Annotated in this window: 101 protein-coding genes, 4 tRNA genes and 1 pseudogene (2 of these 106 cut by a window edge); 47 read left to right on the top strand and 59 right to left on the bottom strand. The window is 63.9% G+C overall.

Annotated features, from left to right (window positions below):
• Together ACS7SF_RS15425 and ACS7SF_RS15420 are read left to right on the top strand one after the other, a co-directional pair.
• A tRNA-Arg gene (locus ACS7SF_RS15425) sits at positions 1-27 on the top strand; it begins 50 nt to the left of the window's first position.
• 209 nt (positions 28-236) lie between these two features.
• A tRNA-Arg gene (locus ACS7SF_RS15420) sits at positions 237-313 on the top strand.
• 131 nt (positions 314-444) lie between these two features.
• Here ACS7SF_RS15420 and ACS7SF_RS15415 read toward each other — a convergent pair.
• From ACS7SF_RS15415 to ACS7SF_RS15400, 4 genes are all read right to left on the bottom strand, one after another.
• Positions 445-2859, bottom strand: a complete 2415-nt coding sequence (locus tag ACS7SF_RS15415; RefSeq protein ID WP_439892773.1) for a RelA/SpoT family protein — start codon at positions 2857-2859, stop codon at positions 445-447.
• A 244-nt stretch (positions 2860-3103) separates the two neighbouring features.
• A complete protein-coding gene (gene rpoZ / locus ACS7SF_RS15410; protein ID WP_004630929.1) occupies positions 3104-3307 on the bottom strand; it encodes a DNA-directed RNA polymerase subunit omega in 204 nt (67 codons plus the stop codon).
• Between the two features lie 138 nt (positions 3308-3445).
• Entirely contained in the window at positions 3446-4111 is a 666-nt protein-coding gene (gene gmk, locus ACS7SF_RS15405; protein ID WP_426397828.1) for a guanylate kinase, read from the bottom strand.
• Between the two features lie 17 nt (positions 4112-4128).
• Positions 4129-5064 (bottom strand): YicC/YloC family endoribonuclease, encoded by a 936-nt coding sequence (locus ACS7SF_RS15400; protein WP_439890581.1) that lies wholly within the window; start codon positions 5062-5064, stop codon positions 4129-4131.
• A 143-nt stretch (positions 5065-5207) separates the two neighbouring features.
• On the opposite strand from ACS7SF_RS15400, the gene ACS7SF_RS15395 reads away from it, so the two are divergent.
• The 6 genes from ACS7SF_RS15395 to ACS7SF_RS15370 all read left to right on the top strand — a co-directional run bounded on the left by ACS7SF_RS15395 (position 5208) and on the right by ACS7SF_RS15370 (position 10132).
• The gene (locus tag ACS7SF_RS15395; protein WP_426397824.1) at positions 5208-6233 is read left to right on the top strand and encodes a serine/threonine protein kinase; all 1026 of its coding nucleotides are present in this window, start codon (positions 5208-5210) and stop codon (positions 6231-6233) included.
• 93 nt (positions 6234-6326) lie between these two features.
• The gene (locus ACS7SF_RS15390) at positions 6327-7241 is read left to right on the top strand and encodes a PP2C family protein-serine/threonine phosphatase (protein ID WP_439890580.1); all 915 of its coding nucleotides are present in this window, start codon (positions 6327-6329) and stop codon (positions 7239-7241) included.
• 114 nt (positions 7242-7355) lie between these two features.
• On the top strand, positions 7356-8078 hold the full coding sequence (gene rph / locus ACS7SF_RS15385) for a ribonuclease PH (RefSeq protein ID WP_439890579.1): 723 nt from the start codon (positions 7356-7358) through the stop codon (positions 8076-8078).
• On the top strand, positions 8078-8683 hold the full coding sequence (gene rdgB / locus ACS7SF_RS15380) for an RdgB/HAM1 family non-canonical purine NTP pyrophosphatase (protein WP_439890578.1): 606 nt from the start codon (positions 8078-8080) through the stop codon (positions 8681-8683). The genes rph and rdgB overlap by 1 nt, the downstream gene beginning before the upstream one ends.
• 6 nt (positions 8684-8689) lie before the next feature.
• A complete protein-coding gene (gene hemW, locus ACS7SF_RS15375; protein ID WP_439890577.1) occupies positions 8690-9958 on the top strand; it encodes a radical SAM family heme chaperone HemW in 1269 nt (422 codons plus the stop codon).
• Between the two features lie 84 nt (positions 9959-10042).
• Positions 10043-10132, top strand: a tRNA-Ser gene (locus tag ACS7SF_RS15370).
• Positions 10133-10156: 24 nt separating this feature from the next.
• Here the strand turns inward: ACS7SF_RS15370 and ACS7SF_RS15365 are convergent.
• Entirely contained in the window at positions 10157-11323 is a 1167-nt protein-coding gene (locus tag ACS7SF_RS15365) for an FAD-dependent oxidoreductase (protein WP_439890576.1), read from the bottom strand.
• Complete coding sequence (locus ACS7SF_RS15360; protein ID WP_439890575.1) at positions 11316-11741, bottom strand: hypothetical protein; 426 nt, start codon at positions 11739-11741, stop codon at positions 11316-11318. The genes ACS7SF_RS15365 and ACS7SF_RS15360 overlap by 8 nt, the downstream gene beginning before the upstream one ends.
• Before the next feature lie 122 nt (positions 11742-11863).
• On the opposite strand from ACS7SF_RS15360, the gene ACS7SF_RS15355 reads away from it, so the two are divergent.
• The 3 genes from ACS7SF_RS15355 (at position 11864) to ACS7SF_RS15345 (ending at position 14226) form a co-directional block, all read left to right on the top strand.
• Entirely contained in the window at positions 11864-12754 is an 891-nt protein-coding gene (locus tag ACS7SF_RS15355; protein WP_439890574.1) for an AraC family transcriptional regulator, read from the top strand.
• Positions 12755-12789: 35 nt separating this feature from the next.
• Positions 12790-13422, top strand: a complete 633-nt coding sequence (locus tag ACS7SF_RS15350; protein WP_439890573.1) for a DUF2968 domain-containing protein — start codon at positions 12790-12792, stop codon at positions 13420-13422.
• Between the two features lie 126 nt (positions 13423-13548).
• On the top strand, positions 13549-14226 hold the full coding sequence (locus ACS7SF_RS15345; protein WP_439890572.1) for a hypothetical protein: 678 nt from the start codon (positions 13549-13551) through the stop codon (positions 14224-14226).
• 38 nt (positions 14227-14264) lie between these two features.
• Here ACS7SF_RS15345 and pcp read toward each other — a convergent pair whose 3' ends face one another.
• The 9 genes from pcp to ACS7SF_RS15300 all read right to left on the bottom strand — a co-directional run bounded on the left by pcp (position 14265) and on the right by ACS7SF_RS15300 (position 23139).
• Positions 14265-14912, bottom strand: a complete 648-nt coding sequence (gene pcp / locus ACS7SF_RS15340; protein ID WP_439890571.1) for a pyroglutamyl-peptidase I — start codon at positions 14910-14912, stop codon at positions 14265-14267.
• A 79-nt stretch (positions 14913-14991) separates the two neighbouring features.
• On the bottom strand, positions 14992-16017 hold the full coding sequence (locus ACS7SF_RS15335) for a TRAP transporter substrate-binding protein (protein WP_439890570.1): 1026 nt from the start codon (positions 16015-16017) through the stop codon (positions 14992-14994).
• Between the two features lie 343 nt (positions 16018-16360).
• On the bottom strand, positions 16361-17383 hold the full coding sequence (locus ACS7SF_RS15330) for a DUF2891 domain-containing protein (protein WP_439890569.1): 1023 nt from the start codon (positions 17381-17383) through the stop codon (positions 16361-16363).
• Between the two features lie 9 nt (positions 17384-17392).
• Positions 17393-18379, bottom strand: coding sequence for a DUF979 domain-containing protein (locus tag ACS7SF_RS15325; RefSeq protein ID WP_439890568.1), 987 nt, complete (start codon positions 18377-18379; stop codon positions 17393-17395).
• Positions 18376-19107, bottom strand: coding sequence for a DUF969 domain-containing protein (locus ACS7SF_RS15320; protein ID WP_439890567.1), 732 nt, complete (start codon positions 19105-19107; stop codon positions 18376-18378). The genes ACS7SF_RS15325 and ACS7SF_RS15320 overlap by 4 nt, the downstream gene beginning before the upstream one ends.
• Before the next feature lie 62 nt (positions 19108-19169).
• A complete protein-coding gene (gene pxpA, locus ACS7SF_RS15315) occupies positions 19170-19913 on the bottom strand; it encodes a 5-oxoprolinase subunit PxpA (RefSeq protein WP_439890566.1) in 744 nt (247 codons plus the stop codon).
• A gap of 17 nt (positions 19914-19930) precedes the next feature.
• Positions 19931-21004, bottom strand: a complete 1074-nt coding sequence (locus ACS7SF_RS15310) for a biotin-dependent carboxyltransferase family protein (protein WP_439890565.1) — start codon at positions 21002-21004, stop codon at positions 19931-19933.
• Positions 21001-21648 carry a 5-oxoprolinase subunit PxpB gene (gene pxpB / locus ACS7SF_RS15305; RefSeq protein ID WP_439890564.1) on the bottom strand — a complete coding sequence of 216 codons (648 nt, stop codon included), beginning with the start codon at positions 21646-21648 and terminating at the stop codon, positions 21001-21003. Before pxpB ends, ACS7SF_RS15310 begins: the two co-directional genes overlap by 4 nt.
• Positions 21649-21915: 267 nt before the next feature.
• Entirely contained in the window at positions 21916-23139 is a 1224-nt protein-coding gene (locus ACS7SF_RS15300; RefSeq protein WP_439890563.1) for a multidrug effflux MFS transporter, read from the bottom strand.
• A gap of 517 nt (positions 23140-23656) precedes the next feature.
• On the opposite strand from ACS7SF_RS15300, the gene ACS7SF_RS15295 reads away from it, so the two are divergent.
• From ACS7SF_RS15295 to ACS7SF_RS15265, 7 genes are all read left to right on the top strand, one after another.
• Entirely contained in the window at positions 23657-25171 is a 1515-nt protein-coding gene (locus tag ACS7SF_RS15295; RefSeq protein ID WP_439890562.1) for an ABC transporter ATP-binding protein, read from the top strand.
• On the top strand, positions 25164-26273 hold the full coding sequence (locus ACS7SF_RS15290; protein WP_439890561.1) for an ABC transporter permease: 1110 nt from the start codon (positions 25164-25166) through the stop codon (positions 26271-26273). Before ACS7SF_RS15295 ends, ACS7SF_RS15290 begins: the two co-directional genes overlap by 8 nt.
• Positions 26274-26295: 22 nt before the next feature.
• Complete coding sequence (locus ACS7SF_RS15285; protein WP_439890560.1) at positions 26296-27216, top strand: ABC transporter permease; 921 nt, start codon at positions 26296-26298, stop codon at positions 27214-27216.
• Positions 27217-27293: 77 nt separating this feature from the next.
• The gene (locus ACS7SF_RS15280) at positions 27294-28451 is read left to right on the top strand and encodes a BMP family ABC transporter substrate-binding protein (protein ID WP_439890559.1); all 1158 of its coding nucleotides are present in this window, start codon (positions 27294-27296) and stop codon (positions 28449-28451) included.
• Between the two features lie 165 nt (positions 28452-28616).
• Positions 28617-29663: a LysM peptidoglycan-binding domain-containing protein gene (locus ACS7SF_RS15275; RefSeq protein WP_439890558.1), complete on the top strand. Its 1047-nt coding sequence runs from the start codon at positions 28617-28619 to the stop codon at positions 29661-29663.
• A complete protein-coding gene (locus ACS7SF_RS15270; protein ID WP_439890557.1) occupies positions 29653-29994 on the top strand; it encodes a hypothetical protein in 342 nt (113 codons plus the stop codon). Before ACS7SF_RS15275 ends, ACS7SF_RS15270 begins: the two co-directional genes overlap by 11 nt.
• Positions 29995-30171: 177 nt before the next feature.
• Positions 30172-30468 (top strand): YkvA family protein, encoded by a 297-nt coding sequence (locus tag ACS7SF_RS15265; protein ID WP_439890556.1) that lies wholly within the window; start codon positions 30172-30174, stop codon positions 30466-30468.
• A gap of 9 nt (positions 30469-30477) precedes the next feature.
• Here the strand turns inward: ACS7SF_RS15265 and ACS7SF_RS15260 are convergent, their stop codons facing one another.
• The 4 genes from ACS7SF_RS15260 to ACS7SF_RS15245 are packed head-to-tail and all read right to left on the bottom strand — an operon-like array spanning position 30478 to position 33634.
• Positions 30478-31458 carry a quinone oxidoreductase family protein gene (locus ACS7SF_RS15260; RefSeq protein ID WP_439890555.1) on the bottom strand — a complete coding sequence of 327 codons (981 nt, stop codon included), beginning with the start codon at positions 31456-31458 and terminating at the stop codon, positions 30478-30480.
• Entirely contained in the window at positions 31455-31895 is a 441-nt protein-coding gene (locus tag ACS7SF_RS15255) for a methylglyoxal synthase (protein ID WP_439890554.1), read from the bottom strand. The genes ACS7SF_RS15260 and ACS7SF_RS15255 overlap by 4 nt, the downstream gene beginning before the upstream one ends.
• A 10-nt stretch (positions 31896-31905) precedes the next feature.
• Positions 31906-32697 (bottom strand): SDR family oxidoreductase, encoded by a 792-nt coding sequence (locus ACS7SF_RS15250; RefSeq protein WP_439890553.1) that lies wholly within the window; start codon positions 32695-32697, stop codon positions 31906-31908.
• A 13-nt stretch (positions 32698-32710) separates the two neighbouring features.
• Positions 32711-33634 carry a DMT family transporter gene (locus ACS7SF_RS15245; protein WP_439890552.1) on the bottom strand — a complete coding sequence of 308 codons (924 nt, stop codon included), beginning with the start codon at positions 33632-33634 and terminating at the stop codon, positions 32711-32713.
• A 219-nt stretch (positions 33635-33853) separates the two neighbouring features.
• On the opposite strand from ACS7SF_RS15245, the gene upp reads away from it, so the two are divergent.
• On the top strand, positions 33854-34504 hold the full coding sequence (gene upp / locus ACS7SF_RS15240; protein ID WP_426397775.1) for a uracil phosphoribosyltransferase: 651 nt from the start codon (positions 33854-33856) through the stop codon (positions 34502-34504).
• A gap of 71 nt (positions 34505-34575) precedes the next feature.
• Here the strand turns inward: upp and ACS7SF_RS15235 are convergent, their stop codons facing one another.
• On the bottom strand, positions 34576-36144 hold the full coding sequence (locus tag ACS7SF_RS15235; protein ID WP_439890551.1) for a helicase HerA-like C-terminal domain-containing protein: 1569 nt from the start codon (positions 36142-36144) through the stop codon (positions 34576-34578).
• A gap of 182 nt (positions 36145-36326) precedes the next feature.
• Between ACS7SF_RS15235 and ACS7SF_RS15230 the strand changes: the two genes are divergently transcribed.
• From ACS7SF_RS15230 to rng, 8 genes are all read left to right on the top strand, one after another.
• Positions 36327-37052, top strand: coding sequence for a YebC/PmpR family DNA-binding transcriptional regulator (locus ACS7SF_RS15230; RefSeq protein WP_064802317.1), 726 nt, complete (start codon positions 36327-36329; stop codon positions 37050-37052).
• 84 nt (positions 37053-37136) lie between these two features.
• Positions 37137-38405: a phosphoribosylamine--glycine ligase gene (gene purD / locus ACS7SF_RS15225; protein ID WP_439890550.1), complete on the top strand. Its 1269-nt coding sequence runs from the start codon at positions 37137-37139 to the stop codon at positions 38403-38405.
• Between the two features lie 146 nt (positions 38406-38551).
• Positions 38552-39460, top strand: a complete 909-nt coding sequence (hemF, locus tag ACS7SF_RS15220) for an oxygen-dependent coproporphyrinogen oxidase (protein ID WP_439890549.1) — start codon at positions 38552-38554, stop codon at positions 39458-39460.
• Positions 39457-40167: a nicotinate-nucleotide adenylyltransferase gene (locus ACS7SF_RS15215; RefSeq protein WP_439890548.1), complete on the top strand. Its 711-nt coding sequence runs from the start codon at positions 39457-39459 to the stop codon at positions 40165-40167. Before hemF ends, ACS7SF_RS15215 begins: the two co-directional genes overlap by 4 nt.
• 71 nt (positions 40168-40238) lie before the next feature.
• Positions 40239-40865 (top strand): ribosome silencing factor, encoded by a 627-nt coding sequence (gene rsfS, locus ACS7SF_RS15210; RefSeq protein WP_439890547.1) that lies wholly within the window; start codon positions 40239-40241, stop codon positions 40863-40865.
• A 21-nt stretch (positions 40866-40886) separates the two neighbouring features.
• Positions 40887-41357, top strand: a complete 471-nt coding sequence (gene rlmH, locus ACS7SF_RS15205) for a 23S rRNA (pseudouridine(1915)-N(3))-methyltransferase RlmH (protein ID WP_439890546.1) — start codon at positions 40887-40889, stop codon at positions 41355-41357.
• Entirely contained in the window at positions 41354-41986 is a 633-nt protein-coding gene (locus ACS7SF_RS15200) for a Maf family protein (protein ID WP_439890545.1), read from the top strand. The genes rlmH and ACS7SF_RS15200 overlap by 4 nt, the downstream gene beginning before the upstream one ends.
• Before the next feature lie 114 nt (positions 41987-42100).
• Positions 42101-43570: a ribonuclease G gene (gene rng / locus ACS7SF_RS15195; RefSeq protein WP_439890544.1), complete on the top strand. Its 1470-nt coding sequence runs from the start codon at positions 42101-42103 to the stop codon at positions 43568-43570.
• 25 nt (positions 43571-43595) lie between these two features.
• On the opposite strand, the gene ACS7SF_RS15190 is transcribed toward rng, so the two are convergent.
• Genes ACS7SF_RS15190 through ACS7SF_RS15180 form a run of 3 tightly spaced genes read right to left on the bottom strand, consistent with a single transcriptional unit; the run spans position 43596 to position 46941 of the window.
• Positions 43596-44201: a peroxidase-related enzyme gene (locus tag ACS7SF_RS15190; RefSeq protein ID WP_439890543.1), complete on the bottom strand. Its 606-nt coding sequence runs from the start codon at positions 44199-44201 to the stop codon at positions 43596-43598.
• Between the two features lie 49 nt (positions 44202-44250).
• Positions 44251-46026 carry a lipid A export permease/ATP-binding protein MsbA gene (gene msbA, locus ACS7SF_RS15185; RefSeq protein ID WP_439890542.1) on the bottom strand — a complete coding sequence of 592 codons (1776 nt, stop codon included), beginning with the start codon at positions 46024-46026 and terminating at the stop codon, positions 44251-44253.
• 54 nt (positions 46027-46080) lie between these two features.
• The gene (locus ACS7SF_RS15180) at positions 46081-46941 is read right to left on the bottom strand and encodes a glycosyltransferase family 2 protein (RefSeq protein ID WP_439890541.1); all 861 of its coding nucleotides are present in this window, start codon (positions 46939-46941) and stop codon (positions 46081-46083) included.
• Between the two features lie 191 nt (positions 46942-47132).
• Here ACS7SF_RS15180 and ACS7SF_RS15175 point away from each other — a divergent pair, with 191 nt between their 5' ends.
• On the top strand, positions 47133-47897 hold the full coding sequence (locus ACS7SF_RS15175; RefSeq protein ID WP_439890540.1) for a glycosyltransferase family 2 protein: 765 nt from the start codon (positions 47133-47135) through the stop codon (positions 47895-47897).
• Position 47898: 1 nt separating this feature from the next.
• On the opposite strand, the gene ACS7SF_RS15170 is transcribed toward ACS7SF_RS15175, so the two are convergent.
• Genes ACS7SF_RS15170 through dnaE form a run of 3 tightly spaced genes read right to left on the bottom strand, consistent with a single transcriptional unit; the run spans position 47899 to position 53669 of the window.
• Positions 47899-48822, bottom strand: coding sequence for a glycosyltransferase family 2 protein (locus ACS7SF_RS15170; protein WP_439890539.1), 924 nt, complete (start codon positions 48820-48822; stop codon positions 47899-47901).
• Between the two features lie 5 nt (positions 48823-48827).
• On the bottom strand, positions 48828-50108 hold the full coding sequence (locus ACS7SF_RS15165; protein WP_439890538.1) for an O-antigen ligase family protein: 1281 nt from the start codon (positions 50106-50108) through the stop codon (positions 48828-48830).
• 30 nt (positions 50109-50138) lie between these two features.
• The gene (gene dnaE, locus ACS7SF_RS15160; protein WP_439890537.1) at positions 50139-53669 is read right to left on the bottom strand and encodes a DNA polymerase III subunit alpha; all 3531 of its coding nucleotides are present in this window, start codon (positions 53667-53669) and stop codon (positions 50139-50141) included.
• A 149-nt stretch (positions 53670-53818) separates the two neighbouring features.
• Here dnaE and ACS7SF_RS15155 point away from each other — a divergent pair, with 149 nt between their 5' ends.
• On the top strand, positions 53819-54667 hold the full coding sequence (locus ACS7SF_RS15155; protein WP_439890536.1) for a sulfurtransferase: 849 nt from the start codon (positions 53819-53821) through the stop codon (positions 54665-54667).
• 186 nt (positions 54668-54853) lie between these two features.
• Here ACS7SF_RS15155 and ACS7SF_RS15150 read toward each other — a convergent pair whose 3' ends face one another.
• Both ACS7SF_RS15150 and ACS7SF_RS15145 read right to left on the bottom strand, forming a co-directional pair.
• Positions 54854-55426, bottom strand: a complete 573-nt coding sequence (locus tag ACS7SF_RS15150; RefSeq protein ID WP_426397745.1) for a flavodoxin family protein — start codon at positions 55424-55426, stop codon at positions 54854-54856.
• Positions 55427-55513: 87 nt separating this feature from the next.
• Positions 55514-56212, bottom strand: a complete 699-nt coding sequence (locus ACS7SF_RS15145) for a pirin family protein (protein ID WP_439890535.1) — start codon at positions 56210-56212, stop codon at positions 55514-55516.
• A 106-nt stretch (positions 56213-56318) separates the two neighbouring features.
• Between ACS7SF_RS15145 and ACS7SF_RS15140 the strand changes: the two genes are divergently transcribed.
• Positions 56319-57221, top strand: a complete 903-nt coding sequence (locus ACS7SF_RS15140; protein ID WP_439890534.1) for a LysR substrate-binding domain-containing protein — start codon at positions 56319-56321, stop codon at positions 57219-57221.
• Between the two features lie 47 nt (positions 57222-57268).
• Positions 57269-58216: a tRNA glutamyl-Q(34) synthetase GluQRS gene (gene gluQRS / locus ACS7SF_RS15135; RefSeq protein ID WP_439890533.1), complete on the top strand. Its 948-nt coding sequence runs from the start codon at positions 57269-57271 to the stop codon at positions 58214-58216.
• Positions 58217-58241: 25 nt separating this feature from the next.
• On the opposite strand, the gene ACS7SF_RS15130 is transcribed toward gluQRS, so the two are convergent.
• Positions 58242-59723 (bottom strand): DEAD/DEAH box helicase, encoded by a 1482-nt coding sequence (locus tag ACS7SF_RS15130; RefSeq protein ID WP_439890532.1) that lies wholly within the window; start codon positions 59721-59723, stop codon positions 58242-58244.
• Positions 59724-59982: 259 nt separating this feature from the next.
• Between ACS7SF_RS15130 and ACS7SF_RS15125 the strand changes: the two genes are divergently transcribed.
• The gene (locus tag ACS7SF_RS15125; protein WP_439890531.1) at positions 59983-60798 is read left to right on the top strand and encodes an MBL fold metallo-hydrolase; all 816 of its coding nucleotides are present in this window, start codon (positions 59983-59985) and stop codon (positions 60796-60798) included.
• Here the strand turns inward: ACS7SF_RS15125 and ACS7SF_RS15120 are convergent.
• Positions 60782-61483 carry a TetR/AcrR family transcriptional regulator gene (locus ACS7SF_RS15120; RefSeq protein ID WP_439890530.1) on the bottom strand — a complete coding sequence of 234 codons (702 nt, stop codon included), beginning with the start codon at positions 61481-61483 and terminating at the stop codon, positions 60782-60784. The genes ACS7SF_RS15125 and ACS7SF_RS15120 overlap by 17 nt on opposite strands.
• A 150-nt stretch (positions 61484-61633) precedes the next feature.
• Here ACS7SF_RS15120 and ACS7SF_RS15115 point away from each other — a divergent pair, with 150 nt between their 5' ends.
• Complete coding sequence (locus ACS7SF_RS15115) at positions 61634-64945, top strand: carboxyl transferase domain-containing protein (protein ID WP_439890529.1); 3312 nt, start codon at positions 61634-61636, stop codon at positions 64943-64945.
• Between the two features lie 39 nt (positions 64946-64984).
• Here ACS7SF_RS15115 and ACS7SF_RS15110 read toward each other — a convergent pair whose 3' ends face one another.
• The 5 genes from ACS7SF_RS15110 to ACS7SF_RS15090 form a co-directional block, all read right to left on the bottom strand.
• Entirely contained in the window at positions 64985-66001 is a 1017-nt protein-coding gene (locus ACS7SF_RS15110) for an MBL fold metallo-hydrolase (RefSeq protein ID WP_439890528.1), read from the bottom strand.
• A gap of 192 nt (positions 66002-66193) precedes the next feature.
• Entirely contained in the window at positions 66194-66697 is a 504-nt protein-coding gene (locus ACS7SF_RS15105) for a hypothetical protein (protein ID WP_439890527.1), read from the bottom strand.
• A 112-nt stretch (positions 66698-66809) separates the two neighbouring features.
• Positions 66810-67634, bottom strand: a complete 825-nt coding sequence (locus ACS7SF_RS15100; RefSeq protein ID WP_439890526.1) for an OmpW/AlkL family protein — start codon at positions 67632-67634, stop codon at positions 66810-66812.
• Positions 67635-67720: 86 nt separating this feature from the next.
• Complete coding sequence (locus ACS7SF_RS15095) at positions 67721-68989, bottom strand: DUF2957 domain-containing protein (protein WP_439890525.1); 1269 nt, start codon at positions 68987-68989, stop codon at positions 67721-67723.
• An 84-nt stretch (positions 68990-69073) separates the two neighbouring features.
• Positions 69074-70669, bottom strand: a complete 1596-nt coding sequence (locus ACS7SF_RS15090) for a DUF2957 domain-containing protein (RefSeq protein ID WP_439890524.1) — start codon at positions 70667-70669, stop codon at positions 69074-69076.
• Between ACS7SF_RS15090 and ACS7SF_RS15085 the strand changes: the two genes are divergently transcribed.
• On the top strand, positions 70668-71000 hold the full coding sequence (locus tag ACS7SF_RS15085; protein WP_439890523.1) for a hypothetical protein: 333 nt from the start codon (positions 70668-70670) through the stop codon (positions 70998-71000). The two genes, ACS7SF_RS15090 and ACS7SF_RS15085, sit on opposite strands and share 2 nt — an antisense overlap.
• Positions 71001-71380: 380 nt before the next feature.
• Here ACS7SF_RS15085 and ACS7SF_RS15080 read toward each other — a convergent pair.
• Positions 71381-71459, bottom strand: a tRNA-Ile gene (locus tag ACS7SF_RS15080).
• A gap of 124 nt (positions 71460-71583) precedes the next feature.
• Positions 71584-73908 carry an RNA polymerase sigma factor RpoD gene (gene rpoD / locus ACS7SF_RS15075; RefSeq protein ID WP_439890522.1) on the bottom strand — a complete coding sequence of 775 codons (2325 nt, stop codon included), beginning with the start codon at positions 73906-73908 and terminating at the stop codon, positions 71584-71586.
• Positions 73909-74002: 94 nt separating this feature from the next.
• Here rpoD and ACS7SF_RS15070 point away from each other — a divergent pair, with 94 nt between their 5' ends.
• Positions 74003-74281 carry a hypothetical protein gene (locus ACS7SF_RS15070; RefSeq protein WP_439890521.1) on the top strand — a complete coding sequence of 93 codons (279 nt, stop codon included), beginning with the start codon at positions 74003-74005 and terminating at the stop codon, positions 74279-74281.
• 107 nt (positions 74282-74388) lie between these two features.
• Here the strand turns inward: ACS7SF_RS15070 and dnaG are convergent, their stop codons facing one another.
• The 3 genes from dnaG to ACS7SF_RS15055 form a co-directional block, all read right to left on the bottom strand.
• Complete coding sequence (dnaG, locus tag ACS7SF_RS15065) at positions 74389-76200, bottom strand: DNA primase (RefSeq protein ID WP_439890520.1); 1812 nt, start codon at positions 76198-76200, stop codon at positions 74389-74391.
• A gap of 41 nt (positions 76201-76241) precedes the next feature.
• Positions 76242-76691 (bottom strand): GatB/YqeY domain-containing protein, encoded by a 450-nt coding sequence (locus tag ACS7SF_RS15060; RefSeq protein ID WP_252684493.1) that lies wholly within the window; start codon positions 76689-76691, stop codon positions 76242-76244.
• A 132-nt stretch (positions 76692-76823) separates the two neighbouring features.
• On the bottom strand, positions 76824-78047 hold the full coding sequence (locus tag ACS7SF_RS15055; RefSeq protein WP_439890519.1) for an NAD(P)/FAD-dependent oxidoreductase: 1224 nt from the start codon (positions 78045-78047) through the stop codon (positions 76824-76826).
• Positions 78048-78141: 94 nt separating this feature from the next.
• Here ACS7SF_RS15055 and tsaD point away from each other — a divergent pair, with 94 nt between their 5' ends.
• Positions 78142-79185 (top strand): tRNA (adenosine(37)-N6)-threonylcarbamoyltransferase complex transferase subunit TsaD, encoded by a 1044-nt coding sequence (gene tsaD, locus ACS7SF_RS15050; protein WP_439890518.1) that lies wholly within the window; start codon positions 78142-78144, stop codon positions 79183-79185.
• Between the two features lie 44 nt (positions 79186-79229).
• On the opposite strand, the gene folE2 is transcribed toward tsaD, so the two are convergent.
• The 4 genes from folE2 to ACS7SF_RS15030 form a co-directional block, all read right to left on the bottom strand.
• Positions 79230-80036, bottom strand: a complete 807-nt coding sequence (gene folE2, locus ACS7SF_RS15045; RefSeq protein WP_439890517.1) for a GTP cyclohydrolase FolE2 — start codon at positions 80034-80036, stop codon at positions 79230-79232.
• Positions 80037-80279: 243 nt separating this feature from the next.
• On the bottom strand, positions 80280-82190 hold the full coding sequence (dxs, locus tag ACS7SF_RS15040; RefSeq protein WP_439890516.1) for a 1-deoxy-D-xylulose-5-phosphate synthase: 1911 nt from the start codon (positions 82188-82190) through the stop codon (positions 80280-80282).
• Positions 82191-82246: 56 nt separating this feature from the next.
• A complete protein-coding gene (locus tag ACS7SF_RS15035; RefSeq protein ID WP_439890515.1) occupies positions 82247-83158 on the bottom strand; it encodes a polyprenyl synthetase family protein in 912 nt (303 codons plus the stop codon).
• Positions 83155-83439, bottom strand: a complete 285-nt coding sequence (locus ACS7SF_RS15030) for an exodeoxyribonuclease VII small subunit (protein ID WP_439890514.1) — start codon at positions 83437-83439, stop codon at positions 83155-83157. Before ACS7SF_RS15030 ends, ACS7SF_RS15035 begins: the two co-directional genes overlap by 4 nt.
• A gap of 425 nt (positions 83440-83864) precedes the next feature.
• Between ACS7SF_RS15030 and ACS7SF_RS15025 the strand changes: the two genes are divergently transcribed.
• From ACS7SF_RS15025 to ACS7SF_RS15015, 3 genes are all read left to right on the top strand, one after another.
• Positions 83865-84962: an aromatic ring-hydroxylating oxygenase subunit alpha gene (locus ACS7SF_RS15025; RefSeq protein ID WP_439890513.1), complete on the top strand. Its 1098-nt coding sequence runs from the start codon at positions 83865-83867 to the stop codon at positions 84960-84962.
• Positions 84963-85054: 92 nt separating this feature from the next.
• Positions 85055-86035 carry a DMT family transporter gene (locus tag ACS7SF_RS15020; RefSeq protein WP_439890512.1) on the top strand — a complete coding sequence of 327 codons (981 nt, stop codon included), beginning with the start codon at positions 85055-85057 and terminating at the stop codon, positions 86033-86035.
• Between the two features lie 27 nt (positions 86036-86062).
• Positions 86063-86950: a sulfurtransferase gene (locus ACS7SF_RS15015; RefSeq protein ID WP_439890511.1), complete on the top strand. Its 888-nt coding sequence runs from the start codon at positions 86063-86065 to the stop codon at positions 86948-86950.
• Positions 86951-87020: 70 nt separating this feature from the next.
• Here ACS7SF_RS15015 and ACS7SF_RS15010 read toward each other — a convergent pair whose 3' ends face one another.
• From ACS7SF_RS15010 to polA, 4 genes are all read right to left on the bottom strand, one after another.
• Positions 87021-87827, bottom strand: a complete 807-nt coding sequence (locus tag ACS7SF_RS15010; RefSeq protein WP_439890510.1) for a ZIP family metal transporter — start codon at positions 87825-87827, stop codon at positions 87021-87023.
• A gap of 132 nt (positions 87828-87959) precedes the next feature.
• Positions 87960-88838 carry a dienelactone hydrolase family protein gene (locus ACS7SF_RS15005; RefSeq protein WP_439890509.1) on the bottom strand — a complete coding sequence of 293 codons (879 nt, stop codon included), beginning with the start codon at positions 88836-88838 and terminating at the stop codon, positions 87960-87962.
• A 79-nt stretch (positions 88839-88917) separates the two neighbouring features.
• Complete coding sequence (locus tag ACS7SF_RS15000) at positions 88918-90252, bottom strand: NAD(P)/FAD-dependent oxidoreductase (RefSeq protein ID WP_439890508.1); 1335 nt, start codon at positions 90250-90252, stop codon at positions 88918-88920.
• Positions 90253-90449: 197 nt separating this feature from the next.
• A complete protein-coding gene (gene polA, locus ACS7SF_RS14995) occupies positions 90450-93260 on the bottom strand; it encodes a DNA polymerase I (RefSeq protein WP_439890507.1) in 2811 nt (936 codons plus the stop codon).
• A gap of 4 nt (positions 93261-93264) precedes the next feature.
• Between polA and ACS7SF_RS14990 the strand changes: the two genes are divergently transcribed.
• The 4 genes from ACS7SF_RS14990 to ACS7SF_RS14975 all read left to right on the top strand — a co-directional run bounded on the left by ACS7SF_RS14990 (position 93265) and on the right by ACS7SF_RS14975 (position 96608).
• Complete coding sequence (locus ACS7SF_RS14990; protein WP_439890506.1) at positions 93265-94215, top strand: TIGR00730 family Rossman fold protein; 951 nt, start codon at positions 93265-93267, stop codon at positions 94213-94215.
• 95 nt (positions 94216-94310) lie between these two features.
• Positions 94311-94742, top strand: coding sequence for a hypothetical protein (locus ACS7SF_RS14985; protein WP_439890505.1), 432 nt, complete (start codon positions 94311-94313; stop codon positions 94740-94742).
• Positions 94743-94821: 79 nt separating this feature from the next.
• Positions 94822-95826, top strand: a complete 1005-nt coding sequence (locus tag ACS7SF_RS14980; RefSeq protein WP_439890504.1) for a homoserine kinase — start codon at positions 94822-94824, stop codon at positions 95824-95826.
• Complete coding sequence (locus ACS7SF_RS14975; protein WP_439890503.1) at positions 95817-96608, top strand: BPSS1780 family membrane protein; 792 nt, start codon at positions 95817-95819, stop codon at positions 96606-96608. Before ACS7SF_RS14980 ends, ACS7SF_RS14975 begins: the two co-directional genes overlap by 10 nt.
• Positions 96609-96637: 29 nt before the next feature.
• On the opposite strand, the gene ACS7SF_RS14970 is transcribed toward ACS7SF_RS14975, so the two are convergent.
• Positions 96638-99004 (bottom strand): UvrD-helicase domain-containing protein, encoded by a 2367-nt coding sequence (locus tag ACS7SF_RS14970; RefSeq protein WP_439890502.1) that lies wholly within the window; start codon positions 99002-99004, stop codon positions 96638-96640.
• Between the two features lie 152 nt (positions 99005-99156).
• On the opposite strand from ACS7SF_RS14970, the gene ACS7SF_RS14965 reads away from it, so the two are divergent.
• Both ACS7SF_RS14965 and galU read left to right on the top strand, forming a co-directional pair.
• Positions 99157-102033, top strand: coding sequence for a valine--tRNA ligase (locus ACS7SF_RS14965; protein ID WP_439890501.1), 2877 nt, complete (start codon positions 99157-99159; stop codon positions 102031-102033).
• 51 nt (positions 102034-102084) lie between these two features.
• The gene (galU, locus tag ACS7SF_RS14960; protein ID WP_439890500.1) at positions 102085-102957 is read left to right on the top strand and encodes a UTP--glucose-1-phosphate uridylyltransferase GalU; all 873 of its coding nucleotides are present in this window, start codon (positions 102085-102087) and stop codon (positions 102955-102957) included.
• A gap of 134 nt (positions 102958-103091) precedes the next feature.
• On the opposite strand, the gene ACS7SF_RS14955 is transcribed toward galU, so the two are convergent.
• From ACS7SF_RS14955 to pobA, 4 genes are all read right to left on the bottom strand, one after another.
• Positions 103092-104087, bottom strand: coding sequence for a hypothetical protein (locus ACS7SF_RS14955; protein WP_439890499.1), 996 nt, complete (start codon positions 104085-104087; stop codon positions 103092-103094).
• Between the two features lie 462 nt (positions 104088-104549).
• Positions 104550-104768, bottom strand: coding sequence for a translation initiation factor IF-1 (infA, locus tag ACS7SF_RS14950; RefSeq protein WP_004631109.1), 219 nt, complete (start codon positions 104766-104768; stop codon positions 104550-104552).
• A 346-nt stretch (positions 104769-105114) separates the two neighbouring features.
• A complete protein-coding gene (locus ACS7SF_RS14945; RefSeq protein ID WP_426397682.1) occupies positions 105115-105405 on the bottom strand; it encodes a hypothetical protein in 291 nt (96 codons plus the stop codon).
• Between the two features lie 146 nt (positions 105406-105551).
• Entirely contained in the window at positions 105552-106775 is a 1224-nt protein-coding gene (gene pobA / locus ACS7SF_RS14940) for a 4-hydroxybenzoate 3-monooxygenase (protein WP_439890498.1), read from the bottom strand.
• A 119-nt stretch (positions 106776-106894) separates the two neighbouring features.
• Between pobA and ACS7SF_RS14935 the strand changes: the two genes are divergently transcribed.
• Both ACS7SF_RS14935 and ACS7SF_RS14930 read left to right on the top strand, forming a co-directional pair.
• Positions 106895-107872, top strand: a complete 978-nt coding sequence (locus ACS7SF_RS14935; RefSeq protein ID WP_439890497.1) for a LysR family transcriptional regulator — start codon at positions 106895-106897, stop codon at positions 107870-107872.
• Positions 107873-108011: 139 nt separating this feature from the next.
• Positions 108012-109181 (top strand): ABC transporter substrate-binding protein, encoded by a 1170-nt coding sequence (locus tag ACS7SF_RS14930; RefSeq protein WP_439890496.1) that lies wholly within the window; start codon positions 108012-108014, stop codon positions 109179-109181.
• Between the two features lie 25 nt (positions 109182-109206).
• Here ACS7SF_RS14930 and ACS7SF_RS14925 read toward each other — a convergent pair whose 3' ends face one another.
• The 6 genes and pseudogenes from ACS7SF_RS14925 to pcaD all read right to left on the bottom strand — a co-directional run.
• Entirely contained in the window at positions 109207-109908 is a 702-nt protein-coding gene (locus ACS7SF_RS14925) for an ABC transporter ATP-binding protein (protein WP_439890495.1), read from the bottom strand.
• On the bottom strand, positions 109901-110674 hold the full coding sequence (locus ACS7SF_RS14920; RefSeq protein ID WP_439890494.1) for an ABC transporter ATP-binding protein: 774 nt from the start codon (positions 110672-110674) through the stop codon (positions 109901-109903). The genes ACS7SF_RS14925 and ACS7SF_RS14920 overlap by 8 nt, the downstream gene beginning before the upstream one ends.
• Positions 110671-111705, bottom strand: coding sequence for a branched-chain amino acid ABC transporter permease (locus ACS7SF_RS14915; RefSeq protein ID WP_439890493.1), 1035 nt, complete (start codon positions 111703-111705; stop codon positions 110671-110673). Before ACS7SF_RS14915 ends, ACS7SF_RS14920 begins: the two co-directional genes overlap by 4 nt.
• Positions 111702-112572 (bottom strand): annotated as a pseudogene (locus ACS7SF_RS14910) (branched-chain amino acid ABC transporter permease). Before ACS7SF_RS14910 ends, ACS7SF_RS14915 begins: the two are co-directional and overlap by 4 nt.
• Positions 112573-112649: 77 nt before the next feature.
• Positions 112650-113048 carry a 4-carboxymuconolactone decarboxylase gene (pcaC, locus tag ACS7SF_RS14905; protein WP_439890492.1) on the bottom strand — a complete coding sequence of 133 codons (399 nt, stop codon included), beginning with the start codon at positions 113046-113048 and terminating at the stop codon, positions 112650-112652.
• Positions 113041-113491 carry the 3' portion of a 3-oxoadipate enol-lactonase gene (pcaD, locus tag ACS7SF_RS14900; protein ID WP_439890491.1) on the bottom strand. Its footprint extends 362 nt past the window's final position, so only the last 451 of its 813 coding nucleotides appear in the window; its start codon lies off the right edge, out of view — the gene reads right to left on this strand; it ends in the stop codon at positions 113041-113043. The genes pcaC and pcaD overlap by 8 nt, the downstream gene beginning before the upstream one ends.

Here is a 113491-nt window from a genome sequence, read left to right as displayed (position 1 = left end):
TGGGTTCGAATCCTGCCAGCCGCACCAACCTAATCAGTACAAAAAGGGCTTCCAGAAATGGAAGCCCTTTTTGTTTGTCTGCTCGCCCATCACTTCTCAGCACCGCCAAACGCAAGGCACAAGCGCGAAGCGTCAGCAAAGCGAGGCAAGAAGCGAGCGAGAACTACGAGCCTCATCTTTCCTAGCGATATACGTGATTCGCGCGCAAATCATGTGTATAATCGCGCGCTTCGGTTGCGGCTGTAGCTCAGTTGGATAGAGTACTTGGCTACGAACCAAGGGGTCGTGGGTTCGAATCCTGCCAGCCGCACCAACCTGATCCGTATAGAAAAGGGCTTCCAGAAATGGAAGCCCTTTTCTTTTGTCCCGCCCACCTTGCGCGCATTGGCGCAAACAAAAAAGGCGAAGCCCAATGGCCTCGCCTTTTTTGCTGGTCGCCGCGCGTCACTCGCCGCCGCGATCCCGAGCGATGCGAATCACATCCGGGTTGCGACGCAGCGCGCGCATCACGTCAGCTAAGTGCGCGCGGTCATGCACTTGGATCAGGAACGTCATGTACGTGGCCTCCTGAGCGCCCTCCTGCTCCATCGACACGTGTGCCACGTTGGCATCGGCTGAAGTCAGGTCCGCCGCCACGCGCGCGAGAATGCCCTTGGTATTGCGCACCAGCACCTTGATCGACACGTCGAACGCGCGTGTCGTGTGCTCGGCCCACATCACATCGATCCAGTGCTCCGGATCCTTGCCGTGCAAGCGCTTGGCGACACGGCATTCCTGCACGTGAATCTGCAATCCCTCGCCCTTGCCGATATAGCCGACGATCGGATCACCCGGAATCGGGCGGCAACACGGCGAAAACACCATCGCCATGCCCTCGTCGCCGCTCACCGTAACGGCAGGCGCCTCTTCACCCGTGAAGGTATGCATGGCCGCCATGAGGGCTTCATCACCTTCGTGCGCGCCCTCTTGCAGGATGATCTCGATGCGGCGCGCGACCACAGCGGCCACACGGCGGCCGAGCGCCAAGTCTGCGAAGACATCTTCGCGCGCCTTGTTGCCCGTCCACTGCACAATGCGCTCCCACACCTGCGCGGACACCGCCTTCATGTCGATGCCGAGCTGGCGCAGCGCCTGCTCCAGCAAGCGCTCGCCAAGCTGGATGGCCTCGTCGAGCTTGGCCGTCTTGAGGAAATGGCGGATCGCCGCGCGCGCCTTGCCCGTGCGCACAAACGTGAGCCACGCCGGGTTCGGCTTGGAGTACGGCGCCGTCACCACTTCGACGATGTCGCCGTTCTTCAACTCCGTGCGCAGCGGCAGCAGTTCGTTGTTGATCTTCACGGCCACGCACTGGTTGCCTAGATCGCTGTGGACCGCGTAGGCGAAATCCAGCGCCGTGGCGCCACGCGGCAACGCACGGATCTCGCCCTTGGGCGTGAACACGTAGACCGCGTCCGGGAACAAGTCGATCTTGACGTGCTCCAGAAACTCCTGCGAATCGCCCGTCTGGCTCTGGATGTCGAGCAACGACTGCAGCCACTGATGCGCCTGTTGCTGCGCGCGATCCGGCTCGTCCTGATGCTGCTTGTACATCCAGTGCGCAGCCACGCCCGCCTCGGCAATCTGGTTCATCTCGCGCGTGCGGATCTGGAACTCCACCGGCGTGCCGAACGGCCCCACCAGCGTCGTGTGCAGCGACTGATAACCGTTGATCTTCGGGATGGCGATGTAGTCCTTGAACTTGCCGGGCATCGGCTTGTACAAGCTGTGCAGCGCGCCGACCGTCATGTAGCACTGCATCTGCGTGTCGACCACCACGCGAAAGCCATACACGTCCAGCACCTGCGAGAACGACAACTGCTTGTCGTGCATCTTGCGGTAGATGCTGTAGAGCGTCTTTTCTCGCCCCGTCATCTCGGCGGGAATGCCGGCGTCCGTCAGCGCGCGTTGCGCCGTCTCTAGAATACGGCTCACGACTTCACGCCGATTGCCGCGCGCGGCTTTCACAGCTTTCTCAAGCGTGGCATACCGGAACGGCGAGCCAATGCGGAAGCTCAGTTCCTGCAGCTCGCGGTACGTCGTGTTGAGGCCAAGACGGTGCGCGATCGGCGCGTAAATCTCCATCGTCTCGCCGGCAATGCGGCGGCGCTTTTCAGGCGGCACATGGTCGAGCGTGCGCATGTTGTGCGTGCGATCGGCCAGCTTGACGAGAATCACGCGCACATCGCGCGCCATCGCGAGCAGCATCTTGCGGAAGCTCTCCGCCTGCGCCTGCTCGCGGCTCTGGAATTCGAGCTTGTCCAGCTTGGTCAGGCCGTCGACCAGTTCAGCGACCTTGGGGCCGAATTTCTCGGCCAGCTCGCTCTTGGTCACACCCTGGTCTTCGATCACGTCATGCAGCAGCGCCGCCATGATCGATTGCACATCCAGCTTCCAGCCCGCGCAGATCTCTGCCACGGCCACGGGGTGCGTGATGTACGGCTCGCCGCTCTGGCGATACTGGCCGAGGTGCGCCTCGTCGGAAAAGTGGAACGCCTCTTTCACCAGCTTCAGATCAGCCGGCTTCAGGTACGACAGCTTCTCGGTCAGCCCCGAAATGGAAACGACTTGCTGGCGCGGCGGCGTGGCCGGCTGCGAAGTCGGCCCAAACAGATGCCGGTAGGTCTGCTCCAGTACCGCGTCGATAAACAGCGTGTCGGCCGCCTCGGGTTTGGCTGCCGGGGCTGCAACCTCAGCGGCTGCTCCCTTGGGCGACTTGGGCGGCAGCGCAGCCCGCTCCCCGACCAGATCGGCACCACGCGGATCGGGCAAATTCGGTGCGCCAGTACGCGGCGACCCAGGGCCAGAAGCGGATGTCGGCATGGAAACGATGGAAGCGGTAGGGGAAACAGGCTGCGGCGTGGAGGCACCGCTCTCGCCCAGTGCAGGATCAGACGACCCCGCAGGCGACTCCACCGGCGGCACGTTGTGGTCGTGTGCGGCGGAGTGCTGTGTCCTGGGCGAAGAAGAAGCGGGCGAGGTAGGCATGCCGGGGTCTCGTGCAATCGCGAGCGATGGCCGCGATCAGTCGCCAGGGCAGCGTACCACGCCAGTCAATGCACTCTGCTCAGGACGGAACCTTCTTGAGCATTTCGATACCGACCTGGCCTGATGCGATCTCGCGCAATGCGGTCACGGTCGGCTTGTCTTTGGCATCGACCTTGGGCGTGTGGCCCTGAACCAACTGACGCGCGCGGTACGTTGCGGCCAGCGCCAATTCGAAGCGATTCGGAATCTGTTTCAAGCAATCTTCGACGGTAATACGCGCCATGAAAACTCCACCTGGTGGCAAATCTTGTTGATATCGATATTTTAGCAGCAGCGCAGCACTCGGCCCTCAAAGCGCATCGGCGCGGGCGCTACCACACTTTTGCAATCGCGCTGAAAAACACGATTGCACTGCACCTGTTCAGTGAATGCCCAACTCGACGAAAAGCTCGCCGTGACGCGCTTTCTGGGCACCGAAGCGCAGTCGCGTGGCCTGCACAACCGTGCGTAGTTCAGCCAGCGCAGTATTGAAGTCTTCGTTGATGATGACGTAGTCGGCCTCAGGCGCGTGCGCCATTTCGGAGCCGGCCGCCAGCAGGCGACGCACGATCACGTTGGGCTCGTCCTGCCCGCGCTTCTTCAGGCGCTCTTCGAGGGCCGGGAGCGACGGCGGCAGGATGAAGATTTCGACCGCATTGGCAAAGCGCTGGTGCACCTGCTGCGCACCCTGCCAGTCGATTTCCAGCAGCACGTCGGTGCCGGCGCGCATCTGCTCTTCGATCCACACACGCGAGGTGGCGTAGTAGTTGCCGTGCACTTCGGCCCATTCAAGAAACTCGCCGCGGTCTCGGCACGCCTTGAACTCATCGACAGTCATGAAGTTGTATTCGCGGCCGTGCTGCTCGCCGGGGCGCGGCTTGCGCGTGGTGGCCGACACCGACAGCCGGATCGTCGAATCCTGCGCGAGCAGCGCATTCACCAGCGTCGATTTGCCGGCGCCGGACGGTGCCACGACCATGAACAGGCTGCCGGGGAAATGATTCTCGATGGGCGTATCGACCGCAGAGTGCGCTTGAGAGGTTGGCATGTTGTCGTTCTAGGGAGTTATTCGAGATTCTGGACTTGCTCGCGCATCTGCTCGATCAGCAGCTTGAGCTCCATCGATGCATCGGCCAGCTCCTTGGCGGCGGCCTTGGAGCCCAACGTGTTCGCCTCGCGGTTGAGCTCCTGCATCATGAAGTCCAGGCGCTTGCCGATTTGGCCGCCCTTTTCCAGGATGTGGCGCGTCTCGCGCAGGTGCGCTTGCAGGCGCGAGAGTTCTTCGGCGATGTCGATGCGGATGCCGTACACCGTGGCTTCCTGGCGGATGCGTTCGGACAGTTCGTCGCGCGTCAGTGCCGGCGTGCCTTCCGGTGCGGCCAAGCCGAACGCCTCACGCAGGCGCTCGGTCAGCTTGTCTTGGTGCTGCTGGATCAGCGCCGGCACCATCGGCGTGAGCTGCTCGACGATGGCGAGCATGGCGTCCACGCGGTCAAGCAGCATCGCCTTGAGTGCATCGCCTTCGCGGCGGCGCGATTCCAGAAGTTGCTTGAGCGCCTCTTTGGCGGCGTTGACCACAGCGTCCCGCAGGGCATCTTGCGTGAGCTGAGGCTCCGCCAGTACGCCGGGCCAGCGCAGAATTTCACCCATGCGCAGGGAACCCGAAGCCGGCAGATGGCGCGTCACTTCCTGCTCCAGCTTGGCCAACTGTTGCAACACGCCGACATTGAGCGCCGCAACGTCGCTGGCGGCTTCCTGGCGTTGCAGGTTGATCCGGCACTCCAGCTTGCCGCGCGACAGTGCGCCCATCAGCATCTCGCGCAGGGCCGGCTCGAAAGCGCGGCACTCTTCCGGCGCGCGGAACAGCAAATCCAGGAAACGCGAATTGACGGTGCGGAATTCGACCGACACGGTGGCGACGTTTCCGCTGGGAGCGCCGTGGGCGTCGGTAAAGGCTGCCTGGCGTGTGGCAACGCCGTAGCCGGTCATGCTGTGGATCATGGACGTGGTGTGTTTTGGTCGAATCAGGGAATCCGGCGTCGGTTTTAACGCCCGGAATTGGCGGGGAATCCCCCACCTTTTTTCGGTTTACAACGTGTGGACTGGTCAGGGAGAATCCGACTGCTATTTCGCCACACAAACCCATGACAGAGTCAAAAGGCTCAGGACAGCCACGCAGCGCCCCATTACCGGTCGGCACCCTGCTGTCCAATTACCGTATTGTAAAGAAGTTGGCCAGCGGGGGGTTCAGCTTCGTCTATCTCGCCACCGATGAACATGGGACGCCGGTGGCCGTGAAAGAATATCTGCCGTCTTCGCTGGCCCGTCGCGCGCCAGGCGAGTTGATTCCGGTCGTCCCTGAAGAAAGCGCGAGCGCATTCCGCCTCGGGCTCAAGTACTTCTTCGAAGAAGGCCGGTCGCTGGCCAAGATTTCCCACCCTGCCATCGTGCGTGTGCTCAATTTCTTCCGGGAAAACGGCACCGTCTATATGGTGATGACGTATGAGCAGGGCAAAACGCTGCAGGAGCACATCCTCAACGCGCGCCAGCAGGGCAAGCTCAAGATGCTGCGCGAGCGCTTTATCCGCCAGGTCTTCCATGACCTGATGAGCGGCCTGCGCGAAGTCCACATCCACAAGCTGCTGCACCTCGACATCAAGCCGGGCAACATCTACCTGCGCGAAGACCATTCGCCGATCCTGCTCGACTTTGGCGCCGCACGGCAGACGCTCACCGCCGAGGCCTCGCGCTTCCAGCCGATGTACACGCCGGGCTTTGCCGCGCCGGAGTTGTATCGCAAGCACAACGAATTGGGGCCGTGGACGGACATCTACAGCATCGGCGCCACGATCTATGCCTGCATGGCCGGCACCCCGCCGCAAGAGGCCACCCAGCGCGAGAAGGAAGACAAGCTGGAAGAAAGCCTGGAGCGCCTGCGCAAGGCCTACACCGGCAGCCTGATCGACATGGTTGGCTGGTGCCTGAAGATGAAGCCGGAAGAGCGCCCACAGAGCGTATTCCGCCTGCAAAAGGTGCTGCGCGAAGAAAGCAATGCGCTGACAGAAATGCAGGCGCTGACCGCCGTTACGCAAGGCGGCCCAGTGCCCGAAGAAAAAGAGGCGTTGACGACGCGTTTCATGAGCCGCCTGTTGCGCCGCCGGGACAACTGACATCCGGGCCGGGGAGTATGATTCCCAAGCGGTGGGCACGCGGTAACGGGACCAGCGGCCACACCGTTTTCCATTCCCGAATTCTCTTTCGCAATGCGCTTCTCGGTTTATCAAGAAAGCAAAAAAGGCGCGCGACGCGTCAACCAGGACCGCATGGGGTACTGCTTCACGCGCGACGCCATGTTGATGGTGCTGTGCGACGGCCTGGGGGGCCACTCGCTGGGTGAAGTCGCGGCGCAGCAGGCGCTGCAGACCATGGCGCGCCAGTTCCAGCGCCACGCGCGTCCATCGATTCGCAATCCGCGTGATTTCCTGCACGAGAGCATCATGCTCGCGCACCGCGACATCCACCGCTATGCAGAAACCAACGGCCTGCCGGATGCGCCGCGCACTACCATCGTCTGTGCGCTGGCCCAGCGGGGCTCGCTGCACTGGGCCCACGCGGGCGATTCGCGCATGTACCTGATGCGCAAGGGCGAACTGGTGACGCGCACGCGCGATCACTCCAAGATCGAAAACCTGCTGCAACAGAACCGCGTGCTGCCGATGCAGGTGGCCAACCACGCCGAGCGCAACAAGATCTACAACTGCCTGGGTTCGCCCAACCTCCCGCTGATCGACATCGGCGGGCCGGTCGACCTGGAGCCGGGCGACGTCGCCATGCTGTGCTCCGATGGCCTGTGGGGCAGCGTGCAGGAAGACGAACTGGTCAACACCTGCACCAGCTTCTCGGTCACGCAGGCGATTCCGGAACTGATTGCCCGTGCGCTACGCAACGCCGGTGACACCGCCGACAACACCACTGCCATCGCGATGATGTGGGAGCTGGACGCCGTCACCACCACGCAGGATTCGGTGCAGACCGACACCCTGCCGCTGAACGCCTTCACCACATCCATCCTGGACGCCCCGCAAAGCGAATCGGGGCTGATGTCGGAAGAGGAAATCGAGCGTTCCATCGCCGAAATCCGCGCCGCCATCGACAAGACCAGCAATCTGACGCGCTGAGCGCCACCGAGCCACACCGCGCTGTCCCTCACCACCGGCCCGCCCTGCCCGCATCACGCTGGCAGCGCGGGCCGGTATCATGTCGGGTTATCCGTTTTCTCAAGCGAGCCCCACATGCGTCCTAGCGGCCGTCAGCCCGACCAACTCCGTCCTGTCACCCTCACCCGCCACTTCACGCGCCACGCCGAAGGCTCGGTGCTGGTGTGCTTTGGCGATACGCAAGTGCTCTGCACGGCCAGCGTGCTGCCCAAGGTGCCGCCGCACAAGAAGGGCAGCGGCGAAGGCTGGGTGACGGCCGAATACGGCATGCTGCCGCGCTCCACGCACACGCGCTCCGACCGCGAAGCCGCACGCGGTAAGCAGACTGGCCGCACGCAGGAGATCCAGCGCCTGATCGGCCGCGCAATGCGCTCAGTGTTCGATCTGGCGGCGCTGGGGGAATACACCATCCACCTGGATTGCGACGTGCTCCAGGCCGACGGCGGCACGCGCACGGCCAGCATCACGGGCGCGTTCGTTGCCGCGCACGACGCCATCACAGTGATGCGCGAGAAAGGTCTGCTGGCCGTAGACGCCAAGCCGATTCGCGATTTTGTGGCTGCCGTCTCGGTGGGCGTTGTCGATGGCGTACCAGTGCTCGATCTGGACTATCCGGAAGACTCCGCCTGCGATACCGACATGAACGTCGTCATGACTGGCGCGGGCGGTTTTGTGGAAGTGCAAGGCACTGCGGAAGGCACGCCGTTCACGCGCGCTGAAATGGACGCGCTGCTTGGCCTGGCCGACCAGGGCATCCGTGAGTTGATTGGCCTGCAGAAGCAAGCGCTGGGGCTGTAATGCGCAAGATCGTCCTGGCCTCCAACAACGCCGGCAAGCTGACGGAGTTCAACGCGCTGCTTGGCACCCTGGGGTTCGACGTCACGCCGCAAGGCGCGCTGGGCATTCCCGAGGCGGAGGAGCCCTACGCGACCTTCGTCGAAAATGCGCTCACCAAGGCGCGCCATGCCAGCCGTGCTTCCGGATTGCCTGCGTTGGCGGATGACTCGGGTATCTGCGTGCACGCGCTGGATGGCGCCCCGGGCGTCTATTCCGCGCGTTACGCGCAGCTGATCGGCGAAGAAAAGTCTGACGCCGCCAACAACGCCCGTCTCGTGCGGGAGTTAGCCGGCAAGGCCGACCGGGGCGCGCACTATGTTTGCGTGCTGGTGTACGTCCGCCACGCCGACGATCCGCAACCGATCATCGCCGAGGGCAACTGGTTCGGCCAGGTGATCGACACACCGCGCGGCGACGGCGGTTTCGGCTACGACCCCTACTTCCTGATCCCCAACCTCGGCAAGACCGCCGCTGAGCTGTCCAAAGCCGAAAAGAACAGCGTGAGCCATCGCGCACAAGCGCTCGCACAATTGGTCGAGCGGCTGCGCCTGTTTGAAAACGCCTGAGTTTCGATGATCCCGATTCACCCTGCCGGCGCCAGCAAGACGCCTTCCGCAACCGCAGCAGAGACTGGCGACAAAGTCACCTCCGTCTTCCTGCAGCCGGGCAAGATCAGCCTGCCGGCCTCGCCGCCGTTGTCACTGTACGTGCATGTGCCGTGGTGCGTGCGCAAGTGCCCGTATTGCGATTTCAACTCGCATGCGGAGCCGGAACAGGGCATTCCCGAAGCGCACTTTCTCGCAGCGATCCGGCAGGACCTCGAAGCCGCACTGCCGATGGTGTGGGGCCGCCATGTGCATACGATCTTTATCGGTGGCGGTACGCCGAGCCTATTGTCCGCGCAGGGGCTGGACCGGCTGCTGTCGGATATCCGCATGCTGCTGCCTGTCGATGCCGATGCCGAAATCACGATGGAAGCGAACCCGGGCACGTTCGAAGCCGAGCGTTTCCGCAGCTATCGCGCCAGCGGGGTGAACCGCCTGTCGATCGGCATTCAAAGCTTTAACGATGTGCACCTGCAAGCGCTGGGCCGCATCCACAGCGCCACCGAAGCGCGCGCCGCCATCGACATCGCCCGCGCGCATTTCGACAACATCAACCTCGACCTGATGTTCGCCCTGCCCGGCCAGACGCTTGCCGAGTGCGAGGCGGATGTCGAGGCGGCGCTGTCGTTCGATACCAACCACGTGTCGCTGTACCACCTGACGCTCGAGCCGAATACGTACTTCGCCAAGTACCCGCCCGCGCTGCCGGATGACGACACGGCGTTTGCGATGCAGGACTGGATCCACGCGCGACTGGCCGCAGCCGGCTACGAGCACTACGAAGTCTCGGCGTATGCCAAGGCGGGCAAGCGGTGCAAGCACAACCTGAACTACTGGCAATTCGGCGATTACCTTGGCATCGGGCCCGGCGCACACGGCAAGCTGAGCTTTCCGCACCGGGTCATCCGCGAGCTGCGGCACAAGCATCCGGACACGTATCTGCGCCACGCCGAAAGCGCGGGCGGCGCAGCGGTCGTACAGGAACAGCGCGAGGTCGATGCCGCCGATCTGCCGTTCGAGTTCATGCTCAACGCGCTGCGACTGACGGAAGGTTTCCCGGTCACGCTGTTCCAGGAACGCACCGGCCTGCCGCTGCGCACGATCGAGCGCGAACTCGATGCCGCCGAGCAACGCCGCTTGCTCACACGTGACCACATCGCGATCCGCCCCACCGAGCTGGGGCAGCGATTCCTGAACGATTTGCAGACATTGTTCTTGGCCGACGACGAAAACTGACGTTACCCGGTGCCAAGTTGCACCGGGTGCCGTTACAATGGCGGTCTTGCTCGCAACGAGCAGCTCAGCAGTCCTGCAGTACACGGAAGCGTGGCCGAGTGGTTTAAGGCAGCAGTCTTGAAAACTGCCGATGGGGTGACCCATCCGTGAGTTCGAATCTCACCGCTTCCGCCAGTCTTTTCCCGCCCTCCCCTCGCATCAAACCAACGCCCCAAGCAACACATCCGTCCCCTTGCGGGATGCATCGATGGCGTGCGCGGCCGTCTCCCGTAGCACCGCCTCATACCGGGCAATCGCCTCGTCCAACCCCATCCGCCTCTGCTGCACCTCACCGAGCGACGCCGCCAAGTTGGCCGCATCAACCAGCGCCGTATTCGCGCCGAGGCCACCCGCCGGGCTCATCGCGTGAATGGCATCGCCGAGAAACGTCACCCGGCTGCTTGACCAAGGCGCAACGGGCAGCGCCGTGCGCACCGGCAGCATGACGGTCGAAGCCGCGTCGCCGTGGACAAACAGCGCGCGCAATCCGTGCGCCCAGCCTGCACTCAGCGACGCGAGTCGCGCATCGACCGCACCCGCTGTGCCAAGTCGCGGGTTTTGGCCGATCACGGCCCAGTACAGATACGGCGCCACGTCGCTCAATCCCGCACGCAGACTCGCAGGAGACACCGCAAAACGCATGGCATCGATGATGACGGCCACGCCATCGCCGAAGACGACGGTGGTGTTGCCCGGCAATCGATCGTCAAGGCGTGCAAGCGCTGCCGGCGTCAGATACGTTTTGCCGTAGATGACCGAGGCATCGGTCAATACGGGCGCAGCGTGCGGCAATCGCTGTGCGCGCACGCTCGAATGCACGCCATCCGCGCCGACCAGCACGTCGGTCACGCATGACGAGCCATCGTCCAACATCACCTCGATACGGCCGTCCGCGCGCGTTTGATGGCGGATATGTCCGCGGCCGAAGTGCACAGACGCGCTGATGCCATCGAGCAGGACTTCGCGCAATGTCAGCCGGTGTGCGTTGAGGTCGGGAGCCTTGTCGACATGGTCGTTAGCGTCATCGCGCCATGCATCCACCCAGCGGCCGTCGGTCGGGCGGAGGTATGGATCGAACACGTTCACACGGCGCGCCGGCACCGCGCAGGACTTGCTAAACAACGCGTAGCGTGCGGGCGGTAGACAGGCTTGGAGCGCGTCTTGGCCATCGGCGTCGATACGGAGGCGATAGCCCTGCGGTCGGCTGCTCATGGCTTGGTCGCGCTCGAACACATCGAAAGCGATGCCGTGTCGCCGCAGCCCTTGCCCCAGGCATAGACCACCCAGACCCGCGCCAATGATGGTGACATGTAGCGGTTCACGCATCGGCGTGCTCCTGCGCAACAACATGATTGAGCGCGCGCCGAGCGGCGGCGAGTGCCTCCTCAAAGCTGGCCACGATCTCCATCGGCAGCTTGAACGCCCGCACAGCAATAGCCACCTCCGCTTGGATCGCCATGCGGCGCACCGCATTCGGCTCGACGTGCACTAACGCCCGGCAATGTTCAGCCAGCGCCGCCTTGTTCTCCTTGAGCCAGATCGCGCGCAGACGACGGTCTTCGGGCACCTCGTCTTCGACTTGCACGCCCTGCAACATCGCGAACGGCTGCTTGCGTGCGAGCAGCGCATCCATCTCCTGCGTCCACTGCAGCGCATACCCCGGCACGCGCGCACCGCTGCGCAGCATCACGATCGGCCACGCCGAAATATCGTAGATGCGAAATCCATCCAACCTTTCTGCCATGGCGTTCCTCCTTGGATGACGAAGTGGCAACCGGCGCCCTGTGCGCCGTGGGGTCACTATCGCGCGCGCACGACGAGACGTGATAACGTCATTTCGACAGAAACTATTGAAAACCCGTCACCATGCATGCCCACGCGATCCGCGCCGAGGAGCAACAGGCCGTCATGCAGGACTACAGCGACCGCGCTGACGGCCCGGAAGTCATCGCCGTGCGGGGCAGCGCCACCAGCAACGCCGAGCTGCAACTGGGCACCCGCGAGGTCGGCTGGCATCGCCACGTGCGCGGACAACTGTTCTGCGTGGAAAGCGGGCTGATGCACGTGCGCACGCATCGCGGTTCGTGGTTGATGCCGCCGCATCGGGCGGGCTGGATCCCACCGGGCGAAGTGCATCGCGCCGCAATCAGCGGTGTGATGAGCGGCTGGTTCGTGCTGGTCGCGCCCGAGCAGTGCATGGCGCTGCCCGACCGCCCATGCGTAGTCGGCATCAGCGATGTCATGCGCGCGCTCGTGGAACGCGCGGTGATGTGGCCCAAACGCGATCACCTGAGTCCGGAACGCGCGCGCATGGCGGCCGTCCTGCTCGACGAACTGCGCCACGCGCCGCACGAACCGCTGCACTTGCCGCTGCCCACCGATCGACGTCTCGTGCGCATCGCGCAAGGCATCTTCCGCGCGCCCGGTGACACACGAACACTGGACGCCTGGGCGGAGTGGGCCGGCGTATCGCCGCGCACCATTAACCGGCTGTTCCTGGCTGAAACGGGCATCGGCTTTGCACAATGGCGACGCCAGGCGCGGCTGGTGCATGCGCTGGAGCGACTGGCCGCCGGTGAGCCTGTCGCCAACGTGGCGGATGTACTGGGCTACGCGTCGCCCAGCAACTTCATCGCCATGTTCCGCCAGTACTTTGGCGAATCGCCCGCGCGCTACTTCGGCCGTCGTGAGGCCGCAGGCGCGGCCTCCGCGGATATCACAAGCCCGGCGGGCGGCAAGTCTGCAGGGCAAAGCTGATATAGTCGCGTCGGCTCCGATTTCTGACTTCTGCAATGTCCTTCGTCTTCCGCCGAACCGTTCTCACGCTCGTCGCCGCGGCTTCTGTTGCGGGCGCCGGGTTGGCTCATGCTCAAACCTCCGCGCCGCAAGCGCCTGCAGCCCCCACAGCTGCGTCGGGCGGTACCGTGGCCGAGCTACAGCAATTGCTGGCACAAAAGCGCCTCACGGAATTGCGCACGACGTACAACGGCGATTACGGCACCAGCCTGCTGCTCGTGAACGAAGACACAACCGCTTACGTGGCGCTGTCGTATCGCAAGGAATTGTGGCGCGTGTACAAGTTCGCATCCGTGGCACCGGCCGAAGGCGCGTATGAAACGCTGGCGCGCCAGACCCGTACGTGGGCCGAAGACGATCTGCGCCGCGCCGTGACGGCCGGACAGAAAGCCCAGCTTGAGCGTGAAGCGCAGGCTGCCGAACAGCGTGCCACGTCGCTCGGTCAGGAAGTGCGCATCATGCAAGCGCAGCGCCAGAAGATGCTGGAAGAACAGCAAAGCATGCGCCAGCAGACCCAGGCGCTGGACGTCGAGCGCCGCGCCTACAAGGCCCAGATCGACTCGCTGCAGCAGCAGATCCGCCTGCTGGAAAAGCAGCTCAACGACCCACACTGGTCGCCAACGCCGTAACCCAAGCGCGGTGCGATATCAGACTGATCTGATCGACCGCCCTCTCCCCCTCGCCCTAACATCCCCAGGTTCTGCTGGGGCGGGGGTCTGTGCCTGCCCTGAAAAATCCATCAACGGGGGGGTGCAGTGGAGAGTCTGAACATCACCATCGACGGCCACCTCGGCATGCCGGGGCTGGCGCGGCTGCGCGTGCCACCGCCGTTCGGCACGTCACGCGACATCATAGAAACCATTGAATCGCGTCGAGCCGCCGCCCTGACGGAAGAAGTGCTCGCCGCGTTGCGCGTCGGCACGCAATCCAATGCGTCTATCTGGCGCCCGCGCCTGACTGTCATCGCCATTGGCGTTGCCTGCACGGTGTTAGCAGCGTGGCTAGGCTCGTATACCGGAAAGCGGCACCAGTTGGCGCCGACCGCCGAGCAACATCTGGCTACCGCGCCCGCCCAGCCGCACAAACCGATGCCCGCCCCCGTTGTCAGCAAGCAAGCTGCGCCGAGCCCGATGGTCAGCGCCGCACCCACACCGACACTGCCCGTCGCTGCCAGGGTCTCCAAGACTGTGACCGCAACCGTTCAGACGGAAAAGGCCGCGGTGCCCCCTGCCAAGCCTACGGTTGCCAGGGCGATCGATCGACACGTGCCGCACGCCACGCGCCCAGTTGTCGCCGCGAGACCTGTCACCCCAGCGCCGATCGTTGACGACAGCACGTCTTCGTCAACCTATGGCACCCCGACCCCGGCGTTTGTGGCCCCTGGCACGTCGGTGCGCATCGAACTGCAACGCCACACTCGCCTGACTGACTGATCCGGCGGCACCTCGGCACCCGAAACGGGCGGCGGTTGCTAATGCAACTGGCCGCCCGTTTCGCGTATGTCTTGTGCGTTTCGCAGCGTGGTTTCAATGACGATGCGCAGCCCAGCGACCAAGGTATCGTGCGCCATGCTGGGCTGGCCAGCATGGTTGGCCGCCTGCGAGGGCAGATAGGGAATGTGGAGAAACCCGCCGCGCGTTGGCAGCTTTTTTCGGGCGATCGCATGCATCAGCCCATAGAAGACGTGGTTGCAGACGAACGTGCCCGCCGTCTGCGACACCGCCGCCGGAATGCCGGCAGCGCGCAAGTCGCGCACGATGGCCTTGATCGGCAGCGTAGAGAAATACGCCGCCGGCCCATCATGCTCAATGGCGACGTCGATCGGCTGCTTGCCGGCGTTGTCAGCAATGCGCGCATCGTCCACGTTGATGGCGATGCGCTCGATCGACATCTCGGCGCGGCCACCGGCTTGGCCCACGGCGATCACCACGTCGGGGTGCAGCGTCTGCAGCAGCTTGCCGAGCACCTTGTTGGATTCACCAAAGACGGTCGGCAACTGGCGCGCCATGATGTCGGCACCCGCGATCCCCTGACCGTCGAGGGTGCGCACTGCTTCCCACGACGGATTGACGGGTTCGTTCTCGAATGGATCGAACCCCGTGACGAGGACGGTAGGCATGACGTTCTCCCGCAGCTGCATGCATCAACAACGATGATAGATGCCCGCTGCAGATCATGCCCAGGCGCGGCGAGGGGCCTTACTTGGCCTTGCTGCGCTTGTTCTCGAAGCTCAACAGGATGTCAACTTCTTCCGTGCCCGCGGTGTGCAGCCATTCGCGCGTCAGGCGTTCGCCCAGGCGGCGCATGTCGCCCTGCAGGTTCACGTCGGGATTGATCACGCGTACGCCGGTCTTGGCGAGCTCGGCTTCGTCGTGCTCGTACGTCTGGCGGCTGGTCTCCCAACCGCGCGCCTCGTAATCCTTGGCGAGCTTGAGCACCGTCTGCTGCACGGCCGGCGGCAGCTTGGCGAAGCGCGCCTCGTTGACGAACACAGCGTTCTTCGGAATCCACGCATTGACCTTGTAGTAGTAGGTCATGCGCTGGCCGGCCTTGGTTTCCAGACCGGTGGACGGCGAAGTCAGCATCGTGTCGATGCGGCCCGCGCTGATGGCCGCGCTCAGGTCAGGTGCTTCCACCTGCACCGGCTGCGCGCCGTACAGTTCGGCGATGCGCTTTTGCGCAGCGTTGTAGGTGCGCAAACGATGTCCCTTCAGGTCGGACAAACGTGCAATCGGCGTTTCGGAATACAGGTTCTGCGGCGGCCAGGGCACGGCGTACAGCAGGCGCAGGCCGTTGGCCTTCATCAGCGCCTCAACCTTGTTGCGCGAGGCGTCCCACAGCAGGCGGGCGTCGTTGTAGCTGGACACCACGAACGGGATCGAATCCACACCGAATAGCGCGTCGCGCTGAGCCAGCGTGGAAAGCATCACTTCGCCCGCTTCGGCCTTGCCGTCCTTCACGCCGTCGAAGATGGTCGCGGCCTTGAGCAGCGAGCCATTCGGATACACCTCAAGCTTGAGCCCACCATTGGTGGCGCTATTCACCGCGCCAGCGAAAGCTTGCAGGTTTTGCGTATGGAAATTGACGGCCGGGTACGGCGTGGCCACGCGGAACGTTTCAGCGCCGGCTTGCGCGGCAGAGAACAGCGTCAATGCGCTGGTTGCGAGAACACAAAAAAAGCGGCGTCCCGACATGGAACGGCCGCCCGTCATCTGGCTGCTCATTGAATCCCCCCGGAGAAGAGCGCGATGCGAGGACAACGACCGCACACCCCATTTGGGCCCGGGTGGCGATCACGTGGGTGGCACCCGCCGGCATCAGATTGACCAGCGTGGCGCGCGCCGCACGCGTCGCATTAGACACGATTACTGCAGCATCAGGAAGTCCACCCGCACGATATTGGCTGCATGCAACAGCAGTGCGGGTTGGGGGTTGCGCTTTGATCTCGGTGCGCTTATCGGGCCAATCCAGCAACGCCAGGCACGATGATGAAGTTGGCCGCCGGTCCGCTAGCGGCACATTTCGCGTGTACCTGACCCGCTGGAAACGGTCAATGAGCGTGCCAAGTCAATGAACCGGCTCCAGCGCCAGCATGGCGAACGTTGCCAGCCAATGCTCACCAGCATATTCGCCACTGACCACATGCGGCAGCCCAGCCTCAATATGGAGCTTTGCGGCCTTATCCAGCACAGCCTTGGCGGGCGCGCTTTCCGGAAGGCGCCGAGCAATCCGCTTCATGCACCAGGCTCGGCTCAGGTTCAAACCGTTCAGGTGGGCAATCTTGGGGTCGCTATGGTCGCTGACATGCGCCGGCGTCATGAGGCGATCGATATGGCCCGGCACTGGCAGGTATTGGGCAAACCAGCCAGCAAACTCGCCGGCCGGCAGCACGTCCGACATCAGCAAGGCTTCGGTCAACGCGGCGGACAGGAACTCGTCGCCGCCCGGCTCGTAGTGCGCCGGATAGTTGGTGTCTTCCCCGTAATAGCGGCGCGAGGCGGACACCACCAACTCCTCCAACTCCGCATCGCGGCGATGGCGCGCGAAATCCAGGATCAGCTTCAACGCGAAGGCGCTGTTGTAATGCGTGCCGACCCGGATCGGATAGCTCAGCTTGGTGAAGTAGCTGAGGATGCGGCTGCGGATTTCTGCCGTCAGCGGCTCCATGGCGGCCAGCCACGTTTTGGCTTTGGGATGCTGCCAAACGGCCAATTCCTCTGCCAACGCCATAACCCAGGCGAAGCCGTATGGGCGCTCAAACGATGTGCGCCCCGGCGCCTGGAAATACGCGCACTCCTTCTGCATGTTCTCGACAGTGAAGTGCTCGTCAAACAGCTTCGTAATGGCATCCTGCTGCGGCAGAGACGGATACAGCCGCGCACAGCGCGCCAGCAGCCAATAGCCATGCACCGCCGAATGCCAGTCGTAGCAGCCGTAGAACACCGGGTGCATGTCGCGCGGCGAGCGCACATCCTCTGCCCCATTCAGCAGATGCATGATGTGGTTCGGATACTCGTGATACAGCGAGCGCAGCGGCAGTGCTGCCAGATCTGAAGCCTGCTTGACGGTGAGTTCGACGGTGAATGGCATGGCGTCTCTCTAGCGGAAAACCAGGAAATACATGAGCAGAATGTTCGCGCACAGCAGCACCAGCGCGGTCGGGATCTGCGTCTTGATGACGAGATACTTGTCCTTCAACTCCAACAGCGCGGCCGGCACGATGTTGTAGTTGGCGCCCATGGGGGTCATCAATGTCCCGCAGTAGCCGGCCAACATGCCGATGGTCACCAGCGGAGCAGGATTGGCGTGCTGACCAACCACCAGCAGCGGCAGCGCAATACCGGCCGTCAGCACCGGGAATGCCGCAAACGCATTGCCCATGATCATGGTGAACAGCGCCATGCCCACGCAGTAGATCACCACCAGCAGGAAGCGGTTATTCGGATCGGCAAACAGGCTCACGATGTCCTTCACCGATTTACCGGTCTGGGCCGCCACAAACACGCCACCCAGCATCGCGAGCATTTGCGGCAGCACCGCGGCCCAGCCGATGGAATCCAGCAGGCGACGCGACTCACGCACCGCGTGCAGCGGCGACCCGCCAGTCAGCGCCCAGCCAACCAGGATGGCGCAGACACAGCTCACGCAGAGCGCGGCCAATGTCAGCTGCTTCTGATCCAGGATGTAGACACCGCCCACGGAGACGCCTTTGAACGCCAGCGTGCAGAGCACCGTGATGACCGGGATCAGCAGCGCCGGCACAAACAGCTTGTTGCGCAGCTTGTTGGCAGAGGCATGGCGTTGCTCCGGGGTGCTCTGCTTGTACGTGCCGATCGACAGCAAGCCAGCCCCAGCGATCAATGCGATCAGCACAACGATGACACCGACGATGCGATACGCCATCGGCTTGCCAAGCGTCGACACCATCAAATCGCTGAACAGAAAGACGGAGCCGAACAGGAACCAGAACAACGCCGTGGTCAGGCGCTTGGGGTTGCCCTTGTCGCGCAGCGTCATGCCCACCAGCAGCATGACGATAAAGCCGATCAGATAGAAAACGCCGTTAATAGTCAGCAGGGTGCTCATGCTGTCACCTCATTCGTCTTGGACGGATTGGATTGTTTCCAGGCATCGACATCGCGCTGGATGCTGGCATCGAGCCGCACCAGGCGGAACATGTGGATGACGAGCGCGGCAATGGCGGTGGGAATTGCCCACAGGCCCAGCTGCAAAGGCTCAATGCCAGTGATGCCGTTTTCCTTGAGGAACGCATCCATCAGCAGCACCGCACCGAAGGCGAGGAAGATGTCTTCACCGAAGAAGATGGCGATGTTGTCGCAGGCGGCGGAGTGCGCGCGCAGCTTGTCGCGGATGTGCTGCGGCAGATCACCGTGGCGGGCGGCTGCGGCACCTTCCACCATGGGCGCCAGCAATGGCCGCACGGTTTGCGCATGACCGCCGATGTAGGTCAGGCCGAGTGCGCCCAGCCCTTGGCGCACCACGAAATACAGCATCAGGATGCGGGCGGAGGTGGCGCTTGCCAGGCTGGAGATCCAGTCTTGCGCACGCTCTTTCAGGCCGTAGCTTTCCAGCAGACCGATGATCGGCAGAATCAGCACGTAGACCGCCAGCGATCGGCTATTGATGAACTTCTCGCCGAAGGTTTCCAACAGCGTGCCAAGGTCCATGCCGACGGACAGCCCCGTGGCCAGCCCGGCCACGGTCACCACCAGCAGTGGATTGAATCGCAGGACGAACCCGACGATGATGATGACCACCCCAATCAGTGGCCATAGATTGACTGCCGTACTCATGTGGCGCTTCCCCCCAAAGTTGCTATAAAAAGGCCCCGCATGGAAGTTGCGGGGCCCGTATCTCAGGCGCCGGCGCTGACAGCAATACCCTCGCTGCCAAGCCGTTCCCGAATGCGTCGCGCGAACGCCAGCGCATGTGCGCCGTCGCCGTGCAGACAAACCGTTTCCGCGCGGATCGGAACCCACGTGCCGTCAATGGCCTTCACGCGCTGTTCGCGCACCATCGTCAGCGTCTGGTCCAGTGCCGCGTTCTCATCGTCGATCAGCGCGCCGGGCGTGCCGCGCTTCACGAGCGAGCCGTCTGCGTTATAACCGCGATCGGCGAAAACCTCTTCCTTGGCGTGCAGGCCCAACTCACGCGCGGCCTTCACCAGCTCACCGCCAGCCAGGCCAAACACCACCAGCGACGGATCGAAATCACGAATGGCGCGCACGATGGCCATGGCCAGTGGCCGGTCACGCGAGGCCTGGTTGTAGAGCGCACCATGTGCTTTCACGTGGGCCAGCTTGCCGCCTTGGGCGCGCACAATAGCCGATAGACCGCCGATCTGGAAGAGCACGCCCGCGTAAATCTCTTCCGGAGGCAGGTGCATCTCGGTGCGGCCGAAGTTTTCACGATCGGGAAAGCTCGGATGCGCGCCGATCGACACGCCTTGGCGCAGCGCCCACGAGGTCGTCTGGCGCATCGTGTTGACGTCGCCGGCGTGCCAACCGCACGCGATGTTGGCGGAACTCACCAGCGCGAGCAGCGCCTCGTCGGTATCGCAGCCTTCGCCAAGATCGGCGTTCAGATCAATTGCAGTCATGGGTGTCTTCCGGTGCATCAGGCATTCAAGCGCGCGTTCGGTTGCGCGTTCAGTCGCGTTTTGGCCGTGCGCCGCGCGGTGGAGAGAATGCCCTGGCGCTGCCAATCCAGCGCGGTTTCGATTTGCTGCAGATAGCGTGCCACGTCGGCACGAGCGGCTTCGGCCTCTTCCAGCGTCACGCGCTGGAAACGCACGCGGGCGCCCAGCGGAATCTGCGCCAGGCGCCACTGGTCGGCCAGGATGACCGTGCCGATTTTCGGGTAGCCGCCCGTGGTCTGTGCGTCGGCCATCAGCACAATCGGCTGGCCCGAGGGCGGCACCTGGATCACGCCCGGCACCACGCCGTGTGACAGCAGATCGCCGCTGCGCTGCTTCTTGCGCTTGAGCTCCGGCCCTTGCAGGCGGAAGCCCATGCGGTTGCTGTTGGGAGTGAGCGTCCAGTCGGATTCCCAGAACGCGGCTTGAGCCTCGGCGAGGAAGTCGTCGTACTCGGGGCCGGGCAGTACGCGAATGACGGGCGTGTCATCCTGCACGCGGTCAAACGTCCAGCGTGCGGCCTTCACGGCAACGGCCTCGCCGCTGATGTCGGGAGCGTAGGTAGCATCAGCGGGCAGCACAGCCAGCTTGTCACCGTCCTTTAGCGGACGCCCTTCGAAGCCGCCGAAGCCGGCCTTCAGGTCGGTGCTGCGCGAGCCCATCATCTCCGGCACATCGATGCCACCGGCCACGCACAGGTAGGCACGCACGCCGCCCTGCGCCACGCGCAAGGTCAGCGTCTGGCCGCGTTGCACGGAGATGACGCGCCAGGCATGGACGGGCGTCCCATCGAGCGTGGCCCGGCAGTCGGCACCGGTCAGCGCGATCAAACCATTGGCGTGGAAGCGCAGCGTGGCGTTGCCCAGCGTGAATTCGATGCCCGCCGCATCACTGCGGTTGCCGACCAGGCGGTTGCCCACGTACAGCGACAGCGGGTCCAACGCGCCTGACGTGCACACGCCAAAGCGGCGATAGCCCGTGCGGCCCAGGTCTTGCACGGAGGCCAGCACGCCGGCCCGCACGATCTCGATCATGGGTTGTGGTTTGGCACTCATGCGCGCACCTTCGAGGCGACAAAACGGATACGGTCTCCGGGTGCGAGCAGCGCGGGGGGATTACGCTGCGGCATGAAGAGCGCCGCGTCCGTGCGGCCAAGGAGTTGCCAGCCGCCGGGCGAGGCGGCCGGATAGATGCCCGTCTGCTCGCCGCCGATGCCCACCGAACCGGCCGGCACGGCCATACGCGGCTCCGCGCGGCGCGGCGTGGCGAGCGACTTGTCGAGCCCGCCCATATAGGCAAAGCCCGGCTGGAAGCCCAGGAAATAGACGATGTATTCGGGCGCGGTGTGACGGCGCACCACTTCGGCCGGAGTCAGGCCGGTGTGCTTGGCGACTTCGCGCAGGTCGGGGCCTTCATCACCGCCGTAGGCGACTTCAATGTCGACCAGCTTGCCATCAGCCACCAGGGCTTCGCTTTCTTCCCAGACTTCGCGCAGGCGCGTTTCCAGCACACGTGCATCCGCCTGCGGGCCGAACACGAGCGTCAGGTTGTTCATGCCTGGCACCACGTCAATCACGCCCGCCCAGTGGGACGCGCGCGATGCCATGGCCCAGATACGCTGCTGGCAATTCAAGGTCGCTGGCGGCGGCACTTCGCACAACAGCGCCAGTTCGCCCAGCCGATGAATCGTGCACTGCAACTTAACCCCCGGGTCTGGTGTGCTCTCGGTTGCCGGCAAACCGGAAAACGAAGCGCGATTGAAAACGAAAGCGATACGTTAATAAAACGTTGATAAATTCTATATAAGAACTAACCCTTAGCTCGCGGATTGGGCATCCCGCCCGCTTGTGGTGCGGGTAGGCGCCGTTCTCATGATAGGAAAGTGCTCGCCTGCCAGGGGCAGCGTGTTATGCACGCGCCATATGAAACCCTGACGACAGCGAAGACGCTGTGCCGGTGCAGCCGGTCAGTGGGCGGCCTGCTGGCCCTCGTGGCGCGTGGCGCGCAAACCCAGCCACAGGGCCAGGATGGAGCAGACTGCCATCATGCCCAGCAACGGTGCAGCGGTCTGGCCGATGGCAGCGACCACCGTACCGGTGACCATGCCGAGGCCAAATTGCATGGCTCCCATCAGCGCGGAGCCGGTGCCGGCACGGGCGCCCTGCCCGGCCATCGCCAGCGCGCCCGTGTTGGGCGAGATGCAGCCGATGGACGCGACGTAGCAAAACAACGCAGCCAGCACGAGCGGCAGCGGCATCCAACCCGCCATCGCGGCCGCGGTCGCCAGCACGCTGGTCACAACGGGAATCCACAGCGCCCGCCGCAGCACGCGCGCCGGCGAATACTTGCGCACCAGACGCACATTCACACGCGAGGCCGCGATCATCCCCGCCGCGTTGCTGCCGAACACCCAGGCGTAGTGGCCCGGCGACAGCCCATAGCCGTCGATCAGCACGAACGACGACACGGTGATGTACGCAAACATGCCCGACAGGAACACCGCGCCGCACCACATATAGGCCGCGTAATGGCGATCGCGCAGCAGCGCCCAGTAGTCCTGCAGCACGTGGCCGACGGCCAGCCGGCGCGCGTTCTCCGGGGCCAGCGATTCGCGCATCAGATAGTGCACTGCCACCAGCGACACCACGCCAAACGCCGTCAGCAGCGCAAAGATGACCCGCCATGACGCCACCTGCAGCACCGCCCCGCCAATCATCGGCGCCAGGATGGGCGCCACGCCCATCACCAGCATCAGCGTGGAATAGGCTTGCGCGGCGCCGGCGGGGTCCATACGGTCACGCACGGCGGCACGGGCGATCACCATACCCGCGCAGGCGCCAAAACCCTGCAGACCGCGCAGCACGGTCAGCATCGTCGCGTCCTTGGCGAAAGCGCAGCCGATGGACGCCGCCACATACAAACCCAGGCCGATATAGAGCGGCGGCTTACGGCCAAAGCGGTCACTGGCCGGGCCGTAGATCAACTGGCCGATCGCCAGGCTGATCAGAAAGACCGTGAGCGTGAGCCCCGCCGCAGCCGACGACGTATTCAGATCGCGTGCAATGGTGGGCAGGCTCGGCAGATACATGTTGACCGACAGCGGGCCGATCGCCGTGAGCGCACCGAGCAGCAGAAGCCAGCCGGGAATCGGGCCCGGCATGCGGGACCGTGCGGGAGTGGGAGCAGTCATGAGGGGGAAACACGAGATGCGAGACGCGACAGCGGGCGTGAACCCATGCCGGAGCAAACCTCAGACTGTAGCGCAAAGCGACAGGCCGCGCCTGCGCACCGCTCAAGTGCAACGCAGCCTGGGCGCCCCAGCGAAGGGCCGGGCGTGCCACCTGCATACATCAGCATGACAAGCTCAGCACGGCAAATCGGCCCAATTGGCCCGGCACGGGATTTGCACTGTGCCACCCCTCGTATGGGGCAGGCGCCAACCGGCCGAAATCGGGTTCCGGCATGGTGTCGAACGATATACATTACCGTTGATGGCAAGCATCACCAGACCATGATGATTGTTGCGATGCGTCGCGGCGAATCTGCATCGCGCATGGGGAACGACCGGCAATCTGAGAAGCGTCGTCAACGCAAATAATGAGACCGCCTCCGCAGCCCGCATGACACATGCGGCTCGCGGCGAGCGGCAGGAAACCACGAGCCAACCTGTTGTGACACAACATCCTCCGCGCCTGTCCCTGACAGGCATGACCAAGCGCTACCCGAGCGTGGTCGCCAACGACGGCGTGAGCCTCACCGTCGCGCCGGGCGAGATCCACGCCGTGCTGGGCGAAAACGGCGCCGGCAAGTCGACGCTGATGAAGATCATCTTCGGCGCGGTGCAGCCCGACGCCGGCGAGATGCAGCTCGACGGCCAGCGCGTCGAGATCGCCAACCCGCACCAGGCGCGCGCACTGGGCATCGCCATGGTGTTCCAGCACTTCTCGCTGTTCGACACGCTGACCGTGGCCGAGAACATCCTGCTCGGTCTGCCGACGGGCACCGATTTGCGCGACGTAGCCGAACAGGTGCGCACCACCGGCGACAAGTACGGTCTGCCGCTGGAGCCGCATCGCCATGTGCATACGCTTTCCGTAGGTGAACGCCAGCGCGTGGAAATCGTGCGCGCGCTGCTCACCAAACCGCGCCTGCTGATTCTCGACGAGCCGACCTCGGTGCTGACGCCGCAGGCCGTCGAAAAGCTCTTCGTGACGCTGCGCCAACTCGCCGCCGAAGGCACCAGCATCCTCTACATCAGCCACAAGCTCGACGAGATCCAGGCCCTGTGCCACACCGCCACGGTGATGCGCATGGGCAAGGTCACGGGCGTATGCGACCCGCGGCAGGAAACGGCGGCATCGCTGTCGCGGATGATGATTGGCGGCGAGCCCCCGCGTGAGCTCCGTCCGCAGACCACGCCGGGTGAGGTGCGCATGGAGGTGGCCGGGCTGTCGCTGCCCAAGGCACACGCCTTTGCGACGGAGCTACGCGACATCGCCCTGCAGTTGCGCAGCGGCGAAATCGTCGGCATTGCGGGCGTGTCAGGCAATGGTCAGCAGGAGCTGCTGGCTGCGCTGTCGGGCGAAGACACGCGTGCCTCGGCACAGACCATCAGCATCGGCAACGAGCCGGTCGCCAAGCTGGACCCGCGTGCGCGTCGCAAACGCGGGCTGTCGTTCGTGCCGGAAGAACGCCTGGGGCGCGGCGCGGTGCCGTCGCTGTCGCTGGCGGCCAATACGCTGCTGACGCACCAGCGTGCGCCGCAAGTGCGCGGCGGGCTGATCGACAAGACCGCCGCCGCCAAGCTGGCCGCCAAGATCATCCAGCGCTTCGGCGTGAAGGCGGGCGGACCGGATGCGCTGGCCAAGAGCCTGTCGGGCGGCAACCTGCAGAAATTCATCGTCGGCCGCGAAATCGAATGCGCGCCGCGCGTGCTCATCGTTGCGCAACCCACCTGGGGCGTGGACGTGGGCGCAGCGGCGCAGATCCACAATGAAATCCTCGCGCTCAAGGCCGGGGGCTGCGCCATCCTGATCGTGTCGGAAGAACTCGACGAACTCTTTGCGCTGTGCGATCGCCTGCATGTGATCGCCAACGGGCGCCTCTCCCCCTCCACCCCCACGCACGCCACCGACCGCGAACAGATCGGCCTGTGGATGAGTGGCATGTGGGACAAGGCCCCGGCTTCGGCAGCCGCATCTGCGGAGGTGGCCCATGGCTGAAGTCATGCATGGCAGCCGCTTGGCGCTGCCCATCTCGCTGGAGTTGCGTGCGATTCCGTCGCGCACGATGGCCTACGCCTCGCCGCTGATCGCGCTGGTGCTGACGATGGTGTTCGGCCTGCTGCTGTTTGCGCTGCTGGGCAAAGACCCGGTGGCTGGCCTGCGGGTGTTCCTGATCGAACCGCTCGCCAACAAGCGTGCGATTGGCGAGGTGCTGCTCAAGACCGTGCCGCTGGTGCTGTGTGCGCTGGGGCTGTCGGTGTGCTACCGCGCCAACGTGTGGAACATCGGCGCGGAAGGGCAACTGATCGTCGGCGGCATTTTTGCGGCGGCCACGATCATCGCTTTCGATACGCCGACGCCGGCGATTCCGGGCGGCTTCGCGTTGGTGCTCGCCGTCATCGCAGGCTTGGTTGGTGGTGCACTGTGGGCGGCGATCACCGCCCTGCTGCGCGATCGCTTTCATGCCAACGAGATTCTCGTCTCGCTGATGCTCACGTACATCGCGCAATTGCTGCTGCTGTACATGGTCAACGGGCCGCTCAAAGACCCGAACGGCATGAACTTCCCGCAGTCGATGGTGTTCGACAGCGCGTTCGTGTTGCCTACGCTGATGGCCGGTACGCGCCTGCACGTTGGCTTCCTGTTCATGCTCGTGATGACGGCGGCGATGACGCTGTTCGTGTTCCGCAGCTTCGCGGGCTATCGGCTGCAAGTCGGCGGGTTGGCACCGCAGGCGGCCCGTTACGCGGGCTTCTCGTCGCGTAAAGCGCTGTGGACCGCGTTGCTGATCTCGGGCGGGCTGGCAGGCATTGCCGGCGCCTTCGAGGTGACGGGGCCGATCGGGCAGTTGCTGCCGTCCATCTCCCCCGGCTACGGCTTCGCCGCCATCGTGGTGGCCTTTGTCGGGCGCCTGAATCCAGTGGGCACCGTGCTGGGCGCGATCGTGATGTCGCTGTTCTACATCGGCGGTGAACTGGCGCAATCGCGCCTGGGCCTCCCGTCGGCCATTACCGGGGTGTTCCAGGGGATGCTGCTGTTCTTCCTGCTGGCCTGCGACACGCTCATCGAATACCGCCTGCGCTGGCGCGCGCACCACTGATCGGGCAGAGAGAAACAGAAACATGGAAAGTCTTGCTCCCCTGATCGCCGCGTCGATCAACGCCGGCACCCCACTGCTGCTGGCTGCACTGGGCCTCTTGATGAACGAACGCTCCGGCGTCCTGAACCTGGGCGCCGAGGGCATGATGCTGGTGGCTGCCGTGGTCGGCTTCATGGTCGGTTACCAAACGCAGATTCCGCTGCTGGGTTTTGTGGCCGGCGCGATTGCCGGCATGGTGATGGCCGCGCTGTTTGCATGGCTCGCGCTCGTGCTGGTGACCAATCAGGTCGCGACTGGTCTCGCCCTGTCGATCTTTGGTACCGGGCTATCGGCCTTCATGGGCCAGCGCTTTGTCGGCATGTCGCTGCCGGCGCAGGCACATGGCATCCCGGGGTTGGAGTCGATCCCGTTTGTCGGGCCCGCCCTGTTCGCACACCACTGGATGGTCTATTTCAGCCTGCTGCTGTGCGGCGCGATTGCGTGGTTCCTGTTCAAGACGCGCGCGGGCCTGACGCTGCGCGCGATTGGTGAATCGCCGGAATCGGCCCATGCGCTGGGTTATCCGGTGCGCACGATTCGCTTTGGCGCATTGCTGTTCGGCGGGGCGTGCTGTGGGCTGGCGGGTGCGTATCTGTCGCTGGTCTACACGCCGATGTGGGTCGAGAACATGGTCGCCGGCCGCGGCTGGATCGCCCTGGCGCTGACCACCTTTGCCACCTGGCGCCCGCTGCGCATCCTGTTTGGCGCGCTGCTGTTTGGCGGCGTGACCATTCTGCAATTCCATCTGCAAGGGATGGGGGTATCGGTACCGTCGCAGATTCTGTCGATGGCGCCGTTTGCCGCGACGATCGTCGTCCTGGCCATCATCTCGCGCAATCCGGACTGGATTCGCCTGAACATGCCTGCGTCGCTCGGCAAGCCATTCCGCCCAGGGGCTGCCTAAACTGCGGCCTAAGCTTTTCAGCATTGCCACTTTTTCCGCTTCAACACAGTCAACGAGCCACACAACAGGAGAAATCGATGAACGTTACCCGCAGGATCACGCTGGCCGCGCTGGCCGCCGGCGCTGCCCTCACCCTCTGGGGTTGCGGCAAGTCCAATGACAACGCCGGCGGCAATGCCGCACCGGCCGCATCGTCGGCCCCCGCTGCCGCCGCACCGGCCCCGGCCAACGAGCCGCTGAAGGTCGCGTTCGTCTACGTCGGCCCGGTGGGCGATGCGGGCTGGACCTACGCCCACGATGCTGGCCGCAAGGAAGTCGAAGCCAAGTACGGCGACAAGGTGAAGACCAGCTTCGTTGAGAACGTGCCCGAAAGCGCAGCCGACGCCGAGCGCGTGTTCCGCGATCTCGCCACGCAAGGCAACAAGGTCATCTTCGGCACCAGCTTCGGTTTCATGGAATCGATGCTCAAGGTGGCCAAGGAATTCCCGGACGTGAAGTTCGAGCACGCCACCGGCTTCAAGACTGCCGACAACCTCGGCCAGTACGACGTGCGCACGTATGAAGGCGCGTATCTGGCGGGCGTGGTGGCCGGCAAGATGAGCAAGTCGGGCAAGCTGGGCGTGGTGGGTTCGGTGCCCATCCCTGAGGTGATCCGCAACATCGACTCGTTCACGCTGGGCGCGCGCAGCGTCAACCCGAAGGCCACCACCCGCGTGGTGTGGGTCAACAAGTGGTTCGATCCGGGCAAGGAGCGTGAAGCTGCGACGACCCTCATCGGCCAGGGCGTCGACGTGCTGATGCAGAACACCGACTCCGCCGCCGTGGTGCAGACCGCGCAAGAGAAAGGCGTCTACGCCATCGGCTGGGACAGCGACATGACCAAGTTCGGCGAGAAGGCCCACCTGGCCGCCTCGATGAACAAGTGGGGCGTGTACTACACCAAGGTCATCGGCGACGTGCTCGAGAACAAGTGGAAGCCCGAGACCATCTGGTGGGGCCTGAAGGAAGGCATGATCGACCTGGGCGCCTACAACGCCGTGGTGCCGGAAGACGTCAAGGCACTGGTCGAGACCAAGAAGAAGGGCATCATCGACGGCTCGGCCCCGATCTGGAAGGGCCCACTCAAGGACAACACCGGCAAGGAAGTCCTGCCCGCCGACAAGGTCGCCGACGATGGCTTCCTGCACGGCATCAAGTTCTACGTGGAAGGTGTGGAAGGCAAGATCCCGGGCTAAGCTGCGTCCGATTCAAGCGCTTTGGCAAAAAGCCGGCACCTCGCAAGAGGGCCGGCTTTTTTCATGGGTTATCACATCCACTGATCGCACCTCAAACCGCAACACTTCTCAATCATGAGCACTATCGAAGCCCCCTAGCATGGAGCCCCTTGGCATCTTGCGCTCATGAACATGAACTACATTGTGAAGCCCAGCGATTCTCTCTGGAAAATCGCGAGCACTTGGTTTGGCGATCCCGAGAAATGGAAAATCATTGCTGAGGACAATCGACTGACCTCAGCTAACCAACTCCTGGTCGGCCAATCGCTACAGTTGCGCGACTCGGTCATTCGCCACGCTCAGGGAGCCGCCGTGATGGCGCCCCCACATAACAAGGCTGGATTCGAGTTTCAGCATGCCACGAGCATCATTCCCGGCCGGGCCTATTTTTTCGTATTAGCAGATGAAATCAATCCGGCTCGAGCAAAGGTCGTCCGCAAAGTCATGGTCAATCCTGCGATGACAAAGGCCTTTGCAGCACGGCTCAACCGCTCCATTCCAGTAGTACCTAACCCAGAGGCATTTGGGATTCACCCAACCGCCCCTACGTCAAATCTGCCTCCGGGGCGACACGCCCTCGGAATGAAGCCCAGTCCATATTCATCTGCATCCTCTCGACCCTTTGGCGCGCCAAGATTCTCGGGTAGCAGCTTCTGGATTGACGTTGCCAAGGCCAAAGCTGCGGGTGCGACATTCCACGACACCCATGAAATTCTGGCCGATCTGGACCGAATCGCGGCCAAAACACGTGACGGCAACTCTGCCGCCAACATTGCGAGAATTCGGCGCTTGGTACAAGCTGACGCTGAAGTCTTGGTTCGGGGCTCAGTACCCGCCAACGCCATCAAGAGTTCCACAAGCCTCGCAATCACCCGTGGCCTACAAGGTGTGCAAATCATTGGCTTCGCAATGACCGCTTACGACATGGGCCATGCCACCCAAAGAGCTTTGGTGCTTCACTCTGCCAAACCTATCGCCGCAGAAACAATCCGGCAAACCGGAGGTTGGGCGATGGCTTGGGCAGGCATGAAACTTGGGGCAGCGGGCGGCGCCGCACTCGGTTTCGAAACTGGGCCCGGCGCAATTGTCACGGGAGCCATCGGTGCCTTCGTCGGCGGTACTGCAGGCTATTTCGGCTTTGACTGGATCGCGGATCATATTGATGCCAACTGACCTCTCCCCTCCCCGACCACCCTGGATCACTTTCCCGCAGCTTCAGCCTGGTGAACTGGCACTCCACGTACAGCAGGGTATTGCGGAAACGTGGTTCGATCAGGAATGGCGCCCCTACTGGGCACTCCTGACGCCCGAGCAGAAGAAGCGTTACTTGGACGATTGGCAAGCTAGCCCAGAATGGCGTGATGCGATCGCGTTTGTTTTCGACAACTTCTCTGACTTGGACATCGAGCTAGATGCTAGAGAATCCGAGGCGTATCTGAAGGCGCAGCGCGAGCACAGTGAGACAAAGAAACGGTCGCTGTTTGCACGTCTGTTCAAGCGATAGCAGCTCTTCAACAGAGGACATATGCGACCGAATGCCGGCACCTCGCAAGAGGGCCGGCTTTTTGCATGCGCGATGGCCGCTCAAGGCTTGAAAACCGGGCAGCTTCCCCAAGCTGATACGATGGTCCGCCGGTCAAACGATCCCATGTGACGCCGGCTTTTCATCCAGGAGCCCACGATGTTCGGACGACTCTTCCGCCTGTGGAGCGTAGTGCGCAACGACGTGCGCCTGCTGTGGTTTGCACTGCGCCATCCGGACAGGCCATGGTGGCTCGCGCCCGCCGCGGTGCTACTGGTCGGTTATGTGGTATCGCCGATCGATCTGATTCCGGATGTCATTCCGGTGATCGGCTGGGTGGACGACATCGTGCTCGTCCCGTTTGCGCTGCACATGCTGCTGCGCGCCCTGCCCCCACGCGTGCGCGAAGATGCGCGCTTTGCCGCCGCTCGACGAGTGACGCCGAGCGGGCGGTAAGCCGCTGCCTTACGGCAAGAGGATCGTCGAACCAGTCGTCTTGCGCGACTCGAGATCGCGGTGCGCCTGCGCCGCATCGGCCAGTGCATAGCGCTGGTGGATCTCGATCTTCACCTTGCCGCTACCCACCACATCGAACAGGTCTGCCGCCATCGGCTCCAGCAGATCGCGGCGCGCGGTGTACGTCATCAGCGTCGGACGCGTGAGCTTGAGCGAGCCTTTCGCGCTCAACACGCTGATGTCGAACGGCGGCACGGGGCCTGATGCGTTGCCATAGCTGACCATCCAGCCGCGCGGTGCCAGGCAATCCAGCGAGCCGGCAAACGTGTCCTTGCCGATCCCGTCGTAGACCACCGGCACGCCCTTGCCGCCGGTAATCTCGCGCACGCGCTCAGTGAAGTTCTCGCGCGTGTAGACGATGGTGTGGTCGCAGCCGTGCGCGCGGGCGAGTTCAGCCTTCGCATCGCTGCCGACCGTGCCGATCACCGTAGCGCCGAGTGCCTTGAGCCACTGGCACGCGATCAGGCCAACACCGCCCGCTGCGGCGTGAAACAGCACCGTATCGCCCGGCTGCACGCGGTAGCTGTCGCGGAGCAGGTATTGCGCGGTCATGCCCTGCAGCATCATCGCCGCGCCGGTTTCAAAGTCGATGGAGTCAGGCAAGCGCACGAGGATGTCGGCCGGCATCGTCCGCACGGCTGCATAAGCACCCGTCGGGCGGCCTGCGTAGGCAACGCGATCGCCCGGCTTGACGTGTGTGACGCCCTCGCCCACAGCCTCCACCACACCCGCCGCTTCCATGCCGATGCCACCCGGCAGCGGCTGCGGGTACAGCCCCGTGCGGAAGTACACGTCGATGTAGTTCAGGCCGATGGCGTGCTGCTTGATGGTGGCCTCGCCGGGGCCGGGCGCGGGCACGTCGACATCGACAAGCTGCATCACTTCCGGGCCGCCGGTTTCAAAGATGCGGATGGCTTTGGCTTGGGTCATGCGTGAATCTCCTTTGGTTCGGGCTGCACCAGTTGCAGGGCGGTCATCACCAGGTCGGCGGTCGACAGATTGGTGGCGCAGGGAATGTTGTGCACGTCGCACGCGCGCACCAGCGCGTTGATGTCGGGTTCGTGCGGCTGCGGCGTCATCGGGTCGCGCAAAAAGATCACCGCATCGACACGGCCTTCGGCAAGCTGCGCGCCGATCTGCAGGTCGCCGCCCCACGGGCCGGACAACATGCGCTGCACGGTCAGGCCGACTTCCTTCTCCAGCCGGCCGCCTGTGGTGCCGGTCGCCAGCAGGTCGCATTGCGAGAGAAACGCCTGATGCGTCTGCGCGAAGGCGACCATGTCGTCTTTCTTGTGGTCGTGGGCGATCAGGGCGACGCGGCGCTTTCGTGATGCGGGGGCTGCGCTTTCGGGCGTAAGGGTGGTCATGGTGGTTGGCTTAGAAGGTGCCAGGAAAGCTGCCGCCATCCAGTAGGATGTTTTGGGCGTTCAGATAGCCAGCGTGCTGGCTGCACAGGAAGGCGCACACGGCGCCAAATTCGGCCGGTTGGCCAAAGCGCCGGGCCGGGTTGCCCTGGCGCTTGCGGTCGAAGTTCTCTTCCGCGCTGATGCCGGCGGCTTTGGCCCCGGCTTCCAGCGTCTTGCTCAGGCGATCGGTCTCGAACTGGCCCGGCAGCAGGTTGTTGACGGTCACCCCGTGCTTGGCCACTTCGCGCGCCAGGCCGGCCACGAAACCAGTCAGGCCCGACCGCGCACCGTTGGACAAGCCCAGCACATCGATCGGCGCCTTCACCGCGCCGCTGGTGATATTGACGATGCGGCCCCAGCGGCGCGCGATCATCTTGTCGACGGTGGCCTTGATGAGGTCGATCGGCGTGAGCATGTTGGCGTTGAGCGCGGCATTCCACGCGTCGCGATCCCAGTCACGGAAGTTGCCCGGCGGCGGGCCACCCGCGTTGTTGACGAGGATGTCGGGTGAGCCGCCCAGGCGTTCACACGCGAGCAACGCCTCGGCGCGGCCCTCGGGTGTGGTGATGTCGGTGGCGACGGCCTCCACGCGCACGCCGTGCGCGCTGCGAATGCGATCCGCTGCCGCCAGCAACGCTTCCGCGCCACGCGCAACAATCACGACATCCACGCCTTCCGCTGCCAGTGCATCGGCACAGGCGAAGCCCAATCCCTTGCTCGCGCCGCATACCAGCGCACGCTTGCCTTTCAAACCCAAGTCCATCCCACAGCCTCCTTTATTTGTTGGCACCAGCACGGCGCGACAGCAACGCCATGCCGGCCAGCACCAGCGCACTACCGGCGATCTGCCACATCGTGATGGGCTCGCCCAACAGCCACCAGCCCAGCAGCAACGTCGATACCGGCCCGATCATGCCCGCTTGCGAGGCCACCGGCGCACCCACACGCGCCACCGCCATCATCGTCATCGTGACGGGCGCCACGGTGCAGAACACCGAATTGATGGCCGACAGCCCATACACCTGCCACGGCAACACCAGCGCATGCACCGGCCGCAGCACCAGAAACTGGATGATGCAAGCCACCGTCGACACGCACATCGCATACGCCACCAGCCGCATTGAACCGACACGCTTGACCAGCTCGCCGCTGGCCAGCAGATAGATACCGTAGCTGATGGCGCTGGCGAGCACCAATCCACCACCAAGCCACACGTTGTTGCCGCCGAGGTTGAGATCGTGCGCGAACACCAGCACGATGCCGGCGTACGCCAGCGCGAGAGACACCCACTGCAAGCCGGTGATGCGCCGCTTGAACACCGTTGCGGTAATCAGCAGCACAAACGATGGCGTCAGAAACAGAATCAGCCGCTCTAGCCCCGCCGTGATGTATTGCAGGCCCAGAAAATCCAGAAAGCTGGAGAGGTAATAGCCGATGATGCCGAGCCCGACAATGCGCCAACGGTCTGACGGTGCCAGCGGCTGCGCACGGCGGGATTGCCACCACCCCATCGCCATGAACAACGGCGCGGCGAGCAGCATGCGCAGCGTGATCACCATGACCGCATCCACCTGGTAGCGGTACATCAGCTTGGCGACGATGGCCTTGGCCGAAAACAGCACCGCGCCCACAGAGGCAAGCAGCAAGCCGCCAGTGTCGGTATGTGCGGGGGTGGAAGACGCGGAAGACGCAGTGGGCACAGCGGAACGAAGGCCTGTTGGAGAGCGTCGTCGATTGTATGGGAATTCAACAAAACGTTCTGGCGGCAGGTGCGCTGCACGTGGCGTGGATGGCGCTTGCCAGCGAGCCAGCCGCCGTACAATCGCCAGTGCCCCGATGAGCCACACCGCCGATAAGCCGCTCGATTTTTCATATGGCGCGCGCCGTACAATGCGCCTCACTACCGCCCACATCTCGCCATGAAACAAGATCCGCGCTTTCCGAACCTGTTCATCCTCAATCACCCGCTGATCCAGCACAAGCTGACGCACATGCGCGACAAGGACACGTCCACGCGCACGTTCCGCGAACTGCTGCGCGAGATCACGCTACTGATGGGCTACGAGATCACCCGCAACCTGCCGCTGACCAGCCGCCACATCGACACGCCGATGGGCCCGATGGAAGCCCCCGTCATCGCCGGCCGCAAGCTGGCCGTGGTGCCGGTGCTGCGCGCAGGCGTGGGCATGAGCGATGGGCTGGTCGAGCTGATTCCGTCGGCGCGCATCGGCCATATCGGCGTGTACCGCGACGAGCAACACCGTCCGGTGGAATACCTCGTTCGCCTGCCGGACCTGGAGGACCGCACCTTCATCCTGTGCGATCCGATGGTCGCCACCGGCTACTCGGCTGTGCACGCGATCGACGTGATGAAGAAGCGCGGCGTGCCGGACGAGAACATCCTGTTCCTGGCCCTCGTGGCCGCGCCGGAAGGCGTGGAGGTGTTCCAGAAGGCGCATCCGGGCGTGAAGCTGTTTGTGGCTTCGCTCGATTCGCACCTGGACGAGAACGCCTACATCATCCCCGGCCTCGGCGATGCCGGCGACCGCCTGTTCGGCACGAAGAACTGATCGCGCTTCGTTTTGCGCAAACAAAAACAGCCGGCATTGCCGGCTGTTTTTGTTTGCGCATCAGAAAACGGTCAGCGCTTCTTCGACCCGCCCAGGATGCTGCCCAGCACCCCACGCACAATCTCGCGTCCAATGGTCGAGCCGATCGTACGTGTTGCCGATTTGGCCAACGTTTCCACAATCGAATCGCCGCGGCCCGTGCGGCCCGTACCCTTGGTCAGGATCGAGCCCACCTCGCCCAACCAGCCGCCGCCCTGTTGCTGCGCTGGCGCGGGCGCCGGAACCGGTACCGGCACAGAACCTGACGACGCCCCAAAATCGGTGCCGATCGACCCCGACGTCGGCGCGGGTGCCGCCCCACCGCCTGCCACGCGACCGGTCAGAATTTCATACGCCGACTCACGATCGATGGCCGTGTCGTACCGCCCCGCCACCAGCGAGTTGGCGATCAGCGCGCGGCGCTCGTCATCCGAGATCGGCCCAATGCGCGACGCCGGCGGCACAACAAACGCCCGCTCCGTAATCTCGGGGCGACCGCCTTCATCCAGCATGGAGATCAGCGCTTCCCCCACAGCCAGTTCGCCAATCGCCTGCTCGATGCTGAATTCGGGGTTGGCGCGCATCGTGGTGGCGGCCGCCTTCACGGCCTTCTGATCGCGCGGCGTGAAGGCGCGCAGCGCGTGTTGCACGCGGTTACCAAGCTGGCCGAGCACGGTATCGGGCACGTCCGACGGGTTCTGCGTCACGAAGTACACGCCCACGCCCTTCGAGCGAATCAGCCGCACCACCTGCTCCACCTTCTGCAGCAGCGACGGCGGCGCATCGTTGAACAGCAGGTGCGCCTCATCAAAGAAGAACGCCAGCTTGGGCTTGTCCAGATCGCCCACTTCCGGCAGGTGTTCGAACAGCTCCGAAAGCATCCACAGCAGGAAGGTCGCGTACAGCTTGGGCGCGTTGAGCAGCTTGTCGGCCGCCAGGATGTTGATCACGCCCTGGCCGCGCACGGTCTGCATCAGGTCGTTGATGTCGAGCATCGGCTCGCCGAAGAACTGGTCGGCGCCCTGCTCTTCCAGCGCGATCAGGTTGCGCTGGATGGCCCCGATGCTGGCCGACGAGATGTTGCCGTACTTGTTGGTGTACTCCGACGAATGCTCGCCGACGTGCTGCAGCATCGCGCGCAGGTCTTTCATGTCGAGCAGCGCCAGGCCGGAGTCGTCTGCAATCTTGAAGACGAGGTTCAGCACGCCGGTCTGAATGTCGTTGAGCTCCAGCATGCGCGACAGCATCAGCGGACCCATGTCGGACACGGTGGCGCGCACGGGGTGGCCTTTCTCGCCGTACACATCCCACAGCGTGACCGGGCAGCCAGCCCATTGCGGTTCTTCCAGGCCGCGCTCCTGCAGGCGGGCCTTGAGCTTGTCGTTCGACTGGCCGGGCTGCGAAATGCCTGTCAGGTCACCTTTCACGTCGGCCAGGAAGACCGGCACGCCGATCTTCGACAGGCCCTGGGCGATCGACTGCAGGGTGACGGTCTTGCCGGTGCCGGTGGCGCCGGTGATCAGGCCATGACGGTTGGCGAGCTGGGGCAGCAGCACCAGTTCAGTTTTCGTGTTCTTGGCAACGAGGATGGGATCGGTCATGGCATTCGGACGGGGATCAATCTTTGGGGGCGGGCACCCATCGCTCGACCGGACGGACGGGTCGGCGGGCGTGTGCAGCATGCTAAAATCTGCGACCGATTATAGAGCGTGCAGGTGGCGTCAGACCGCCATCTGGGCGCCGCGTTTCACCGTTTTCCACCGCATTCCGCTCGGAGAGTTTCATGGCCGGTCATTCCAAATGGGCCAATATCAAGCATAAAAAAGCCGCTGCCGACGCCAAGCGCGGCAAGATTTGGACGCGCCTGATCAAGGAAATCACCGTGGCGGCCCGTCTGGGCGGCGGCGATGCCGACTCCAACCCGCGCCTGCGCCTGGCCATGGACAAGGCCACCGATGCCAACATGCCCAAGGACAACATCCAGCGCGCCATCCAGCGCGGCGTGGGTGGCCTGGAAGGCGCGAACTACGAAGAAATCCGCTACGAAGGCTACGGCATCAATGGCGCCGCCATCATCGTCGACTGCCTGACCGACAACCGTACGCGCACCGTGGCCGAAGTCCGCCACGGCTTTGACAAGTACGGCGGCAACATGGGCGTCGCGGGCTCGGTGGCTTTCCTGTTCGATCACGTCGGGCAGTTCATCTTTGCCCCGGGCACACCCGAAGACAAGCTGATGGACGCCGCGCTCGAAGCCGGCGCCGACGACGTCGTCACGCATGAAGACGGCGCGCTCGAAGTCATCTGCCCGCCGCACGATTTCACCAAGGTCAAGACCGCACTGGAAGCCGCTGGCTTCAAGGCCGAACTGGCCGAAGTCATCATGAAGCCGCAGAACGAAGTCGAGTTCACCGGCGAAGATGCGGTCAAGATGCAGAAGCTGCTTGACGTCCTGGAAAACCTGGACGACGTGCAGGAAGTCTTCACCAACGCGGTCATCGGGGAATAAGCCCCGGACACGCGCATAACGGCGATCGACCTGACCGATCGCCGTTTTTGTTTTCCAGTTTTCGATTTTTTGAGTAGGTACAGCATGAAAGTGATGGTGGTCGGTTCGGGCGGTCGAGAGCACGCCCTGGCATGGAAGCTGGCACGCTCGCCCAAGGTGCAGGTGGTCTACGTGGCTCCGGGCAACGGCGGCACGGCGCTCGACAAGCGCCTGCAAAACCTGCCGATCACGGACCCGGAAGTGCTGGCTGCGTTTGCCGAGCGCGAAGGCATCCACTTCACGGTGGTGGGCCCGGAAGCCCCGCTGGCCGCCGGTATCGTTGATCTGTTCCGTGCCAAGGGCCTGCGCATTTTCGGGCCGACCCAGGCTGCGGCGCAGCTCGAATCGTCGAAGGATTTCGCCAAGGCGTTCATGCATCGCCACGGCATTCCGACCGCCAAATACCAGACCTTCAGCGACGCGGCGCAGGCGCATGCCTACATTGACCAGGAAGGCGCCCCGATCGTCATCAAGGCCGACGGCCTGGCCGCCGGCAAGGGCGTGGTCGTCGCCATGACAGCCGAAGAAGCGCACAGCGCCATCGACATGATGCTGGCCGACAACCGCCTGGGCGATGCCGGTGCGCGCGTGGTGATCGAAGAATTCCTGTCCGGCGAAGAAGCCAGCTTCATCGTCGTGTGCGATGGCAAGAACGTGGTGGCACTGGCCACCAGTCAGGACCACAAGCGCCTGCTCGATGGCGACGCCGGCCCGAACACGGGCGGCATGGGCGCCTACTCGCCGGCACCGGTGGTCACGCCCACACTGCACGCCCGCGCGCTGCGCGAGATCATCATGCCGACCATCCGCGGCATGGAAAAAGACGGCATCCCGTACACCGGTTTCCTCTACGCCGGCCTGATGATCGACGCCGACGGCAACCCCAAGACGCTCGAATTCAACTGCCGCATGGGCGACCCGGAAACGCAGCCCATCATGGCGCGCATGAAGACCGACCTGTACGACGTGCTCGACCGCGCCATCGACGGCAAACTCGACGGCATGGAGCTCGACTGGGACCGCCGGACCGCACTGGGCGTGGTCATGGCCGCACACAACTACCCAGATACGCCGCGCAAGGGCGACGTCATCACCGGCATCCCGAAGGAAACGGAAGACAGCATCACATTCCACGCTGGCACCACGCTGCAGGACGGCGTGCTGACGACGAGCGGCGGCCGTGTGCTGTGCGTGGTCGGCCTGGCTGACACCGTCAAGGCCGCCCAGCGTGCCGCGTACAACGCCATCGAACAGATTCACTTTGATGGCGCACAGTACCGCAAGGACATTGGCCACCGCGCCATCCGCCACTAAGCGACTCCCCGCCGCGCCGATGCCCCAAAATAGGGCAGGCGCGGCATCCGTCACCCCGGGTGATCCCCACCAAGCCCCAAGCGGCCCGCCCGCTACAATGGTGACAACCGCATGACTCGGCCGCACCCGCAGCCCCGCCCGATCTGATGGATACCCAAGCCGTCCGCGCCTACCTGCTGGACCTGCAGGACCGCATCACCACTGCCGCCGGCGCACTCGACGGCGGTAGCTTCGTCACCGACACGTGGGAAAAACCACCCACCGAGCGCCTGCGCGGCAGCGGCCGCACCCGCATTCTGGAAGGCGGCGCGGTGCTGGAGCGCGGCGGCGTCGGCTTCTCACACGTGATGGGCGACACCCTGCCCCCCTCAGCCACCGCCAACCGGCCCGAACTGGCCGGGCGCGGCTTCGAGGCGATGGGCGTGTCGCTGGTCTTCCACCCGCGCAACCCGTACGTGCCGACGGTGCACATGAACGTGCGCTGCTTCGTGGCCGTGCGGCCCGATGCCGAGCCCGTCTGGTGGTTCGGCGGCGGCATGGACTTGACGCCCTACTACGGCTTCACCGAAGACGCCTCGCACTTCCACCGCACGTGCCAGGGCGCCCTCGCCCCCTACGGCGACGAGCTGTACCCGCGCTTCAAGCAATGGTGCGACGACTATTTCTATCTGAAACACCGCAAGGAAGCACGCGGCATCGGCGGCATCTTCTTCGACGACTTTGCTGAGCTCGGCTTCGAGCGCAGCTTCGAGATGATGCGCTCCGTCGGCGATGCGTTCCTGCCCGCCTGGCTGCCCATCGCCGAGCGACGCCACGCCACCCCCTATGGCGACACCGAACGCGACTTCCAGGCCTACCGCCGTGGCCGCTATGTTGAGTTCAACCTCGTGTTCGACCGCGGCACGCTGTTCGGCCTGCAAAGCGGCGGACGGACGGAATCGATCCTGATGTCGATGCCACCGGTCGCCAATTGGCGCTACGACTGGCAGCCCGAACCGGGCTCGCCCGAAGCCGCGCTGTATACCCATTTCCTGCCGGCGCGCGACTGGGTATGAGCCTTCCCACATTCGCCCGCCCCGATCTTGGCCGCCCCTATCGCCTCGGCTTGCTGGGCGGCACGTTCGATCCGCCGCACGTCGGCCACATCGCCCTGGCCGAGCTGTGCATCGCCCGGCTCGATCTGGACGAACTGCTGTGGATTCCGACCGGCGTGTCGTGGCAGAAAGCCGCTGACATCACGCCTGCGCCGCTGCGCTTTGCCATGACCGAACTGGCCGCCAAAGCGGTACGCGGTGGCTCCGCCAAGGTCCACGTGACCAGCATGGAAGTCGACCGCCACGGCCCCAGCTACACCATCGACACCGTGCGCGAACTGCGCGGCGTCTACGGCCCGGACACCTCCATGGCGTGGCTGATGGGCGCCGACCAGCTCGTCGGGCTGGACACCTGGCACGGCTGGCAAGACCTGTTCGAATATGTGCACCTGTGCGTCGCCACGCGGCCCGGTTTCGACTTGCAGGCGCTGCATGCGCCCGTGCAACGTGAACTGGATGTGCGCCGGGGCGACACGGCATTGGTACAATGCGCACCCGCCGGTCACATGTGGATCGACCAGACGCTCGCCGTCGACCTGTCGTCCACCCGCCTGCGCCAGCAGCTTGCAGCCGGCGAGCGCTGCGACGCCGACCTGCCCGCCGGCGTGGCCGACCTGATCCAATCGCATTCGCTGTACCGCCGTGCCAATGGCACGGTGAGTGTTTGACCGCGTGATTGACTTCACTCGCGCGCTTTTTTGACCTTTCTTTCGCCTTTTAAACGTTCTTCTCACTCAGTATGGATATTCGCAAACTACAACGCGTGATCGTCGACGCGCTCGAAGACGTCAAGGCGCAAGACATCAAGGTCTTCAATACGACGCACCTGACCGAACTGTTCGACCGCACGGTCATCGCCAGCGGCACGTCCAACCGCCAGACCAAGGCACTGGCTGCGTCCGTACGTGACGCCGTGAAGGAAGCCGGCGGCCACGTCATCGCCGTGGAAGGCGAAGACGTGGGCGAATGGGTGCTGGTCGACTGCGGTGACGCCGTGGTCCACATCTTCCAGCCGCAACTGCGCCAGTACTACAACCTGGAAGAAATCTGGGGCGACAAGCCGGTGCGCGTCGAACTCGGCGGCACCAGCAAGCGCGGCCTGCCCAAGGCCAGCGAAGACTACGACGACGAGGAAGATGAGGCCGAAGAGGTCACGCCCGCTAAGCGCCGTACCACCAAGCCGGCGCTGGCCGGTGAGCGCCCGACCAAGGCAGCGGCACCGAGCAAGAAGGCGCCCGCCAAAACCGCTGCCAAGAAGCCTGCCACCAAGCGCGCAGCCGGCACTGGCAAGCCCGCCACGAAGGTCGCAAAAACGGCAACCAAGACCGCCGCCAAACGCGCTCCGGCCAAGAAGCGCGCGGCGTAACCTCGCGCAGGCAGTCTCGCCATGCAGTTGCTGATCGTTGCCGTCGGGCACAAGATGCCGTCCTGGATCGAGGACGGCTTCTCTGAGTACGCCAAGCGCATGCCGCCCGAACTGCGCATCGAACTGCGCGAGATCAAGCCCGAGCAGCGCTCGGGCAGCCGCACCGCCGCCACCGTCATGCAGCTCGAAGCCGCGCGCATTGAAGCCGCGCTGCCGAAGGGTTGCCGCATGATCGCGCTGGATGAGCGCGGCAAGGACCTCACCACCGTGGCACTTGCCGAATCCCTCACCGGATGGCAACAGGAAGGCGGCGACGTGGCCTTCGTGATCGGCGGCGCGGACGGGCTCGACCCGGCGCTCAAGGCGAAGGCCCGCACGCTGATCCGCCTGTCGAGCCTGACGCTGCCGCACGGCATGGTGCGTGTGCTCCTGGCCGAGCAGCTCTATCGGGCGTGGAGCATCACGCAGAACCACCCGTATCACCGCGTATGACCACGGATCTGGCAGGCCAAAACGGCGTGCCGCACCTCTATCTCGCATCCCAAAGCCCGCGCCGGCAGGAATTGCTGCGCCAGATCGGCGCGCGCTTCGAGCTGCTGCTGGCGGATGGTGATGAGGATGCCGAAGCGCTGGAAGCCGTGCTTCCCGGCGAAACACCCGACGACTATGTCCAACGCGTCTGCGCATTGAAGGCGCAAGCTGCGGTGCGCCGCCGCATCGCACGTAACCTCCCTGCCCTGCCGATCCTCACGTCCGACACCACGGTGTGCCTGGGCGGCGAGATCCTCGGCAAGCCGACCGACGCCGCCGATGCTCACCGCATGCTGCGTGGCATGTCCGGCCGCGAACACCGCGTGCTGACCGCCGTGACGGTCGTCACCGCCAGCGGCACGCCGATGCACGCGCTGTCCATTTCCGACGTGCGATTTGCCGTACTGACGGACAACGACATCGCCCGTTACATCGCCAGCGGCGAGCCGTTCGGCAAGGCCGGCGCGTATGGCATCCAGGGCCGCGCGGCCGCCTTCGTCGCCCATATTTCGGGAAGCTATTCGGGTATCATGGGCCTACCCTTGTTCGAGACGGCAGCGCTGCTCGCACAAGCGAGCATCGTTCTCTGACCGGCCGCTGAAGCACGCGCCGAGCAGCGTGCGAGGGCCGGTTTCAAGACACGCTTCGGGCGCGCAATACCAGCCCAGAGGCGGGTGCTGAAACCCGCTCTCTTGGTACCCCCCATGTCCGAAGACATCCTCGTCAATATCACGCCGCAAGAAACGCGCGTGGCCATCGTCCAGCAAGCTGCCGTTCAAGAGCTTCACATAGAGCGCACGCTCACACGTGGCCTGGTCGGCAACATCTATCTCGGCAAGGTCGTACGCGTGCTGCCTGGCATGCAATCGGCCTTTATCGATATCGGCCTGGAGCGCGCAGCCTTCCTGCACGTGGCTGATATCTGGCACCCGCGCGATGCCAAGGACGCCCCGCCCACGCCGCAGGTCGCCATCGAGAGGACGTTGTTCGAAGGCCAGGCGCTGATGGTGCAGGTCATCAAGGACCCGATCGGCACCAAGGGCGCCCGGCTGTCTACGCAGGTCAGCATTGCCGGCCGCACGCTGGTGTATCTGCCGCAGGACCCGCACATCGGCATCTCGCAGAAGATCGGCAACGAGGCCGAGCGTGAAGCGCTGCGCGCGCGCGTGACAGCGATGGTGCCGACCGAGGAGCGTGGCGGCTTCATCGTGCGCACGATCGCCGAGGAAGCCACCGACGAGGAGCTCGCCAACGACGTTGCCTACCTGCGCAAGATCTGGGCGACCATCCGCCACAACGCGACCACCCTGCCCGCGCCGTCGATCCTGTACCAGGACCTGAACCTCGCCCAGCGCGTGCTCCGCGATTTCGTGACGGACGAGACGCGCAGCATCCAAGTCGATTCGCGTGAGAACCATCAGAAGCTGATCGAATTTGCGCAGGAATACACACCGGCCGTGGTCGAACGCCTGACGCACTACACCGGCGAACGGCCGATCTTCGATCTGTACAACATCGAGGCGGAAGTCGAGCGCGCGCTGTCGCGCCGGGTCGATCTGAAATCGGGCGGCTACCTGATGATCGACCAGACCGAGGCGATGACGACGATCGACGTCAACACCGGCGGCTACGTGGGCGCGCGCAACTTCGACGACACGATCTTCAAGACCAACCTGGAAGCCGCGCACACCATCGCGCGGCAACTGCGGCTGCGTAACCTGGGCGGCATCATCATCATCGACTTCATCGACATGGAGTCGGCCGACCATCGCGACGCAGTGCTGGCGGAGCTGCGCAAGGCACTGTCGCGCGACCGCACGCGCATCACGGTCAACAGCTTCTCGCAGCTTGGGCTGGTGGAGATGACGCGCAAACGTACGCGGGAATCGCTCGCGCACGTGCTGTGCGAGCAATGCCCGGTGTGCCATGGCAAGGGGCAGGTCAAGACACCGCGCACGGTGTGCTACGACATCCTGCGCGAAATCATGCGGGAGTCGCGGCAGTTCAATCCGCGCGAGTTCCGCATCCTGGCGTCGCAGTCGGTGATCGACCTGTTCCTGGAAGAAGAAAGCCAGCACCTTGCGATGCTGGGAGACTTCATCGGCAAGCCGATTTCGCTGCAGGTGGAATCGTCGGCGGCGAGCCAGGAGCAGTACGACATCATCCTGATGTAATCGCACAGCGCCTGACGCTAGGCGCTTATTTTTTCTCGCGCGGCAGGCGGCCCAGCAGGAAGAACTCCTCGTTCGGCCGCATCGAAATCACGTTTGCCATGCGGTTCGACAGGCCGAAGAAGGCCGTGATGCCGGCGATATCCCACACGTCTTCCTCATCGAAACCATGCGCGCGCAATGCTTCATCGTCGGCTTCGTTGACCGTGTGTGAAGCGGTGCAGACCTTCATCGCAAAATCGAGCATCGCGCGCTGGCGCGGCGTGATGTCGGCCTTTCGGTAGTTGACCGCCACTTGGTCGGCCACGAGCGGGTTCTTCTCATAGATGCGCAGGATCGCGCCGTGCGCGACCACGCAATACAGGCACTGGTTGGCGCCGGACGTGGCCACCACGATCATCTCGCGCTCGCCCTTGGTCAGGCTGCTGCCCTCGCGCTGCATCAGCGCATCGTGGTAGGCGAAGAAAGCGCGGCACTCGTCGGGCCGGTGCGACAGCGCAAGGAAGACGTTCGGCACGAAGCCGGTCTTCTCCTGCACTTCGAGGATGCGCTCGCGGATGTCTTCGGGAATGTCGGCCAGCTCAGGAACGGGGAACCGGCTGATGGGCGGGTGGCTGGCTGCGGTGGCGGTCATGGGTGTCTCCTGTCGTTTTCAGAAGCTTCCAGACCGCCACATGGGTTGCTTACTGCGTGGCGAACTGGATGCGATGGAGTCCAGCATACAACCCATCGCGGTCGATGAGCTCGCGGTGCGTGCCGGCCTCGGCAATCTTGCCGTGCTCGAGCACGACGATGCGATCCGCGTTTTCGATGGTCGACAGGCGGTGTGCGATCACCAGCGTCGTACGGCCCTGCATCAGCGCTTCCAGTGCAGCCTGCACCTGCCGCTCGGATTCGGAATCCAGCGCGGAGGTCGCTTCGTCCAGGATCAGGATCGGAGCGTCTTTGTAGATGGCGCGAGCAATCGCCAAACGCTGGCGCTGACCACCGGAGAGCTTCGAGCCGTTGTCACCGATATTGGTGTCGACGCCCTCGGGCAGGTTATCCACCACATCCGTCAGATAGGCGGCTTCCAGTGCACGGCGCACGCGGGCCATGTCGATCTCGGAAGCATCACGCGCGCCATACGCCACGTTGGCAGCGATGGTGTCGTTGAACAGCACCACGTCCTGGCTCACGAAAGCGATCTGGCGGCGCAAATCGTGCAGCGACAGGTCCGCCAGCGCATCGCCGTCGAGCGAGATCGTGCCGGACGTCGGATCAAAGAAGCGCGGCAGCAGGTTCACCAGCGTAGTCTTGCCACTGCCCGACGGGCCCACCAGCGCAACGATTTCGCCGGGCTTGACATGCAGGTTGATGCTGTCCAGCGCAGCACGGCCATCTTCGCCGTAGCGGAAGGTGACGTTGTCGAAGCGGATGTCGCCGCGGGCGCGATCGATCGGTTTGCCGCCTTCTTGCGGCTCGATGGGCGTGTCGATCAAGCCGAAGATAAATTCGGCGGCGGTCAGGCCGCGCTGCAGCGGCTGGTTCACATCCGTCAGGTGCTTGAGCGGCGAGATCAGCAGCAGCATCGCCATCACAAAGCCGGTAAAGCCACCGACCGTGGTCTGGTTGGCTTGCGCCTGCAGCATGGCAATCGCCAGGATGATGGACAGCGCCAGCGCCGCCAGGAACTGCGTCACCGGCTGGTTCAGGCCACCGGCCACGGCCACGCGCATGGCATAGCCGCGCAGGCGGTTGGTCATGGCATTGAAGCGCAGCGATTCATACGCCTCGCCGCCGTGCAGCTTGACGACCTTGTAACCACCGACCGCCTCTTCCACCACGTAGGCGGCCTGGTTAGTCAGGTTCTGGCTCTCGCGGTTGAGCGAGCGCAGGCGGCGGTTGATGCGCGACATCAGCAGGCCGATCACGGGCAGGATCACCGCCACCACCAGCGTCAGACGCCAGTTTGTATAGAACAGGAAGACCAGCAGCGCCAGCACCGTCATCGAGTCGCGCACCATCGTGATGAACACGCCGGTCAGCACCTGCAGCACCTGATTGACTTCAAAGATGACGGCGTTGATGAGCGACGCAGCCGTGTTGCGCTGGTAGAACGACGCCGGTGCCTGCAGCAGGCGCTCGAACATCTTCATGCGCAGATTCAGCAGCACCTTGTTCGACACGAGGCTCAGCAAATACGTCGACGCAAACTGCGCCACGCCGCGCACCACGGCAATACCCACCAGCATGGCCGGCACCTGCCACAGCTTGCCGGCGTACTCACCGCCGAAGCCCTGGTCCAGCAAGTCTTTCACCACCTTGGGGATGATCCCCTCCGTGGCCGCCACCACACCCATGGCGACCATAGAGAGGATGAAGGCCGTCATCTCGGGGCGGAGATAGCCCCATAGGCGCTTAAGATGGCCGGGCTGGGGCGCCGGTGCTGCGGTGTTTGAAGAATCAGTCACTGCCATGGAATCAAAGGGAAAATCGGCCGGAGACGATCCGGACCGCGTATCAGTAGAAACTCAGAGAACGTCGACACCAGGGCGCAGCCGCCGCGAGAGGTCATTGCGTCGCAAGTCCCAGCGCAGCTTGGAGGTCAGTTCCGGCTCGGGCAACTGCCAGTTGGCGCCGGCCGGCGTGCCGCGACGCAAGAAATACTTGTCGAACGTCGACTGCGACAGGCCCCACTTATTGAGGAACTGGCGCCGGCCATCGTTCTTCTTCACCTTGCCAGTCGACTTGCACTGGAAGTGATAGACCAGCGAGTCGCCCACGCCCAGGAAGATGCGGCAACCGGCGTGCCACAGCTTCATGGAGAAATCGTTGTCACTGCTCATGCCAGGCGTGAGCTCGCTGCTGTAGCCGCCGAGCTTGAACCACCAGCGCCGGTGCACCACCGTCGGCGGCCACGTGGCGCCGTACCAATCACCACGCACCAGGCGCGGCGCGTCAGCCAGCAGACGGGCTTCGTCAAAGGTCTCGGCATCACGGCCGTAGTCGCCCACCACTACGCAAGGGTTGCCGGTGTCGACGGGTTCGATCATGGAGCCCGACAGCATGAACAGGTCGGTGTCCAGCTTCTCCAGCCGGCGCACGAGCGCGGTATCCCAGCCGGGGCAGCAGACCATGTCGTCATTCAGAAAGACGATGTAATCGTGCTTGGCCAGCATGGCCGACTCATTGACAGCCAGGCAGATGCCGACGTTCTGCGGTGAATGCGTGTGATCCAGACCCTGCTCACGCACCCACTCCAACGTGCCGTCCGAACCATCGTTGACGTGCACGATGATCTGATGGTCGTACGCCGAATGTGTGCGAATGCTGTGCACGCACAGCTTGAGCAGTGCGAGGTTATTCCAGGTCGGCAGTAGGATGGAGAACATAGCGGAAATCAGGAATGGCCGCGGAGTGCAGCCACCCGCTTGTGGCGGTCGCGTATTGTACCGCCTGCAATCCCGAGCCCTGTGCCACAATACCCGCCGCCAACCCGCGCCAAAGTGCAGCGGCTCAGACACGCGCGATGAGTCTGCCGCCCAACACAGCGACTGAACACTGCAGGCGCACGCCCTTTTCCATGCCCATCCAGCTAAGCGCCACCATCCTCACGCGCAATGAAGCGCACAACATCGGTGATTGCATTGCCTCCCTGGCGGGGCTCGCCGATGAGGTGATCGTGCTCGATTCCGGCAGCACCGATGCCACGCGCGATATCGCCCGCGCCCACGGCACGCGCCTCATCGAAGATGACGGCCCGTGGCCCGGCTTCGGCCCGCAGAAAAACCGCGCGCTCGATGCAGCCAGCGGCGAATGGATTCTCTCGATCGATGCGGACGAGCGTGTCACGCCCGAGTTGGCCGATGAAATTCGCGCCGCCATCGCCCAGGCCGATGCCACCGGCACTAACGCCTACGCGATTCCGCGTCTATCGCAGTTTTGCGGCACCTGGGTGCACCACTGCGGCTGGCGACCGGACTATGTGACACGCCTGGTCCGGCGCGGTCAGGCGCGCTTCTCAGACAACCTCGTCCACGAAAGCCTGCAAGTGACTGGAGCGACGGGCCGCTTGCGCGCCTCACTGCTGCACTACAGCTACACGTCGATGGATCAAGTGCAGCGCAAGAGCGCGCAGTATGCGGAAGCCGGTGCACGCGAATTTGCCGCCCGGGGCAAGCGGCCCGGGAGGCTTTCTCCGGCGCTACACGGCGGCTGGGCCTTCATCCGCACGCTGCTGTTGCGACGTGGGTTTCTGGATGGCAAAGCCGGCTGGGCCATTGCGCGGATGAACGCGTCGGTCAGCTACCGCAAATACCAGCGCGCGCGTGAACTGACCGCTGCATAAATCAGCGGCCGATTTTCTCGTCCGGCGCGCGGGTGACAAGCTGCGCCGGGAGGTTGGGCTCCCAGGCGCGCAGGTCGCCGGTCGGGTACAACTTGAGCGCGTAAAGCGCCCGCTTGAAACGCCCTTTCAGGCCCGACTCGGGCACGGTAGGCAGTGCGCCGGCTGCGCCCGGCTGGGCGGTGGCTCGCACATAGCCGCGCGCGAAGACATGCTGCGTAATGCCCCACTTCAACAAGAACTCGCGCCCACCGCGATTGCGGCGCACGCGGCGCGTCGTCGAACAACCAAAGTGGTAAATGCGGCTCGCGCCCACCACGCGGAAAATGCGGCAGCCGACCAGCCACAGCTTCATCAGAAAATCGTCGTCGCTGCTCATGCCCGGGCCGAACTCGATGCTGTAGCCCCCGACGAGATGCCACAACCGCCGGCTGACCAGCATAGGCTGCAGCGCCACGCCATCGCGGTCCGCCGAGGGTGGTTGGTTCGCCATGTGGGCCAGCAAGCCAGCTTCGTCAAAGTTGTCGGGCCCGGTGCCGAAGTCGGCCACGTTGACCTGTACGTTGCCGGTATCTGTCGGTTCCGTCAGTTGCGCAGCCAGGTAGGCAAATTGATCGCCTACGGCGTCCACCGCCGACACCAGCGCCTGGTCCCAGCCGGGCGTGACGACCATGTCGTCGTTCATGAACAGAATCCACTCATGCGAGGCCAGTCGCGCCGCATCGTTGAGCGCCAGGCACACGCCGACATTGCCGCGGCTCCATGTGTGCGGCAAACCCTGTTCGCGCACCCAGTCGAGCGTACCGTCGGAGCCTTCATTGATGTGGACAACGATCTCATGCGCAAAGGTGGAATGCCGACGGATGCTCTCCACGCACAGCTTGAGGTAAGGCAGGTTGTTCCAAGTGGGGATCAGGATGCTGAACATGGCGCTCAATGCTGGTACGTGCGATCGGAAGGATGGCCGACATGGGATGCGATGCCCGCCAGAATCGCCATGACGGCCGCATAGAACGACACCGTCTGCTTCAACGTGAAAATCTCCACCGTCAGCCCGAACACGAAGAACGCTGCGGCGAATACCAAGCCCATCAGCGCAGCACGGCGCATGGGTGCAACGGGCGACTTCAGGCAGCGCCAGCACAGCATGGCAGGCAGGAGGTGGATCGCGATTATGCCCAAGCCGCCCAACAGGCCATATGCGGCGGTGAACGCCAACAACTCATTGTGGGCCTCACCACAACCCAATTCACGGGCCATGGGCGTCATCTGTCCGGCATCGACCAGCGTCTGAAGGTTGCTGCAAAAGCCACCGGCCCCGAGCCCAAACACCGGATGGCTCTCCGTCAGAATCACTGCCGCGTGGTAGATCTGCAAGCGGATACCAATCGAGGTGTCCTTGTGGCCCTGCGCAAATTGCGCCAGGTCGGACCATACCTCGTGCACGCGTACCTGAATCGAGGCCGACACCAGATAGACCACGGCGACGCCCAGCACCGCAGCCACCGGCACCAGCAAGCGCCAACGCAAAGGCTTGCTCTGCCCTCGCACCATCATCACCAGCAGCAAAATGGCGGGAATCGCCACCCATCCGCCGCGCGACCCGCTCAGCAACGACGTCGCCAACCCGGCCAGCAAGCCAGCCACCTTGAGCACGCGCACGGCCACCGAGTCTTTGCGCCACCAGTTCAGTGACAGCACCGACAGCACCCCCAATGCCAACGCCATATCGCCATAGTGGATCGGGTTGAGAAACGCGCTGCCCAAGCGATTGCCGCCCCAGTCACGCCCACTCCACAGACCGACCCCGAGGGCAGCAAAAGCGGCCACCGTAAACGACAGATCGCACCAGCGCATCCAGCGCAACGGCACGCGGCGCAGCGCCAGAAGCAGTGGCACCGCCACAAGAAAACGCGAAGGCGTATCAAACGCACTCCAGCGCATCTGCGCGTGCCATGCCTCGCTCAGCAATACAGCAACGAGCGGCACCGCCATCGCCACGCACGTCGCCTGGACGAGCCGATTGACATCCCGTGGCAAGGCAAGCCCGGCGGATTCGGAACGAGACGTCACCACGGCCCACAGTGCAACCAAGCTCGCCGCAATCAGCAACGCACTCGCACCGCCGCGCACGGCAATGGCGACCAGGGGATACAGCAGCAAAAACGCCGCCAACGGCGCATGCCGGGCATCGACCATACCAGGCCGCTTCATCAAACCGTTCATTGTGTTCAGGTAGGGAGATCAGTCGTAAAGCGTGGCGACGTTCTGCGCATCCAACGCCTGGCGCAACGCTGCAATCGCGTCTTCGCTCGGCACGATGCGCCACGCATCGCCGAGCACCGCTTCGCAGCGGGCTTGCTCGCACACATAGCTGATGCGCACGGAAACGCCATTGCCATCGGCTGCCACATGCGGCGTGAGCAAATCGCGCAGCTTGGCCGCTGTCGAATCCCCATTCATGGAGAGACGAATCGCCCGTGCAAACTTGGCACGCGCCTGCGTCATGTCCATGACGGATTCGGCCGTGACGCGCACCCCGCCGGTGAACATATCGTGGCGGGCGCTGCCCTGCACGATCAGCACTTCGTCTTCCTTGAACAGCGCGCGGTTGGCTTCGTAGACTTCGTTGAAGACCGTCACTTCCGTGGCTTCGCTGGCGGAACCGTCGTCGAGCATGACGATCAGCATCTTGCCGCGCTGGGTCATCTGCGTGCGCTGGCCGACGATGACGCCGGCGACAGTCTTGTTGCGCGCATCGCGGTTGCCATAGCCGCCGCCCCCACCGCCACCGTTGCCCTTGTTCGTGACTTCCTGGGCGAGATCGGCCAGCGTGGTGCGCGCAAAGCGGCGCACCTCTTCGCGGCATTCGTCAAACAGGTGCCCGGACAGGTAAAAGCCCAGCGCCTGCTTTTCTTCCTGCAGCTTGCGCTTGGTGGTCCAGGCCGGCTCGTCAACGAGTTCGGGGCGATGCGCTTCAGCATCGTCGCCGCTCATCAGATCGAACAGCGAGACCTGGTTGGCAGCGGCGGCCTTTTGTTCGGCGGCTTCCATCGCCAGACCGATCGAGGCGAGCAGCTGCGCGCGGTTGTCGTTGAGGCTGTCGAAGGCGCCAGCACGCACCAGCGCTTCGATCGTGCGGCGGTTCACCTGGCGGCGATCCACGCGCTCGCAGAAGTCGAACAGGTCCTTGAACGGGCCGTCTTCGCGTGCGCGCAGGATGTCTTCAATCGCAGATTGCCCGCTGCCCTTGATGCCGCCCAGGCCGTAGCGGATGGTCTTGGCATCGGTGGGGGCAAAGCGGTATTGGCTCGCGTTGATGTCGGGCGGCAGTACCTTCAGGCCGTTCTTGCCGACGCAATCGTCGTAGAGGATCTTCACCTTGTCGGTGTCGTCCATGGCCAGCGACATGTTGGCTGCCATGAATTCGGCCGGGTGATGCGCCTTGAGCCACGCGGTGTAGTACGCCAGCAGCGCATACGCCGCCGCGTGCGACTTGTTGAAGCCGTAGCCCGCGAACTTCTCCATCAGGTCGAAGATTTCGTCGGCCTTTTCGGTCGAGAGGCCATCCTTGGCCGCGCCCGCACGGAACAGCGCGCGGTGCTCGGCCATTTCTTCGGCTTTCTTCTTACCCATCGCACGGCGCAGCAAATCAGCGCCGCCGAGCGAGTAGCCGCCCACGATCTGCGCCATCTGCATCACCTGCTCCTGGTAGACCATGATGCCGTAGGTCTCCTTGAGCACCGGCTCGACGCGCGGGTCGGGGTACTCCACCTTCTCGCGGCCGTGCTTACGGGCGCAGAAGCTGGGGATCAGGTCCATCGGGCCCGGGCGATACAGCGCCACCAGGGCGATGATGTCCTCGAAGCGGTCAGGCTTGGCGTCTTTCAGCATGCCCTGCATGCCGCGGCTTTCCAGCTGGAACACGGCGACCGTGTTGGCCGTCTTGAGGATGTCGAATGCCTTCTTGTCCGTCAGCGGGATGTGGCTGCAATTCCAGTCCGCCTTGGACGGATCGAGCATACGGATGTAGCGCTCGGCCCAGTCGAGGATGGTCAGCGTGGTCAGGCCCAAGAAGTCGAACTTGACCAGGCCGACGGCTTCCACGTCGTCCTTGTCGTACTGGCTGACGACGCCGGCGTCTTCGCCACCTTGCGTGTAGAGCGGGCAGAAATCGGTCAGCTTGCCCGGGGCGATCAGCACGCCGCCCGCGTGCATGCCGACGTTACGCGTCATGCCTTCCACGCGTTGGGCGAGTTCCAGCAGCTGTTTGACTTCTTCTTCGTTGGCTTCGCGCTCGGCCAGCAGCGGCTCTTCCTTCTTGGCCTCTTCCAGCGTGACGAGCTTGCCCGGCTTGAACGGGATCAGCTTGGCCACACCGTCGACGAAGTTGTAGCCAAGGTCCAGCACACGGCCCACGTCGCGCACCGCAGCCTTGGCGGCCATGGTGCCGAAGGTGGCGATCTGCGAGACGGCATCCTTGCCGTACTTCTCCTTCACGTACTGGATAACGCGGTCGCGCCCGTGCTGGCAGAAGTCGATGTCGAAGTCGGGCATCGACACACGTTCCGGGTTCAGGAAACGCTCGAACAGCAGGTTGTACTTGAGCGGGTCCAAGTCCGTAATGCCCAGTGCATACGCCACCAGCGAGCCTGCACCCGAGCCCCGGCCCGGCCCCACCGGCACGCCGTTGTTCTTGGCCCAGTTGATAAAGTCCGCCACGATCAGGAAGTAGCCCGGGAAGCCCATCTTGATGATGGTGCCGGTCTCGAACTCCAGGCGGGCGTAGTACTCAGCGCGTTTGGATTCGCGCACCGCCTCGTCGGGGAACAGCACTTCCATGCGCTTTTCCAGGCCTTCCTTGGCGAGGTGGACGAGGTAGTCGTCCAGCGACATGCCGTCGGGCGTCGGGAACAGCGGCAGCTTCGGCTTGCCCAGTTCCAGCGTGAGGTTGCAGCGCTGCGCAATCTGCACCGCGTTGGCGAGCGCGGACGGGATGTCGGCAAACAGCGCGCACATCTCGTCCTGCGTCTTGAAATACTGGTCGGTCGTGAAGCGGCGGGCGCGGCGCGGGTTGGCGAGCAGCTCACCTTCCGAAATGCAGGTGCGGGCCTCGTGCGCCGTGAAGTCGTCCGGCGTCATGAACTGCACCGGGTGCGTGGCGACCACCGGCAGGTGCATCGCCGCAGCCAGCTTCACGGCCTGCTGGATGTAGGCCTCGGTGCCGGCGTGACCGGCGCGCTGCAGCTCAATGTAGAACGCGTTCGGAAACACGCGCGACCAATTCGTCGCCAGCTTGCGCGCCAGCGCCTCGTTGCCGTTGGCCAGCGCCATGCCGACATCACCAGCCATGCCGCCGGACAGCGCCAGCAGGCCGGAGCCCAGCGGTGCATCTTCCACGCCGGGCTCGTCGAACCATTCAGGGGCGATTTCCGCGCGACCGCGATGTTGGTTACTCAGCCACGCCCGCGCCAGCAACTGGCAGAGGTTCAGATAGCCCTGCTTGTTGCGCACAAGCAGCAGCAGGCGGCTGGGCTTGTCGCGTTCGTCGTGATTGGTGATCCACACGTCGGCGCCGACGATGGGCTTGACGCCCTTCCCGCGCGCTTCCTTGTAGAAGCGCACCAGGCCGAAGGCGTTGGCGAGGTCGGTCAGCGCCAGGGCGCCCATGCCATCCTTGGCGGCGGCCTTGACGGCGTCGTCAAGGCGGACGTTGCCATCGACGACGGAATATTCGGAGTGGAGACGGAGGTGGACGAAGCGCGGCGAATTCATCCGCGTATTGTAACGGCTGACACCTTCCGCCAAGCATTCAGCCCCTGCCAAATTGACCTGCGGCAACCCGCGCCGCTGCGTGGGCCGTTATAATTTCGGCTTACGAATCAACGGGTTACCCAGGCGCCCCAAAATCGGCGCGGCAGCACATGCAGATCGTCAATATTTCCGCTTACAAATTCGTCACCCTCGAAGACCGCGAGACCCTGCGCCCCGCCCTGCTGGCCGAGTGCCAGGCGCGCGAGCTCAAGGGCACCGTGCTGCTGGCACCCGAGGGCATCAACATCTTCCTGGCTGGCTCGCGTGAGGCGATCGACGGCATCGTCGGCTGGCTGCGCAGCGACGCGCGCTTTGCCGATCTGGCGCCCAAGGAAAGCTTGTCCGACCACCAGCCGTTCCGCCGCCTGCTGGTGCGCCTGAAGAAAGAAATCATCACCATGCGCCATCCGCTGATCCGCCCGGAAGACGGCCGCGCGCCGTCGGTCGCGCCGCCCGATCTCAAACGTTGGCTCGACCAGGGCCACGACGACGAAGGCCGCCCGGTGGTGATGCTCGACACCCGCAATGACTACGAAGTGGCGGTCGGCACCTTCAAGAACGTCGTCGAATACAACCTCAAGAAGTTCACCGAATTCCCACCCGCGATTGCCGCGCACAAGGACGACTTTGCCGGCAAGACGGTGGTGTCGTTCTGCACCGGCGGCATCCGCTGCGAGAAGGCGGCGATCCACATGCAGGAGATCGGCGTCGAGCGCGTGTATCAGCTCGAAGGCGGCATCCTCAAGTACTTCGAAGAAGTTGGGGGCGACCACTACGACGGCGATTGCTTCGTCTTCGATCATCGCACCGCACTCAATCCTGAGCTGCTGCCAGCCGGGCCGAAGCAATGCTTCGCCTGTCGCGCGGTCGTCACGCCGGAAGAGCAGCAATCGCCCGATTACATCCCCGGCCAGCGCTGCCCGCACTGCGCGAGCCACCAGACCCGCGCCGCGGCATGAAGCGCTTCGCCACCGCCCTCCTCGTCAGCGCGCTCTGCCTTTCGGCATTGGGCGGTTGCTCGACGAGTTGTGCGGGCGGCTCGAACCGGGGCGTGTTCTGCGGAGCGGGCACGCGGTTCTAAACGCGCATCGCACCAAGAAAAAACGCCGGACATGCCGGCGTTTTTCCTTGGGCGCTCAACCTTCTTACTGACGGCCGCGCACGAACTGGTTGGTGATGGCGACAACACGTTCGCCGAACAGCTTGGCGGTTTCCAGGTCGCCGGGCAGCGGGCCCTCTTCCGGGCTCGCATCCGACGGCGATTGCGACAGCGCACCACCAAACCCACCCAGGTAGTTCACGTCGTTGCGCGTGGCCGCCTTGCTGTTGGCCGGCATCATGCCCGTGCCGACCCAGATCATTCCGTGCTGCTGCGACAGCGTCCACAGGTACTGGATCGACGAAAATTTGTCGCCGTTCATCGACGCCGAGTTCGTGAAGCCAGCGGCGATCTTGTCTTTCCACGCGCCCGTGAACCATGCCTTGGACGAGGCATCGGCAAATTTCTTGAAGTCGCCCGAGACACCGCCCATGTAGGTCGGCGCACCGAAGACGATGGCGTCAGCACCGGCAAGCACCTCCCAGGTGCCGTCATTGACATCGGCCACCGAGATCAGGTGGGCTTCGGCGCCGGCGGCTTGCACGCCGGCAAAGACAGCCTCGGCCTGCTTCTTGGTATGGCCATAACCACTGTGATAAACGATCGCAACGCGTGCCATGGGAATCCTCTTGTGGGTTGGAGTACGACAGGAAACAACAGAAAAACAAAAAACGAAAAACGGCGCACCTATCGTGCGCCGCCAACATTACGGCAAATCGAAGACCAGCACTTCGCTGTCATCGCCGCCGGAGAGCGTCACCGCCGCTTCGCTGGTGAGCTTGGCGGCATCACCGCCAACCAGGGTGCGACCGTTGACGCTCAGCTTGCCCCGCACCACGTGCACATAGGCGCGACGGCCCTCAGCGATGGCCAACGTGGCAGTTTCAGCGCCGTCAAACTTGCCGGCGTAGAGCGCCATGTCCTGATGCACCTTGACGGAGCCGTCGCGCCCGTCGGGGCTGGCGATCAAGGCGAGCTTGCCGCGCTTGGCGGCCTCGTCGAAATGACGTTCTTCGTAGCCGGGCGTCAGGTTCAATTGCGCGGGCAGCACCCAGATCTGCAGGAAATGCGTGGTCTGGTCCTGCGCGTGGTTGAACTCGGAGTGACGCACGCCAGTCCCAGCCGTCATGCGTTGCACGTCGCCGGTGCGCAGCACGCTGCCGTTGCCCATGCTGTCCTTGTGCGCCAGCTCGCCGTCGAGCACGTAGCTGATGATTTCCATGTCGCGGTGGCCATGGGTGCCAAAGCCCATGCCGGCGGCGACGCGGTCTTCGTTGATGACGCGCAACGGCCCGAACTGCACGTGTTCCGGGTCCATGTAATCGGCAAACGAGAAGCTGTGACACGACTTCAGCCAGCCGTGGTCTGCATAGCCGCGGTCTTGAGAGGGGCGGATTTCAATCATTTTGATGAATCTCCTATCCAAATTACTGCGTTGATGGACGGATGTTACGCGGATTCGCTATATTCACGCGGTACGGCTTTGATTCATCCCATCAAAAATTCTGAACATGGCGCTCTCGCTGGAATCCCTCGAAGTCCTGGACGCGATTGAACGCAAAGGCAGCTTTGCCGCTGCCGCGCACGAACTCGGCAAGGTCCCGTCTGCGCTCACCTATGTGGTGCGCAAGCTGGAAGACGACCTTGACGTGCTGCTGTTTGACCGCCGTCGGCATCGCGCAGAACTCACGCCTGCCGGTCGGGCGCTGCTCGACGAAGGCCGCCACCTGCTGCAGGCCGCCGACGACCTCGCCCGCCGCGTCAAGCGTCTGGCCACCGGTTGGGAGGCGACGCTGACCATCGTGGTGGACGACCTCGTGCACTTTCGCGCACTCATGCCGGTCATCCAGGATTTCTATGCCGAGAACACCGCCACGCGCCTGCGTTTCTGCCGCGAGGTGCTGGCCGGCACGTGGGACGCGCTGCTCTCTGGCCGCGCCGACTTGCTGCTCGGGCCCGCCCAGGTGATGCAGGTGCAGGGCATCCAGACGCGCTCGATGGGCAACATTCCGTTCGTATTTGCGGTGGCGGCACATCATCCGCTTGCGCACATGGAAGAGCCGCTTCCCGCCAGCGCGATCTCGCGGCACCGCATCGTTGCGGTGGGAGACACCTCGCGCAATTTGCCTGCCCGCACCGTCGGCATCCTGGCCGGGCAGGACACGTTGGTGGTGCCCTCCATGGCCGACAAAGTGCAGGCGCAGATCCGCGGCCTGGGCTGCGGCTGGCTGCCGGTGCCGCTGGCGCAGCCTTACCTCGATTCCGGCGTGCTGATCGCCAAGGAAACCACCGAGGACAAGCGCGCCGGCGCATTCCAAGTGGCATGGCGAAGCAACATGCGTGGCAAGGCACTGCAATGGTGGGTCGACAAGCTCGATGATCCACGCTTGGTGCAAGCCCTGCTGATGCAGTAACCGCATCGATCCCGCAGAATAGCGACATCGGCATCCGGAGCTTCGCCTTGTCCCAAGCCAATCTTGATACCTCGGAAACCGCGGCTGCGTTACCACGCGGCGCATACCGCGGCCGCTTTGCGCCCTCGCCCACCGGCCCGCTGCACATTGGCTCGCTCGTCACTGCGCTGGCGAGCTGGCTCGATGCACGCGTGCACGGTGGCACATGGCTCGTGCGCATTGAAGACATCGATTTCCAACGTAATGTGCCGGGCGCAGATCGCGACATCCTCGCATCGCTGGAAGCGCTCGGGCTGATTTCCGACGAAGCACCGCAGTGGCAAAGCACGCACCTGCCGCGCTTCGAAACCGCGTTGGAGCAACTGCAGGCCATCGGCAAGCTGTATCCGTGCGGCTGCACGCGGCGTGAGATTGCCGACTCCGTCACCACCATCGATGCCCACGGCCGCCTCCGCCATCAAACCCTCATCTACCCTGGCACCTGCCGCAGCGGCCTGCATGGCCGCCAGCCGCGCGCCTGGCGCGTACGCGTACCAGAGGCGGATGCCGCCACGGTCTGCTTCAACGACCGCTGGCAAGGCGTGCAATGCCAGAACCTGGCAGAAGCCGTGGGCGACTTCGTGCTCAAGCGCGCCGACGGCATGTGGGCGTATCAGATTGCGGTGGTAATAGACGATGCCGCGCAGGGCATCACAGATGTCGTGCGGGGGTCGGATCTGCTCGACTCAACACCGCGTCAGATCTATCTGCAGCAGTTGCTGGGACTGCCCGCGCTGCGTTACCTGCACGTGCCCGTGGTGGTGAATGCAGAGGGTGAAAAGCTCAGCAAGCAGACCGGCGCGCACGCGGTCAATCGCAATGAGCCGCTCGCCGCGCTGACGGAAGCGGCGCGGCACCTCGGGCTCGACATTCGTGCAGACGATGTGGAAGGGTTCTACCGGGACGCCGTCCCGGCGTGGGCCAATCGCCTGGCGCAATTGACCCCGGCGGCGTAGCTGCCGCCGTTTTAACAGCAATGACTTAGCGCTTGCGCGGCACGCCACCCAGGAGTGCGGCAATCGGGCGCTTGGCCGTGCGCGGATGACCCGCCGGCTGCGCCGGCTTGTTGGCATCAGAGGCATCCGCCGGCGCCGTCGATTCGTACGGTCGGTTGAAGAATGGATCATCCGACGGACGGAACGCCGGGCGCACGATGGTGTGATCCAGCACACGGGCGCCATTGCGCTCATCGCGCTCGCGGGCGCGGCGGACTTCACCGCGGGCACGCTTTTCATCGCGCTCACGACGTTCACGGTCGCGGGCTTGCTCGCCGGTCGGGTCGAAGTCGACCAGTTGCTCGCGCGGCAGGTTGCGCTTGATCAGCTTTTCGATATCGGCCAGGAAACGCTCATCGCCCGGCGCGAACAGCGACAGCGCATCACCGGACGCACCGGCACGGCCCGTGCGGCCGATACGGTGCACATAGTCTTCCGCATTGAACGGTAGGTCGAAGTTGATCACGCACGGCATCTGCGAGATGTCGAGACCGCGCGCAGCCACGTCGGTAGCGACCAGCACGTCGACGGTGCCCTGCTTGAAGGCTTCGAGCGTTTGCATGCGCTCGGTCTGCGTCTTGTCGCCGTGGATGGCGTTGGCGTTGATGCCTTCGCGCTCCAGCGCGCGCGCCAAGCGCGAGCAGCCGATCTTGCTGTTGGAGAACACGATGCACTGGCGCGGCAGGCCTTGCTCCGCACGCTGCTTCAATAGGTGCACGAGCGCGGCCTGCTTGTGGTTGTCCGGTACGGTGTAGATGACCTGGCGGACGTTCTCTGCCGTGGCGTTGCTGCGCGCGACCTCGATCGTCTGCGGATGACGCAGGTAGCTGGAGGCCAGCTTCTTGATCTCGGGCGAGAACGTGGCCGAGAACAACAGCGTCTGGCGATGCGCCGGCAGCAGGTTGATGATGCGCTGCAGGTCGGGCAGGAAGCCCATGTCGAGCATACGGTCGGCTTCGTCCAGCACCAGCATGCGCACCTGCGACAGGTTCACGCTGCGCTGTTGCACGTGGTCGAGCAGACGGCCCGGCGTAGCGACGAGGATTTCCACGCCGCGGCGTAGTTGCTCGGTCTGCGGGTTCATGTCGACGCCGCCGAACACGACGGCGCTACGCAGCGCCGTGTACTTCGCGTACTTGGCGACGTTGTCGTACACCTGGTCGGCCAGCTCACGCGTGGGCGTGAGAATCAGCGCCCGCACCGGGTGGCGTGCCGGCGACGCGCTCGTATTGGCGTCGGGCAGCAGGTTGTGGATGATCGGCAGCGAGAAGCCGGCGGTCTTGCCGGTGCCCGTTTGCGCGGCGCCCATGACGTCGCGGCCGGCAGTGACCACCGGAATGGCGGCAGCCTGGATGGGCGTGGGCTTGGTGTAGCCGCTTTCGGTCAGCGCGCGGAGGACGTCCGGATGCAGGCCGAAGCTGTCGAATGTCACCGAGTCGTTAGCCGGTGCTTCTGACGCGTCGGTCATGGGTGCAGTGTTCATATGGGGAGGCAGCATGCCGGGTGGCATGGTGGCGCGACAGACCCAGGCGGGAAATCCTAAAAAGGACCGCTAGCGGCTCGCGCAAAGCGTTAAAAATCAAGATTTTATCATGCGAGACGTGGCGCAGGACGGATGAACGCCTCACCCAGGCCAAGGCAGCACCCCATCTGTCTTGACCCGGATCAAGTCACGCCGGCCCGCGCTGCGCGACCATCGCGGCATTCCAACCTGCGCCCAAGCCCCCATGGTCACCACCCTGTTTGAATCCGCCGACCACGTCTGCCTGATGTTTTCCGATCTGGTCGACGATCACGACGATCTGCCGGTGCAGACCAATCAGTTTCTCGTGGTCGACCACGGCCACGGCGCGCTGATCGATCCGGGTGGCCAGATGACGTACAACGCCCTCTTTCTGGCGATGAACAAATACTTTCCGCCCAAGCAGCTCGACTACGTGCTGGCATCGCATGCGGACCCGGACATCGTCGCATCGGCGGGGCGCTGGCTCACGAGTTCGAGCTGCGACATCCTGATCTCGCGCGTGTGGGAGCGGTTTCTGCCGCATTTCTGCAACGTGGGCAAGACGGAAGGCCGCATCGTGCCGATTCCGGATATGGGCATGGCCATTCCGCTGGGGCAGTCGCATGTGCTGGCGGTGCCGGCGCACTTTCTGCACTCGGAGGGCAATTTCCAGTTCTACGATCCGGTGTCGCGCATCCTGTTCTCGGGCGATCTGGGGGCGTCGATGGTGCATGCCAACGTGGCCGCCAAGCCCGTGGAGGACTTCGACGCGCATCTGCCGCTGATGGCGCCGTTCCACCGCCGCTACATGAGCGGCAACCGCGTGTGCCGGCTGTGGGCGCAGATGGTGCGCGGGCTCGATGTCGAATGGATCGTGCCGCAGCACGGCCAGGCCTTCCGGGGCAAGGCCATGGTCAACCGCTTTATCGATTGGGTGGAAACCCTGGACTGCGGTATCGACTTGATGACGCAGGAGGTCTTCCGCCTGCCCGCGCTGCCGAAAACGATGGCGGGCGCAGCGCTCAAGACGCGGGTTTAGCTGCCGGGCTGGGCGCAGCCGGCAGAATGATCTTCATCATGGCGCCCGACAGTTCGTGCGCCAGCACACCGGCATCGATGCGCGAGGGGTCGTGCCACGTGTACATGAACCCCATCACACCGCCCATCGAGTGCGCGGCGACACGCGCATCGCCAAACTCGAACACGCCGGCACGCTTGCCCTCGTCCAGCAGCGCATACAGATCGCGGTAGTACGCCCGCGACATGCCGTGCAGCCACTCAACCGTTTCCGGCCGCAGGTATTGCCGATCACGGTAGGTGAGCGCGGCAGCGTAATGACAATCGATGCAGCGGCGCGCCATCTCCAGCAAACACGCTTGCAGGCGCTCACGTACGGGCAACGCCGGATCGGCCGTCTCGCGAATGGCCGACAGGCAGATCTGCGCGGCCTCCCGGCATAGGATGTCGAAGATCTCGTACTTGTCGGTGAAGTAGTAGTACACCGCCGGCTTGGTCACGCCGAGCGCACTGCACAGGTCGCTCATCGTCATGCCCGCGTAGCCCTTGGTGTAGAAAAGCTGCGCGGCGGTGTCGAGAATCTGCCGGCGGCGGGCTTCCTGCCGCTCGGCGATATGGGGGCGCGTTGCAGTGGCGGGCGCTTCGGTTTCAGCAGGCGATTGCACGTCAGGATCGGCGGACGCGGCCGTTTTGCGGACGGAGGACATGTCACACATTTTCGCATGCCGCCCGCAAACACGCCGTGGCGCGCACGCATCTTCGGGGCATCAAAGCCTTGGATGCTTGACGCATCAAGGAACACCTCAATATGCTTACCGGGCGGTATACAAACTCAAGCTCACGAGCTATCGCCCGACATGACGTTTCGCAAACTGCTGATCGCCAATCGCGGCGAGATCGCCATCCGCATTGCCCGCGCGGCCGCTACGGTCGGCCTGCCCTGCGCCGCCGTCTATTCCGAGGATGACCGGGATGCGCTGCACGTACTGCGCGCCGATGAAGCCGCGCCCCTGCCCGGCACCGGCCCGCGCGCGTATCTCGACGGTGAAGCCATCCTGGCAGCCGCACGTGCCGTAGGCGCCGATGCCATCCACCCCGGCTACGGTTTCCTGAGCGAGAACGCGGCCTTCGCTCGCCAGTGCGCGCACCACGGCGTGCAGTTTGTCGGACCTGCACCGTGTGCGCTCGATCTCTTTGGTGACAAGGCACGCGCACAGGCACTCGCACACGAGGCTGGCATTCCGATCGTCAACGGCACGCGTGGCGCGACAACGCTTGAGGAAGCGCAAGCCTTCTTTGCCGCGCTACCGCCTTCGCACGGCATGATGATCAAGGCGATTGCTGGCGGCGGCGGACGCGGCATGCGCGCCGTGCACGATGCGCAGGCGATTGCCGAGGCCTATGCGCGCTGCGTGTCCGAAGCCACCGCCGCGTTCGGTACCGGCGATGTGTACGTGGAAGCGCTGGTGCCGACACCACGCCATATCGAAATCCAGATCGTTGCGGATGCCCACGGCAACGTCGCCCACCTCGGTGAACGCGAATGCAGCTTGCAGCGCCGTCACCAGAAGCTGATCGAGATTGCGCCCAGCCCTGCGCTGGACGAGTCGCTGCGTACACGGATCGCCGATGCCGCCGTCTTGCTGGCCAAATCGGCAGGCTACTGCGGCATCGGCACGTTCGAGTTTCTGGTGGAAGGTGCTGGCACGCCGCATGCCCGGTTCTACTTCATGGAGGCCAATCCGCGCGTGCAGGTCGAGCACACCGTCACGGAGATGGTGACCGGCGTCGATCTGGTGGTGACACAACTGGCGCTTGCACAGGGCACATCACTCGCGGAACTGGGGCTTGCTCAGCCAATTCCACCGCGCGGCCACGCAGTTCAGGTGCGCATCAATGCGGAGACACTCGATGCATCAGGCCAACCCCACCCCGCTACCGGCGTGCTGACGGCATTCGAGCCGCCCAATGGCCCCGGCGTGCGCGTCGACACCTGCGGCTATGCCGGCTACCGGCCCAACCCACGCTTCGACTCATTGCTGGCCAAGTTGATCGTCCACGCGCCGGGCGGCACATATGCACAAGCGCTGGCACAAACGTACCGCGCGCTGTGCGAGTTCCGCATCGAAGGGTTGGCGACCAACAAGCGCTTGCTGCAAGACCTGCTGCGCGATGCCGATGTGCAGGCCAACGCCGTGCACACGCAATTCCTCGATGCGAAGCTGGCCGAACTGGCTGACGGCAATGGCGAAGCGCATCCGACCTTGCATGCAGCGTCCACTGATGCCACCGATCTCGCGCCGACAGAATCGTTGGTCGACGAGCTTCCCGGCAACGCTGAACTGCTCACCGCCCCGATGGATGGCGCGCTGGTCCAGATCAACACGGAAGTGGGTGCCACCGTGGCACGTGGTGACGTGCTGGCCGTGATGGAAGCGATGAAGATGGAGCACGTGATCACCGCGCCGGCCGCAGGACAGGTGCGGCAAGTCTGTGCCCGCGCAGGCGCCACGGTGCGCGAGGGCCAGCCACTGGTGGTGCTCGAGCGCAGCGACACCCAACTGGATGCCGCCGCCACCGGCACCGATGTCGACCTCGATCACATCCGCCCCGACCTACAGGCTGTCATCGACCGCCACGCCTTCGGCCTCGACGCAAACCGGCCGGAGGCCGTCGCGCGCCGCCGCAAGACAGGCCAGCGCACCGCACGCGAAAACATCGACCACCTGTGCGACGACGGCTCGTTCATCGAGTACGGCGCGCTCGCCATCGCCGCGCAACGCCAGCGACGGGCGTTGGATGACCTGATCCGCTCAACGCCGGCTGACGGCATCATCACGGGCATCGGCACGGTCAACGCAGCGCACTTCGGCGACCAGGACGCGCGCTGCATGGTGCTCGCGTACGACTACACCGTGCTGGCCGGCACGCAAGGCACGTTCAACCACAAGAAGACGGACCGCGCGCTGGAACTGGCGCAGAAATGGAAGCTGCCCGTCGTGCTGTTTGCGGAAGGCGGCGGCGGCCGGCCGGGCGATACCGAAACGCTTGGCGTAAGCGGCTTGGACTGCCCGACGTTCATCCACTTCGCGCGCCTGTCAGGGCTGGTGCCGACGGTCGGCATCGTGTCGGGCCGCTGCTTTGCCGGCAACGCCGCACTGCTCGGCTGTGCGGACGTGATCATCGCCACGCGCGGCGCGACCATCGGCATGGGTGGCCCGGCGATGATCGAAGGCGGCGGCCTTGGCGTGTACGCGCCTGAAGAGGTGGGCCCGGTCAACGTACAGGCACCCAACGGCGTGATCGACGTGCTGGTCGAAGACGAAGCCGAGGCCGTGGACGTTGCGCGTCGCTACCTGAGCTACTTCCAGGGGCCGCTGGCCGATTGGGACGCCGTCGACAGCCGCCACCTGCGCCACGTCATTCCCGAAAACCGCATGCGCAGCTACGACATGCGCGCCGTGACCGAGGCGCTGGCCGACACCGGCTCGGTGCTCGAGCTGCGGCAGGCCTTCGGCATTGGCATCATTACCGCGCTGATCCGCATTGAGGGTCGCGCATTTGACTGCATCGCCAACAACCCGCGCCATCTGGGCGGCGCCATCGATTCGGCAGCGGCGGACAAGGCGTCGCGCTTCATGCAGCTGTGTAACGCGTTCGACTTGCCCATCGTGTCACTGTGCGACACGCCTGGCTTCATGGTCGGCCCCGAGGCGGAAAAGACGGCCACCGTGCGCCACGTCAGCCGCATGTTCGTCACGGCAGGCAACCTGCACGTGCCCTTCTTTACCGTGGTGCTGCGCAAAGGCTACGGGCTTGGCGCGATGGCCATGGCGGCAGGCGGCTTCCACGCGCCGTTTTTCACGGCGTCGTGGCCGAGCGGCGAATTCGGCGGCATGGGCATCGAAGGCGCCATCCGCCTCGGTTACCGCAAGGAGCTGGAAGCCGTGGAAGACCCCGCCGCGCGCGAGGCACTGTTCCGAAAGATGGTTGACGCCGCGTACGAAGAAGGCCGCGCACTGAACATCGCGAGCTATCTGGAGATCGATGCCGTGATCGATCCGGCCGACACGCGGCGCTGGCTGCTGCGCGGGCTGCAATCCGTGCCGCCCGCGCCACCGCGACATGCGCGCGATCCGGCTACGCGCCGCTTCATCGACACCTGGTAGGCGCGTAGACGAAACAGCAGCCGGGGTGCGCCTAACCCATCAGTCTGCGCGGTCGGTACGCAGCGGACCGTACTCGATGGGCACCCACGCGAAGGCCTTGCCGTCCTTGCGCACGTGGCCCAGGCCGGGGAATGGCAGATGCGCACCGGCAACCCACAGCTTGTCTTGCGCCGCTTCGTTAAACAGCTTGCGGCGCGAGGCGACGGCCTGCTTCTGATTGACGTCGTATTCGAAGGCAACCTCGGGGTGCTGGAACTGAACCGCATGGCTGTGCACGAGGTCACCCCACACCAGCAGGCTCTTCCCCTTGGACGCGAACAGATAACCGCTATGCCCCGGCGTGTGGCCATTGGCGACCACCGATCGCACACCGGCGACCACCTCATCGCCCGGCTTGAACTGCTTGAGCTTGCCGGCCGCCGCGTACGGCGCCACGGAATCACGCGCCATCTTGAAGAACGGCTGCATGTCCTTCGGCTTGGATGCAGCAATCGTTTCGCTCAGCCAGAAATCGGCTTCCGGTGCTGCCACATAGACCTGCGCGTTCGGGAACGCCGGTTGCCCTTGCGGCGTCAGCAAACCGCAGGCGTGGTCGGGGTGCAAATGCGTGAGCAGCACCGCATCGATCTGTTCAGGTTGGTAACCCGAGGCGCGCACGTTGCCGGCCAAGCCGCCCATGGTCGGGCCAAAGCACGTGCCCGAACCGGTATCCACCAGAATGCGCTGGCTGCCCGTGTCGATCAGGAAACCATTCACCGCCGTCTGCATGCCCGGCGTGTTCGACACGAACATCCGCGCCAGCAGGCTCTGCATCGATTTTGCGTCGAGGCCGAGCAACGTCTTGGCGGGCAGATCGGTGTAGCCGTCGTACAGCGCAGTGACAACGTCGTCGCCGAGGGCCATGCGGTAGTAGCCGGGCACTTGGGCACGTTGTTGTGTGGCGGCAGGCGTGGAGGCTGCGGTGGAGGTTGCGGCGGGCGTCGCGGTCTGGGCGTGAACTCCGCCAATCGAAGCGGCCATCGCAACGGCCACAGCAGCAGAGGTGAACAAACGCATGTCTTGGCTCCTGAAATAAACCACTGCCCCTTGGCAGCGGCGAGCCGGGATCATGCCACTTCTGGCGCACACGTGGTGCCGCTATTTGCGGCAGGGGTATTGCCTGAAAACACACAAGGCCCGACATGCCGGGCCCATGGCTTCATGCCGATCGACGGCGGCTGCGCATCCGCCAGTCAACCGGTCGCGCGCTTACTGCACATGAAATTTTGGCGACGACACCACGGTGCCGCTCACCGTGCAGTCCGGCGTGAGCAGCGCGTTGGTGAACGTCAGCGACGAGTTCGGATCGTTCCACGCGGTCACGACCTTGCTCGGGCCACAGCCGCCCAGCAGGAAGACATTGACTGCCGCGTTGTTGATCGACAGCTGGGTGGTGCTGTCGGCCTGGCCCGTCCACGGGTTCGCGCTGCTGGCCGTTCCCGTAATGAGGCCGCACGTCCCGCCGCCGGTAAACGATGTGGACGTGAGACTAACGATGCCCGACGGCGTGATCGTGCCCGTGAAGGTCGCTGTGCAATTGGCGCTGATGGAGCCCTTGGACAGCGTGGTCTGGCCGGTGACCGAGAACGGCTCGCCGTTCGGGTTCATCGGCTGGCCATCGACACGCGAAACGGTGACGGCAAGTGCGGGGGTGGCTGCTACGGTGGCAAGTGCGAGTGCAACTGCAAGAGATACGACTTTACGTGTGCTCATTTATTGCCTCACTAGAACTGACGGTAGAGACCGTCTTAAAAATGCGGCGCAAACCGGTTCCCGCTTGGTTTGCGCCGCGCCAATTAGCCAGGCGCAGACAGCCAATACCCAGCTAAAACTTGTACGACACGCCCAGGAACGTGATGATCGGATTGGCCTTCAGCGTGGTCTTGGTGGTAGCCAGCGTGGTGCCGTCCGCCGCCTTGATGACGGTGGCCGCTTCCGTCTTGAGCGGCATGTACGACACCGTGGCCGTCAATGCCCAGCGCTCGTTGATCGCATAGCTCGCCCCCAGGTTGAAGATGGGCGCCCAGGACGACGACGATTTCCCCTCGACGTGCGTCGGCCCCGGCTTGCCGGCGCCGGCCGCCAGCACGCTACCCAGTTCACGGTTCACCGCGGCCGCAAAGTTTGGGTTCAGTTCGATGTTGGTGAAGAAGCTGTAGACCACGCCCACACCCGCGAACGGCCGGAACTTGGATTGCGCGTGCCCGAAGTACCACTGCACGATGACCCCGGGGCTCCACTGGCGCGCCTTGCGCACAGCGGGCTGGTTGGACGGGTCATCCAAGTCGACATGGCCGAGTGCACCCGCTGGCCCTGGCGCACGGATCACGCCATGCCCGGTCAACTTGAATTCAGGCGGCACGCCAGCAATCGTGGTCAGTGCAACGTTGTCGGTAAAGAAATGCGTGAGCGTCAGCCCCAGCGTATTGGCATTGCTCACGCGCAGCCCGCTGTTGGGCGAGGTAAAGCTGCCCGGCAAGCGCAGCGGGTCATTGATCGGCGCGTTGATCACGCTGGTGGTGAGGTTGCCGCTCGAGTCCTGCGGCATGATGTGGAACCAGCCCAGTGTCGCCACGTTGTCACCGGCCTGCTGCGCCATGGCACCGGCGGAGGCGCAGGCCACCGCCAATGCGACAGTCAGTTGTTTCATGATGCTTCCTCCTGTTGTTCTGAGCGAGGCGCGGCCTGACGTTGCGTCATCGGTGCCGCGCCCCGTGGCGTGTTGTTCCGGAAACGTCACTGCACGAAGGCGCCGACGGTGAAGTACGGGTTCTTCGTATCGCTCATATCCAGGAAGCCGAAGGTCTTGCCGGTGAAGATCAGCTTGCCGGTCGGGGTGGAACCGGCTGGAGCGCTCGTCTGCGTGGTGCGGATCACGCCCGGCACCGACTGCGTGAAGTCCAGGTTCAGCGGGCGCGTGAGCGCTGCTTGCGATGCGTTGAACGGATCGAGCAGCGTGGCCTGCGTGCCCACCAATGCAGTGGCGCGATAGTTGAACTGGCTGTCCACGCCCGTGTATTCGCCGTCTTGCGAGCCCTGTGTGATGTTGGTGGCCGGCGCCATGATCGAGATGCCGGACTCGTCATCCGCCACCGGCGGGCCCGCCGTCAGATCGGAGTTGGCCGCCCCCACGCGAATGAAGATCGGCACGAGCTGGCCATACAGCTTGCCCACGATCAGCACGCCCTTGCCCGCCTTGTTGGGATCGAGCGAGGACACCGTGGCCGGCACCTGCGGCTGATAGTTCAACGTGGTGAACGCCGGCGCATCGCCGCGCAGCGTCAGCTTCTGGTTGACCGTTGCGCTCGACATCAGGCACGCACCGCCGTTCTTCACGCCCAGGTTGTCGCACTCGGTGTAGGTGCCATCCGCGTTGATGGTGAACCGCGCATCAACCGCCTGCTGCGAGAAGCTCTGCGATGGCACCTGGTGGTAGCCGAGCTGGTTGTAGTTGCCCGCGATCTTGGTCAGATCGGTCTCGGTGTTCGAGAAGCTGATGAACGGGTAGTACGGGAACGTGGTCCGCGCAATCTTGCCCACGCCGACGATGCCGTCGAACTGGATCGTCGCGCCCGGAATCGTGCCGCCCAGCACGCCCTGCCCCAGGAAGAACCGCGCCGGGCGGCTCGGATCCAGGCTCGCGTTGTTCAAGCGATATGCGCACTGATTGAGCTTCTCGGTCGGCAGTGCCGTCTCTTGTGTGAGCGTGCCGCTCTGCACGTTGTTGGGCGGGGTGTCGCGTGTGGGGGCCACCGTGCCCGTCGTGAGCGGAATCGGCGAGGCCAGATAGGTGATCTGGTACGTCATCTTGGTGGTGTCGAGCTGCACCTTCACCAACTCGCCCGAGCCGGAGCCACCGGTGAACACCGTGTTGTAGTCGATGGCCTGCGGGCACAGGCGCTGGATCACGGGGGGCGGCGGATCATCGCCCCCGCCACACGCCGTCAACAGTGCCGCCACCATCGGTGCGCATGCGAGCGCGGCCAACCATTTACGCCATTGCATCTGCGTCTCCTCCATCTTGTTGTTCAGACGCGGCGGCGGGCAGGTTCCACGCACAGCCGCCGCGCACGATTGCGTTGAAGCGCCTTACTGCACGAACGCGCCCACCGTGAAGAACGGGTTGTATTTGTTGTTGTTCATGAGCATGGCGTAGACGTTGCCCACCTTGACGGCCACGCCCGTGTCGCCCGCCTTGAACAACGCCACGTTGCCGCCGGGGCCTTGCGCGTTGAAGTCGTTCTGTGCCGTCACCAGCAGCTTGCCGGGCGCGGCTTGCGTGTAGTCGAGCGAGAACTGCGCCGTCACCCGTGAGGTGAGCGGATTGATGAACGCCGCCGTGCCGTTCTGGAACAGCGTGGACGTGTAGTTGGCCGCGAGCGTGGACACGGCCGTACCATCGCTGCAATTGCCCGCAGAGGCATGGAAGAAGCCGCCGCTGTACGCACCCGACAGCTCGGGGTGATCCACGGTGGCGTTCAAGCCATTGCCGCTGGCCGGCGCGCCGCTCGGGCCGTTGTTGGTCACCACGCCACATGCAGAACCACTGGTCGCGCCGATGTACCCGCCCTTGAGCACATTGGCCGGAATGGCCGTCGCAGGCGACAGGATCGAGATGCCGATCTGGTCGTCCGCTACCGAAGCGAGCAGGTTCGCTGCATCGCTATGCGAATAGCCGACACGGATCACCACCGGCACGACCTGCCCGTTGAGCTTGCCGGCAATCAGAATCCCCTTGGCCTGGCTCGGCGCCAGTAACACCAGCGGCGACACCTGCCCCACATACGGATACGGCACGCTGGCGCTCGTCGGGTTGCTGACGAACACGTTGTCCGGCGAGCCATCGGCGTTCTGCCGCCGTGTCCACGGCGTGCCGGTCGTGTGGCAGGAATAGTCGATGCCCTCGGCCGTGCAGGTGCCGTCGGCGTTCAACGTTTGCGTCCAGTTGACGGCGTCGGGCTGCCAGCCTTGCGGGGCAGTCGTCTGATTGCCCGAGCCCGTCGGCGTGACATGCACCCCGACCTGGTTGTAGCGACCGGCCACCTGTGAGAAGTCCGTCACCGTCTCGGAGAAACCCAGGAACGGATAGAAATCAAACGTACGGGAAGGCACGGCGCCAATCACGACGCCGGGAATCGGCTGGATGCCGCCAAACTGAATGGTCGCGCCTGGTATGCCGCCCCCCACGATGCCCTGCCCCACAAACAGCATCGGCGGGTCTTGCGGGTTGACGGTGATGGCATAGCTGTTGTCGTCCGTCTTGCCCGACTGCAGCACAAACGCACAGCGGCTCTGTTCAGGCGTCGGAAGGTTCGTCGGATGGGCGAACGCGCCGTTGATCGTCAGCCCCTTGCGGGTCGTGTTCACCTGCCCCGCCGAGGTCGGCACCGACGACTCGATGAACTGCATCTGATACGTGTTCTTGCTCGTATCGAACTTGACCTTGATGTATTCGCCGCTGCCCGAACCGCCCGTGTAGGTGGTCGAGTAATCCAGCGACGCAGGGCACAACGTGCTCTGCGTCGTGGGCGAGGTATTGGCACCGCTGGGCGGACACGAACTGCCCGAACACTGCGCCACATCCGACGCGCCCGGGTCATCGGCTCCTCCGCACCCGCCAATGAAGGGCATGGCCAGTATGCAACTGATTGCCATGACAACAAACAAATGACGTTGACTCCCCATGGTTTCCTCCTTGGGTTTTAAAACGTGTTGTGACGTGCTGTGTTTCGTGCCGGAGAACACCGGCCATATCCCCGCCCGCCGCGTACGACGGCCGGCAGCGCACGACCTGCTCTGTCAGCAGATCGATTTAAAAATCAGCAAAAGCAAGGAACGCGTTTGCTCCGCGTGCCACTGGCGCAGCACACGACTCGGCAAGCGCCGAGGCAAAAAGCAATATCTGGGAAAACCGCCGCTAACGCGACAAATCGGCCGCGCAGTAATAACGATGGCGATGACGCGCGTGGGCACGCGCACAAGCGGAATGCTGGAAGGGCCCGTTTTGAATGCGTAACATCCTATGTCTCCGAAGGGTACGCGACTGCCTATTGACTTATCGTTGTGTGCGCAACTATGGGCCGCACAGACTATGAAGTAAATAGAGATTTCATTCAAAACAATGTCGGCGATCGCCCATACAAGCAGACATGGCGCGGTTCGGTGGTATTTCAAACGAGGGAATGAAATCGTTTCGTTTGAAGTGTTTTAAACCCATCCCCTGAGTGTGGGGAGAATGTCTGGGCACGCCGACAATTAACCGAAGAATCCCAATCCGGATATTGTTGCGATGCGCATTTCCGTAGCAAAAAACGATCCCGGGATCAAAACGCACAAAACAAAATCGCCGGACAAACCGGCGCATTGCAATCGCGACAATAAGGAGGAGGGAAAGCGTGGTGGGCCCCCCGGGAGTCGAACCCGGCACCAACGGATTATGAGTCCGCTGCTCTAACCAAGCATGAGCTAGAGGCCCAGAGAGCGGCGCCCTGAAGGAACTACAGCGGGCGACCGACAAAAAATTGACCCGGCGGATTAGGCCGGGCCATGTGCGTGATTTTAACCGAAAGTGGGCGCGAGCCCACTCCGAAAATCCCGCTTTAGCTACCTTCCAAGAAGCTCTTCAGCTTGTCCGAGCGGCTCGGATGACGCAGCTTGCGCAGTGCCTTCGCTTCGATCTGGCGGATACGCTCACGCGTCACGTCGAACTGCTTGCCGACTTCTTCCAGCGTGTGGTCGGTGCTCATTTCGATACCGAAACGCATGCGCAGCACCTTGGCTTCGCGCGGCGTCAGCGAATCAAGCACGTCCTTCACCACGCCGCGCATGGAGCCATGCAGCGCCGCTTCAGCCGGAGCCAGCGTGTTCGTATCCTCGATGAAGTCGCCCAGATGGGAGTCGTCGTCGTCACCGATCGGCGTTTCCATGGAGATCGGCTCCTTGGCGATCTTCATGATCTTGCGGATCTTGTCTTCCGGCATCTCCATCTTCTCGGCCAGCGTTGCCGGATCCGGCTCGTTGCCGGTTTCCTGCAGGATCTGACGCGAGATGCGGTTCATCTTGTTGATCGTCTCGATCATGTGCACCGGAATACGGATGGTGCGCGCCTGGTCGGCGATCGAACGCGTGATGGCCTGACGGATCCACCACGTGGCGTACGTCGAGAACTTGTAGCCGCGACGGTATTCGAACTTGTCCACCGCCTTCATCAGGCCGATGTTGCCTTCCTGGATCAGATCGAGGAACTGCAGACCGCGGTTCGTATACTTCTTGGCAATCGAGATCACCAGACGCAGGTTGGCCTCCGTCATTTCGCGCTTGGCTTCACGGGCGCGGCGCTCGCCTTCCGACATCTTGCGGTTGACGTCCTTCAGCTCCGACAACGGCAGCACCACGCGCGCCTGCAGGTCGATCAGCTTCTGCTGCAGTTCGTGCACGGCCGGCACGTTGCGCTCGACGATCGTGCTGTACGGCTTGCCGTCGGCCACCACGGTCTCGATCCACTTGAGGTTGGTCTCGTTGCCCGGGAAGCGCGAAACGAAGTCGCCACGCGGCATGCCGCACTTGTCGACCACGATGTTCAGGATGGCGCGCTCCAGCTTGCGCACTTCGTCCACCTGGCCACGCAGCGTGTCGCACAGGCGCTCGACATTGCGTGCCGTGAAGCGGATCGTCATCAGTTCAGCCTGGATGGCTTCCTGTGCCTTCACGTAAGGCTTGGACTTGTAGCCTTCCTTCTCGAACGCACGGCGCATCTTGTCGAACTGCTCGCCAATCACGCCGAACTTGACCAGCGCAGCCTGCTTGAGCTCCTCGAGCTGACGGGCCGAAGCGGCGGCAGCGCCAGCACCTTCATCGTCCTCGTCTTCCTCTTCGTCGGCTTCCTCTTCGGCTTCTTCTTCCTCGAACTCCTCTTCTTCCTCGGCTGCAGCGGCAGCGTCGGCCTCAGCGTTCGGGTCGATCAGACCGTCGATGTACTCGTCGATCTTGGCTTCGTCGTTGGCGACGCGCTCGCCCATGGCGAGGATTTCCGAAATGGTGACCGGGCAAGCCGAGATGGCCATGACCATGTCTTTCAGGCCGGCTTCGATACGCTTGGCGATGACGATTTCGCCTTCGCGCGTCAGCAGCTCGACCGTGCCCATTTCGCGCATGTACATACGCACCGGGTCGGTCGTGCGGCCGAATTCGGAGTCAACCGTTGACAGCGCGGCTTCGGCTTCTTCTTCCGCCTCTTCTTCCGTGGTGACGGAAGGTGCGTTGTCGTTCAGGAGCAGCGTTTCGGCGTCCGGCGCCTGCTCGTACACGGCAACGCCGATGTCGTTGAGCGTGGCGACCAACGTTTCCAGCGACTCCACGTTGACCATGTCGTCGGGAAGATGGTCGTTAATTTCGGCGTAGGTCAGGTAGCCGCGCGATTTGCCCAGCTTGATCAGCGCCTTGAGCTTCTGGCGGCGAGCCTCGAGCTCTTCTTCCGAACCGCCTTGCTGCGAGGCAGCAAATTCCTTGAGCAGGGCTTTTTCCTTGGCCTTGCGGTCGCGGGCCTTCAGCTTGTCGGATTTCGGTGCCGGAGCGGCGGGGGTGTCAAATTCTTCAGTCACGTCCGTGCTGCTGTCATCGTCTGCCTGCGTCTCTGCCTTGGGCTTGCGGCCGCGCTTTTTGGGCTCGGCTGCTGCCTCGGCGCGGGGCGCAGGAGGAGTTGTGGGGGTGGCCTCTGCCTGGGCGGTGCGCTTGGTGTCTTCCGCGGTTGCCTTGGCTGGCCTGGCTGCGGTGCTGGTACGAGCGGTACCCGTCTTGGTTGCGCTTGCGCTGGCAGGGGTCTGCTTGCTCTCGACTTCGGTTGCTTTCGATTTCGCCACGGTGGTTGTCTTGCCCTTGAGTGCGACGGAAGCGGCTGTGCCGCCAGGTCTGGCGCTCGTGCTCATCGACGTCGAGACCTTGCCTGAGGTTGAAGATTGAATCGCGTCCCTTGTGCGCGCTGCCGGTTTGATGGGCTTGCTGGGCTTGGCGGCGACAGTGATGTCGGCGGACTGGCGCGGCTGGGCTTTCCCCGTTTTTGCCGGCGCAGTGGCCTTGGTTACCGCCTGCCCCACAGGTGTCCGACCATTTGCGACTTTCGCCGTTCCCGCTGTGGTCTTTCCGCCGCCGGAGCCACGCGCCGATGAGGATCGCGTGGCAGAAACAGAAGCAGGACTGGCCTTGGAACCGGCCTTCGCGGAGGTCTTCACCTTCACCATGGGCACGCTCACTCCCCCTGAAATGGGAAAAAGGTATTGCAATCCAAACCGGCTATTCTAGCACGCTAGACCATGCCGGTCTAAACGAAAATCGGGTTTTCGCCTGAAAAATCAAGGGACTACCCGCAATTGCCCGCCGCGCTTGGAACGCCTGCTGCGGCGTGTGCGCTACACGAGCCTGCGCCGGCGGCTGATCTCGCCCACCAGCCAGCGCATGCGTTCTTTATCGTCGTCGCTGGCGTGGCCGGCTTCCATCTTGCGCTGCAACATTTCCAGCTCCCGCTTGAGGGGCTCGGCCAGCATCTTCTGCACAGCGGTGTCGAACTCGGCCGTGGCCGGCTCCAGCTCGATATCGTCTTCCAATACCGCAACGCGGAGCCCGGCGAAGGCCTCGGCATAAGGCGTCTGACCAAGACGCTCGACGAAGGCGCCGAAGTGCATATCGGGACTCGCGGCATCACATTCGGCCAGCAGCCCCGCCAATACCTCACCTTGGGGCAGTTGGGGCGCTGTCAACTGGGCGCGCGCGTCCGCGTCGAGGCGAGTGGCAAGCACGGGGTAGCGCATCAGCAGCCGCAGCAGCTTCTGCTCCAGCGCAGTGGGTGCGGTGCGCGCCACACGGGGGCGCTTCTGCGTCATACGGCCGGCATGGACGGGGTCGCTGCGCAGGCCGCAGAGGGCCTCGATATCCGCAGGCGTGGTTCCGGTCATCTCGGCCAGGCCGCGCACGATCTGCAGGCGCAAGCCGCCGGACGGCATCGCGGTCAGCAGCGGCTTGGCTTCGTACTGGGCGCGGGCGCGTCCTTCGGGCTGACGCAGGTCGAGGTCTTCCGTCACGGCCTGCAGCAGGAAGCGCGACAGCGGCATCGCGTTGTGCACTTCGCGGGCAAAGGCCTCGGTGCCCTCTTCGCGCACGAAGCTGTCCGGATCGTGCTCAGACGGCAGGAACAGGAACTTGATCGTCTTGTTGTCGGTGGCGTGCGGCAGGCAGGCTTCCAGCGCGCGACGCGCGGCCCGGCGCCCAGCGGAATCCCCGTCGAACGAGAAGATGACGGTATCGACCTGCCGCAGCAGCTTCTGCACGTGGATCGGCGTGCAGGCCGTGCCCAATGTGGCCACGGCATTAGCAAACCCGAGCTGCGCGAGCGCGACGACGTCCATGTAGCCTTCCACGACCAGCACGTAGTCCAGCTCGCGGATGGCGTTGCGCGCCTCGAACAGGCCGTACAGCTCGGTGCCCTTGCTGAACAGCGGTGTCTCGGGGGAGTTGAGGTATTTGGGCTCGCCCTGCCCCAGTACCCGGCCGCCAAAGCCGATCACCACACCCTTGGTATTGCGGATCGGGAACATGATGCGATCGCGGAAGCGATCGTAGCGGCGGTGCGTACCGTCGGCGCTGGTCTTCTCGCTTTCGATGACGAGACCGGCCTCGATGAGCGGCCCGGCGGTGGCGTCCTCGCGGTACGGGCCGAATACGGCCTCGAGCGATTGCCAATCGTCAGGTGCGTAGCCGAGGCCGAAGTGCGCGGCAACCTCACCGGTCAGGCCGCGACCCTTGAGGTATTGGATGGCGTTGGGGGCGCTGCGCAACTGCTTGCGATAGTGCTCACAGGCGCGAGCCATGACGTCGCCGAGTGCGACAGTCTTGGCTTGCTGCTCGGCGCGGGCGGCGGGCGGCAGGCCGCCGCGCTCCTCCGGCACCACCATGCCGACGGACTGCGCGAGGTCCTTGATGGCCTCGACATACGACAGCCCGGAAAACTCCATCAGGAAGCCGATCGCCGAGCCGTGCGCGCCGCAGCCGAAGCAGTGATAGAACTGCTTGGTGGGCGACACCGAGAACGACGGCGACTTCTCGTTATGGAATGGGCACAGCCCCATGAAATTGGCGCCGCCCTTCTTCAATTGGACGTAGCGGCCCACCACGTCGACGATGTCGACGCGGTTGAGCAGGTCGTCAATGAACGGCTGCGGGATCACGCGGGCTGCGCCCCTTTGGGGATTGCGGGTGTAAAGGGGAATCAGGCGCCGGTCAGGGCAGCCTTCACGCGGGCCGAGACTTGCGTCATGTCAGCGCGGCCAGCCAGGGCCGGCTTGAGGATGCCCATGACCTTGCCCATGTCCTGCGGGCCGGCGGCGCCAGCCTTGGCCACGGCGTCACGCACAGCGGCGTCGACTTCGGCTTCCGACAGTTGCGCAGGCATGTAGACCTGCAACACGGCAATCTCAGCGGCTTCCTTGGCAGCCAGATCTTCGCGGCTGGCTTGCTGGAACGCGGTGATGGAGTCCTTGCGCTGCTTGATCATCTTGTCGACCACGGCCAGCACGGCGGCGTCATCCAGCTCGATGCGCTCATCCACCTCGCGCTGTTTGATGGCGGCCTGCAGCAGGCGGATCGTGCCCAGACGATCCATTTCCTTGGCGCGCATGGCGGCCTTCATGTCTTCCGTGATCTGGGCCTTCAACGACATCTGGGACATTCCGAACTCCGATAAACGGCAAAACCCGCTCAGGCGGCTGGCCCAGCGGGTTGCAAACTTGAAAAAGTGGATCGCTGATCGTAGCACAGAACCCAGGCGGCTCTTGCCTCGATCGGTGGGGGGTCAACTCGCGGAAGCAGCCTCCCCCGCCGCAACAGCCGAGGCCCAAGCCCACTGGAAGTTGTAGCCGCCGAGCCATCCCGTCACGTCGACCACCTCGCCGATGAAGTACAGGCCCGGCGCGGATTGCGCCTCCATCGTCGCGGACGACAATGCGCGCGTATCGACCCCGCCACGCGTGACTTCGGCCTTGCGATAGCCCTCACTGCCTGAGGGCGTCAGCTCCCAGCGGTTCAGTGCGCCACCGATCGCACGCAGCAACTTGTCAGACAGTTCGGCAATTGGCGCGTGCGGATTTGCGCCATGCGTGGCACACCACGCTTGCGCCACGCGCTCCGGCAGGCGCTGCGCCAGCACGGTCCCGAGTTGCTTGCGCGAACCGGACTTCTCATCGCACAGCCATTGCGCGGCGTCGGTGTCCGGCAGCAGGTCGATGGCGAGCGGCTGACCGGAATTCCAGAAGCTCGAAATCTGCAAGATGGCGGGGCCAGACAGGCCACGGTGCGTCAGCAGCAAATCTTCGCGGAAGGTCGTGGCGCCGCCCTTCTTGCCGCCCTTGCCCGCAGGCTGGGCAACCGTCACATCGACCTCCATCGACACACCGGACAGCGCCGAGAACGGCGCCCAATGTTCAGCATTGAAGGTAAGCGGCACCAGCGCCGGATGCGTCTCGACGATCTTCAGCCCGAACTGCCGCGCAATCCGATAGCCAAAATCCGTCGCGCCGATCTTGGGGATGGACAGACCGCCCGTAGCGACCACCAGCTTGCTGGCGACGATCTCGCCGGCGCTGGTCGAGAGGCGATACGCATCGCCATCCTTACCCACCTCAGCGATCGAGCAGCCTGTGCGCCAGATGACGTTGCCCTTCTCGCACTCCACTTCGAGCATGCGGATGATGTCTTCCGCGCTGTCGTCGCAGAAAAGCTGACCCTTGTGCTTCTCGTGATACGGGATGCGGTAGCTGGAGACGAGGCTGACGAAATCCTGCGCCGTGTACCGCGCCAGCGCCGAGCGGCAGAAATGCGGGTTGTTCGACAGGTAGTTGCCCGGCGCCGCATTCACGTTGGTGAAATTGCAGCGCCCGCCGCCGGAGATGCGAATTTTCTCGGCCAGCTTGGTCGCGTGGTCGATCAGCACCACGCGCGCGCCGCGCTGCCCGGCCACTGCCGCGCACATCATCCCGGCCGCGCCCGCGCCGATCACCGCTACATCGCACCGCATCATGATCGCCGCGCCGCCTCTGTCTATGCTGGAAAACCGTGCATTTTAGCTTGTGCTATCTTCGGCGCCTTCCTACGGATTTCTTCCTTCACACGCCATGCTGGTCCTCGGCATCGAATCCTCCTGTGACGAAACCGGCGTCGCCCTGTACGACACCGATGCCGGCCTGCGCGCGCACGCACTCTATTCGCAGATCGCCATGCACCGCGAATACGGCGGCGTGGTGCCCGAACTGGCCTCGCGCGATCACATCCGCCGCGTGATCCCTTTGCTGGAAGAAGTGCTCGACAAAGCCGGTGCCACGCGTGCGGACATCGACGCAATCGCCTATACAAAAGGCCCAGGGTTGGCTGGCGCGCTGCTGGTCGGCGCCTCGGTTGCGAATGCACTGGCGTTTGCACTGGGCAAGCCGCTAGTGGGCGTGCATCACCTGGAGGGGCATTTGCTCTCGCCCCTGCTGGAAGCGGATCGACCCGAGTTTCCGTTCCTGGCGCTGCTCGTTTCAGGCGGCCATACGCAGTTGATGCGCGTCGATGCCGTTGGCCAATACACGCTGCTCGGCGAAACGCTCGACGATGCCGCCGGCGAAGCCTTCGATAAGACAGCCAAGCTGCTCGGCCTCGGTTACCCCGGCGGCCCGGCCGTCTCGCGCCTGGCTGAATTCGGCAACCCGGGCGTGTTCGACCTGCCCCGGCCGATGCTGCACTCGGGCAATTTCGATTTCTCGTTCGCGGGCCTCAAGACTGCAGTGCTCACACAGGTGCGCAAGCTCAACCTGACCGACAGCGAGACCTGCGAACAACCGCGTGCCGACCTGGCCCGCGCGTTTGTCGACGCCATCGTCGAGGTGCTCGTCAAGAAGACGCTGCGTGCTGCGCGGGAGCATGGTCTCAAGCGCATCGTCGTGGCTGGCGGCGTGGGCGCCAACCGCCAGTTGCGCGACGGCCTGAACGCCGAAGGCAAGAAGCGCAGCCTGCGCGTCTACTACCCCGACCTGCAGTTCTGCACCGACAACGGCGCGATGATCGCCTTTGCCGGCGCGATGCGGCTGCAAGCCGATCCGACGCAGGTGCAGGACGGCTACGGCTACGGCGTCACGCCACGCTGGGATCTGGAAGACATCCGCATCCAGCAAGCATGAAAAAGCCGCTCGATTGAGCGGCTTTTTCTTCGGTACTGCGTCGATTACTTGTCGAGGCGCTTGTCGCGCTCGATCAGCGCATAGGCGCTGTGGTTGTGGATCGACTCGAAGTTCTCGGCTTCCAGCGTGTAGGCGACGATGCGGTCGTCCTGGTTCAGACGCATGGCGATGTCGCGCACCAGGTCTTCCACAAACTTCGGGTTTTCGTACGCACGCTCGGTCACGAACTTCTCGTCCGGACGCTTGAGCAGGCCCCACAGTTCGCACGAGGCTTCTTCTTCGGCCATGCGGATCAGCGATTCGACCGGCGTATCGGCCGCCAGCTCGGCGTCGATCGTGATGTGCGAGCGTTGGTTGTGCGCGCCGTACTGCGAGATCTTCTTCGAGCACGGGCACAGGCTCGTCACCGGCACCAGCGCCTTCACACGCACCTTGGTGTGGCCGTCGCGCACTTCGCCGATCATCGTCACTTCATAGTCCATCAGCGACTGCACGCCCGACACCGGGGCCGTCTTGCTGACGAAATACGGGAAGTGGACTTCGATGCGGCCAGCGTCGGCTTCGAGCTTTTCCAGCATCTTTTCCAGCAGGAGCTGGAATTGCGCCAGATTCAACGGCTCGCGCTCTTCTTCGAGCAGCGCGACGAAGCGCGACATGTGCGTGCCCTTCTGGTCCGCAGGCAGATGCACGTCGAGGTTGTACGTGCCGATGGTGTTCTGCACGCCCGAGGGAGTCTGGAGCGACATCGGGTAACGCACGCCGCGCACACCCACGCGTTGGATCGGGATCTGGCGGGTGTCATGGCTGGACTGCACGTCCGGCATCACGAAGGCCGGGTTCATATCGTTCATGATCGGTTTCCTTTACGGTCGCCCGGCCATCGCAGTCGGCCGGTACGCAACGAGTGTGAAACCGCGGAACCTGGCTGATGGTGACCACCCCTCAAGTGATCGAATCTGCCCATCCCGCGACTGCGCACACAATTCAGAAATAAGACTGGCGGAGTGTAAAAGAAATTTCCCACCTCTGCAGTCAACTACTCAAACCCCGAAACGCAATACGGGTGATTGAGGCGGCCTATCGCCGCAAGTGGCTCATGCAACGCGTGGTGCGGCAGCCCGTGGCTGCACGGCAAAGCGCTCGCGGATCGAAGCGAGGATGCCGTCGGCGCTCAGCCCGCATTGGGCCAGCAAGGCCGCGTGGTCGCCATGGTCAATAAAGCGGTCGGGCAGCCCCAGTTGGAGTACAGGCGTCGCCACACCAGCGGCGGCCAACGCCTCCAGGCAAGCACTGCCAGCGCCGCCCATCACGCAGCCCTCTTCCACCGTGACGACGTAATCGTGCGTGCGCGCCATTTCCAGCACGCAGGCCACATCGAGCGGCTTGACGAAACGCATGTTGACCACCGTCGCATCCAGACGCTCGGCGGCGGCCGAAGCCGGTGCCACCATCGAGCCGAACGCCAAGATCGCTACGCGCTGACCTGCCGGCGCGGTGGAGGCGCGGCGCACCTCGGCCTTGCCCAGCGGCAGCGGCTCGAGCGTCGGCTGCACTGCCACGCCGGTGCCGGCACCACGCGGGTAGCGCACGGCCGTCGGGCAATCCTGGGCAAACGCCGTGCTCAGGAGCTGGCGGCATTCGTTTTCGTCAGCCGGCGTCATCACCATCATGTTGGGGATGCAGCGCAGGTAGGCGATGTCGTAGGCGCCCGCGTGTGTGGCACCGTCCGCGCCGACCAGGCCCGCGCGGTCCAGCGCGAACACCACCGGCAGATTCTGCAGCGCCACGTCGTGGATCAACTGGTCATAGCCGCGCTGCAGGAAGGTCGAGTAAATGGCGACGACGGGCTTCAGGCCCTCGCATGCCATACCGCCGGCAAACGTGACGGCATGCTGCTCGGCAATGCCCACGTCGTAGTAGCGGTCGGGGAAGCGCTGCTCGAACTCCACCATGCCGGAGCCCTCGCGCATGGCCGGCGTGATGCCGACGAGGCGCTTGTCCGCCGCAGCCATATCGCACAGCCATTGGCCAAACACCTGGGTGTACGTCACCTTGGCCGGGCGGCCAGACGGTTTGATGCCTTCCTGCGGATTGAACTTGCCCGGGCCGTGATAGAGGATGGGGTCAGCCTCGGCCAACTTGTAGCCCTGGCCCTTCTTGGTGACCACGTGCAGGAACTGCGGCCCACCACCCTCGCGCGCGCGCTGGCGGATGTTGAGCAGCGTCGGCACGAGCGATTCGAGATCGTGCCCATCGATCGGGCCGATGTAGTTGAAGCCGAACTCCTCGAACATCGTGGCCGGCACGAACATGCCCTTGGTGTGTTCTTCGAAGCGCTTGGCGAATTCGAGCACCGGCGGCGCCACCGACAGCAGCTTCTCCACGCCCTTCTTGGTGGCCGCGTAGAACTGGCCGCTCATCAGGCGGGCGAGGTAGCGATTGAGTGCCCCCACCGGCGGCGAGATCGACATGTCGTTGTCGTTCAGCACCACGACCAGCGGCAGATCCTTATAGACGCCCGCGTTGTTCATCGCCTCGAAGGCCATGCCAGCACTCATTGCACCGTCGCCGATGACGGCAATGGCGACACGGTCTTCGCCGTTGGTCTTGGCGCCCAGGGCCATGCCCAGCGCGGCGGAAATCGACGTGGACGAGTGCGCCGTGCCGAACGTGTCATACGGGCTCTCGCTGCGGCGCGGGAAGCCGGAGATGCCGTCCAACTGGCGCAGCGAGCCCATCTGGTCACGGCGGCCGGTGAGGATCTTGTGCGGATAGCTCTGGTGGCCAACGTCCCACACGATGCGGTCTTCCGGCGTGTTGAAGACGTAGTGCAGCGCGATGGTCAGTTCGACCGTGCCCAGGTTCGACGACAAGTGGCCGCCCGTCTGCGAGACGGAATCGAGCACGAAGGCGCGCAGCTCGCTGGCCAGGGGGCCGAGCTGGCGGCGGTCCAGGCGGCGCAGGTCGGCCGGATCGTCGATGGTGTTGAGAAGTTCGTACGTCATGGTGGACCGCCGGTCAGGCGTTTTGGCAAAGACTTCTACCGTCAATGCAATGTTGTTCAGTGGCCACGCCGCACAATCAGATCGGCCATCTCGGCCAATCGCGCGGTACAGGCTTCGCCGGCTTCACCGCCGATCTCGCGGGCGAGTTGTGCGACCGCCGCGCCCGCTGCGGCGTGCAGCTCCTCGGCCAGCGCCCGGGCCTTGTCCAGCCCGAGGATGGACACGTAGGTCGGCTTGTCGTTGGCCTCGTCCTTGCCGGCGGTCTTGCCCAGCGTGGCGGTATCGGCCGTCACATCGAGGATGTCGTCGACCACCTGGAACGCCAGGCCGACTGCACCCGCATAGGCATCGACCTGCTCCAAGGCAGCGGCATTCACGCCAGCACAGAGCGCGCCCATCCGCAGGCTTGCCCGCAGCAACGCACCGGTCTTCATGCGGTGCATGGCTTCCAATTCGTCTTGCGACAGCGCAATGCCAACGCTCTGCAGATCGATCGCTTGGCCACCGGCCATGCCCAGCGAACCCGACGCGCGCGCCAGCTCACCCACCAGTACAGCACGCGTTGCCGGGCTCGCGGCGCCCAGCTCGGCCAGCACGATGAAGGCCTGCGTCTGCAGCGCGTCACCCACCAGCAGGGCCGTCGCTTCATCATAGGCGCGATGCACGGTGGGGCGGCCACGGCGCAGGTCGTCGTCGTCCATGCAGGGCATGTCGTCGTGGACCAGCGAGTAGGCGTGGATCATCTCCACGGCGCAGCTCACGCCGTCGAGCGCCTCGGGCGACGCATCGCCCAGCGCGCCGGCAGCATGCGCCAACAACGGGCGTACGCGCTTGCCCGCACCAAGCGTGGCGTAGCGCATGGCAGCGTGGAGGCGTTGCGGTGACACGGTTTCGGCCGGCAAGGCACGCTCGAGCGCGCTTTCCGTCCGTGCGACCACAGACGCCATCCATTGGGCGAACTCACTCATGCGTCGCCCTGTTCGTTCGTGTTGCTGTCGTCGGCAAGGGGCTTCAGTGCATCGCCGTCAAGCACGCGCACCTGCTGCTCGACGCGCTCGAGCACCTGCTGACAGTACTTGACCAGCTCGGCCCCGCGTCGATAGGCCGCAAGCGAGGCCTCCAGTGGCAATTCACCGGATTCCATGCTGGCGACAAGGGTTTCAAGTTCCGCCATGGCAGCCTCGTAAGAAGCAGGCGCAGCAGATGGCGTGGCAGACGCGCTGGGGGCGTCGTTTGAGGCACGGGGCATGCCGATTGCGAATCAGAAAAGGACAATCCGGCATTTTACGGCAATTCGGTGTGCGTTCTGCGCACTCGGCGTGGGGCATCGTCCGACGGTACATGACTGACGGGGGGATGACATTGGGGCGAACGATGCGCGGGGCAGCGGCCGAAAGGCGACAAAAATCAGGGACTTATCGATTCCCCTGGGGTACAATCGCCCCCTTTCCTCCAAAGGCCGGGCCGGTATACGCCGCTCCGAACGATGGTTTGGGTCTGTTGGCCCATTGAACGTATGGTCGTTGGCCCAAGCGGGGGCCGGCAGCGCTCGTTTCCTACCTCAACAGACCCTACGCCACCTGCCGATGGCGTCCTTTCCCAAATCGAATTTTTCATCGAATTTTTCGATGGTTGGGTTGTTCACTGCTTTCACCGTTATTGGGAGTGGGGATAATGTCCAATCTCAGCGCCGCACTGCACTTGGTGCCGTCTGAAACCCAGCTGCCCGTCTCTGCATACTTTGACGAGGCGCTGTATCAAACTGAAATCGAACGTCTGTTCAAGCATGGCCCGGGTTACGTCGGCCATGAGCTGATGGTCCCCGAAGTTGGCGACTATCACACGCTTGCCGCCGAGGCCGAAGGCCGCGTGCTGGTGCGCAATCCGAACGGCGTCGAACTGCTTTCCAACGTGTGCCGGCATCGTCAGGCGATCATGCTCAATGGGCGCGGCAATGCCCAGAACATCGTCTGCCCACTGCATCGCTGGACATACGACCTGACAGGCGACCTGCTGGGCGCGCCGCACTTCGAGAAGCAGCCGTGCGCGCACCTGTCGCGCTCGCCGCTGCAGAACTGGAATGGGCTGCTGTTCGAGGGCAAGCGCGACGTGCGCGAAGACCTTGCCCGCCTGGGCGTGGCGCGCGATCTCGACTTCTCCGGCTACATGCTCGACCACGTCGAGGTGCACGACTGCAACTACAACTGGAAGACCTTCATCGAGGTGTACCTCGAGGACTACCACGTCGTGCCCTTCCACCCGGGTCTCGGCCAGTTCGTCTCGTGTGACGACCTGGAATGGGAATTCGGCGAGTGGCACAGCGTGCAGACCGTCGGCATCCACGCCAATTTGCGCAAACCGGGCACGCCGGCGTACCAGAAGTGGCACGACGCCGTCCTGCGCTTCAACAACGGCGAAATGCCCAAGTACGGCGCGGTATGGCTGACGTACTACCCGAACGTGATGGTCGAGTGGTATCCGAACGTGCTGGTGGTCTCGACGCTGCATCCGCTGGGCCCGACCAAAACGCGCAATGTGGTCGAGTTCTACTACCCGGAAGAGATCGTTCTGTTCGAGCGCGAATTCGTTGAAGCGGAGCGCGCCGCCTACATGGAAACATGCATCGAAGACGACGAGATCGCCGAGCGCATGGACGCCGGGCGCCTCGCCCTGCTCAAGCGCGGCACGAGCGAAGTCGGCCCGTACCAATCGCCCATGGAAGACGGCATGCAGCACTTCCACGAGTGGTATCGACGCACAATGAACTACTAAGGAACGACTGACCGTAGGCATCCGCGGCCTTCCGGGTCACAATACGAACGGTGCAGCCACGTGGCATGCACCGTTTTTTTTCGCCCCGCCCCATGTCCAGCAACCTCGCCACCCAAGTCGCCGAAAGGTCCGACAGTTCGTCCCGTCAATCGCTCTGGATGATTCTTGCAGCGTTCGCTTTCTCGGCGATGGGCGTGTGCGTGAAACTGGCCTCGTCGCACTACAGCACGGGCGAAATCGTCTTCTACCGCAGCGTGATCGGCATGATCGTGATGGGCGCCATCTTGGCCAAGACGGGCGCGGGCGTCCGCACGCCGTACCTCACGTCGCATATCAAGCGCAGCGTGTTCGGGGTGACGTCGCTGCTGCTGTGGTTCACGTCCATCAGCCTGCTGCCGCTGGGCACGGCCATGACGCTGAACTACATGTCGCCGGTGTGGATTGCGCTCATCATCGGTGCGGGCGCTGCGCTGGCGGGCAAAGCGGGCGGCGCCGACAAAAAGATGGTGGCGGCCATCCTGATGTCGTTCATCGGCGTGGTCTGCCTGTTGCAGCCGAGCGTGGGCGGCGGGTCAACGCAGCTTGCCGGCGGCATGGTGGGACTGGTGTCGGGCGTGTTCACCGCCCTCGCCTATGTGGAAGTCCGCCAACTGGGCGACCTGGGCGAGAACGAAGCGCGCATCGTGTTCTATTTTTCGTTTGTGAGCGCCATTGCAGGCGGCGTCTGGATGCTGATTGGCGGGGCGCAGCCGCATACGTGGCACACCGCTGGCCTGCTGCTGGCCGTGGGGCTGCTGGCCACGCTGGGGCAGACCGCCATGACGCGCGCCTACAAGCGCGGCAATACGTTGCTGACGGCCAATCTGCAATACACCGGCATCGTCTTTGCGAGCGGTTGGGGTATGTTGCTGTGGAATGACCGGCTGAATGCGCTGTCGTGGGCGGGCATGGCGCTCATCATCGGCAGCGGCATCGTGACCACGGTCATGCGCGCCCGCCAGTCGGGCACCGAGCACCCGACACCGCAAACCGCCGTGTCCGGCCCGGAAGCCGAGATTCACCCGGAAGTCTGATTGATCGAATCCCTGGAGATTGTCGCCATGAGCGAACGCGCTCACTACGCTACCCTCATCACCGCACCGCAATTGGCCGCGCTGCAGCAAAGTGCACCGCAAAACGTGGTCGTCATCGATTGCAGCTTCGACCTGGCCAACCCGGCCGCGGGGCGCGATGCGTATCACGCCAGTCATATTCCCGGTGCGTTCTATATGCATCTGGATAACGAGCTGTCCGGCCCGAAGACGGGCACCAATGGCCGCCACCCCCTGCCGGATGCGGAAGCCCTGGTCGCGCGTCTGCAAGCGTTAGGCGTGAACGACGACACGCAAGTCGTCGCATATGACCGTCAGAGCAGCATGTTTGCGCCGCGCCTGTGGTGGCTGCTGCGTTGGGTGGGACACGCCGATGTGGCGGTGCTCGATGGCGGCCTGCAGGCTTGGGAGGCTGCGCACTTCCCCATCGACAACGTCGTGCCGGAAGAGCCGCAACTCACCGCTACGCCGGGCAACCTGACGCGCAAGCCATCGCTCGCACCGCTGGTCACGGCCGACATCGTGCAGAAGTACCTCGGGCAACCCAACAAGCCCATCATTGATGCCCGCGCGCCCGACCGTTACCGCGGCGAGAACGAAACGCTCGACCCCGTTGGCGGCCACATCCCAGGCGCGCGTAACCGGTTCTTCCGCGACAACCTGCAGGCCGACGGCACATTCAAGCCGGCCGAGCAATTGCGCGCCGACTTTGCCGCCGTGCTGGCCGGCGCCCAGCCAGAGGACGCGATGCTGCAATGCGGCTCCGGTGTGACTGCCTGCCACAACGCACTGGCCATGGAAATCGCCGGGCTGAGGGGCGCGGCACTCTACGCCGGCTCCTGGAGCGAGTGGTGCAGTGACCCTTCGCGCCCGGTGGCCACGGGGCCGAACCCCTGATCGCCGAATTATTCGCGCAACAAAAAGCCCGGCATCGACCGGGCTTTTGTTTTGAAGCGGACACAGTGCTTCAGTGCACGTGGCCGTGGAGGCCGTTGGTCAGCAGGAAGATCATCAGAACACCCGCCGCGATCAGCGCAACCTGTATCGCCGATTCCTGCTTGCGCGGCCGGCGCTTCATCTGCGGCATCAGATCGCACACGGCGATGTAGATGAAGCTGCTCGACGCCACGACCAACACATACGGAATCCACGACGTCAGGCGATCCAGCAGGTAATAACCGAGCACCGCCCCAACCAGCGCACACACGCTGCAGATCAGGTTGTAGACAAACGCGCGCGTCTTCGAGAAGCCGGCGTTGAGCAGCACCATGAAGTCGCCGATTTCCTGCGGGATCTCGTGGGCGGCAATCGCCAGCGCAGTCACAATGCCGACCTTGGTGTCGGCTAGAAACGCGGCGGCAATGACGATGCCATCCGAGAAGTTATGCAGCCCATCGCCCACCAGGATCATCAGGCCGCTGCGGCCGGCTTCCTGGCGATCATGGCCGTGATGGTGACCATGCCCATCGCCCTCGTGGTGATGCGAATGGCGAATCAGCGAGATTTTTTCGAGGAGGAAGAAGCCAAGGAGCCCCGCCAGCAGCGTGGCGAACAGCGCATGCGTGTTGGGCTCGATGCCGTGATGCGCTTCGAACGCCTCGGGCAGCGAGTGCAGCAACGACGTGGCGAGCAGCACGCCCACCGAGAAGCTGACCATGCGGTCCACCACGCGCGAGAGCACGGTCAACGACAGGACGGCAGCACCGGCCATGCTGCCGATGCCGGACAGCGCGGTGGCCAGAAGAATGCCCAACAGGGTGGTATCGAAGGTCATGCAAAGGGCAACAAACGCAACAGAGTTGCAAGAAGACGCGCATTGTATGCCCGTTCAGCAACCTTTGCCAGCACACACAAGAAAAAGGCCCCGAGTCACACCTCAGGGCCTGTCGCTGGGGCGATGGAGCGTCTACGCCACGCCGTGGTCCTTGAACCACGCCAAACACTTCTTCCAGCCGTCCTCGGCGTCGGCCTTTACATAGCTTGGGCGGTAATCGGCGTGGAAAGCATGGCCGGAATTCGGATACACGACGATGCGCGACGCATGTGCCTTGGGGTTCTTGGATTTCTCCAGCGCGTCTTTCATCGCAGTCACGGCATCCTGGGTGATGCCGGTGTCCTTGGCGCCGTACATGCCGAGCACGGGCGCCTTGAGTTCGTCCACCTTGTCGATCGGAAAGACCGGCTGCAGTGCCGTCGGGGCACCCTTCGGGTGGCCGTACCACACGACAGCCGCCCGAATGTCGGGGCTGTGTTCGGCAAACAGCCAAGTCTGGCGACCGCCCCAGCAGAAGCCCGTGATGCCAATGCGCGCCGGATCGCCGCCGTTCTGCTTGGCCCACGCAACGGTCGCGTCCAGATCGCCCGTCACCTGCGCGTCGGGCACCTTGGAGATGACGTTGGCCTGCAGTTCCTGAATGGTGGCGTACGACTGCGGATCGCCCTGGCGCACGAACAGCTCCGGTGCGATGGCCAGATAGCCGAGCTTGGCAAAGCGCCGGCAGACATCGGCGATGTACTCGTGCACGCCAAAGATTTCGCTGACGACGATGACTACCGGCAGCTTGGTCTTGCCTTCAGGCTGCGCACGGTAGGCCGGCATCCGGAATTCGCCCACGGGCACGGACACCTCGCCCGCCGTCAGCCCGTTGAAATCCGTCTTGATGGCCTGGGCGGACACCGGCAGCACCGCCGCCGCAAATGCCGAACCCAGCGCCGTCTTCACAAAGCCGCGGCGATCAAAGCCGCGGCCGGGTACCAGACTCTCCACTTCTGCATCCAGCTGCATCGCACTCTCCTCACGCCCCGCGGGCGGTTACGGTGAACGAAGCGACTAGTCTACCGAAGCAGATGCTTCGCTGCCGAGGCTAGTGCAGTTTGACCCGCGGGTTCGTCTTGCTGCGCAGCCAGTGCATGACGGTGTCGACCGACATCCGCACCCAGCCGTGCAGCGCCAGCACGTGCATCCGATAGAGCGAGGTGTACATCAACCGCGCCATCAAGCCCTCGATGAACATCGAGCCGCCGATCAGCCCGCCCATGAGGCTGCCCACCGCGCTGAAGTGACCCAGCGACACCAGAGAGCCCAGGTCCTTGAAGCCGAACGGTTCGACCGGCTTGCCATCCATACGCTTGCGTAGCGCGTCGAACAGGTAGGTGGCCTGCTGGTGCGCAGCCTGCGCGCGCGGCGGCACGCTGGTCGAAGCCTCGGGCCACGGGCAACTCGCGCAATCGCCAAACGCGTAGATGGCATCGTCGCCTTCGACCTGCAGCGTGCGCGAGACGACCACCTGCCCCAGCTTGTTGACCGGCAGCCCCAATTCGCCCAGCACAGACGGCGCGCGAATGCCTGCCGCCCACACGGTCAGATCCGCGGGGATGGACTTGCCGCTGGCGGTATTGACGGCGTGCGCGGTGACTTCAGTCACGCGCTCGCTGGTGATGACGTCCACGTCGAGCTTGTGCAGCAACTCGGTGGTCGCGGCCGAAATACGCTCCTTGAGCACCGGCAGAATGCGCGGGCCGCCTTCGATCAGGTGGATGCGGATGTCGTGGCGCGGGTCGAGCTTGTGCAGTCCGTATGCCGCCAGCACGTGCGCCGTGTTGCGCAGCTCGGCAGACAACTCCACACCCGTGGCGCCCGCACCAACGATGGCAATGTCCACCTGGGGGCGCGCATCGCCCACACCGTTCTGGGCGCGCATGCAGGCGGAAATGAGCTTGCGGCGGAAGCGCTCGGCCTGCCAGGCGGTGTCGAGCGCGATGGCGTGCTCGGCCGTACCCGGCACACCGAAGAAATGCGTCACGCTGCCGATGGACAACGCCAGCGTGTCGTAGGCAATGGCGCGCTCCGGCAGCACCTCGGTGCCATCGTCATCCACGCTGCCCGAGATCGTGATGGTCTTGGCGGCGCGGTCGAGCCCCTTCAATTCACCCTGCTGGAACTCAAACCCATGCCAGCGGGCCTGCGCGGCATACTCCAGCTGATGAGTGTTCGGGTCCATGCTGCCAGCAGCGACTTCGTGCAGCAGCGGTTTCCAGATGTGGGTCGGATTGCGGTCGACCAACACCACTTGCGCAGCGCCGCGCTTGCCTAGCTTGTCGCCGAGGCGTGTTGCCAACTCCAACCCACCGGCTCCGCCGCCTACCACTACGATGCGCGGCCCATTCGTCGCCGTTGCGCCATCCGCCTGCCCTGCCATGTGTTTCTCCTACAAGCCTTGAAAAACTGTGCGATCAGGTGATCGATTAGATGCAGTCTGCTGCAATGCAAAATTCGCCGCAACCCCAAGCACCCGGATAGGCCGGATCATGAATCGCGCATGGCACGGTCGTTCGCAGACTGCCTCGGCAGGGGAGCCACCGCCAGACTTGGCTTCGGTGCGCCCTCAGTGTGCCCTCAATGCGCCTCCTCCCAGTTGGCGCCCACGCCCACCTCGGCCACCAGCGGCACGCGCAGCGTGGCGACGCTGCACATCAGCTCGGGCAAGCGCTCGCGCACCACGGCCAGTTCATCCTGCGGGACTTCCAGCACCAGCTCATCGTGGACTTGCATGACAAGACGCGACTGCATCGACTCGGCTTCCAGCCAACCCTGCACGGCCAGCATTGACAGCTTGATCAGGTCGGCTGCCGTCCCCTGCATGGGCGCGTTAATGGCGGCGCGCTCCGCAGCCTGACGGCGCGGGCCGTTGCCGCCGTTAATGTCGGGCAGCCACAGGCGACGACCGAAAACGGTTTCCACGTAGCCGCGTTCGCGCGCGGTCTGACGCGTTTCGTCCATGTAGCGCGCGGCGCCGGGGTAGCGGGCGAAGTAGCGGTCGATATACAGCTTGGCGGCATCGCGGCCGATGCCTAGGTTGCTGGCCAACCCGAACGCGCTCATACCGTAGATCAGGCCAAAGTTGATGACCTTGGCCACGCGGCGCTGGTCAGCGGTCACCTCCAGCGGCGTCACGTTGAACACTTCGGCAGCGGTCGCGCGGTGCACGTCCTGACCTTCCTGGAACGCGCGCATCAAGCCTTCGTCCTGCGACAGATGCGCCATGATGCGCAGCTCGATCTGCGAGTAGTCAGCCGAAACGATCATGCTGCCTTCCGGCGCAATGAACGCCTCGCGGATGCGCCGCCCTTCTTCCGTACGCACCGGAATGTTCTGCAGGTTCGGATCGGTCGAGGCCAGACGGCCCGTCACCGCCGTCGCCTGGCCATAAGTGGTGTGGACCCGGCCGGTGCGCGGGTTGATCATCTTCGGCAGCTTGTCGGTGTAGGTGGACTTGAGCTTGGCCAGGCCCCGGTAATCGAGCAGCAGCTTCGGCAGCGGGTAGTCTTCGGCCAGCTTCTGCAGTACCTCTTCGTCCGTCGACGGCGCGCCGCTGGCAGTCTTCTTGACGATCGGCAACTTCATCTGGTTGAAGAAGATGTCGCCGATCTGCTTGGGTGAACTCAGGTTGAACGGCTGCCCCGCCAGCTTGTGCGCCTCGGCTTCCAGATCGATCAGGCGCAGGCCAATTTCGTTGCTCTGCTTGGCTAGGCGCTCGCTGTCGACCAGCACACCGTTACGCTCCATCTTCTGCAGCACGATGGAGGTCGGCATTTCGATCTGCTCGTAGACGTAGTCGAGCTTGTCGTCCTGTTCCACCTTGGGAAACAACGTGCGATGCAGGCGCAGCGTGATGTCGGCATCCTCAGCGGCATATTCGGTGGCGCGATCGAGTGGCACTTCATCAAAGCCGATCTGCGATGCGCCTTTGCCGCACACGGCCTCATAGGTGATCGTCTTCAGGTGCAGCACGCGCTCGGCCAGCGCATCCATGCCGTGATTGCGGTGCGATTCGAGCACGTACGACTGCAGCATCGTGTCGTGCTGGATACCGCGCAGCGCGATGCCGTGGTTGGCAAACACATGCGCGTCGTATTTCAGATGCTGGCCGACCTTCTTGCGCGATTCGTCTTCGAGCCACAGTTTCATACGGGCGAGCACCGTGTCGCGCGAGAGCTGTGCAGTGGCATCGAGCCCCGCCACATCCGGCCCGCGATGCGCGACCGGGATGTAGCACGCCTCGCCCGGCTTGACCGACAGCGAAAGTCCCACGAGCTGCGCGAGCATCGGGTCAATGGAGGTCGTCTCGGTGTCGATGCAGACGAGGTTGACTTCGTCCAGGCGCTGCATCCACGACTCGAACTGCGCTTCGGTGGTCACCGTCTCGTACTTGACCTCGTCGGGCGGCGCTTCCACATCGAACAGGTTGGCTTGCGCCGGCTGCTGCGCCTCGGCGGCGTAGTTCTTCACGGGTGTTGCAGCCTTGCGTGCGGCACCGACGCTGCGCGTATCGGGCAGCGCCTCTCCAGAGGCTTCACGCAGCCACGTCTTGAAGCCGTAGCGCGAAAAGAAATCGACCAGCTCGGTCTTGTCTTCACCGCCGTCGATGAGCGCATCAAACGTCGGCACTTCCTTCGACAGATCGCAGTCGAGCTTGACCGTCAGCAGCTCGCGGCCCTTGGGCAGCCATTCGAGCGTGTTGCGCAGGTTCTCGCCTACCACGCCCTTGATCTCGCCCGCGCGGGCGATGATGTTGTCGAGCGTGCCGAATTCGGTCAGCCATTTCACAGCGGTCTTCGGGCCGACCTTGGGCACGCCAGGCACGTTGTCCACCGTGTCGCCAATCAGCGAGAGATAGTTGACGATGCGCTCGGGCGGCACGCCAAACTTGGCTTGCACGCCGGCGGGGTCGAGCGTTTCGTTGGTCATGGTGTTGACCAGCGTGACGTGGTCATTCACCAGTTGGGCGAGGTCTTTGTCGCCCGTTGAGACGATGGTCCGAACGCCTTCCTTGGCCGCGCGTTCGGCCAGGGTGCCGATCACGTCATCGGCTTCCACGCCATCAATCATCAGGATGGGCCAGCCCAACGCACGCACGGCTTCGTGGATGGGTTCGATCTGCGCACGCAGGTCGTCCGGCATGGGTGCACGGTGTTCCTTGTAGGCCGGGTACAGGTCGTCGCGGAACGTCTTGCCTTTGGCATCGAAAACGCAAGCGCTATACTTGGCCGGGTAGTCGTTGCGCAGTTTGCGCAGCATGTTCACGATGCCGTAGATGGCCCCCGTAGGAAACCCTTCTCCGTTACGCAAGTCGGGCAGTGCGTGATAAGCACGGTACAAATAACTCGAGCCATCGACGAGCAACAGCGTTTCTTGACTTTCCGACATTCCCATGGACTCTAATGTGACTGGAACGCCAAAAGGCGCTTCCAACAATGACGCTTCCGCTGAAGGTTCGACCCTTGGCGGCGTGGCGAAGCAGGCTGCTGATGTGTCCGCGACGGAACTGACCGGGGTCAGCCCCGCGCGCCAGGCCACCACGGCTGATATGGACGTCAACGTGACGGTCGGCGTTGAGCACGAGCCTAAAGCTGACGTGGCACACGGCCGCACCGAACGCAAGATGATCCCCAGCCTGCGGGCACTCGCCGATGAGGAACGCGCCACCGCAAAGAAAGCGCGCGCCTCCTGGCAGATGTTCACGATTATGGCAGAGTTCATCGAGGCGACCGAGTACCTCTCGGAGATCCGACCGGCTGTCTCGATCTACGGCAGCGCGCGCCTGCGCGAGGATTCGCCGTACTACGAACGCACCATCGAAATCGCTCGGTTGTTCTCAGATGCGGGCTTTGCCGTCATCTCCGGCGGCGGCCCCGGCATCATGGAAGCGGCCAACAAGGGCGCGCACGCGGGCAAGTCGGCCAGCGTGGGCCTGAACATCGAGTTGCCGCATGAGCAGCAGGGCAATCCGTATCAGGACATCTCGATGCGCTTCCGCCATTTCTTCACGCGCAAGGTCACCTTCGTGAAGAACTCCGATGCGTTCATCGTCATGCCCGGCGGTTTCGGCACGCTCGATGAACTGGCCGAAGTGCTTACGCTGGTGCAGACCGGCAAGTCGCGCAGCGTGCCGGTAGTCATGTTCGGCAGCCGGTTCTGGAAGGGCCTGCTCGACTGGTTCCGCTTCACGCTGCTGCCGATGGGCCTGATTGCCGAGCACGATCTCGACATCATGCGCATCGTCGATGAACCCAAGGAGGCGCTCGACGCCGTCTACGAGTTCTATGAAAAGCGCGAAGGCACCTCGCCGATTCCGCCCAAGGAAGAGATGTTCTATCTGTAACCGGGGGTGTGACGATCGGCGCCATCCCGCTGGGCGCTGGCGAGGGGGCTGGACTGCTAGAATGTAGGGTCCCAGATCACTCGCCGGAGTCCATCATGGATTCGCTGTTTCACCCGTCCGCCGCCGCAGCTCACTCCGGTTTTGCCAAAGCCGCGCGCTTGATGCGCCACGCTGGGTTGCTGGCTGGCGCCGCCCTCTGCCTCGCCCTGCCCGCACACGCCGAGGTGACGGCCGACAGCGCCGGCCTGGACCTGCCCGACGTCAAGGCCATCAACAATCAGCCGCTCGCCAAACCTACCCGGGGCGCCATCCACAACGAGACCGTCAAGCCGAGCTTCGAGTACCGCGACAACGACGGCACGCAAGTTGAGGAATACCGCTTTCAGAAGGGCCAGGCACCGGATATCCACGTCAAATCCGGCATGGGTACGTCGTACAACCTGAGCAAGCCGGAAGACAGCTCGCCGCGCATCCGTGAACGCGGTGATATCGACCGGGTGCCCTCGGTCAACGTCCTGAAGTTCTAAGCACCGCAGCGCGGTGCACGCAAGCCGGCTCGTTGATGGGCCGGCTCTCTTCCTTCCACCCGTTTCCCATTCCTGAAGCATGGCTGTTTTCACCCCGGTCTCCGACGCCGAGATCGCTCTCTGGTTGGATCAATACGATGTGGGCGCCGTGCGCGCATTTCGCGGCATCCCCTCCGGGATCGAAAACTCCAACTTCTTCCTGACCACGGAGAAGGATGGGCAGACGCACGAATATGTCGTCACCCTGTTCGAGCGACTGACGCTCGAGCAACTGCCTTTCTATCTGTATTTGATGCAGCATCTGGCGCAGCACGACATCAGCGTGCCGGCGCCGATTCCCGGCCGCGATGGCGAGATCCTGCGCACACTCAACGGCAAGCCGGCGACCATCGTGACGCGCCTGCCGGGGCGCTCGAATCTGGCGCCGACGGTGTCGGAATGCGCCATCGTCGGCGACATGCTCGCGCGCATGCACCTGGCCGGCCGCGACTATCCGCGCCATCAGCCGAACCTGCGCAGCCTGCCCTGGTGGAATGAGGTGGTACCCGATGTGGTGCCGTTCGTGCACGGCGACACGCGCGCCCTGCTGGAAAGCGAACTCGCGCATCAGCAACGCTTCTTCGCCAGCGCCGACTACGCCGCGCTGCCCGAAGGCCCGTGCCACTGCGACCTCTTCCGCGACAACGTGCTGTTCGAGCCCGCGGATGAGGGGCACCCCGAGCGCCTGGGCGGCTTCTTCGATTTCTACTTCGCCGGTGTCGACAAGTGGCTCTTCGACGTGGCCGTCACCGTTAACGACTGGTGCATCGACCTGGCGACCGGCGTGCTGGATGCCGAGCGGGCACGCGCCCTGCTCCAGGCGTATCACGCCGTGCGCGCCTTCACCGAGACGGAAGCGCGGCACTGGCAAGACATGCTGCGCGCTGCAGCCTATCGTTTCTGGGTCTCGCGCCTGTGGGATTTTTACCTCCCGCGCGATGCCGAACTGCTCAAGCCGCATGACCCGACCCATTTCGAACGCGTGCTGCGCGAGCGGGTTGGCGCCAATGGCCTGATCCTGGACCTTCCCCAACCATGCAACTGATTGAAGCACCGGCCAAGCAAGGCTACGTCTGGCTGCGCCAGGGCGTGTGGCTGTTCCGCAAGAACCCAATCGCGTTCCTGCTGCTGACCATGCTGTACACCTTTGCGGCATTGACCACGCAGTTGCTGTTGCCTGTGTTGTCGCTGCTGCTGGTGGCGCTGGCGCCCGGTATCTTCGTCGGCTACATGTCCGCCTGCCGCGACACGGTGGCCGGCAAGCCGATCGGCCCGGGCTCGCTCCTGGCGGGCTTTCGCGCGTACGGCAAGGATGCCGCGCGTGGCCTCTGGCGCCTGGGCCTGGTGCACATGGGACTGTGCTTCGTCATCGTCCTGATCATCACGACGCAGATCGATGCCGACATCGCCAAAGCCGTGTTTGAAGGCAACGTCACGCCCGAAATGGCGCGGCAACTGTATCTGCTGAGTCTGTTGGGGCTCGCGCTGTATCTGCCGGTGGCGATGCTGTTCTGGTTCTCGCCGCTGCTGGTGGCGTGGCACGAGATTCCGGTGAAGAAAGCACTGTTCTTCAGCTGGATCGCGGTCTGGCGCAACCGCATGGCGTTTCTGCTGTATGGGCTGCTGTTCGGCGTGCTGATGGTCGCCGTGCCGTCGTTCCTCGAAGCCGCGTTGGCTGCAGTTGGCGCCAGCACGATTGCCCCGGCGCTGATCGCGCCCTACCAGATGGCGGTGGTGACGGTTCTGTACTGCTCGATCTACGCCACCTACCGCGGCTGCTTCAACGTGACGCAAGCCGCCGGCCAGACGACTGACACGACGGCCTGATCTGCGCCCACGACCCGATATCGACGCGCTCAGTTGATCGGGTCCAGCTTGGCGATGCCCAACGCCAAGACCTTCACCCCGTGGCGGTTGAATTTGATGTGGGCGCGCGCCTCGGCGCCCTCGCCTTCCAGCGTCGTGATGACGCCTTCCCCGAACTTGTTGTGGAACACCGATTGGCCGACGCGGAAGCCGGTGGCTTCGGCGCGCTTGGCATCGGCGTAGTTCTTGCCGGTGTCCATGCCACCGGTCGGGCGCGTGCCGGTGTAGGCATCTTCGTCGCCGCGTTCGGGGCGCTTGAACCAATCCTTGCCCCAGGCGCCACTTTCGCCTTGCGCACGGCGCGTAGCCTGGTAGCCCGAGTGCTGCGGCGTGAGCCACTTCAGCGTGTCTTCCGGCAGCTCGTCGAAGAAGCGTGAGCGAATGTGGTAGCGGATCTGGCCGTGCAGCACGCGGCTTTGCGCGAACGACAGATACAGCCGCTCGCGTGCCCGCGTGATGGCCACGTACATCAGACGGCGTTCCTCTTCCAGACCGTCCTTCTCCATCTGGCTGTTCTCGTGCGGGAACAAGCCCTCTTCCAGCCCGGTGATGAAGACCACGTGGAACTCCAGCCCCTTGGCGGCATGCACGGTCATCATCTGCACGGCGTCCTGGCCAGCTTGGGCCTGGTTGTCGCCAGCCTCCAGCGAGGCATGCGTGAGGAACGCGACCAGCGGCGTCATCTCGGCCGGCGTCTCATCGGTGACGAGCTCGGAGACGGTGTCCGTCTCACCGCCCTCGATGCGGATCATCGCGTCGTGGCGCACCGGCAATGCGGTGGCGATGGCATCCACGCCATAGCCCTCTTCGGCCACGAACGCCTGGGCGGCGGTCACCAGTTCCTGCAAGTTCTCGATGCGGTCCTGGCCTTCCTTCTCGCCCTGGTAATGCGTGATCAGGCCGCTGGCGTGGATGACGTGCTGAACAATCTCGGGCAACGTCATCTGGCGCGTGTCGGCGCGCATCTGCTCGATCAGGCGAACGAACGCCGACAGCTTGGTGCCCGCTGCGCCCGTCAGATACGGGACCGAAGCCGCCAGCGAAATGCCATACAGCTTGGCCGCATCCTGCAGCAGTTCCAGCGAGCGTGCCCCAACGCCGCGCGCCGGGAAGTTCACCACGCGCCCAAATGCAGCGTCGTTGTCTGGATTTTCCAGCAACTGGATATACGCCAACGCGTGCTTGATTTCCGCACGCTCGAAGAAGCGCAGGCCACCGTACACCTTGTACGGAATTCCCGCCGAAAACAGCGCGTGTTCAATCACGCGCGACTGCGCGTTGCTCCGATACAGGATGGCGATTTCCGAGCGCGACATGCCGCTCGCGATGCGATCTCGGATCTCATCAACGATCCAGCCGGCCTCTTGCCCGTCCGTCGCGGCCTGATAAACGCGCACCAGCTCGCCATGACCGGCGTCGGTGCGCAGGTTCTTGCCCAGGCGCCGCGAGTTGTGCGAGATGAGGTGGTTGGCGGTATCGAGAATGTTGCCGTGCGAGCGGTAATTCTGTTCCAGCTTGATCCGGTGCTCCACGCGGAATTCGCGCTCGAAGTCGACCATATTGCCGACGTTGGCGCCACGAAACGCGTAGATGCTCTGATCATCATCGCCCACCGCAAAGATGGCGTTGGGCGTGACACCGGGCTCGCCAAGGCCAGCGAGCACTTTCAGCCAGGCATATTGCAGCTTGTTCGTATCCTGAAACTCGTCGACCAGGATGTGCTTGAAGCGGCGCTGGTAATGCGCGCGGATGGCATCGTTGTAACGCAGCAGTTCATAACAGCGCAGCAGCAGTTCGGCAAAGTCGACCACGCCTTCGCGCTGGCATTGCGCGTCGTAAGCGGCGTAGAGGTCGGCCATGCGGCGGTCGTATTCGTTGGCGATTTCCAGATCGCCCGCACGCAGGCCCTGCTCCTTGGCGCCGTTAATGAAATACTGGACGTTCTTGGGCGGGAATTTCTCGTCGTCGATATTGAGCGACTTGAGCAGGCGCTTGACGGCGGAAAGCTGGTCTTGCGTATCCAGGATCTGGAAGGTCTGCGGCAGGCCGGCATCGCGGAAGTGCGCACGCAGCAACCGGTTGCACAGACCGTGGAAGGTGCCAATCCACATGGCGCGCGTGTTGATCGGCAGCATGGCCTGCAGACGGGCCGTCATTTCCTTGGCCGCCTTGTTCGTAAACGTGACGGCCAACACACCCGACGGCGACACCCGTGCACTCTGGATCAGCCAGGCGATGCGGGTGGTCAGCACGCGCGTCTTGCCGCTGCCCGCCCCCGCCAGGATCAGCGCCGATTCATCGGGAAGCGTGATGGCAGCGCGTTGTTCGGGGTTCAGATTGGCGAGCAGGTCGGACATGCGGGAGAAGCCTCGGCAGAATCCTGAAATTATACCGGTCCCCTCCCCCACCTCGCCGGTGCCTGCCACTGACAGGTCGTATAATTCAAAGCTTTCGCCCGCCATTTTTTGTGGGCCAAACGTCTATTTGCGCGGATTGCGCCCCTGTCAGCATGACCGATCAAAACCAAGCCCTCGCCAAGAGTTTCGAACCCACCACCATCGAGCAGAAGTGGAGCGCAGCGTGGGAAGCGATGGGCGTCTCCCGTGCGACGCTTGAAGCCGGCAAGCCGGACTTCTGTATCCAGCTCCCGCCGCCGAACGTGACGGGCACGCTGCACATGGGTCACGCGTTCAACCAGACCATCATGGACGGCCTGACGCGTCATGCACGCATGTCGGGCGCCAACACGCTGTGGGTGCCGGGCACTGACCACGCCGGCATCGCCACGCAGATCGTCGTCGAGCGCCAACTGGATGCGCAAGGCGTGTCGCGCCACGACATGGGCCGCGAGAAGTTCGTCGAGAAGGTCTGGGAATGGAAGGAGCAATCGGGCTCGACCATCACGCGCCAGGTGCGCCGCATGGGCGCCTCGATCGACTGGGAGCGCGAATACTTCACGATGGACCCGAAGATGTCGCGCGCCGTCAGCGACGTGTTCGTGCGTCTGTATGAGCAAGGCCTGATCTACCGCGGCAAGCGCCTGGTCAACTGGGACCCGGTGCTCGGTACCGCCGTGTCCGACCTGGAAGTGGTGAGCGAAGAGGAAGAAGGCTCGCTGTGGCACATCCGCTATCCGCTGGCCGAGCCGGACACCGAGCGCGGCCTGACACACCTGACGGTCGCCACCACCCGCCCCGAGACGATGCTCGGCGACACGGCCGTGATGGTGCACCCGGAAGATGAGCGCTACGCCCACCTGATCGGCAAGTTCGTTCATCTGCCGCTCACCAATCGCCAGATCCCGGTGATCGCCGACGAGTACGTCGACCGCGAGTTCGGTACCGGCGTGGTCAAGGTGACCCCGGGCCACGATTTCAACGACTACGCAGTGGGCCAGCGCCACAAGCTGCCGCAGTTGTCGATCCTGACGCTCGACGCGAAGATCGTCGCCGATGCCCCAGCCGCCTATGCCGGCATGGACCGCTTCGACGCGCGCAAGAAGATGGTCGAGGATCTCGAAGCGCAAGGCCTGCTGGCCGAGGTGAAGAAGCACACGCTGATGGTGCCGCGCGGCGACCGGACCGGTGTCGTGATCGAGCCGATGCTGACCGACCAGTGGTTCGTTGCCATGAGCAAGCCGGCGCCGGAAGGCACGCGCTTCCCGGGCCGTTCGATCGCCGAAGTGGCGCTGGACGCCGTGGAGAGCGGCAAGATCAAGCTGGTGCCCGAGCAATGGGTCAACACGTACAACCAGTGGCTGAACAACATCCAGGACTGGTGCATCTCGCGCCAACTGTGGTGGGGCCACCAGATTCCGGCGTGGTACGACGAAGCCGGCAACGTCTACGTGGGCCGTACTGAAGAGGAAGCCAAGGCACAGGCTGCCGCCAAGGGCTATACCGGCGCACTCACGCGTGACGACGACGTGCTGGACACGTGGTTCTCGTCGGCGCTGGTGCCGTTCTCGTCGCTGGGCTGGCCGGCCGATACGCCTGAGCTGAAGCATTTCCTGCCCTCCACCGTGCTGGTGACGGGCTACGACATCATCTTCTTCTGGGTGGCGCGCATGGTCATGATGACCCTGCACTTCACCGGCGAAGTGCCCTTCCACACCGTCTACGTGCACGGCCTCGTGCGCGATTCGGAAGGCAAGAAGATGAGCAAGTCCGAGGGCAACACGCTCGACCCGGTCAACCTGATCGACGGCATTGCGCTGGAGCCGCTGCTGGCCAAGCGCACGACAGGCCTTCGCCGCCCGAAGGATGCCCCCAAGGTCGAAAAGCGCACGCGCAAGGAATTCCCGGAAGGCATTCCGGCGTTCGGCGCCGACGCGCTGCGCTTTACTTTCGCGTCGCTCGCCACGCTGGGCCGCAGCATCAACTTTGACCCGGGCCGCTGCGAGGGCTACCGCAACTTCTGCAACAAGCTCTGGAACGCCACGCGCTTCGTGCTGATGAACACCGAAGGCCAGGACTGCGGCATGCAGGAATGCGTCGGCGATTGCGGCCCCGAAGGCTACTTGGACTTCTCGCAAGCCGACCGCTGGATCGTCTCGCTGCTTCAGCGCGTGGAAAGCGAAGTGGAGAAAGGCTTTGCCGACTACCGCTTCGACAACATCGCCAGCGCCATCTACAAGTTCGTCTGGGACGAGTACTGCGACTGGTACGTGGAACTCGCCAAGGTGCAGATCCAGACCGGCACGCCCGCCCAGCAGCGCGCCACGCGCCGCACGCTGCTGCGCGTGCTGGAAACCGTGCTGCGCCTGGCCCACCCGATCATTCCGTTCATTACCGAAGAGCTCTGGCAGAAGGTCGCCCCGATGGCCGGCCGCGCCAAGGGTGACGGCACCGAGAGCCTCGCGCTGCAAGAGTACCCGCGCGCCGCGCTCACCAAGATCGACGAGCAGGCCGAACAATGGGTCCAGCAGCTCAAGGCCCTGGTGGATTCCTGCCGCAACCTGCGCGGCGAGATGAACATCTCCCCCGCGCAACGCGTGCCGCTGTACGCCAACGGCGATGCCGAATTCCTGCAAGTGGCCGCACCGTACGTGCAGGCGCTGGGCAAGCTGTCGGAAGTGAAGGTCTACACCGATGCCGCCGCGATGGAGCAGGACGGCGCCGGCGCCCCGGTCGCCATCGTCGGCGAGAACAAGCTGCTGCTGAAGATCGAGATCGACGTGGCGGCTGAACACGCCCGCCTGAGCAAGGAAATCGACCGCCTGCGCGGCGAGATCACTAAGTGCGAAGGCAAGCTCGGCAACGAATCGTTCGTCGCTCGCGCGCCGGCGGCAGTGGTGGAACAAGAACAGAAGCGTGTGGCAGATTTCAAAGCCACGCTCGCCAAACTGGAAGCGCAGATTGCGCGCCTGCCTGTGCAGGCTGCCTGATCTGTTGCTGAATCTGTCGGGTCAGAATCAAACGTCGTCAAGGAAACTACGATGCAACGTGTTACCAAAGCCGTCTTCCCAGTAGCTGGGCTGGGCACTCGCTTCTTGCCCGCCACCAAGGCCAGCCCGAAGGAAATGCTGCCGGTGGTGGACAAGCCGCTGATCCAGTACGCCGTGGAAGAGGCCATGGCCGCCGGCATCACGGAGATGATCTTCGTCACGGGCCGCAGCAAGCGCGCCATTGAAGACCATTTCGACAAGGCCTACGAACTCGAAGCCGAACTCGAAGCCAAGCAGAAGACGGCCCTGCTGGAGGTCGTGCGCTCGATCAAGCCGTCGCACGTCGATTGCTTCTATGTGCGCCAGCCCGAAGCGCTTGGCCTGGGCCATGCCGTGCAATGTGCAGAAAAGCTCGTCGGCGATGCGCCCTTCGCGGTCATCCTGGCCGATGACTTGCTGGACGGCACGCCGCCCGTGATGAAGCAGATGGTCGACCTGTACGATCACTACAACTGCTCGGTAATCGGCGTGGAAGAAATCGACCGCGAGCAGAGCCGTTCGTACGGCGTGGTGGATGGCCGCCCGTGGGAAGAAGATGGCAGCGTGATCAAGATGTCGGGCATCATCGAAAAGCCGGCACCGGAGAATGCACCGTCCAACCTGGGCGTGGTCGGCCGCTACATCCTGACGCCGCGTATCTTCGATCACATCCGCAACCTGAAGCCGGGTGCCGGCGGCGAGCTGCAGCTCACGGATGCGATTCAGTCGCTATTGTCGGCTGAGCAAGTGCTGGCCTATCGCTACAAGGGCGTGCGCTACGACTGCGGCAGCAAGCTCGGCTACCTGAAGGCCACGGTGGAATTTGCGCTCAAGCACAAGGAAGTCGCAGACGAGTTCCGCACCTACCTCGCGTCGCGCGGCTAACGACTAGCGCACACGAAGCGCACAAAGAAAAAACCCGCGACAGCTTACGCTGCGCGGGTTTTTTGTTGCCAGAGTGCTGCCACCGTCCGGCGCGGTGTCCCGTCCCTCGGGGTCGGAGGCTTAAGAGCCTCTCCTTATTGCGGTGCCGCCAGCGGCTTGATGGTGTTGTTCAGCAGGCCCCAATACGAGCTGGTGCTGTACGGCAGCATCTGTTCTGCGTAGTTCCACCAGAAGTAGCCACCGATGAAGCGCGGGTCCGCGGCCATCGTGGTGGTACCCATCGGGTAGTACGACTTGATCAGGCTCTGCTGCACCGACGTGGGCGCCGACGTGCTCGACGTACCGATCTCGCCAAAACCGACCTTGGCCACCGGGAAGATGCTTTCCAGCAGCTTGAAGTCAGCGGCCCAGCTCGGGCTCAGGCCCGGGCAGTCTTGGTACGGGTAGTAGCTGAACAGCGCGTAGTCAGCACCCTGACGCACGCGTGCTGGCAGATAAGTCTGCGCCCAGGTTTGCCAAGCATCCATCGGCAGTTGCCAGCAGTTGTTGCCCTTGCGATCGTCGTTGTAGTACAGCGTCACGGCAGTCAGACCGCCGTTGGCCTTCACGATATCGTGCGCGGCAGCCACCATGTTGCCGATGTCCCGCTCCTCACTCGCGGCCACCGAGTTCGGGCCGTTCGAGTCGACGCGCAGCCACTCCCCGTTGATCTCGTTGGCGATCTCCCACACGTCCACGACGTTCTTCAGGGTGCCCACCAACTCGTTTGTCCGGTCGGTGTACGTCTGCAGATCAGTCGGGAAGTAGTACGAGTCCATGATCTCGCCCATCACGTAAGCAACGGAATGGAGCTTGACCAGCGCGGGGTAGTACTGCGCAGCCGTCGTACCCGGGTCAAAGACCACGCGCACAGTCGGCTTGTACGGCAGGTGCGTGAGCGATGCCACGATCGCATTGATGTTGCTGACGTCGTCCAGCGTAACGCCATAGATCGGTGCCTTCGGGCGCGTGGCCTGCGCCGAGGCGGTTTGCATTCCCAGGCCCGTCAGCGCTGTTGCCGCCACCAGACCCACCATGACGCGCTGGCTCAAGCGCGCCACCCTCTGTGCTGCTTTCTTGGTTTCCAACATTGTGTTTTCTGTTCCCTCGGACGCAAACGTTACGCCCAAATTTGGTGGACAAGCGCCGTCCTACCTGTGCGGTATCCCGATGTGATTAACAACTTGTGGTTGACACACTGAGCACCGAACGGGTGCAAGCGTCAAAAGACGCCCCGGCCGGCGAATGGAATGCGCGATGACGCTCTGCCGGGTTAACCGGCGGGCCGCGCTTATTTGAGAACTGGTACAGATGGTGCGCCCCTCACCCGAAGGCGAGACGCGGCTTCACAAAGATGAAAAGCCCTGCAACAGCAGACTGCCAACACGTTCCCCCCGGTTGACAACCTGATGCGCATGATACCGAAAGTTGCGCGCAGATCAACGAAATTTAACACTGCTTATGCAACGATAAAGAAAAAACCGCGCCCCATTTCGAGTACGCGGTTTCTTCAAAACGCCCGACTGGCGAGCGTATCGGCGATGTGGGACGTCTTACTTGTGCCGGTAGTTGATACGACCTTTAGTGAGGTCATACGGCGACATTTCCAGCTTCACACGGTCTCCCGCCAGGATACGGATGCGGTGCTTCTGCATCTTGCCCGACGCATACGCCCAGATCTCCACGCCGTTTTCGAGTTGCACGCGAAAACGGTTGTCGGGCAGTGCTTCCGAGACCACCCCTTCAAATTCGATCAGTTCTTCCTTGGCCAAACTCGTTCCTTTGTGTGCAGCGCGCGGCTGCGTCATGGTTGCAATGGTGTGATGACCCGCCAGAGCCCGGAGGCATGCCCCATCGGGCATACAGCCGTGTCGCTGCGATCATCTCAGCCCGGACAGCGGGCTATGGGGGGTCCGAATCGCACCAAACACAAATCGCGCCCGCCAATGGCGTGCGCTGTTTTCAGTGCAAGCGAGGAATGGGTGGTGGTCGCAGTTGCGCGCCGCCCTGCTCGACGCGGGGGGAACCCCGGTGCTGGACTCGGCTGCCATGGACCATCTCGGCCCGGCGGTCAGCCGGATTCGCCCGCTATTCTACCACGGCAGAGTTCGCGCTGTTTCAGGCGCTATCGGCAAGCGGCATGTGCGGCACACCGCCGTCGATGATGGTTTCGGCAAACCGCAGCGCCGCCACGCGTGCATCCCCCACATTGGTGAACTGCTGGTCCCCCGAGAGGCGAAACACCTGCGTCTGCCCCGGTTCGGGCGACTCCCCTGCCCGACAAATCATCACGGCTGCGTTATAGCTGCGGTCTTCCCTGGCCTCTGGCCAGCGTGCCGTGCGTTCATGTTGGTAAGCCAACGGATAGATGTCGAAGCCTTTGTATTGGCCCGCCGGCGAAGTGTCCATCGCAACTGCCCCCTTCTTGAACGTCGAGTGCTGTCCGACTATACACCCGTGCGTTTTTCATGGCGATGAAAGCGGCGACAACGTTTGATTTAGACCGCGCTGCCCGCCGCTCCGATCTGGGGAATGCGCCCACTTTGCAAACAGCGCTATGCCGTCTCCGGGAGCCGGATCGCCTCGGGCGCCAGGGCTGGTGTATCCGCAAACGGCAGTCCGACGTAGTTTTCCGCCAGCATGCGTGCGCCCGCCGGAGAGCTTGCCACGTAGTCCAGCTCGGCGCGTTGCAGCCTCTGCATGAACGGCGTGTGGTCGTCGAAGCGATGCAGCATCGACGTCATCCACCAAGAGAAATGCTCGGCGCGCCAGACGCGCTGCAGACAACGTTCGGAATAACGCGCGAGTTGGGTGGTGTCGCCTTGCCGGTAACGGGCCATCAGCGCTTGCGCCAGCACGCGAACATCGGCCACAGCCAGGTTCATGCCCTTGGCGCCCGTGGGCGGCACGATATGCGCGGCGTCCCCCGCCAGAAACAACCGCCCGTGCTGCATCGTCTCGCAGACAAAGCTGCGCATCGGCGTGACGCTTTTCTGCAGGATCGGACCTTCCTTGAGGTGCCAGCCGTCGTTGTTTTCCAGGCGCGTGTGGAGTTCATCCCAGATGCGGGCGTCGGACCATTCGGCGAGGTTCTCATCCGGCTTGCACTGCAGGTAGAGCCGCGTGATCGTGGGTGAGCGCATGCTGAACAGCGCGAAACCGCGATCGTGGCTGGCGTAGATCAGCTCGTCGGCGGCCGGCGCCGCTTCCGCCAGGATGCCGAGCCACGCAAACGGATAGACGCGCTCGAACACCGCTTGGCGCTGTGCCGGAATCGCCGGCCGGCAAATGCCGTGAAAGCCGTCACAACCGGCGATGTAGTCGCATTGCAGCGTTTGCGACACGCCATCGTGCACGAACTGCACCGATGGCGTGGTGGACTCAATGTCGTGCACCGAGACGTCGCTCACGTCAAACAGCAGCGGCGCGCCCTGTTCCACACGGGCGGCAATCAGGTCCTTCACCACCTCATGCTGCCCGTACACGGTGATCGAGCGGCCGCCCGACATCGCCGTCAGGTCAATGCGATGGCGCTTGCCCCCAAACAGCAGATCGATGCCATGGTGCACGAGCCCCTCTCGGCGCATGCGCTCGCCCACGCCGGCTTCGGTGAGCACATCGACGGTGCCTTGCTCCAGCACGCCGGCGCGGATGCGCTCTTCAACATACTGGCGGCTTTTGGTTTCGAGGATGACGGCGTCGATGCCGTTGCGGTGCAGAAGCTGCCCGAGCAGCAGGCCGGCGGGGCCGGCGCCGATGATGGCGACCTGGGTGCGCATGGTGGTTGTCTCCGAATGGATTGGAATCGTTCTGGCAACCATTGTTGGCGCGCACCTTGATATCGCACAATGCAATATGGGCGATAAACTTTATCGCTCATTCAGATAGTGGTTCGCCCATGTCCACCCTGCCCGACTTTGATCTGAACCTGTTACCGATCCTGCTGGCGCTGCACGACGCGCGCAGTGTGAGCATGGCGGCGCAGCAGCTCGGCATGAGCCAGCCGGGCGTGAGCACGGCGTTGGGCAAGCTGCGCGCCGCGTTCGATGACCCGCTGTTCGTGCGCACCTCGCGCGGCATGGAGCCGACGCCGCGGGCGCTGGCGCTGATCCCCGCCGCACGTGATGTGCTGATGCGCGTGCAGCAGGGCATTCTCGAAACCAGCGCCTTCGATCCGGCCACGACCACCCATACGTTCTCGATCTCGCTATCGGATGTGGGCGAGATGGTGTTCCTGCCGCGCATTGTCGAAGCGATGGCGCGCGAGGCGCCGCGGGCGTCGGTGCAATCCGTCTCGCTGCCGCCGGCGCAAGTCGAACGCGCACTGGAGACGGGCTCGCTCGATCTTGCTGTCGGCTACTTCCCTGATCTGAAGAAGAACAACTTTTTCCAGCAGCGGCTGTTCACGCATTACTTCACCTGCATCGTGCGGGCGGATCACCCCGTTACACGCGGCGGCAACACGAAGCTGTCGATGGCGCAGTTCCTGGAATACGGCCACGCCGTGGTGCGCGCAGAGGGGCGCAGCCAGGAGCTGTACGAGCGCTTTCTGGAACGCAAGCGCATCCGTCGCACGCCGGCGCTGCTCACGCCGCATTTCATGAGCATTCCATTCATCCTCGCGCGCACCGATTTGATCGCGACGGTGCCGCATGCCGTGGGGCTGTCGTTCATGCAATCGCACGCCAACATCTGCGTGATGGAACCACCGCTGGAGTTGCCAAGCTTCGATCTCAAGCAGCACTGGCACCGCAAGTTCCACAACGACGCGCGTAGCCAATGGCTTCGTGCGCTGGTGTCGTCGCTGTTCAACGATGAGGCGGATGAGTGGCGGGAGCCGGGGCATCCGCCTGCCAAGCGTAAGCACACGAAATAGCGACGCTGCGCCGCATGTTCGATAGGCGAATACTCGATTGCAATGCGAACACGAAGCCTTTAGGATCGTCGCCACGCGCAGGCGACGCCGATGTGGTTTTGCTCGGCCCACGCTTGCCGATCAACCTTTGGAGACCTTCATGAAACGTCGTGCCCTGCTGTTGAGCGCCGTTGCTGGTGCGCTGATGACCGGCCTGCCCGCCTTTGCGGACGAGCCGATCAAGATCGGCCTGATCGCGCCCTTCTCCGGCCCCTTTGCCGACTACGGCAAGCAGATGGAAGGCGGCATCAAGGCGTATCAGAAGCTGCACGGCACCACCGCCGGCGGCCGGCAGGTGCAGATCATCATGAAGGACACGACCGGCCCCGTGCCGGACGTGGCCAAGCGGCTTGCGCAAGAGCTGGTCGTGCGCGACAAGGTGGACTTTCTCGCCGGTTTCGGCCTGACGCCCGAAGCGCTGGCCGTCGCACCCATTGCGCAGCAAGCCAAAAAGCCGATGGTGATCTTCAACGCTGCGTCGTCATCCATCACCACCAAGTCGGATTACGTGACGCGCGTGTCGATGACGCTGCCGCAAATCTCCGCACCGATCGCCTCGTGGGCGCTGAAGAACGGCATCAAGCAGGTAGCCACCGTGGTGGCCGATTACGCGCCCGGCGTCGATGCGGAAAACGCATTCAAGCAGACCTTCACCGCAGGCGGCGGCCAAGTTGTGGAAGCCGTGCGCGTGCCGCTGCGCAACCCGGAATTCGCACCGTTCATCCAGCGCGTGAAAGACACCAAGCCGCAGGCCGTATTCGTGTTCCTGCCAGCGGGCGAACAGGGTGTGGCGTTCATGAAGGGCTTCCGCGAGCGCGGGCTGGCACAGGCGGGCATCAAGGTCATCGCTACGGGCGACCTGACGGATGACCACGTGCTACCGGCCATGGGCGATTCGACGCTGGGCGTCATCACGTCGTTCCACTACTCGGCGGCGCATGACTCGCCGCAGAATAAGACGTTCCTGAAAGCCTTTGCTGACGCCAATCCGGACGGCGGTCGCCCCAACTTCATGGCGGTGGCCGCATATGACGGCATCGGCGCGATCTACGACGTGATCAACAAGTTGGGCGGCAAGATCGACGGGGACAAGGCGATGGCCGCCTTCAAGGGCATGAAGATCGACAGCCCGCGCGGGCCGATCACCATCGACCCGGCGACGCGTGACGTCGTGCAGACCGTCTACATCCGCAAGGTGGAGAAGGTCGGCAACGCGCTGTACAACGTCGAGTTCGACAAATTTGCCGACGTGAAAGACCCGGGCAAGTAACGCGCAATTCAACCGCAGTCCAACATTAAGCAACGGCCACGAGCCGTTGCAGCAGCGGCGCATCGGCGAGCAAGTCCGCGCTGGTCGATGCGTGCACGATGCGCCCACGATCGAGCACCAGCGCCTGCTGCGTCAATTGCAGCGCCAGGCGCGCGTGCTGCTCCACCACGATCACCGCCATGCCGCCCTCGTCGACGAGCGCGCGGATGGCGCGGCCGAGCTCCTGCACGATGATCGGCGCGAGACCTTCCATCGGTTCGTCCAACAACAGGAGCGCGGGATTCGTCATCAGCGCGCGGGCGATGGCGACCATCTGCTGCTCGCCACCCGAGAGCTGATTACCGAGATTGCGGCGCCGCTCTTGCAAGCGCGGGAACGTCTTGTAGACGCGGGCGACATCCCAGGCGCCGGGGCGGGCGACGGCAGTCAGATGCTCTTCCACCGTCAGCGACGGAAACATCCACCGCTCCTGCGGTACCCAGCCAAGCCCGGCCCGCGCACGCTTGTGCGGCGCTACCTTGGCGATATCCGCGCCCTGCCAGCGGATACGCCCGCCGTGCATGCGCGTAAAGCCCATCAGCGTGCTCAGCAGCGTGGTCTTGCCGACGCCGTTGCGGCCCAGCAGCGCGAGGCTGCCGCCTGCCTCCAGCGTGAACGACACATCGTCCAGCACGACGGCATTGCCATACCCGGCGGTCACGTTCTCGAATGACAGCAACTTAGGCATGTTCGGCCTCCCCGAGGTAGACCTCACGTACGCGCGGGTCGGCGGCGATCTCCTGCGGCGTGCCCTCGGTCAGCACGCGTCCGGCCACCAGCACGGTGATCCGCTCGGCAAAGCGGAAGACGAGGTTCATGTCGTGCTCGATGAACAAGATGGTGATGTCGCGCGGCAGGCTGGCGATCACTTCGAAAAGTTCAGCGCTCTCCCCGGCCGGAATGCCGGCGGCGGGCTCGTCGAGCAGCAGGATGCGCGGCTGCGTCGCCAGCGCCAAGGCAATCTCCACCAGACGCTGCTTGCCGTAGGGCAACGCGTGCGTGGGCGACAACGCATCGGCGCCGAGTTGCAGGCGACACAGCAGGGCCATCGCTTCATCGCGCGCCTCCTTGTGCGACGCGACAGTCCGATGCCAGTGCCACGACGCGCCAGTGCGCTCGAAGATGGCGAGCATCACCGACTCCAGCACCGTCAGCCCGGGAAACAGCGTGTTGATCTGGAACGTGCGCGTGATACCGCGTTTGACGCGCTGGTGTGCGGGCACGCGCGTGATGTCCTCATCGCCCAGCAGCACCTGGCCGGACGTGGGTGCGAAGGCACCGGTCAGCAGATTGATGAAGGTGGTCTTGCCTGCCCCGTTCGGGCCGATCAGCGCATGGCGCGCACCGGGTGCGAACGAAAGCGAGATATCGGAATTGGCGTGGAAACCGCCCCAGCGCTTGGACAGGCCGCGTGTGCTGAGCGCTGGCGTAGGGTGCATCGCTGGCGCACTCATGCGGCATCTCCCTTGCGCGCACGCTTGGCCTGGATTGCGGAGACAGCCGCCTCCAACCCGCCCACAATGCCGCCACGCGCAAACAGCACGATCACCATGAGCAGCAGGCCGATCCAGAACTGCCAGTAGACCGGGTTGATGCCGGCCAGCACATCCTGCGCGACCATGAACACTGCCGCGCCGATCAACGCGCCGTACAACCGCCCTGCGCCGCCGAGCACGAGCATGATCAGCAGCTCGGCAGAGCGCGAAAAGCCTAGCGAATCCAGTCCGACAAACTGCGTGGTCTGCGCGAGCAAGCCGCCTGCGACACCGGCAATCGCCGCGCTGACGGTGAACGCCGCCACGAGCCGCATGCGCACATCCGCACCGATGGCCGGCATGCGTTTCGGACCTTGCTGGATGCCCCGCAACGACAGCCCGAACGGCGAACGCACCAGGCGGCGCAGCAGCACAAACACCAGAAACAGCACAACAAGGCTGTAGACGTACGCGGTGCGCCCCTCCAAATCGAACGCGAAGGTGCCGAGCAGGTTGCTCATCGTCACGCCAGAGAGGCCGTCGACGCCGCCGGTCAGGAACGCCATCTTGTTGGCGGCTTCGTACAGCATCAGGCCGATACCGAGGGTGACCATCAAGCGCGTCAAGTCCTGCCCACGCACCACGAGGAAGCTGACGCAGAAACCGGCAAGCGCAGCGACAAGTGCCCCAGCAGCAAGGCCGGTCAGAGGCTCGCCCCAGCCATGCGCGGCCAATAGCCCTGCCGTATAAGCGCCCAGCCCGAAGAAGCCCGCGTGCCCGAGCGACACGATGCCCGCATAGCCGAGGACCAAATCGAGCGACAACGCAAACAGCCCCACGATCAGCACCTGGCTGCCGAAGACAAGGTAATCCGGCAGGAAGAAAAAGACTGCGATGGGCACGCACCAGAATGCGATCTCGAACGGCGACCAGCGTGCGTCGGGCAACCCATGCGTCTGCAGTTGCCCGGCCGGCTGCGCGGCGCGCATCAATTGCTGCAGCATGCTCATGCGCGCCTCCCTAGCAAGCCACTCGGGAAGAGCACGAGCAGCACCACCATCAACCCGTAGATGACGAACGCGCCGATCTCCGGCACGTAATACTTGCCCGCCACGTCAAACACGCCCAGCACCAGCGCCGCCAGCAACGTCCCCTTGATCGAGCCCGCACCGCCCACCGCCACCACCAGCAGGAAGTACACCATGTACTTGATCGGGAACCCCGGATCGAGCCCGAGCACATCGATGCCCAGCCCGCCGCCCAAGCCTGCCAGCCCCGAGCCCAGCGCAAACGTCACGGAAAACACCAAACTCACGTTGATACCCAACCCGGCCGACGCCTGTTGGTTGTTCGACCGACGCCCGCACCTGTGCGCCAAAACGCGTGCGCTCGATCAGCCAGGCCAGCAACGTCGTCAGGACGATCACGATGCCAATCAGGAACAGCCGATAGCGCCCGACTTCCAGGCCGCTATCCAACACGCGCAACTGCCCACGCAGCATCTCGGGCAACTCAACGGGTTGCTGCGACGGCCCCCATACGTAGGTCGCACCTGCCATGGCCATGAAGACGAGCGCGATGGAAAACAGCACCTGATCCAACGGGCTCGCACGATAGAGCCGCCGGTACAGCGTGCGCTCCAGCACAAAGCCAATGGCCGCGGTGACAAGGAAAGCGATGGGCAGCGTCGCCAGAAACGGCACGCCGAGGCGGTTCATCAGTACCACGCACACATAGCCGCCCGCCATGGCGAACGCCCCGTGCGCGAGGTTGATGAAGTTCATCAGGCCCATCGTGACCGACAGGCCAATGCTGATCAGGAACAACAGGCTGCCGTAGGCCAGCCCGTCAAACAACACACCCAATGCGCTGAGCATGGGTCTCCTCCTTGGGTTTCCGGCTCGGCGGCCAGTTTGCCCTGTGTGTTGCGTGGCGTCTCTCCCGAGACGAAGGGTTACGTCTTGGCGGCGGCCTCCGCGTCCATCTCGGCAAACACCGTCTGCGCAAGGTGGAAGGCATGGTTGGCTGCCGGCACGCCGCAGTAGATGGCGGTTTGCAGCAGCGTCTCCTGAATCTCGTCGCGGGTCACACCATTGTTGGAAGCGGCGCGCAGGTGAAGACGCAACTCGCCGTCGCGGCCCAGCGCGACCATCATCGCGATCGTCAGCAGGCTGCGCGTATGGCGTGGCAAGCCGGGGCGCGTCCAGATTTCGCCCCAGGCATAGCGGGTGATGAGATCTTGGAACGGCGCGGTCAATTCAGTCTGCGCAGCAGTGGCACGATCGACGTGGGCATCACCCAGCACAGCACGGCGCACCTGCATGCCAGCGGCGTAGCGCTCGCGATCATCCATGGGCCACCTCGCGTGCGACACCCGTAGTCAGGAAGCTGACCAGTGCTTCGGTATAGCCGTCGGCCTGCTCCCAGTTGGCAAGGTGGCCGGCAGAAAGCTCAACGTACTGGGCACCCGGTACACCCGCGGCGATGAGCTTGGTTTGCGCAGCAGGCGTAGAGATATCGTGCGTGCCGCCAATCACCAGCATCGGCACGCGGATGTTCGGCAGTTGCGCGCGCAGGTCTGCATCGCGGATGGCAGCACAGTTGCCGTTGTAGCCGGCATCCGGTGTGGATAGCAGCATCGCCTTGACGATGTCGACGCGGCTGGCGTTGGCATCGCGATAGCCCTGCGTGAACCAGCGCTCGAGCACCGTCTCGGTGATGCTCGCCATACCGCCCTGCTCGACCTGCGCGATGCGCGTGTTCCAGCTTTGCTGTGTCCCGATCAACGCGGCGGTG

Origin of the sequence: Ralstonia sp. 25C, assembly GCF_051904805.1 — a bacterium.
Classification (GTDB): Bacteria; Pseudomonadota; Gammaproteobacteria; order Burkholderiales; family Burkholderiaceae; genus Ralstonia.
Note: the sequence above shows the minus strand (reverse complement) of the source record. Positions and strands in the feature narration are given on the sequence as shown.

Bases quoted from the DNA above. Each gene is read 5' to 3' on its own strand.
- ACS7SF_RS15415 (WP_439892773.1), bottom strand. From the start codon at position 2,859: ATGCCGACATCCGCTTCTGGCCCTGGGTCGCCGCGTACTGGCGCACCG.
- rpoZ (WP_004630929.1), bottom strand. From the start codon at position 3,307: ATGGCGCGTATTACCGTCGAAGATTGCTTGAAACAGATTCCGAATCGC.
- gmk (WP_426397828.1), bottom strand. From the start codon at position 4,111: ATGCCAACCTCTCAAGCGCACTCTGCGGTCGATACGCCCATCGAGAAT.
- ACS7SF_RS15400 (WP_439890581.1), bottom strand. From the start codon at position 5,064: ATGATCCACAGCATGACCGGCTACGGCGTTGCCACACGCCAGGCAGCC.
- ACS7SF_RS15395 (WP_426397824.1), top strand. From the start codon at position 5,208: ATGACAGAGTCAAAAGGCTCAGGACAGCCACGCAGCGCCCCATTACCG.
- ACS7SF_RS15390 (WP_439890580.1), top strand. From the start codon at position 6,327: ATGCGCTTCTCGGTTTATCAAGAAAGCAAAAAAGGCGCGCGACGCGTC.
- rph (WP_439890579.1), top strand. From the start codon at position 7,356: ATGCGTCCTAGCGGCCGTCAGCCCGACCAACTCCGTCCTGTCACCCTC.
- rdgB (WP_439890578.1), top strand. From the start codon at position 8,078: ATGCGCAAGATCGTCCTGGCCTCCAACAACGCCGGCAAGCTGACGGAG.
- hemW (WP_439890577.1), top strand. From the start codon at position 8,690: ATGATCCCGATTCACCCTGCCGGCGCCAGCAAGACGCCTTCCGCAACC.
- ACS7SF_RS15365 (WP_439890576.1), bottom strand. From the start codon at position 11,323: ATGCGTGAACCGCTACATGTCACCATCATTGGCGCGGGTCTGGGTGGT.
- ACS7SF_RS15360 (WP_439890575.1), bottom strand. From the start codon at position 11,741: ATGGCAGAAAGGTTGGATGGATTTCGCATCTACGATATTTCGGCGTGG.
- ACS7SF_RS15355 (WP_439890574.1), top strand. From the start codon at position 11,864: ATGCATGCCCACGCGATCCGCGCCGAGGAGCAACAGGCCGTCATGCAG.
- ACS7SF_RS15350 (WP_439890573.1), top strand. From the start codon at position 12,790: ATGTCCTTCGTCTTCCGCCGAACCGTTCTCACGCTCGTCGCCGCGGCT.
- pcp (WP_439890571.1), bottom strand. From the start codon at position 14,912: ATGCCTACCGTCCTCGTCACGGGGTTCGATCCATTCGAGAACGAACCC.
- ACS7SF_RS15335 (WP_439890570.1), bottom strand. From the start codon at position 16,017: ATGAGCAGCCAGATGACGGGCGGCCGTTCCATGTCGGGACGCCGCTTT.
- ACS7SF_RS15330 (WP_439890569.1), bottom strand. From the start codon at position 17,383: ATGCCATTCACCGTCGAACTCACCGTCAAGCAGGCTTCAGATCTGGCA.
- ACS7SF_RS15325 (WP_439890568.1), bottom strand. From the start codon at position 18,379: ATGAGCACCCTGCTGACTATTAACGGCGTTTTCTATCTGATCGGCTTT.
- ACS7SF_RS15320 (WP_439890567.1), bottom strand. From the start codon at position 19,107: ATGAGTACGGCAGTCAATCTATGGCCACTGATTGGGGTGGTCATCATC.
- pxpA (WP_439890566.1), bottom strand. From the start codon at position 19,913: ATGACTGCAATTGATCTGAACGCCGATCTTGGCGAAGGCTGCGATACC.
- ACS7SF_RS15310 (WP_439890565.1), bottom strand. From the start codon at position 21,004: ATGAGTGCCAAACCACAACCCATGATCGAGATCGTGCGGGCCGGCGTG.
- ACS7SF_RS15300 (WP_439890563.1), bottom strand. From the start codon at position 23,139: ATGACTGCTCCCACTCCCGCACGGTCCCGCATGCCGGGCCCGATTCCC.
- ACS7SF_RS15295 (WP_439890562.1), top strand. From the start codon at position 23,657: ATGACCAAGCGCTACCCGAGCGTGGTCGCCAACGACGGCGTGAGCCTC.
- ACS7SF_RS15290 (WP_439890561.1), top strand. From the start codon at position 25,164: ATGGCTGAAGTCATGCATGGCAGCCGCTTGGCGCTGCCCATCTCGCTG.
- ACS7SF_RS15285 (WP_439890560.1), top strand. From the start codon at position 26,296: ATGGAAAGTCTTGCTCCCCTGATCGCCGCGTCGATCAACGCCGGCACC.
- ACS7SF_RS15280 (WP_439890559.1), top strand. From the start codon at position 27,294: ATGAACGTTACCCGCAGGATCACGCTGGCCGCGCTGGCCGCCGGCGCT.
- ACS7SF_RS15275 (WP_439890558.1), top strand. From the start codon at position 28,617: ATGAACATGAACTACATTGTGAAGCCCAGCGATTCTCTCTGGAAAATC.
- ACS7SF_RS15270 (WP_439890557.1), top strand. From the start codon at position 29,653: ATGCCAACTGACCTCTCCCCTCCCCGACCACCCTGGATCACTTTCCCG.
- ACS7SF_RS15265 (WP_439890556.1), top strand. From the start codon at position 30,172: ATGTTCGGACGACTCTTCCGCCTGTGGAGCGTAGTGCGCAACGACGTG.
- ACS7SF_RS15260 (WP_439890555.1), bottom strand. From the start codon at position 31,458: ATGACCCAAGCCAAAGCCATCCGCATCTTTGAAACCGGCGGCCCGGAA.
- ACS7SF_RS15255 (WP_439890554.1), bottom strand. From the start codon at position 31,895: ATGACCACCCTTACGCCCGAAAGCGCAGCCCCCGCATCACGAAAGCGC.
- ACS7SF_RS15250 (WP_439890553.1), bottom strand. From the start codon at position 32,697: ATGGACTTGGGTTTGAAAGGCAAGCGTGCGCTGGTATGCGGCGCGAGC.
- upp (WP_426397775.1), top strand. From the start codon at position 33,854: ATGAAACAAGATCCGCGCTTTCCGAACCTGTTCATCCTCAATCACCCG.
- ACS7SF_RS15235 (WP_439890551.1), bottom strand. From the start codon at position 36,144: ATGACCGATCCCATCCTCGTTGCCAAGAACACGAAAACTGAACTGGTG.
- ACS7SF_RS15230 (WP_064802317.1), top strand. From the start codon at position 36,327: ATGGCCGGTCATTCCAAATGGGCCAATATCAAGCATAAAAAAGCCGCT.
- purD (WP_439890550.1), top strand. From the start codon at position 37,137: ATGAAAGTGATGGTGGTCGGTTCGGGCGGTCGAGAGCACGCCCTGGCA.
- hemF (WP_439890549.1), top strand. From the start codon at position 38,552: ATGGATACCCAAGCCGTCCGCGCCTACCTGCTGGACCTGCAGGACCGC.
- ACS7SF_RS15215 (WP_439890548.1), top strand. From the start codon at position 39,457: ATGAGCCTTCCCACATTCGCCCGCCCCGATCTTGGCCGCCCCTATCGC.
- rsfS (WP_439890547.1), top strand. From the start codon at position 40,239: ATGGATATTCGCAAACTACAACGCGTGATCGTCGACGCGCTCGAAGAC.
- rlmH (WP_439890546.1), top strand. From the start codon at position 40,887: ATGCAGTTGCTGATCGTTGCCGTCGGGCACAAGATGCCGTCCTGGATC.
- ACS7SF_RS15200 (WP_439890545.1), top strand. From the start codon at position 41,354: ATGACCACGGATCTGGCAGGCCAAAACGGCGTGCCGCACCTCTATCTC.
- rng (WP_439890544.1), top strand. From the start codon at position 42,101: ATGTCCGAAGACATCCTCGTCAATATCACGCCGCAAGAAACGCGCGTG.
- ACS7SF_RS15190 (WP_439890543.1), bottom strand. From the start codon at position 44,201: ATGACCGCCACCGCAGCCAGCCACCCGCCCATCAGCCGGTTCCCCGTT.
- msbA (WP_439890542.1), bottom strand. From the start codon at position 46,026: ATGGCAGTGACTGATTCTTCAAACACCGCAGCACCGGCGCCCCAGCCC.
- ACS7SF_RS15180 (WP_439890541.1), bottom strand. From the start codon at position 46,941: ATGTTCTCCATCCTACTGCCGACCTGGAATAACCTCGCACTGCTCAAG.
- ACS7SF_RS15175 (WP_439890540.1), top strand. From the start codon at position 47,133: ATGCCCATCCAGCTAAGCGCCACCATCCTCACGCGCAATGAAGCGCAC.
- ACS7SF_RS15170 (WP_439890539.1), bottom strand. From the start codon at position 48,822: ATGTTCAGCATCCTGATCCCCACTTGGAACAACCTGCCTTACCTCAAG.
- ACS7SF_RS15165 (WP_439890538.1), bottom strand. From the start codon at position 50,108: ATGAAGCGGCCTGGTATGGTCGATGCCCGGCATGCGCCGTTGGCGGCG.
- dnaE (WP_439890537.1), bottom strand. From the start codon at position 53,669: ATGAATTCGCCGCGCTTCGTCCACCTCCGTCTCCACTCCGAATATTCC.
- ACS7SF_RS15155 (WP_439890536.1), top strand. From the start codon at position 53,819: ATGCAGATCGTCAATATTTCCGCTTACAAATTCGTCACCCTCGAAGAC.
- ACS7SF_RS15150 (WP_426397745.1), bottom strand. From the start codon at position 55,426: ATGGCACGCGTTGCGATCGTTTATCACAGTGGTTATGGCCATACCAAG.
- ACS7SF_RS15145 (WP_439890535.1), bottom strand. From the start codon at position 56,212: ATGATTGAAATCCGCCCCTCTCAAGACCGCGGCTATGCAGACCACGGC.
- ACS7SF_RS15140 (WP_439890534.1), top strand. From the start codon at position 56,319: ATGGCGCTCTCGCTGGAATCCCTCGAAGTCCTGGACGCGATTGAACGC.
- ACS7SF_RS15130 (WP_439890532.1), bottom strand. From the start codon at position 59,723: ATGACCGACGCGTCAGAAGCACCGGCTAACGACTCGGTGACATTCGAC.
- ACS7SF_RS15125 (WP_439890531.1), top strand. From the start codon at position 59,983: ATGGTCACCACCCTGTTTGAATCCGCCGACCACGTCTGCCTGATGTTT.
- ACS7SF_RS15120 (WP_439890530.1), bottom strand. From the start codon at position 61,483: ATGTCCTCCGTCCGCAAAACGGCCGCGTCCGCCGATCCTGACGTGCAA.
- ACS7SF_RS15115 (WP_439890529.1), top strand. From the start codon at position 61,634: ATGACGTTTCGCAAACTGCTGATCGCCAATCGCGGCGAGATCGCCATC.
- ACS7SF_RS15110 (WP_439890528.1), bottom strand. From the start codon at position 66,001: ATGCGTTTGTTCACCTCTGCTGCTGTGGCCGTTGCGATGGCCGCTTCG.
- ACS7SF_RS15105 (WP_439890527.1), bottom strand. From the start codon at position 66,697: ATGAGCACACGTAAAGTCGTATCTCTTGCAGTTGCACTCGCACTTGCC.
- ACS7SF_RS15100 (WP_439890526.1), bottom strand. From the start codon at position 67,634: ATGAAACAACTGACTGTCGCATTGGCGGTGGCCTGCGCCTCCGCCGGT.
- ACS7SF_RS15095 (WP_439890525.1), bottom strand. From the start codon at position 68,989: ATGCAATGGCGTAAATGGTTGGCCGCGCTCGCATGCGCACCGATGGTG.
- ACS7SF_RS15085 (WP_439890523.1), top strand. From the start codon at position 70,668: ATGGTTTCCTCCTTGGGTTTTAAAACGTGTTGTGACGTGCTGTGTTTC.
- ACS7SF_RS15090 (WP_439890524.1), bottom strand. From the start codon at position 70,669: ATGGGGAGTCAACGTCATTTGTTTGTTGTCATGGCAATCAGTTGCATA.
- rpoD (WP_439890522.1), bottom strand. From the start codon at position 73,908: ATGAGCACGAGCGCCAGACCTGGCGGCACAGCCGCTTCCGTCGCACTC.
- ACS7SF_RS15070 (WP_439890521.1), top strand. From the start codon at position 74,003: ATGTCGGCGGACTGGCGCGGCTGGGCTTTCCCCGTTTTTGCCGGCGCA.
- ACS7SF_RS15060 (WP_252684493.1), bottom strand. From the start codon at position 76,691: ATGTCGTTGAAGGCCCAGATCACGGAAGACATGAAGGCCGCCATGCGC.
- ACS7SF_RS15055 (WP_439890519.1), bottom strand. From the start codon at position 78,047: ATGATGCGGTGCGATGTAGCGGTGATCGGCGCGGGCGCGGCCGGGATG.
- tsaD (WP_439890518.1), top strand. From the start codon at position 78,142: ATGCTGGTCCTCGGCATCGAATCCTCCTGTGACGAAACCGGCGTCGCC.
- folE2 (WP_439890517.1), bottom strand. From the start codon at position 80,036: ATGAACGATATGAACCCGGCCTTCGTGATGCCGGACGTGCAGTCCAGC.
- dxs (WP_439890516.1), bottom strand. From the start codon at position 82,190: ATGACGTACGAACTTCTCAACACCATCGACGATCCGGCCGACCTGCGC.
- ACS7SF_RS15035 (WP_439890515.1), bottom strand. From the start codon at position 83,158: ATGAGTGAGTTCGCCCAATGGATGGCGTCTGTGGTCGCACGGACGGAA.
- ACS7SF_RS15030 (WP_439890514.1), bottom strand. From the start codon at position 83,439: ATGCCCCGTGCCTCAAACGACGCCCCCAGCGCGTCTGCCACGCCATCT.
- ACS7SF_RS15025 (WP_439890513.1), top strand. From the start codon at position 83,865: ATGTCCAATCTCAGCGCCGCACTGCACTTGGTGCCGTCTGAAACCCAG.
- ACS7SF_RS15020 (WP_439890512.1), top strand. From the start codon at position 85,055: ATGTCCAGCAACCTCGCCACCCAAGTCGCCGAAAGGTCCGACAGTTCG.
- ACS7SF_RS15015 (WP_439890511.1), top strand. From the start codon at position 86,063: ATGAGCGAACGCGCTCACTACGCTACCCTCATCACCGCACCGCAATTG.
- ACS7SF_RS15010 (WP_439890510.1), bottom strand. From the start codon at position 87,827: ATGACCTTCGATACCACCCTGTTGGGCATTCTTCTGGCCACCGCGCTG.
- ACS7SF_RS15005 (WP_439890509.1), bottom strand. From the start codon at position 88,838: ATGCAGCTGGATGCAGAAGTGGAGAGTCTGGTACCCGGCCGCGGCTTT.
- ACS7SF_RS15000 (WP_439890508.1), bottom strand. From the start codon at position 90,252: ATGGCAGGGCAGGCGGATGGCGCAACGGCGACGAATGGGCCGCGCATC.
- polA (WP_439890507.1), bottom strand. From the start codon at position 93,260: ATGTCGGAAAGTCAAGAAACGCTGTTGCTCGTCGATGGCTCGAGTTAT.
- ACS7SF_RS14990 (WP_439890506.1), top strand. From the start codon at position 93,265: ATGGACTCTAATGTGACTGGAACGCCAAAAGGCGCTTCCAACAATGAC.
- ACS7SF_RS14985 (WP_439890505.1), top strand. From the start codon at position 94,311: ATGGATTCGCTGTTTCACCCGTCCGCCGCCGCAGCTCACTCCGGTTTT.
- ACS7SF_RS14980 (WP_439890504.1), top strand. From the start codon at position 94,822: ATGGCTGTTTTCACCCCGGTCTCCGACGCCGAGATCGCTCTCTGGTTG.
- ACS7SF_RS14975 (WP_439890503.1), top strand. From the start codon at position 95,817: ATGCAACTGATTGAAGCACCGGCCAAGCAAGGCTACGTCTGGCTGCGC.
- ACS7SF_RS14970 (WP_439890502.1), bottom strand. From the start codon at position 99,004: ATGTCCGACCTGCTCGCCAATCTGAACCCCGAACAACGCGCTGCCATC.
- ACS7SF_RS14965 (WP_439890501.1), top strand. From the start codon at position 99,157: ATGACCGATCAAAACCAAGCCCTCGCCAAGAGTTTCGAACCCACCACC.
- galU (WP_439890500.1), top strand. From the start codon at position 102,085: ATGCAACGTGTTACCAAAGCCGTCTTCCCAGTAGCTGGGCTGGGCACT.
- ACS7SF_RS14955 (WP_439890499.1), bottom strand. From the start codon at position 104,087: ATGTTGGAAACCAAGAAAGCAGCACAGAGGGTGGCGCGCTTGAGCCAG.
- ACS7SF_RS14945 (WP_426397682.1), bottom strand. From the start codon at position 105,405: ATGGACACTTCGCCGGCGGGCCAATACAAAGGCTTCGACATCTATCCG.
- pobA (WP_439890498.1), bottom strand. From the start codon at position 106,775: ATGCGCACCCAGGTCGCCATCATCGGCGCCGGCCCCGCCGGCCTGCTG.
- ACS7SF_RS14935 (WP_439890497.1), top strand. From the start codon at position 106,895: ATGTCCACCCTGCCCGACTTTGATCTGAACCTGTTACCGATCCTGCTG.
- ACS7SF_RS14930 (WP_439890496.1), top strand. From the start codon at position 108,012: ATGAAACGTCGTGCCCTGCTGTTGAGCGCCGTTGCTGGTGCGCTGATG.
- ACS7SF_RS14925 (WP_439890495.1), bottom strand. From the start codon at position 109,908: ATGCCTAAGTTGCTGTCATTCGAGAACGTGACCGCCGGGTATGGCAAT.
- ACS7SF_RS14920 (WP_439890494.1), bottom strand. From the start codon at position 110,674: ATGAGTGCGCCAGCGATGCACCCTACGCCAGCGCTCAGCACACGCGGC.
- ACS7SF_RS14915 (WP_439890493.1), bottom strand. From the start codon at position 111,705: ATGAGCATGCTGCAGCAATTGATGCGCGCCGCGCAGCCGGCCGGGCAA.
- pcaC (WP_439890492.1), bottom strand. From the start codon at position 113,048: ATGGATGATCGCGAGCGCTACGCCGCTGGCATGCAGGTGCGCCGTGCT.